Source organism: Paenibacillus sp. P2(2022) (genome assembly GCF_029522175.1).
Taxonomy (GTDB): domain Bacteria; phylum Bacillota; class Bacilli; order Paenibacillales; family Paenibacillaceae; genus Paenibacillus; species Paenibacillus polymyxa.
In genome coordinates, this window is record NZ_JAKWFI010000003.1 from 173015 (window position 1) to 288357 (window position 115343).

The window sequence follows — 115343 nt, forward strand, 5'->3', positions numbered from 1 at the left end:
ATTTTAAAAAGCTAAGATTCGACAAGAAGCGGCAAATATATGTATAAACCTACGGTTACATGTCATTTTTCGTCTTGTACCATCTTTTAACATATCATACTTCAGGGGGTTGATTCAATGGCTTTGCCAGCCAATTCACTATATATTTTTAGGACTTGCCAGAAACAAGAATTCCCCTTCTTTTCCCACTCGTTTTTTTGTATTTAATTTTCGTCGCTTCACCCCCCCGCAGATGGCGGATGGATTTATGGTATTCGAGAATGTGCTTCACCTGATCGGCAAGATCCGGGTTAATTTCAGGCAGCCGTTCGGTCAGATCTTTATGCACCGTGCTCTTGGAGACACCAAATTCCTTGGCAATCGTACGGACCGTATTCCTTGTTTCCACGATACAGCGACCGATTTTGATGGTCCGTTCCTTGATGTAATCGTGCACGCTCCCGCCTCCCTACTGTGGATAGTTTGGTACATTATATGAGGAGCGTGCCTATATATTCGCGGTTTGGTGGTAAGACATGCTTCGGAAGGCCTATTTATTTGGCAAAAGTAGCTTATGTTTACCTTATGCGCTAAAACTACACAAGAAAAAAGCAGGGAATATGAATTCCCCGCTTTGCATGCAAAGCTATGACCCATTTATTTTTTAGGAAGCAGACCTGTTGGATTCACCGGCTTGTCATCCTGGTACACTTCAAAATGCAGATGTGTTTTCAAATCCTTTTCGAGCTCATTGCGACCTGCTGAAGCAATCACATCATTTTGTTTCACTTGATCGCCTTCTTTTACTTTCAGATCGCTCAAGCTTTGGTACACTGTTTTGAGATTATTATCATGCGTGATTTCTACGACGTTACCTACCAGCGGATGTTGTTCCACACGGGATACTTTCCCACTCAGTGCAGCTCTCACTTCAAACGCCTGATCGTCGGACCGAGAAAGGTCAATCCCGGTGTTAGCGGTAAATGTTTTATCGTACTCTACCATAGCTGCCGCTTGCTCATCAGCCGTCGCGTTTTCGTCAAAGAAAGGCTTAACGACCTGCACTGCGCTAGCATCTGCCACCGGCCATGCGATATTTTCCGACTGAGCAACAACCTCCACACTTTCTGGTTGTTGTTCGTTAACATCGGTACTCACTGCGCTTGTGCTTTGTACCGATGGACTAGCTGGGTCAGGTTTGAAAGACTTATGGCTAGCATCCTGATAGACCCACACTAAGGTTAGTATAATGGCTGCTGCGGCAATGTAGGCTGCCGGGTATGCCCACCTTTTGGACAACAGCTTTTTCCACGAAGACGGCCGTGAAGCTCTTCCACCCTGAAAGGTTTTGGGTGTATCTTCATGATTTTGGTTCTGGTTTTTATTTTGTTCACTCATTTGCTCATCACCTCAGTAACCAGTGTTACCGGGCGCAACTCTTTTATACTTCAAAGTTACGAAAAATTTACTAACTTAGAATACGAGAGGCATTCGCAAAAGAAATGCCAGTATAATAGTGAAGAAGAATCTGAGTGGCCGTATGGCCTTCCTTGGCCATTCCGTTGGCTCCCCACTGACTCATACCGACGCCATGGCCATAACCGTAGGTCGTTATAGCAATCCGATCCCCTTCGGTCTTCCACGTAAATTCAGCCGATCGTAGCCCTAGTTTGTTACGAATCTCCGGTCCCGTAAAGACCGAACCTCCCACCTCAATCTTTTTGATGCGATGCCCTTCTGTTTTGGAGAGTATACGAATCTCTGGCATACTCCCCCCTCCAGTAGAAGCAGTGACCGCAGCACGACTCAATCCTAATCTATCGAACACGCTCTGACGACTCAGTGTAACGGTTTCTGTAAAACGAGGAGCCAACTGCTTGTCCCATGGACTGGACACACTTCGTAAATAGGGCACGGCCTTCGCCCATACATCCTCTGAATTTTCGGTATAGCCGTTGCTGGTAGAAAAAAAAGAAGCTGTAATGGGTTTGCCATCATATACCATGATTGTATCCTTGGTGTCGCGTACAGCCTGACGAATTTTAGTCAGATCTGCGGATTTGCCAGAATGCTCCCATTCTCTAGTAAGTTTAGCTTTGGAGATGTAAGCCTGGTGTTTAACGGTATCTGTCACATCTGCGCCCGCCGGGGCACCACTGGTATCATCAGCCAACAAACGCCGGGTAATGAAGGTACGCGCGGCAATGGCCTGTGCTTTCAATGCCTCTTCCTCAAAGCTGGGCGGCATTTCAGCTGCTACTACGCCGACAATGTATTGCTCCAAAGGCAGTGTCTCCGTCCGGCCAGTAGACGTGACGTACACCCGCACGTCCGGCTCTGCCGCAGCCGGCACGCTGCGCGCTGGAGCAGCCGGTACGGCTGGCATCGGCGGGACACCCGGCAGGCGCGTAACGGGCGCCTCGCTCTTTGCCGCCGTATTAGGCTGCGCGGGTGCGGCTGTGCGGCTCCCAGACGGCAAAGGCTGCACTGCCTGACGTGGCCATGCCATTAGTGCGGGCACCGCCATGGCAAGCACCAGCACCCCTGCCATGGCGGCAAAGGGCAGCCATGGGCGGCGGCTCCCCCAACGCGGGGCTCGCCCGGCTACAGGCCGCAGATGCGGCTGCGGTCCCTGCCGCCTGCTTGCGTCGTATGTGTTACCGGGAGCTGTTCCAGTGTCAGGAAGCATCGCACCGACAGTGTGTATAGTGGAAGTCAACGCTGTGGTACGCCGATGGGTCTTGGCGATAGGCGGCAATGCGCCTGTTGTGCCTGGTTGCTGCTGCATAAGCTTATTTTTCTGCAACGAAGTTGCTATAGAGCCAGAGCTTTCCTTCGCAAGTGAGGCCTGGCGATGTTCCTTAGGATGATGTATTGGTATACGGATGCGAACCTGTGAATCTTTCATAAGCTGAAACCTCCATCAAAGGGTTAAGTGTCCGGCTAAAGTACACATATACTCCAGCAGATATTCTCAATCATATGAGGTCGTCCACTTTGATAGAACCGTTTTGAGAGAACTGAAAGAATGAAAAAGACAGGCAGCAAAAACACAAAAAAACCAAGTCCTTTCGGACTTGGTTCTAATGGTTCAAGTTAATACCTATGCCAATACGTTAAAGGTTAGGCGAGGGAAGGTTGAATCTTCTTGAACAGATTCCCTGACGTTTCTTCTGCCACAACGCGCTCTGTGCTGGCCGAATGATCCAGTTTGGATTCATCTACAGTCACTCTGTAAATATCCGCTCCCAATCCAGTCAGTTTCTCAGCCAAATGAACGTAACCACGATCGATGTGATGAACGCCAGATACCTCCGTTGTACCTTCCGCAATAAGTCCGGTCAGAATTAACGCAGCTCCTGCACGCAAATCTGTCGAGGTTACTTTCGCACCCGTCAGCTTAGCATTGCCAGTTACAATCGCCGAACGACCTTCGACCTTAATTTCCGCATTCATGAGATGAAATTCATCCACATGCATAAAACGATTTTCAAACACAGTTTCCGTAATGATGCTCGTTCCTTCAGCGGCAAGTTGAAGTGCCATCATTTGAGACTGCATATCGGTCGGAAACCCAGGATAAGGCAGCGTTTTAACATCAACGGCCTTTAGCGGCTTATCCGCAATGACACGAATACCATTTTCATCGGGTTGAATCGTTACACCCATTTCTTCCATCTTGGATATAACCGGTCCCAAATGATCGGATATCGCGCCTTCTACATATACGTTCCCGCCTGTGATCGCAGCAGCAACCATATAAGTACCTGCTTCTACCCGGTCGGGAATGACCGTATGTTTTACACCATGCAGCTTCTCGACGCCTTCTATACGAATTACGCCTGTGCCTGCACCGCGTACTTTGGCTCCCATGCCATTCAGGAAGTTGGCGAGATCAACGATCTCAGGTTCCTTAGCAGCATTCTCAATGGTAGTTACGCCCTCAGCAAGAGTAGCGGCCATCATAATATTCTCGGTTGCTCCTACGCTGGCTACATCCAAATAAACTTTAGCTCCGCGCAGACGACCGTTACTTTTAGCTTCAATAAAGCCCTGGCCCAAGCTTATCTCGGCGCCCAACGCTTCGAACCCCTTCAAATGCTGATCAATAGGTCTTGTTCCAATTGCGCATCCGCCTGGAAGCGAGATTCTTGTACGTCCCAAACGTGTAAGCAATGGCCCCATAACCAAAAATGATGCGCGCATTTTCCTAACCCACTCGTAAGGGGCTTCACAGGAAATTATCTTCCGCGCGTCAACACGAATGACCTCGTCTTGGTATGTAACGCCTGCTCCTAAGGACTCCAGCACTTTGTTAATGGTCATCACATCGTCTAGAGGAGGTGCATCCATAATAACACTTTCTCCTTCTTCTCCTAACAGAGAAGCGGCGATGATCGGCAGAACTGAGTTTTTGGCTCCGCTGACTTTGACACTCCCGGTCAATCTGTTGCCACCGCGGACGATAAATTTGCTCATCTATGGTTCCCTCCGCGCGTCATTTCTCTTTTCCATTTTTGAAAAAAAGAACATATTCCGCTATTTTCATGCCTTGCTTTTTCATTACATAAAAAAACAAGATTTTACTAATACCCTAACTGCCATCATACCACTGATTAAAACAAGTATACAAGCGTTTTTTTGTACTTGACGACCATTGACGACCATTGCGTTCTAACTGATTGAGCCAGTTATACATGTATGGTTCTTTTGTTTACCATTGTTAACAATATGGCACGATGTTATTCGACAATTCCTGCAACATCCACAGTCATAAAATCATATAACCCGCCTACTTCATGTTAAAACAAATTCTAGAGCATCTGGCTCCAAGAGATGTAGTTCAACAAGAAACCAGAAACCAACTGTCCCAAAATTATAGCAAGAAACAAGTGCAGCAATCTGCCCTGCGGTCCTTTGGGTTGCCGGATTAACAAATCCAGCTTTAAGCTTTGCAAAGCCCACCAAGCTAACGCTATACAGACGAGCGATACGATCATGGAGATCAGCGCGGTCATACTCGCCGATTGACTTAACTGTTCAGCCAACTGCTGCTTCCCGTTCATCCGTAATTCCTCCCATCTGCGTCACAGACTTCTTTATAATACTCGGCGAGCGCCTAATATGCCAGTGCTATTTCTGTTTCCAGTACATTTATTTCGACAAAATGTGAATAATCACTTCTGTTTCGCGAATTTAAAAGGTACTAAATACCTAGCCATCAAACAAGAAATAGGACTATATTTTTGGAAAAGACAGCTAAAAAAGGGCTCGATCACAGTGATCGAAGGAAGCAAAGGCGTCACTTACCTTCTGCAGGCATTCTTGGGCAGAAGTTATGAAGTGGTCTCTTTGTCATTCCATCCGTATACTATGCCGAACCCTTTTAAAATTCCACTCAAAATCCAATATTAATTCTTATTGGTTCTGATACTTGTAGCATTCAATCGGTTAAGCGCCCGTTGCAGAGCGACTTCTGCCCGATGATGATCTATCTGTTCCTGCTTGCTCTGGAGCCGCAGTTCTGCCCGCTCCCTTGCCGCACGGGCACGCTCCACATCAATATCTTCGGAACGTTCCGCACTCTCAGCCAAAATGACCACTTTATCTTTGCGGACTTCAACAAAGCCCCCATTGACCGCGATCACTTCAGTTTGACCACCGATTTTAATACGTATCGGTGCAATCTTCAAGGGAGTGACCAAGGGAAGGTGTCCTGGTAAAATCCCAAGATCGCCTTCCGAGCCGCGAACACTGATGCTGTTTACCTGTTCCGTATAGACCAGGCGCTCCGGCGTCACAATCTCTAGTAAATACGTGCTCACTTGAATCCCTCCTGGAAGCTGTCCACAGACAGCTCACTTCGTAAGGCTCGGCTATTCTCTGCCTGTATGTTTACAACGTTTTAGCTTTTTCAACCGCTTCTTCGATGGCTCCTACAAAAAGGAAGGCCGCTTCTGGAAGGTGGTCATACTTGCCCTCCAAAATTTCTTTGAAGCTTCGTACAGTTTCTTTAACCGGCACATATTTACCCGGGAAGCCGTTAAATGCTTCGGCAACATGGAAAGGTTGTGAAAGGAAACGCTGGATTTTACGGGCACGTGCTACCAGCATTTTATCTTCTTCACTCAACTCGTCCATACCCAGGATCGCAATAATATCCTGAAGCTCATTGTAGCGGGCCAAAATTTGTTTTACCCCTTGCGCTACATTATAATGCTCTTCACCCACAACGTCTGGAGCCAAAATACGGGAGCTTGATGCGAGTGGATCAACCGCTGGGTAAATACCCATTTCGGAAATTTTACGTTCCAGGTTCGTTGTAGCATCCAAATGGGCAAACGTAGTAGCAGGAGCCGGGTCAGTGTAGTCATCCGCAGGCACGTAGATTGCCTGAATGGAAGTAACCGAACCTTTTTTAGTAGAAGTAATCCGTTCTTGCAATTGACCCATCTCAGTTGCCAGCGTAGGCTGGTAACCTACTGCGGAAGGCATACGTCCCAACAGGGCAGAAACCTCAGAACCTGCTTGGGTAAAGCGGAAAATGTTATCAATAAAGAGCAACACGTCACGGCCTTCTTGATCACGGAAATACTCAGCCATCGTCAGACCTGTGAGGGCAACACGCAAACGCGCACCCGGAGGCTCGTTCATTTGTCCAAACACCATCGCTGTTTTGTTGATAACGCCGGAATCTCTCATTTCATGGTACAAGTCATTTCCTTCACGTGTACGTTCACCTACACCTGCGAATACAGAAATACCACCATGCTCCTGAGCGATATTGTTAATCAATTCTTGAATGGTTACGGTTTTACCTACACCAGCACCACCAAACAATCCGACTTTACCACCTTTGGCATAAGGAGCCAGCAAGTCGATAACCTTAATACCAGTTTCGAGCATCTCTGCTTGAGTTGTCAATTCTTCGAAAGAAGGCGCTTGACGGTGAATCGGATTTCTAGCCGTTTCACTCATATCAGCACCATTATCAATTGGCGTTCCAAGCACGTTAAATACACGTCCAAGAGTAGCTTCGCCGACAGGTACCGAGATAGGCGCTCCCAGATCTATTGCTTCAGCTCCACGAACCAAACCATCTGTGGAAGACATGGCAATACAACGCACACGGTTGTCACCTAGATGTTTTGAAGCTTCGAGCGTCAGATCAATTTTGACTCCGCTCTCCAGCACAGTCCCAATATGAATGGCATTCAGAATTTCCGGAAGCTGCCCACGTTCAAACTCAACGTCGACAACCGGACCCATGATGCTCACTACGCGTCCTTTGTTCATCTTTTGGTTTCCCTCCTACAAGCTTGCACAGCCGCAAATCCGAACCATTCTGATTTGTTTTGCGCCCGCAATTTATCATAATAGTGTAGACCCTGTTATAAAACAGTCGCAAGAAGTCGCATTAAGACTGAGCGTTAGCCCCTGCGACAATTTCCGTAATTTCCTGGGTAATAGCCGCTTGACGAGCACGGTTATAGGTTAAGGAAAGCTCTCCAATCAACTTGGTAGCATTCTTCGTAGCTGATCCCATTGCCGTCATCTTCGCTCCCAGCTCACTTGCTTTACCATCCAGCAAAGCGCCGTAAATGAGCGTTTCCGCGTAACGCGGTAGCAATACTTCAAGCACACCTTCTGGTGAAGGTTCATACTCATAGTTAATTGAGGATGAAGTCGTAGCAGAATCCGGTGTTGCCATCGGTAACAAACGATCAACTGTTGGAATTTGAGTCAATGCGTTGACAAAGCGGTTATAGCATAGATAAAGCTCATCAAATTCTTTAAGTTCAAAGCCTTGTACTGCCTTGCTAGCAATCGTTTTGATATCTGCAAATGCAGGTGTATCTGACAGATCTGTTACCGATTCAGCGATAGGAAATTCACGACGTCTGAAATAATCCCGTCCTTTTCGCCCAATGATGAAAATCATAAATTCATCCTGTGAACGGTGACGTTCAGCAATCGTCTGCGTAACCTGTCGCAAAATATTGGCGTTATAACCACCAGCCAGACCACGATCAGATGTAATGATGAGATAAGCCGTCTTTTTAACTGGACGCGTCTCTAGCATTGGATGCTTGATGTTATTCGCTCCAGAAGCAATGCTACTCACAACTTCTTTAAGCTTTTCCGAGTAAGGACGAGCCGATTCCGCTTTTTCCTGAGCTTTTCTCAGCTTGGATGCAGCGACCATTTCCATTGCTTTCGTGATCTGCTTCGTACTCTGCACACTTTTAATCTGACGTTTAATCTCGCGCATACCTTTTGCCATGATTTCACCACCTTCAAGCTTTGACAAAGCCAAAGCTAACTTCGTAAGATTCAAATCCAGCCGGACATATGTTAAAGGGCCTGTTAGTGAGGGTAAAACATGCCAAGGAAGCCACAACCCAGAGGGTACGCTTCCTTAGGACATCTTTCATCATAAACAGGCAAATTCCAATGTATTAAACCGACGTGGCGAATGATTTTTTGAATTTCTCGATAGCTGCCTTCAAAGCTGCTTCATTATCAGCAACCAAGTCTTTCGTGTCGCGGATAGATTGAAGCACATCCTGATGATCGGACTCCATGAAAGACAGGAAGTCTTTTTCAAAACGTTTTACATCCGCTACAGGAATATCATCGAGGAAGCCTTTTACAGCAGTATACAAGCTCACTACTTGTTGCTCTACAGCAAGCGGTTGGTTAACACCTTGTTTCAAAATTTCCATCATGCGTGCACCGCGATCGAGACGGGCTTTGGTGGATTTATCCAAGTCGGACCCGAATTGGGAGAACGCTTGAAGCTCACGATATTGAGCGAGATCCAGACGCAGGGAACCTGCAACCTTTTTCATCGCTTTAATCTGAGCGGAGCCACCTACACGAGATACGGAAATACCTACGTTGATCGCCGGACGTTGCCCTGCATAGAACAAGTCAGCTTCCAGGAAGATCTGTCCATCCGTGATGGAAATAACGTTAGTTGGAATATACGCAGAAACGTCGGAAGCCTGTGTCTCGATGAACGGCAATGCGGTAAGTGATCCGCCACCGAGCTCATCATTCAGCTTCGCTGCACGTTCCAGCAAGCGAGAGTGCAGGTAGAAAACGTCACCCGGATATGCTTCACGACCCGGTGGACGACGCAGCAACAGGGAAAGTTCCCGGTAAGCAGACGCTTGTTTAGTCAAGTCATCATAAACAACGAGGACGTGCTCGCCTTTGTACATAAAGTACTCACCCATGGCACAGCCAGAGTAAGGAGCAATGTACAGCAATGGTGATGGTTCGGAAGCAGATGCCGTAACGACAATCGTGTATTCCAGCGCACCATGACGACGCAATGTTTCAACAACTTGAGCAACCGTGGATTGTTTTTGACCAATAGCAACATAAATACATTTCATGCCGTTGCCTTTTTGGTTCAAAATAGCATCGATTGCGATAGAAGTTTTACCTGTTTGACGGTCACCGATAATCAGCTCACGTTGACCACGACCAATCGGAACCATCGCATCAATAGCTTTAATCCCTGTCTGCATAGGCTCATGTACCGATTTACGGGCCATAACGCCTGGAGCCTGACTTTCAACCGGACGGAATTCTGTTGTAGCAATCGGTCCTTTACCGTCTACCGGTTGTCCCAGCGGGTTAACTACACGTCCGATCATTGCTTCGCCTACAGGGACTTGCATGATCTGACCTGTACGTTTTACTTGACCACCTTCGCGAATGTCGGAGAATTGACCCAAAATAACAACACCGACATTGCTCTCTTCCACATTGAGCGCCAAGCCCAATACGCCAGTGTCGAATTCGACCAATTCACCGGCCATAACTTTTTCCAGTCCGTAGACGCGGGCAATACCGTCGCCGACTTCAACAACAGTGCCGACTTCAACGACCTCGATATCATTTTTATATTGTTCAATCTGACTTTTAATCAATGAACTGATTTCCTCAGGTTTGATACTCAAGTGTGTTCACCCCTATCTTCTATACTCGTCTGTTAAAGGATTTCTCGAGACGATCCAGCTTGCCGGCCAGACTGCCGTCGTACAGTGTATCGCCGATAACCACTTTCAATCCGCCCAGCAGACTCGGGTCCACTATATTTTCCACACGGATTGTTTTATGTTCACGGGTTCCGAATTCCTCGGCTACCGCTGTTTTTTCCTGATCACTTAAAGCATAAGTCGAATACACCTTAGCATGGGCAATCCCCAGCTTGTATTCCTGAATATCGAGATATCCGGCCAGGAGAGATTCGAACAAATCTGCTCTACTGCGCTGAATCAGCAGCTTAATCGTGTTAATCAGCGACGCAGACAACTTGCCTTCAAAATTGCTAGCCAGAACCTGAAGCTTGACTGCTTCCGTAATGTTAGGAGAATTAATGAATTTACGGATTTCAGCATCCCCCGATACAGCTTCTACAAAAGCACGTAGCTCCTGTTCGGTTTCCATAATGGTTTGCTCCTGCTCTGCTACTTCATACAAAGCTTTCGCATACCGTTTGGCAACTACCGTATCTCGGCTCATGCTTTGCCTCCTACCTCTTTAAGGTATTGGTCGACAAGCTCTCCCTGGACTTGATCTTCCTTAATTTCCTTTTGAATCAGTTTGGAAGCAATTTGTACCGAAGCTTTACCCACTTCGCTGCGCAATTCGGCAACTGCCTTATTACGCTCGCTTGTGATTTCACGAACAGCTTCGTCTTTCAGGCGGACAGCTTCGTCTTTGGCCTGAATAATAATTTGTTCCGCTTGCTTGTTACCTGTTTGTTTTGACTGCTCTATAATATCGTAGGCTTCCTTACGCGCCTGCTGGAGAGCCTGCTTTTGCTCCTCAACATAAGCAACAGCCTGTTCACGTGTTTGTGCCGCCTCATTCATTTGCTGTAACACGAGTTGACGCCGCTTTTCCATAACGGAAAAGAGGGGGCCAAATGCATAGCGCGTCAGTAACCAGTACAAGATCAAAAATGCAATGATAGTGAAAACGATACTTGTCCAATTTAAACTCAATTGAAGTCACTCCTTTCCGGTGAACGTCGGTTCTGGATCTTTCATGTTCCAACGAACAAAGAAGGCGCGGATGGCTGTGCCTTCCCCGCCAAACCTTGCTTAGTTCAATTCATTAAGCCTTAGCGTAAAAAATAAATGCCAGAACGACACCGATAATAGGTAGGGCTTCGACCAGACCTACACCGATAAACATAATAGTTTGTAAGGTGGACTTCGCCTCTGGCTGACGAGCGATACCTTCAACTGTTTTACTTACGATCAGACCGTTACCAATACCTGCGCCAAGCGCACCCAAACCTACTGCGATAGCTGCTGCTATTAATGCCCAAGCTCCCATTTTAAAAATCCTCCTTAGAGATGTGTATTTGTATTGTACATGTATTTGCAGTTAAGCGCGAAGCGTACTCCTGAACTTAACTAAAAACCTGAAACATAATTCACCTAATGTTCTTCTTCATGTGTGTCAATTGCCTGTGATATATATACGAACGTCAAAATGGTGAAGACGAACGCCTGAATGCTACCGACAAAAATACTGAATCCCTGCCAGACTACGAGTCCCAATACGGAAGCAACCATACCTCCCACACCGAGTGCTGTCATTTTCAGCAGAACACTAATCAAAACTTCGCCGGCAAAAATATTACCGAATAGACGCATACCGTGTGTCAATAGTTTTGAGAACTGCTCAATCAAGTTAATTGGCAAGAAGAACGGAAATGGCTGAACATAATGCTTGAAGTAAGCTTTGGTATTACGGAAGATCCCCAGGAAATGAACCAGGACAAAGATCATCAATGCAAGTCCAATGGACACCCCTGCATCTGCGGTAGGTGATTTCCACCAGCTGATACCTACATGGGCAGCTTCGCCTGGGTGAGACGCCTGTGCTTGTTCTAGTGCTTCTTTGACTGGAATGATTTCATGTCCAAATACTTGGGCACTTTGCACATTATCGAATTCAGTCACAATCCCGAACGGTAAACCCAGCATATTGCCCACGAAAATGAACATGATCAGCGTCATCCCCAAGGAGAGGAATGGCTTCCCTTTTTTCAAATCCATTGTGCTGGAAATCAATCCTTGAACGAATTCTACAATCCATTCCATAAAATTTTGCAGCTTGCTCGGATTGTCCACAGACAAATTGCGTGTTGCAGCAAATGCCAATCCAAATACAATCGCGCAAGTCACAAAAAGCATAATAATGACGGACAAGTCAATGTTAAACCCGCCCAATTCGATAATCGGTGATTCATGCAACATGTTTTCTCACCCCTTTCTCAGTTGAGCCATTATTTTTCCTGTAGCGTGAATATGATGCCTATAATTAAAAGAAGAAACTGTCCAGTTACCAGACTTGCCATTACAGCGATCTCATGGAAATAGGCTGGGAATTCCATAGCCAGCACCACTGCCAAAATAGAGGTCGCCAATCGAACGCCAAAGCCTATCCCCACCTTTTTCTTCTTTCCTTCACCGGCAGCCGCACTCGCAACCTGTCGAATCTTGTAGGCCATATATAGCACATTTAGACAGCTTACTCCCGTTCCCAGAATGATTCCGTGAGCAATGTCACGATGTTGGGGCATGAAGGCGGAGACCAGGAAACACAGAGCCATAATCATAAGCGCTACGATCCATAACATCTTTTGCATGCGGGTCATCTCATTCATTTATCCCTCAATACCTTTCCGATCACAAGGGCAATACTCAATGCGCCTACAACCAAGCCTACGAGAACGCTTACGCCAGTCCAGATTCCAGATCCACCAAGTTTGGCATCAAGCCATTTTCCGGCATAGAAACCACCCAGTGTGCATATCGTCAAATCAATGCCGATCGCGCTCACCAGTCCTATAGCCTTAAAGGCATTTCCGGTGTTGTTTCGGTTGTTGTTTTGCTTGGAAGGTTTGACCACTTTTCCCATGTCACCCCTGCAATTCCAGTCCATTTTACTTAAATATAAGATGCTTTGTCAATTGAGATATTTTAGCGCCCTAAAGTATAAAAATCAGTCGACAAAGCATCTAAAAATGCTGTATCCCTTGGTAACCGTACAGTTTAACTGTATGCTTACCTTGTAAAGATTAATTATTACGAACGGACGCCTTTTGTGAACATTGTGTGAAATTCTTCAGGACGTTCTGTTTGAACACCATAATGGTGCAAAATCGCATTGACAATTCTTACAGATGCCTGTCCATCACCGTAAGGATTCGCTGCCTGACTCATAGACTCATACAACGCGGAATCTGTCAAAAGAGCCTTGGTCCGATTGTACACATTCTCTTCACTTGTACCCACCAGTTCCAAGGTACCCGCTTCAATCCCTTCCGGTCTTTCGGTCGTATCACGCAGCACTAGGACAGGTACTCCGAACGAAGGCGCTTCTTCCTGAAGACCACCGGAATCGGTAAGAATCAGATGCGTGTGTGGATAAAAATTGTGCAGGTCCACTACATCCAGCGGATCAATCAGCTTAATACGCGGATGGTTGCCCAAAATTTCAAATGCAGGTTCCTTCACAGCCGGGCTCGGGTGAACTGGGTACACAATTGCAATATCCTCAAACTCATCTGCGATCCGCTTAACCGCATTAAAAATCTGACGATGTGGTTCCCCTTGGGATTCCCGGCGATGTGCTGTCATGAGAATCAGGCGTTTGCCCTGAGCCCAGTCCAGTACCGGATGCTCGTAGTCCTGGCGAACTGTATACTGAAACACATCAGTTACTGTATTGCCTGTTACATATATTCGCGATTCAGGTTTATTCTCCTTCCGCAAATTTCCAGCCGATAAAGAAGTAGGCGAAAAATGCAGATCGGACAGCACACCTGTGAGCTGACGATTCATTTCTTCAGGATATGGAGAAAGCTTGTTCCATGTCCGCAAACCTGCTTCCACATGCCCTACTTCAATTTGCTGCATAAAGGCTGCATAGCTAGCCAAGAAAGTCGTCAGCGTATCGCCGTGAACCAACACGATATCAGGCTTGGCTTCACGCAATACGGGTTCCAGACCTTGAAGTACACGTATGGAGATTTCATTGAGTGTCTGGCGATCCTTCATTACATCCAGATCATAGTCAGGGTGGATATTAAAAACTTCCAGAACCTGATCAAGCATCTGGCGATGTTGAGCTGTTACGCATACTACGGACTCGATATGCTCCGGATGGCGCTGAAGCTCCAAAATGAGAGGTGCCATCTTAATCGCTTCCGGACGCACACCGAAAATGGTCATTACTTTGATTTTAGACATTTTCTGTTGAACCCCTTTTCATAATAAACGTCTGCTTCCAGATCTTCCGTGATTCAGATAGATGATCTGTCTTAGCGTCCATAGATTGTGCCGAACCGCTAAAAGCAGTCTACTTAGTTCCGTACAAGCGGTCTCCCGCATCCCCAAGACCCGGAATGATGTAACCATGATCATCCAAACGCTCGTCCAGTGCAGCGACATAAATGTCTACATCAGGATGCGCATCCTGCACAGCTTTCACTCCTTCAGGAGCGGCAATCAGATTCATCATTTTAATTTGAGTACAGCCTCTTTTTTTCAACACATCAATCGCTGCGATCGCCGATCCACCTGTTGCAAGCATCGGATCAATTACGATCAATTCACGTTCAGTTACATCCGTAGGCAGCTTCGTATAATATTCTACGGGTTGCAATGTCTCAGGATCACGGAACAATCCCACATGTCCTACCTTTGCTGCCGGCAAAAGCTTTACGACACCATCCAGCATACCCAAGCCTGCACGCAAAATCGGGATAAGGCCCAGCATACGACCAGAAATCACTTTACCTTCAGTTTCAGCAACTGGAGTCTGCACTGTAATGCTCTCCAGCGGGATATCCCTTGTAATTTCATAAGCCATCAAAGTTGCTACTTCATCAACCAGTTCACGGAAATCTTTCGTGTTGGTCCGCACATCTCGGATAAATGTAAGTTTGTGTTGGATCAAAGGGTGATCGCAAACCACCAGTTTTGCCATAATATATTCCCTCCGGTATTATCGTCACGTTCTTCCGCACCAGCATATCGAACATCCTGATTCGAAAGGATCTATGTAACCTATTTGTACAAACCAAATAAGCACAGATGCAATGCGTGCCTGTAAATCCTGTTTATTATAACATTCCCTTGATTGATTTAACACCTGCCACTGCAACCTTTTGTCAAGGGAAAGATATGACAGGCAAAATACTTGGCAAGGCCCATTTACGTGTGACTTTTGTCATATGAAATCATACTAAAAAGGCTCTGACGGTCCTTGACCGTCAAAGCCTACCAGTTCTAAACTTCCTGCCTGAGATAGAGCCTCTGCTATCCCACGCATATATTCTTTATCTATACTTCAGATTATCCCACGCTCCCTGAAATTGCTGAAGCATTTCGTCCTTCGTAATAACGCCTGCGATATAGGCTTGCATACTACTGCTTAAATCCTGATTTAGCCCCTTTGGAAAGCGCTGGAAGTTCCAGCTCCATATCTTGCCTTCCTTCACGTGCCGAGATATTTCCGCACCCAAATCACCTGTGGTCTCGTCACTAGACGTGATACTTTTGAAGGCAGGAACGAACTTAAACTCCTTGGTAATATAATGCTTGCCTGTTTCTGATGTGACCAGCCAGTTGAGAAATTCCTTTGCCTCCTGCTTCACAGGCGAGTTTTTGTTGACAACCCAGTTCGAGGCCACTCCCACAGCCAGTTTGTCTCCAGTGGAAGAATTATTGTCTATAGGCGTAGGAAGAATACCCAAATTCAAGTTAGGATTAATTCCATCTATTTGCGGCTGCGTCCAGTTCCCCTGGTGCATCATAGCGGCCTTGCCTGTTGAAAACAGTGTCACTTGTGTATTGTAGTCCGTCGTGATCGGATTGGGGTTTCCATATTTTAAAGTCAGGTCAAGCAACTTCACCCACTGATCGAACACGGGGTTACCAGGAATGCGAGCAGTTCCTTGGTTTAAATCCGCAACGTAACTCTCCGGGTTCGGCTGTCTGGCAAAGGGGATATTGATAAAATGGTTTCCCAGAACCCACCATTCTGCATAGCCGTTAGCAAAAGGGATAATCCCTGCTGCTTTCAGTCGCTTGGCTGCTTCCTCCAATTCATCTAACGTCTGAGGCAATTTGGTTATACCCGCTTTTTTGAACAAATCCTTATTATAAACAAAACCAAATCCCTCCAGGTTCATAGGCTGTCCATAAATCTTACCGTTAACCGTCATCGGCTTACGGGCGAAATCGTCCAGGTCCTTCACCCATGGCTGATCCGACAAATCCTCCAGGTACTCAAACCACGTATCACGATCCTGGTAACCCTCATTCGTGAAAATGTCCGGTTGGTCGCCTGAGGCGAATTTAGCCTTCAACGAAGCACCGTAGTCCGTACCCCCACCGACAGATTGAATATCCAGCTTGATACCAGGGTGCGTTCTTTCATACTCAGCCTTCAGTTTGTTCAACGGTTCCGAAATCTCCACTTTAAATTGATAAATGTGTATCGTTTTGGTCCCACTCTGTTGAGCCTTTGTATTACCACAACCTGCAAGCATACACATAAGCAGCAACATCAGGGAGATGACAAGCAGCACTGTCTTTTTCATCCGATAACCCTCCCATCAGCCTTTAACCGCTCCGGCCGCAATGCCAGAAACGATATATTTTTGCATCACCAGAAAAAACACAACGATTGGCGTGATTCCGAGCACCAGTGCGGGCAACGCCAAGTCCCATTGCTTGGTATATTGACCAAACAGCATATAGGTCGCAATCGGAATCGTACGCAGCTCAGGATCATTTAAAATGAGCGAAGGCAGCAGATAATCATTCCAGATCCATAACGTATTCAAAATAAGTACGGTCACGAACATAGGGAGCAACAGTGGACAAACGATGCGAAAGAACACCCCGTAACGAGAGGAACCATCTACTCTCGCCGCTTGCTCAACCTCAATAGGCACCGTTTTAATAAAACCATGAAACAGAAAAACTGATAAAGGCGCTCCAAAACCCAGATAGCACAAAATCAGTCCTGGTATGCTGTTGTTCAGGCTCAATACGTTGGACACTTCCATAAGCGGCAACATAATCGATTGAAAAGGTACGACCATCGCAGCCACAAGCAGCCCGAACAGGAACCGATTAAAAAGAGTATCATGCCGAACCATTTGGTAGGCGGCCATCGAGCTGATCAGCAGCAAAAGCGCATTGCTGACGATGGTGACGATCAGTGAATTCCCCAGTGCTGTGGGAAAGTTTATTTTATTCCAGGCGTTAGCATAGTTTTCAAAACGAAAGGTTGTCGGCCACGAAGCGGAATGAGCCAAAATGTCTCCAAAAGATTTAACCGAGTTCACGAGCAAAAAATAGAACGGAACTAGAAAGATCAACCCAACCACAATAAGCAATATTTCAGCTACCCATGTGCTTAAACGATAGTTCGATGTTTTTTCCATTACATTTCGACCTCCTTTTTCTTCGTGAGGCGCACCTGAATGCTGGTAATGATCGCAACGACCACGAAGAAAATCATAGCCTTAGCAGTTCCCAATCCAAGTCGATTATTTGTAAACGCTTCATTATATATGTCCAACGCTACAGACTCTGTCGCCTTGAATGGTCCACCCTTTGTCAAAGCCAAATTCAGCTCAAATACTTTAAAGGACCAGGATATCGCCAGGAACAAGCAGACGGTCACTGCTGGCATAATAAGCGGCACCACGATATGACGCAAAACCTGTCTTCGGCTCGCACCATCAATTTGGGCTGATTCAATAAGAGCATGTGGGACATTATTTAGAGAGGATATGTAAATAACCATGAGATAACCTGCGTATTGCCAAACAAACACAATGACAGTTCCCCAAAATGCAGTAGGCCCATCACCCAACCACGGCAGTTTGAAAAAGGAAAGCCCTGTCGCTTCTCCCACCGCTGAAAAACCACGTACAAATATAAATTGCCAGATGAAGCCGAGCAGCAAGCCGCCGATCATATTAGGCATAAAAAATACAGTTCGTAGTGCATTGCGAGTACGCAACGGCTTTGTAAGCGCATAGGCTAGGAAAAAGCCCACCAGGTTAGTTAGAATGACACCACATACGGTAAAACGGACCGTAAACCAAAATGCATTACGGAAATCGGGATCATCTTTAAAAATATGAACATAATTCCCTAGCCCGAGCCATCGGACATGTTCAGATACGCCATCCCAGTTCGTCATGGAATAATACAGCCCCAACAGGAACGGAATGACCATAATTAAGACGAAAAACAACGCCATCGGTCCTACAAATATGAGCTGCTGCAATAATTGCGCGGATTTTCTTTCGCTCAATGCAATCACTCCTTTGGTCGTAGATCATGAAGGAAAATGCGCATAAATCCTTACTTTAATCGCTTATTACCCAAAAATGTAAGTTTCGAGTCGTCTGGAATCAAAAAAAGGCTGTTCTCCCTTCGCTAACGAAAGGAAAACAGCCTTTTCATATAAAGATTAAAAGGAATGGCGATGAATTAGTATTGTGTTCCTGGATAGATCGGGAACTTGTCTGTCAACTCGCCCACCGCTTGGCTTGCTTTGGACAATACAGTATCATCTTTTGGATTTTTAAGAGTATCAGCAATGATTTTACCGATTTTAACCATAGCCTCTTCATCCATACCACGAGAAGTTGCAGCAGGTGTACCAATACGGATGCCGCTGGTAACGAACGGACTCGTTGGGTCGAAAGGAATAGCATTTTTGTTGACCGTGATACCCACGGAATCCAATACATGCTCCGCTTCCTTACCTGTAATATTCAAATTGCGGGTATCCAACAGCATCAGGTGATTATCCGTACCACCGGATACAATGTTGATCCCCTCTGCCAGCAGTGTCTCAGCCAGCACCTGTGCGTTGCGAACTACGTTTTGCGCATAGGTTTTGAATGATGGCTGGAGCGCTTCACCCAAAGCAACTGCTTTGGACGCGATCACGTGCATCAGTGGTCCTCCTTGAGTACCAGGGAAGATAGCTTTATCAATCGCTTGCGCCCACGCTTTGCGAGTCAGAATTAGGCCCCCACGCGGACCACGCAGCGTTTTGTGTGTCGTTGTTGTCACAAATTGGGCATGAGGAACTGGACTAGGGTGAATCCCTGCTGCCACGAGACCTGCGATATGTGCCATATCCACCATGAATAAAGCACCTACATCATTAGCAATGGAAGCAAAGGCTTCAAAATCGATAGTACGCGGATATGCACTTGCACCAGCTACGATCAGACGAGGGCGGTGCTTGAAGGCTGCTTTGCGCACTTCATCATAGTCGATGCGGAAGTTGTCTTCACGTACACCGTAAGCAGCAAAGTTATACAACAAACCGGAGGCATTAACCGGGCTTCCGTGTGTTAAGTGGCCGCCATGCGCCAGATTCATACCCAGTACAGTATCTCCAGGTTGAAGAGCTGCCAGATATACCGCCATGTTAGCCTGCGCTCCAGAGTGAGGCTGCACGTTCGCATGCTCGGCGCCAAATAGTTCTTTCGCACGGTCACGTGCAATATCTTCGACGATATCTACATGCTCACAGCCACCATAGTAGCGTTTGTTCGGATAACCTTCAGCATATTTATTGGTAAGCACGGAGCCCATGGCTTCCATTACTGCTTCACTGACGATATTCTCAGATGCGATCAGCTCGATATTGTGGCGTTGCCGTTTCAGTTCAAGCCCCATTGCTTCCATCACTGCCGGGTCACTTTTACGCAGATGTTCCATCATGATTGATTACTCCCTCTCCATGGTCAAATTGTTGGGTATACAAGCAAATGCCTGCTCCTCTGTTGGGTACCTCATCATCAATGCAAAAAAGATCAGTACAAACATGCCGACATGCCAAATGCTAATCGCAGTTTCCGCCGGCTTCTTGTTCCAGACTGTACACTGCCCGTTGTCCGCCAATAAGTGGAGGACGAGTGAACGCGGCCGTCACACGTGCTTCACCAATCCAGCGAAGGCTTGGGCGAAACGGAACGGCAATCGGGCGCAAATGCATGCCAATCAGCGTTTCGCCGATGTCTATCCCGGCATGAGCCTGCACATTCGCCGCCAGACACGCATCGTCCATAGAGCGATAGGCAACGGTAGCCATAGAGCCCCCTGCTGTACGAACAGGAACAGCCGCAACCTCCATCAGGCCTAATCGCTCCAGTAGAGAACGTTCAACGACCAGTGCTCGGTTCAAGTGCTCACAGCATTGAAACGCCACATCAAAGCCATACTCTCTGCGAACGGATTCTACTCCAGACAACACTTGCTGAGCCACATCCAGCGCTCCTGCTGTGCCGATCCGACTTCCAGCCACTTCACTCGTGCTTGCGCCAATAACCAGCAGGCGACCAGCTTTAAGACTGGCCACTTCTGCAATTTCCCGCACGACAGAAGCGGTCTGTGCTTCGAGTGAAATCTCATGATCCAATTGTTCTACCATTGGAACCTCCTTTGGTTGAACAGCCTCTCAGAGACTAGGCATGGTCCCATGCCCCAAGTTCAACACACTCTCTCCTGATCACAATCTGACTATATTATAGCCGATGTTTCAGATTTCGAGCAGAAAAAATGGAAGAACAAGAAGGCAACAGAAGATCTGCTGTAGCTCGTATACGAAAAAAGAGCAGTCCACACCTATGTGGAATTGCTCTTTTGCCCAGGCGACCGGCCGTATATCCGATGCTCCATCGTGGTTAATCCCACTTTTGTCGCCAGTTACATCGGATTCTCATTTTTCCACCTTATCTTAACGGATTAACTTTCGAAAATCAACAGATTCCGTACAAAATAGAGGAATGGTACCGACTTTATTCGGAAGATCCCTTTAGCTTGTCCAGCAACTTATGCAAAGCTACACGGATTTCCGCAGCTGTGACATCGTAGTCCTCCCGCGAACCGCCAAACGGATCTGAGATATCGAAGCCCGGAATCCGTTGATGTAATTCAATCATTCGCTCACGTTCCTGCGCTGATAGCTCTTGTCCAAGTGAAGCCATCAACTGCTGTGATGCATACAAACCATCTAACTCCTGTACGTCATTCAGCACTGCGTCCCGGTCCTCCACATATTCCTTCAGCGTAAATACTTTGCCCGCCGTTTGTGGAAACCGTTGAATGACATGCTGTTTATGTCCTTGCGTCAAGGTTAAGATCAGATGTGCCCACTCGGCAAGCCCGTCGCTTAAAGGGGTTGAAGTGATCTGATCGGATATATCGTGATCACGTAGAACCGCCTCTGCATGCCGGGATATCGACGCCCCATCCATCGCAGCTACTCCAGCGGAACGCACTTCCAGTTCCAGTCCATGCTCAGCAGCCAACTTACGCAGCATCCCCTCAGCCATTGGACTGCGACAGGTGTTCCCTGTGCATACAAATAAGATATTCTTCAACGTCTTCACCCCCCGTATGTTGAAAAAATATATAAACAGAGGATTACTCAAATCCTGTATTTATTTTACACTGTCTACGTTAAAATCAAAACATAAACATAAAGCCGAATGCCAGCAAAACGGCACCGCCCACCGCTTCTCCATAATCCCCCAGATTGCGGCTGACCTTGCGCCCCAGTAACAGCCCCAGCATCGCCATCGCTCCCCCGCAAAAACCAAAGGCCAGAACAGTCAGCACCAGGTCACTCTGGAACATCCCCAGGGAAACTCCCACAGAAAATGAGTCAATGCTCACCCCAAGTGCAAATAGCAAAAGACCCAAAGGCGACCGATGATCCAATACGTGTACGCCGTCTCCCTTGAAGGAATTGTACACCATATGCCCGCCCAAAAGGATGAGTAATCCCCCTGCGAAATAGGTCGTCACATGGCCTAATAAAGAACTCATATAATGGCCTGTGAACATTCCCAGCAACGGCATCAGGATGTGAAAAAAACCAATCACAATGCTGATGCGCAGCACGTCTCGCAGGCGTATCCCCTTCATACCGATCCCTACGCCCAGCGACAGCGCATCCATCCCTAGCGCTACCGCCATGATCAGAATCGTTACAACCTGCCCAGCATCGGCAGAGGCTGCCAGCATACTCCATCCCTCCATTATCCGTCTGTTCTTGTACACGTTATGCGGACAAGGGGCAAATCAGTACAAGCAGGTACTGAAAATACCCAAAACAGAGACGAGGAGAGAGGAGGAATTAAAATAAGAGACTCCATTCTTTACAGAAGCTACAATCGGATAATTCGATGACCTGCCGCTTTAAGCAGTCGATTCATGACGGCGTCTCCCAATCCCTTCGGCGGGCAGGCTTCCGCCAAAATGTAGGTGACGCCGTCTTCATCGCAGCGTCGGAGCACGCCATATAGACGCTGCGCTGCCTCATGAAGCGCGTCCAGCTTGCCCAGCGTGTAGACCCGTTCTCCGGCGTAGCCGGCGGCATGGTCGTCGAACGCGAGCACCGCCGTGCGCTCCCCGCGCGCGGCAGCCTCCGCCAGCGCGTCGCGAATCCAGCCCGTCACTTCAACAGGCGACGGGCCTTGTACCACGCTCAAGCGGCCTCGCGGCGCGTAGTGCGTATACTTCATGCCCGGCGAGCGTGGCGCCAGGCTGTCGACATCCTGCCCCGGTGTGGCAGCCAACGCCGGGTCCAATACGACGGCGCGAGCAACCGCAGCGAGCTGTTCAGCCGTCACGCCGCCAGGGCGCAGAATGGTGACGGTTCCGTCGTCACCCGCTTGCACTACCGTGGACTCCAGTCCCACCCCCGTGGGACCTCCGTCCAAAATACCGCCGATGCGACCCTCCAGGTCCTCCAGCACATGCTGTGCTAGAGTCGGACTGGGTCTTCCCGAGCGGTTGGCGCTTGGTGCAGCCAGCGGACAACCGGCTTCCGTGATCAAGCGCAGCGCGATCGGATGATCCGGCATGCGCACACCGACCGTGTCCAAACCTGCTGTCACACGCGATGACAGTGCCTGCGGCACTACCGGCAATACGAGGGTCAGCGGTCCTGGCCAAAATGCATTCATCAGCGCTCGGGATGTATCGTTAATTTCCGCTACCATGCCTTTTAATTGAGCAGCATCGGAAATATGTACAATGAGCGGGTTATCGGAAGGACGACCTTTGGCAGCAAATACCGCCTCCACCGCTTTCGTGCTGCGTGCATCGGCCCCCAGTCCGTACACGGTTTCCGTAGGGAAGGCTACCGTCTCTCCAGCCTGGAGAAGTACGGCGGCCTCGCGTATGCCCTTTTCCGCTGCGATCAGAGCCTGTCCAGCTGAAAGTTCGTCAGAACCATCCCCGTCAGTGTTGTTCACAGAATCAACGGAATCCACTTTTTCCACCTCAAAAGACGAGATAGCAGATACAGTCGTGCTCTCTACAGGAACCAGACATCTTACATCCCACCAGTGTGTATGAGAAGGCTGTAACGCCTGCTCCTGCTCTGCTATCTCTTTTTTCACAAAACCTACGTGCAAGTCATGCATTTGATTCACTTTATCACTCATATCAGATCATCCCATATCTTATTGTCATACAGGCCATTTCATGGCCCTGATCCCCAAAAACCTACTTTAACAAATCAGTTCGATTTGGCTCTGCCCTCTGTATATCTATCGTAAGTTCCATTATAACATATGGGGAAAATTACACTCGTTGTTCTCTTTTCCATAGCACTGACGAAACATTTAGGCAAACAAGCCACTCACCCAGCTCCACAGCCCCGTAAGGGCATCCCACAGGAAAAAACGTACTTCCGGCTCCTTGCCAGCGGCGTTCGTTCGATTGTCTTCATGACTTGTTTTTGCCGATACAGTTTGTGCTGCTGCTTCACCACTGCCTGCATCAATAAAGCACAACGGCGGGAACAGCACACACCACCAATTTTGCCCTTTCCCTTGCCCCAGTGTAACCCGAAGCGCCTCATAATTCCCTGCCGGGTAGACAAGACCTCCGTACATTTTCGTCGGAAAAGGTACACTTGCCAGCTCCACCTGATGATCATACGCTATACCGCGAAGAGCCAGTTCTTCACCTACCAAGCGATCAATTTCAGGTAAATGTGCGTCAATCAACACTCTGGCTTGATTTAGGCTTTGTGGATTGTCCAGTTCACCCACCCACGCATTCATCTGCTGCACGATGGCATCCCGTATTTCGCGCTTAACCAACTGATCCTCCGGACGATCTGAATTTGCTAAAATTCGCAGTCGAATGGAATCGTGCGGAATTACTTTCAACCCTGTGGTGGTCACTCCAGATGCTAAAGTTCCTCTTGCCCCCGTGGTCATAGCTGCATCTGTTTTTTGACCTTCCCAAGACATCATTAATATTGAAATACAAAAGAGTATCATTGCAGCTTGCTTTATCCAACTTCTCATCTTCGTCCCCCCAAACCCAAACTCTATCATATCTATCAGTCTGTCCGGTTTGGGAGAGTCTAAACCTATGAATCTCGTAAAATAATTCAGGCTATTGCAAGCTAGATCGTCACCTAGGAATATAAAAAAGCCCAGATTTCACAATCTGGACTCTTTTGTTGCACCGTTTCAACTCGTAAAAATAACTATTAATATTAAGCCACAACCCACCTGTACTAGGCTTTTTTCGCCTTCGTCAAGCTTACTCTGGAAGGCTGCGGCAGGTCATCCTCTAGCTCCTGGCCATGCACCTTAATGCTCATAACTAAGCCAATACTAGCCATGTTAATAAGCAACGAGGTACCGCCATAGCTTATGAACGGGAGCGTAATCCCCGTAAGTGGCATAATGCCCAGAAACGCACCAATGTTCTCAAAAATCTGATATAGCAACATGGACACAATCCCGACAATAATATATGGTCCAGCTCGATCCCGGCATTCCAGCGAAATCAGGATCATTCGATGAATCAAAATAAAATATAGCAACAGCAGAATGGATGAGCCTACAAACCCAAACTCCTCTGCTACAACTACAAAAATAGAATCCGCATAGGTATAGGGAACACGTCCGGACTGTACCGAAGTTCCCTGCAAGAAGCCCTTGCCCATCATTCCGCCAGAAGCTATGGCCAGTTTGGCATTTTTCGTATGATAAGATGCCTTCGCAGTCGCTTCTTCTGGTACCAGCCAAGGGTCTAAACGCTCTACCCAGTGACTACGTCCAATGCCTTTCATAAAGGAATCAATCTCATCATGAAACGAAATATACGCTTTGATCCCGCCACCAACGGCGACTGCAAATACGATAAATCCGATTAGCGCATGGGATGCCTTCACATTACCAATCCATAGCATACCAATGACGATGACAATGTAACCGAGCGCATTACCCAAGTCATTTTGTGCCATGACCATGGCAAATGGGACAAAGCTCACTAGAGCAACTGGAAGAACATCCTGAATAAAATACAGCTTGCTCTTGCGCTTTTTAATCAGCATATACGCCAAAAAAATGATAAGAACCAGCTTGAATACCTCAGCAGGCTGGAGATTTAAGCCACCAATTTTCAAAAAGCCTTGAGAGTTATTAACCGTCCCGCCAAAAAAGCCGAGAATCAGCAGAAATATCCCGCCTCCATATACATACAAGGCTTTTTTAATGAATATCCGAAAATCAACTATCGCTAAACCCAAGATCGCTACAAAGCCCAATATATAATACCCGATCATCTTCTGGTAATCGTTGCCGTGCTCTGCCAAGTTCGTAGGACCCCTACCAGCACTGTATACCGTTATGATACTAATCGCCATGAGCAAAACCAGAATAAAAATAACCGGACCATCAATTTTTTTCAATTTCTGAAGCATGATTTCCCCCTGAGCCGTTTCTCGGTCATACTCCTCTTATTCTAAAGGAAAGACTCGCAAAAAGAAAATGCAGCATTACTCCGAGACGCCTAGGACATGTCGCTCGATCCCCGCAAGGTCAGGAATGATTAGAATGTTCTTCCAATGACCTGCCTGTTCCAGCAGGCCAGCCACGTCTCTGGCCTGTCCCATCCCCAGCTCAAACCCGATTAGCCGGGGTGGGGCCTGAAGGAGCCCAAGCTGCTCCAGCATTGCCCGATACGGGCCAAGCCCGTCAGGGCCGCCATCCAGCGCCATTCGCGGCTCATGGTCGCGCACCTCTGGCTGCAAGCCAGCGATGTCAGCAGCCGGGATATATGGCGGGTTGGACACGAGGATGTCCACCGCTGTTCCCGCAAACGGCACCAGTAGATCGCCCTCGCGGAATTCTACGGCTGCGCCGTTTGCGGCGGCGTTCTGGGACGCCATTTCGAGCGCAGCAGTAGAAATATCCCCCGCTGCTACGTGCCAGCGCGGCCGCTCAGCTGCCAGCGTCACGGCAATCGCGCCGCTACCCGTGCCAATGTCGAGCGCGTGTGGAGCACCGCTCGACCACAGCCGGTCGCCGTGCTGGAGTATCGCCTCGACGAGCAGCTCTGTCTCGGGGCGCGGAATCAGCACCGACGGTGAAACCGCGAACGGGCGTCCATAAAATTCCTGCCGTCCGATAATATACTGCGCCGGTTCACCCGCAGCTTTGCGGGCGATGATCCGTTCCCACGTCTCCTTAACGGAGGAAGGGAACGGATCGCCCAGAGCGGCGTAAAACCTCGTACCTTCCAGCCCAAGCACATGTTCCAGCAGCAAGCGGGCATTATGCTGCGGCTCCAACACGCCGCAACTTCCTAAAAAAGAAGAAGCCTCAACTAAGGCTTCTCTGACACTCATGTTCCGTTCCGGCGGCATCCGATACACACAATCGCGTTCGTTCCCCAAAACTTAAACCTCTTGTTCCATCAAATCAGCCTGCTCTGCAATCGTGAGCGCTGATACGATTTCTTCGATCTCTCCGTTCATCACCTGGTCCAGCTTGTGCATGGTTAAACCAATGCGATGATCCGTTACACGGCTTTGCGGGAAGTTGTAAGTACGTATACGCTCACTGCGATCCCCGGTACCTACTTTGCTCTTACGCTCGCCTGCATATTTGGCTTCCTCTTCCTGACGCATCATATCCGAAATACGGGCACGCAAAACTTGCAGCGCCTTCTCCTTGTTGGAGTTCTGGGATTTGCCGTCCTGGCAGGTTGCCACAATACCTGTTGGCATATGCGTTACACGCACCGCCGACTTGGTTGTATTAACGGACTGACCGCCCGCACCGCTGGAGCAGAAAGTATCCACGCGGATATCCTTGTCTAAAATTTCGATATCCACTTCCTCTGCCTCAGGCATCACGGACACCGTGGAGGTAGACGTATGAATACGTCCGCCAGATTCTGTTGTCGGAATCCGCTGTACACGGTGTGCGCCACTTTCAAATTTCATTTTGCTGTAGGCACCGCGTCCGTTAATCATGAAAATAACCTCTTTAAAGCCTCCAAGGTCATTCATGTTCGCATCCATCAATTCTACACGCCAGCCTTGTGTATCTGCATAACGAGTGTACATCCGGTACAAGTCCGCTGCAAACAGTGCAGCCTCGTCCCCACCCGCAGCACCACGAATTTCGATAATAACGTTCTTATCATCGTTCGGGTCCTTCGGCAGCAGCAAAATGCGGATTTTCTCGTCCAGTTCCCGCTTACGGGCACTCAGCTCTTCGATCTCCATTTTGACCATTTCACGCATCTCGTCGTCAAGCTTTTCAGCCTGCATGGCTTTAGCAGCGTCCAGCTCCTCAACGACAGTTTTATATTCGGTATATGCTTCATAAGCAGGCTGTAAATCAGACTGTTCTTTGGAATAATCTCTAAGTTTTTTGCTATCGTTCGCCACATCCGGATCGCAGAGCAGTTCGCTCAGTTTATCGTAGCGGTCCGCCAATGATTGCAATCGGTCCAACAAGCGATTCACCTCTTCAGTTAAATTAATATGAAACCAGCTTTGAATTCACTGGCTACAGCTCTTTATTATAACAACTAATCGATTAATTAGCTACATAAAATACTTGCTAATTTAGGATTTTGCAAAAATCAACAAATCAATTGAAGTCGAATAAACAATATTCCGCTAAAGATTTGGTAACAAACTCTCAATCAGGAAAAAGGAATACGAATCAAATAAAAAGTCGCCGCCCGGGACAGGCAGCGACTAAGTAAGTTAGTACATGCGGATAACACATATACAATGACCTAATATGTTTGTATATAAACCCTGTTTGCTATACGCCGAGATGCATCCTAAACATTAAAACGGAAATGCATAACGTCTCCGTCCTGCACCACATATTCCTTACCTTCCAAACGAAGCTGACCACGTTCTTTGGCCCCGTTCATAGATCCAGCAGCGACCAAGTCATCGTAGGATACAACCTCAGCGCGAATAAATCCGCGTTCAAAATCCGAGTGGATTACGCCCGCAGCGCCAGGTGCTTTTGTTCCTTTGTGAATAGTCCATGCGCGTACTTCCTGCACACCTGCTGTGAAATACGTATACAGTCCCAGCAAGCGGTAAGCTGCTTTGATCAGACGGTTCAGACCAGACTCAGCCAGCCCTAGCTCCTCAAGGAACATTGCCTTGTCTTCGCCTTCCAGCTCAGCAATTTCAGCCTCTACTTTGGCACTGATCGGTACCACTTCAGCATTTTCCGCTACTGCAAATTCACGTACCTTTTGCACATATGGATTGCTGTCAGCTTCCGTTACACCATCTTCACTGACATTAGCTGCGTACAATACAGGCTTCATCGTGAGCAAATGAAGGTCGCGTATAATCAGCTTTTCGTCTTCTGACAATTCTACGCTACGTGCAGGTTTGTCGGCATACAGCGATTCCTTGATCCGTTCCAGTACTTCAACCTCTTGGGCATACTGCTTGTTGCCGCCCTTCATGTTCTTACGGGAACGATCAATGCGCTTGTCTACACTTTCGATATCCGCCAGAATCAATTCTAGATTAATCGTCTGAATATCGCTGATCGGATCAATTTTGCCGTCCACATGAGTAATATTCTCATCTTCAAAGCAGCGTACCACATGAACAATGGCATCTACTTCACGAATATGAGCCAAAAACTTGTTACCCAAACCCTCGCCTTTGCTGGCACCTCGTACAAGTCCTGCAATATCAACAAATTCAAAAGCCGTTGGTACCGTTTTGTTCGGTACTACCAGTTCAGTCAGCTTATCCAGTCGCTCGTCCGGTACTTCAACGACCCCTACATTAGGGTCAATTGTACAAAATGGATAGTTTGCGGATTCCGCCCCCGCCTGCGTTATTGCGTTAAACAGTGTTGATTTGCCCACGTTCGGCAGACCCACGATCCCCGCTTTTAAAGCCATAATCAGAACAACTCCCGTTTATATAAAATATGCGCTATACCCTCTGTTAGTTTACCAACCCACATTATATAGGAGAACCTATACATGCGGCAAGCATACGGCTGTGAATTTAGGATTTTGCTGCATCCCTATTTAGATAGCTTTATTTAGATTTCCTTGCTCATCTGGATATCCGTAACCCGATAACCAGACTTGCGATATACATGTAAAGCCCGCTCATTATGCCCAAATACATGCAGACCGATGCGAACCGCACCCAGCCTCCGAGCTTCTTGTTCCAACGCCTGCATCGTCAACGTACCCAGGCCTCGCCCCTGATATGAATCGTAAACGAGAATATCCAGCAAAAAAGCTTCTTTGCCTTGCGTACCTTCTGTAATGTTGAACCAGATATATCCCGCTTCCTCGGAGCCTTGACCCACACTACCTGAATACTCAAGCATGTACAGGTGAGCATGGGGCGTATCCAGTCTTTGTGGCAAAAATGTTGCAAAGCTTTCCTTTGCCCGTTCTGGTGCCTCTTCCACCGTCCACGCGCCTGCCTGGATTTTCTCTTCCGCGTAATCTGCGAGCGAGCGTTGCTCAAAGCGATCATACTGCTCTGCGTTCATCGGAACCAACTTAATGAATCCACTCATCCGTTCGCCTTCTTTCTTAGTCTGGTCGTTTCTTTAAGACCTTCGATCCCAGCTACTCCGATGCCAAACATGACTGTACGCAATTCCAGCTCCACTTGCTCCAATCGCGCTTCCAATGCCTCGCTGGAGGTGACCGCCGAGCCAAGCAAAGAGCGACCGAAGCCTGCCATGTCAGCGCCCAAAGCAAGTGCCTTCGCAGCATCGACACCGTTTTTCAGTCCACCGCTACCGATCAGAGCGCCATTAGGCTGGGCTGCTCTAACCTCCACGATACAATCAGCGGTCGAATTGCCCCAATCGGCGAACGCCTCTGCCGCTGCACGGCGCACAGGATCAGGATTGCGAAATTTCTCCACTTGGCTCCAGCTTGTCCCGCCCGCACCAGCGACATCAATAAAAGCAGCGCCTGCATCATATAATCTCGATGCCGTCTCACCATCTATGCCCCAGCCTACTTCCTTCACGCCTACAGGCACCGAAAGACGACGACACAACTCCTCAATGCGCTCAAGCAGCCTGCTAAAATCCAAATTCCCTTCAGGTTGGAATATCTCCTGCAAGCCGTTCAAATGCAGCACCAACATATCCGCTCCGGCAATTTCCACTGCACGTTGGCAATCGTCCACACCAAACCCGTAGTTCAGCTGCACTGCACCCAGATTGGCAAGGATCGGGATGCTAGGTGCTAGACGGCGAACTGCAAAGGTTGAAGCCAACTCTTCTTTTTCCACCGCAGCTCGTACGGAGCCGACACCGAGCGCCCAGCCGCGTCTCTCTGCTGTCTCTGCCAACCGCTCATTAATCGCTCCTGTCTCGGCGCTACCGCCTGTCATCGAACTGATGAGCAGCGGTGTCCGTACAGTGCGCCCCATAAAAGTTGTATCTAGACGCACCTCGTCAAAATGTAGCTCCGGCAAAGCGCAGTGCTTAAAACTATATCGCTCCAGTCCGCTGGTAATGCCGTGTCCGGCCACATCTTCCTGCAGACAAAGGCGGACATGCTCAATTTTCCGTTCACCTGTCTGCGTGGCAGGCAACAAAGAGCCGGATCTGTCTGAGCCGTCAGGTGATCCATTTTTATTTTCTGTATTACTCATCTATGTTCCACCTCATCCAAAGTCAATCTGTGCATTCCATCAGGTTCGTGAAGCACAAATAAGACCGTTCCCGAACACGGTAACCGATCTATTTATCATCTCATATATCAAATATCTAGGCCCTTAAAGCACTATTTTAAGATATTTTCATTGTATCATGGATGGAAAAATATATACATGACCGTGAACATTTTTCTTTGCCTATGGGATCGAAAAGCAGCACCTGCTTAAGATGCAGCTTCTCTGCAAAATGCAAAATACCCCTCCGAAAGTGGGACCCCAATCAAGCAGGATTAAGGTCATCACAACCTTCTTTAGCTCTTCATCGAATCAGGTATAGTTGTAATATTTTCTTGTGGTTCCTTTGTACGCCCATGTCCAAATTTGAAAACGAGAATACCACCGATAATGACCAATACACCAATCAACTTATTGAAGGTAAACGGAATCTTCTCTAGTCCAAGCCATCCTAATGAATCCCACAACAAGGCTGTACCTAATTGTGCCGTCAATACGATGGAGATCGCATAGGTAGGGCCAAGTCGCTTCATTCCTTGCACCAGACAGAACACAACGCCGACACCAATCATGCCACTGAACCAGTACCACAGCTGCATATGCTGTAAAGCAAATGTATTTTTCCCTTCAAAAATAAGACTCCCGAGCAAGGAAGCCAGGAACCCTGTTCCCAGTACCAATGTCGTTGTGGCCCATGAACCTGTCCGCTCATTCACCTTATTATTGAATATCGTTTGCAGACTGACCAAAGCACCTGCGATAACTGCCAATATGAGCCCTAATAACATGTTTACCTCTCCCTTGATAGTCCCTTTATTGTGCTGCTCTACTTCAAAGCACTATGATTGCAACGTTTCATAAATATTATGGCCTGCCAGTTCACTCAAACCTTTTCTGTCCTTAATGACAATATAGCCTTTTGCCCGTTCAACCAATCCCTCTTCAATCATTTTGCGAATGACACGGTTAAGGTGTCTGTAACTGGTTCCGATCAAATTCGCTACATCCACCAGACTGGATGCCCGTAGTTCCTCATAAAAGGCAGAATTGGATTCGTCAAAAGAAACCGATAGCAGGTAGCTCGCCAGCCTGACTTCCACCGGATACATAAGGTTGAAACTGGAGAAATCAGAGTCTAGACAAAACTTTCGCGTGACAATATCCAATAGAAATTGCAGCAAAGGAGCATAATCTCTGCCGTACTTATTCATCCATTGGTGATGGACACCAATCACATAGATCGGCGACACTGCCTCTACTGTATTGATGACGTGACTATTACGAATATATTCAACATCTCCTATGACCTCGATCGGGGTTTTGAAGCAAAGGATCAGAGTCTTCCCTTCTGTAGAGCTGGTAAAAATTTTGACCTTGCCCTGCACCAGAATATACAGATGTTCAATGGCGTCTCCCTGCAAACAGAGTTTTTCCCCTTGCTCCAAACGATACAGCGACAAATAGGGATGTAGTGGCTCGTAGAGTATGGACTCCAACTGATGCAGATGTAAAAAATACTTTAGCTGCTCTTGATCCTGTATTTCCCTCATTCCTCAGCTCACCTTCAATTCTACGTTCTAAGCTTTTTCTATAATAATGTTTTATTTTAGAGCTTTAGAATAATGACACCCGCGATCATCATACCAATACCTATAAATTGTGGCAGCTTCATCTTTTGCTTCACAATGCCAAACCATCCCTTGATGTCTACCAGAAATGTTAAGCATAACTGAGCAATCAACAGCGCCGAGATCGTGAACGTAACCCCAATATGTTGAATGGCGGTGACTTCACTAAATATAATGATAGCCGCAAAAGCACCACCCCAAAGATACATCGGCTTTACCTGTTTCATTTCAGACACACGGCCATCCTTTGTAAACATCCAAACTAATGCTGCCAAAATAAAACCTATTAGCTGAGTAACGGCAGCCGCCTGCCATGTCCCGATATCCTGACTAATCCGTGTATTCGCTACCCCCTGTAGCGTAATACAAGCGCCTCCCAGAAAAGCAAACAAGATTCCTCTCATAAATCGTTATTCTCCCCATGTAAGTGACTTTTGTATCTATTTAAGTATAGGTCAGCCTGCCTATAAAGGACATATGTCCTCAATTAATTAATAAAACGTTCTCCATTTCATTCTATTCAGCATTCCGCTTCAATACTGTGGACTTGCGGTAATAATTAGACAGTATCTATTTCATAATCTGCATGTTCGGACACGATAAAATGGAATGCAGCATTTAATTAAGGAGCTGATCGTCGTATGACTAAACAAAATCCGCTGCATTCTGTGCCGGAATATCAAAGAAAAACCGTGCACAAGGGCCGTGCTCTTAAAATCGCTATTCTGCTGCTTATCCTCTGGCTGATTGCCGTCATGCTGTATCAGACCCATAAACCCTTGCCTCCGTTCGTCTCTTATGAAAGTCAGGAGTATTCAACAAACGAGGTAAACTTTTGGACGGATTTGACCTACCCTACTGGGGATGGAAGCACTGTACAACATGAAGGGCAAATTTTGAATCGTATGCTCGGCATCATTGATGAAGCCCAGCAATTTATCGTCATTGACCTGTTTCTGTTCAACGATTATAAGCACAAAGGCCAGCACTTCCCCGAAGTTAGCGCACAAATGACTAATCATCTTATCGCCAAAAAGAAAGCTTATCCTGAGATGCCTATCTTTTTCATTACAGATGAAGTCAATACCAACTATAATTCTGCTCCCAATCCTTTGTTGGAGAATATGAAGCAAGTAGGAATTCAGGTCGTACAGACCGATGTAGACCCGTTGCGGGACTCCACGCCTATCTATTCAGCGGTGTGGCGTACCTTTTTCCAGTGGTTCGGGCAGCATGGCACAGGCTGGATTCCCAATCTGATGGCCAGTGACGGACCTGACGTTACGGCTCGCTCTTATTTAAAGCTGTTAAACGTCAAGGCCAATCACCGAAAATTGGTTGCCAACGAGCAAACTGCTCTCATTTCTACAGGTAATGTTCACGATGCAAGTGCCTATCATTCCAATGTTGCCCTAGAAGTGAAGGGACCGATCATCGGAGATATTTTACAAACAGAGCAGGCGGTATTGGACTTCTCGGGCGGAGGGCAACTTCCTGTCTACACACCTCAAGCAGAGCCCCTAGTCCCATCAGGTAAGGACAGCTACCGGATCAAATATCTCACTGAAGGCAAAGTGTATGCCTCCGTTCTGAATGGCATTAAGCAGACGAAGCAAGGTGACAGCATTCATATGGGCATGTTTTATTTGGCTGATCGCAAAATATTGAATAGCCTGCTGGATGCCTCGGCACGCGGCGTAAACATCCAATTGCTGCTGGACCCCAATGAAAACGCGTTCGGGCAGGAAAAAATAGGCATACCTAATCGTCCGGTTGCCCAAGAGTTGTCCGATAAATCGGATGGAAATATTCAAATTCGTTGGTATCATACTACCCATGAGCAATTCCATACGAAGCTGATTTATATTGCCAAGGCACAAGGAGAGCATTTGATTTGGGGTGGCTCTACCAATTTGACTCCCCGTAATTTGGATGATTTAAATCTGGAGAATGAACTGTGGGTGGCCGCTCCGGCGGACAGCAAGCTGACCCGACAGGTGGCGGCCTATTTTGATAAGCTGTGGAATAACCGGGGAGCTGAATACAGTCTGGATCTGGCGGCTTACGAGGATCATTCAACATTTTGGAAAGATATTGTATACCGTCTCCAGGATATTTTGGGCTTTACTACATTTTGACTATAGGATCTGCTACCTCATCCACAGCTCTTCATTTGTGCATTACAGCAGCGGTGAAAGCAGCCGAGCCAGCGATTCCATCAAACGTTTGAACAGACGTTTCTTCATGAATTCCTCGCGTACGATCAAACTGGCATTCTGCAAATCTCGCTCATAGTCGGTCACCATCTGCTGCACACTGTGTGTTTGAATCAACAGAGCGTTCACTTCAAAATTCAGATGGAAGCTGCGCATATCCATATTGGCTGTCCCAATAGTCGCAACTTCCCCGTCAATAATGAGAAGCTTGGAGTGAAGAAATCCTTTTTCATATTCATATACCTTGACTCCCACCTCCAGCAACGATTGGAAATACGAGTGGGATGCGAGAAAAGGCAGCCATTTATCCGGTTTCGCGGGAAATAGAATACGCACATCCAACCCGGATAGAGCAGCCATCCGCAAAGCAGTCAGGATATCTTCATCCGGGATAAAATAAGGAGTGGCAATCCAGACGGATTTTCGAGCGGATGTGATCATGGAGAAGAATAGATTTTTAAGCACTCTCCGCTCATTGTCTGGTCCGCTGGCAATAATCTGTACGCCGCCATCCGTGATCGGTTCAATATCGGGAGACAGATATTCGCTATCCAGTACCGATTCACCCGTCATATGAAGCCAATCCTGTAAAAATATAAGTTGCAATGTCCGCACAGCTTCGCCCTTCACAATCATATGCGTGTCACGCCAAAAGCCGTAGGCTTTGTTGCGGCTGAGATACTCATCTCCCACATTTAGGCCACCGATTAATCCAATATTACCGTCGATAACTACAATTTTACGGTGATTACGGTAGTTTACCCGACTGGAGAAGAACAAAATCCGAGCGCCTCCGTATGCAACAACCTCTACTCCTGCATCCTTCATTTCCTTCAAAAATGCCTTCGATAACTGAATACTACCGACTGCATCGTACATAAACCGAACCTTAACACCCGCTTTAGCCTTTTCAATCAAAATTTTCTGAATGCTGGTACCGATATCATCCGAGCGGAAAATGTAATATTCCATATGGATATGATGCTGCGCCTTGCGCAGTTCTTCGAGCAGCGTGGAGAAGGTTTCATCTCCATTATTCAGAATCTGGGTTTCTGTCGCAAAATAAATCGGGGAGCGGGCCAATCTCCGGGCCAGGCGCATTAACTGCTGCTGCTCATCTGTAAAGCAGGTCAGATCTCGTTTGACCCGCAAAGCATCCTTTTCGATACGCTCATACGCCTGTTGGTCACGCAATGCCTTTTTGTCATACTTACGGCGCTTGAATACATTTTGCCCAAATAAAAAATAAAGAGGAAGTCCAACGACTGGCAACAACGCCAGCAGCAAAATCCATGACATGGTGGTGGAAGGATTACGATTCTCCGTGAAAATAATCAGACTTATGGAAATAACCGTCAAGGTAGAGAAAATACTGATGACAGTTCCTTCATTTTTACCGATGTAATTAAACAAGCCAAAATAATAAATAATAAACACCATAGCCGCGATCAATACGGCCAGTAAGCTTCGCCTCATAACTAACCTCACTTCCAATGGACTGCATTTGAACAGATATTCCTCATTATATTGTACATGAGCCCCTTATTTCTTCCCACTTTTTTATTTAAATGTTGAATAAAAAAATCAGAGTACATAACGAAATGTCGATGGGTTGACACTTACTTTTTTTCATGTAAAAATAAACTAACGAACGTTAGGTAGGTGATGATAATGGGAATGGAAGAGATTCGAAAGGCCGCTCTTTTCCAATTTGCCACCAATGGGTATGAGGGAGCATCCTTGAGCAGTATTGCCGCCGAGGTTGGAATCCGAAAACCGTCTATATATGCGCATTTTCAGGGTAAGGAGGATTTGTTTTTGCAGGTGGCAAGTTACGCGTTTCAAGAGCAGAATTTACGTATTTTTGAATACTTTACGGAACGCAAAGAACAGTCGCTGGAGCATACACTGCATAATTTCTTATTCTGGATGGAACAGGAATATGAGGGCAACAACTCAGCCAAGTTTATGCTTCGTTTTTCCTTTTTTCCGCCTGTATCTTTATATAACGAGGTACTGAATATTGTGAATCCTTTCCTGGAACAGATGGAGCGAAAATTAACTCGTCGCCTCCGAAATGTACGGGATCGGGAACCCTTTGGACATATGAAGCCAGCGGATGTGGCTTTAGCCTACATGACGCTGGTGGATGGAATCATGGTAGAGCTACTGTACAGTGGAAGCACCAACTACCACCGAAGGCTGAACGCTGCATGGCCTATTTTTTGGCGTGGGATTACACTAACTTCACCTCGTGAAAGGTGAAGTTAATGTAATTGTAAAATTATACTGAATTGAGGAGAAATTCATCATGAATCGCAGTTGGATTTACGTTTTTGTTGGAGGCCTGATTGAGGTCGTATGGGTATCAGGCTTGAAGCATGCAGATTCTGTACTCACCTGGGCTGTAACTGTGCTGGCTGTGGTGGCCAGCTTTTATTTAATCATGAAGGCTGCAAAGCGTCTGCCTGTAGGCACGGTGTATGCTGTATTTACCGGATTGGGCACAGGGGGAACCGTCGTAGGTGAAATGCTGCTATTCGGGGAGCCGTTTCAATGGTCCAAAACACTGTTAATCGCCCTTTTGCTAGCGGGTGTGATCGGCTTGAAGTTAGTTACCGATCGTGATGCTCAGGAAGGGAGTAGTGCATAATGGCTTGGATTGCATTGGTTATCGCGGGATGCTCGGAAGTGCTTGGAGTCATCGGCATGAAGGGAGTTACGGTCGGCAAAGGGTGGAAGGCTTTAGCACTTATGATCTTATCCTTTATTCTTAGCTTCTCTCTGCTCAGCTACGCCATGAATAGTTTGCCTATGGGAACTTCCTATGCCGTTTGGACAGGCATTGGTACCGTGGGCAGTACGATTACAGGCATGTTCTTGTATGGCGAGCAAAAAAGCGTACTGCGTGTTTTGTTCATCGCCATGATTCTTGCCGCAGCATTGGGCTTAAAGCTGATTTCTTAAGGAGTGATGCCTTGTGATTACCACCGTAACACTTAACGCGGCAGTAGATAAAATCTACACGGTTGCAGGCTTTGGATTGAATGCCGTCCACCGCATAGAAAACGGTCTGACAGTACCAGGCGGCAAGGGCGTGAATGCCGCTCGTGTCATCCGCACACTAGGTCAGCCTGTACGAGCGACCGGATTTGTGGCCGGACACACCGGACGGCTGCTCATCGACGGGTTGAGCGCGGAAGGCGTAAACGCCGATTTTATCGAAACGCCACACGGGGAAACCCGTCTCGCCATAACCGTGCTCGACCCGGCTGCCCGCACGCAGACCGAGCTGATTGAGAGCGGCCCGACCGTGGGGCCGCTTGAACTAGCCGCGCTGCGGCGCAAAATCGCGACCCTTGCCGAGGATTCGGCTTGGGTCGTTCTCTCCGGCAGCCTGCCACCCGGCTGCCCGCCCGATCTGTATGCCGAGCTGTGCACGCTGGCGAAGGCGCGCGGCGCGCGGGTGGCGCTGGACGCGAGCGGCGAGGCGCTGCGCTTGGGGCTGCGCGGAAAGCCCGACCTCGTGAAGCCTAACGAGGACGAGGCCGCCCGCTTCGCGGGAATCGACGCAGCGCGCCCAGATGCCGCTGAAGCGGCAGCATCGCAGCTGCTGGAAGCAGGAGCGCAGCTGGCCGTCATCTCGCTCGGCGCGCGCGGGGCGCTGGCGGTAACACGCGATGCGCGCTACCGTGTGAGCCTGCCGGACGCGGACATTGTCAGCGCGCTCGGCAGCGGTGACGCCATGGTCGCGGGATTGGTTACCGGCGCGGCGGCGGGACTGGATCTCCCTGCCATGCTGCGGCAGGGAGCGGCCTGCGGCACAGCGGCGGCTCTGCACGCCATGGCCGGCAAGATCGAGCTCCAGGACGTGGAGCGTCTGGAGCAGGGAATTACGGTGACGCTGGTGTAATTCAGCGTCACTTTTTTCATCCAACCATTCACCTAATTTAATGTCACGAATAACAGCTTTACTGAATGTTTTGTTCCAAATATGCGTTTCTCTGCTGACCTACAACAAAACCCTGTTTTCCAGTATATTTTTCATACAAATATGCGATTTCGAGGGGCCCAGCTTAACTAGAGAATCCTGAAACTCTGCAATTTCCTCTACAGACGAACTTTGTACCTTAATGAGATAATTAAATTCCCCACTGATGCGGAATAAATCGGTAACTTCCTTCGCCGCCTTACAAAAATCAATCAGCTCTTGGCAATGTTCTGTCTTCACCAGAATAAACGTTGTTGTCCCCCGATTCAGTTCCCGTAAATTAAATACAGCATTATATCCAGAAATAATCCCTCGTTCTTCAAGCTTGGTTATTCTTTCTTTAACGGACGGCTGTGACATCGAAATTTCTTTACTGATTTGGGAAATCGTTATTCGGGCATTATGCTGTAGCAATTTCATGATTTTGTGGTCTATATCGTCCATCTGATGCTGCATATCAAGCACCTCCTGATCAAATTTAAAAAGTAATGCTTTTCATCCAAATTAGCTTTTATTTAATAACTAAAATCGTATAAAAATCTTATTTTAAATATATATGTAGCACATAATAATTCATATAATAAGGTTTACTTACATATAAGGAGGATCTGAAATGAGTGTGAAGGGACTAGCTCATGTGGCTATCCAAGCCCGCGATTATCAAGCAACCATTGCATTTTATACCGAAGTAGTGGGATTTAAAAGAGGACATCACTGGAGTCTTCCGTCCTTTCGGATTCAAGAAGCTTCCATGCTGATCTCCCCTGACCAAAGAACCTGTCTCGAAATCTTTGATAACGATGCCGTCATCCCTGCCCAAGGAAAAAAAGCTGCATCTGAGCATGATGTTGCTCACGGGGCTTTATTACACTTTGCGTTTTACGTGGACAATGTGGATGAAATATATCAAAAAGCCCTTGCCCACGGAGCAAAAACCTTTGTGGAACCCAATCAGCTTACACTTGGTGAACCACCTCTAGTTGTAACCAATGCATTAGTTCATAGCCCTAATGGTGAGGTTATCGAATTTATTGAGGATGTTGATTTTGATATGTCTCTATTGAGCAATAAGTAGTCCAAGTAGCTATTGAAAAGATCCACTTCCCTGGAAAGTGGATCTTTTTTGTATTCCATTCCTCTGCGCCTTATTCCCTATGGAAAAATTAAACTATTTGTAAGTATATCCGATATATTGATTATCGCTTGGTTAAAGGAGTAGATTATCATTTCAATTGATTTCAATGTGTACTGGTTTCATTTTAGCTCCGATCTGCTCATGCCGTTGTTTAGCTTAATCGGTCTGTTGTTCATCTATTTTGGATTCAAAACGATCCGTCGCCATCGTTATCGTAAACGCCACTGGGTCCGTACCAAAGGGCAAATCGTTGACGCGCATATCGAAGTAGATATCGATGTCGTTCCCTTTGACCGTGATGATCCGGTAGATACCAGCTACACCCGCCGATTAAAGGTACGCTTCTATACAGCTTCAGGTGAAGTCGTGGAATTCTGGAATCCTTATAGTACCAATCTCAGCCTTAACCGGGTTGGCAGTAAGATTAAGGTATTATACAATCCGGCTAACCCTCGGGACGCCCGAATTGCTGGCGGCGTAAATGGTGCAGGCTGCCTGGCCTTTATGTTGTTTTTGATTGGTGTCCCCTTTGCTTTGAGCGGGGTATTCGCTTTATTGAAGTTTTTCTTCTAACAAGGATCGGGTCACATACTGGTCATAAAATTTATCGCCATATAAAAGGCCAGACACAAAATAATCAGTGCCGATATTTTGTTGAGCACAGTACCAAACTTTCCTTCTGAATCCATACGTCCTACAAGCCGTCCCGCCGTTGCCAGACCCACAAACCATATCCACGATACTGACACAGCGGCCAGACCGAAGGCCCAACGTTCCACGCCGTTATATTGCAGGGAGCTGGTTCCAATTACACCAACCGTGTCAAGTATAGCATGTGGATTCAATAGTGATACCGAGGCGGCAAAAATCATCTGGCGTTTTGGCAGCATCGGCTGACTTTCTCCCGAGGAAGCAGCCTTCGATCTCCAAAGAGTCCAAGCCATATACAGCAAGAACAAACAGCCCGCCGCATAAAGCACATTCGTGAGCCATAGAAATTGCTGCAAAACAAGGGATACACCCCCAACAGCAAGTGTGATCAGAATGGTGTCACAGACACCCGCTGTAATGACAGCAGGCAGTGCATTGCGAAATCGCGACTGGGACGCCCCCTGATTAAACACAAATACATTTTGTACCCCTAAAGGCAAAATCAATCCCAATGCCAATAAAACGGCATGTATAGTAGCTTCCAGCATGTTATGTACTCCCCCAAATTCATTGCTTAATATTCTCTAAATGCTTCTAATCCTTCCGGAACTGCTCTAACACAAGCTTGTAATCCTGAGGATTATTCATGTTGAACACGGCATTGTGCCATATATTCTCAGTCACTCCCGGCATATCCGCTATGGTTGCATACCGAACATTCAACGTTTCCAACCATTCGGTGAGACGAAGCCGTTTATTCCGCAAACGTTCCTCAGCAGATGGCAATACGCTCCGATGATACACTCCCAGCAAAGGATGCATACGTCCGGCCACAGAAGCAATTACCGCTTGCAGTGGTGATTCCGCTGCTCCTTTGGATGCCGCCCACTTCTCAGTTAAAACAAGCAAGGCTTGCAGCACTTCCAGCTGTACAAAAGGCATATCACAGGCCACGACTATTCCCCATTCCGTAGTAGATGCAGATAATCCTGCATGAATACCACTCAAGGGCCCCATACCCGGATAGATATCAGATACAGCTTCCATACTGTCCTGTTCATATCCTTGATCGTCACGAGTGACTACTATCACCCGTTGGGTCGCCTGCTGCAATGTAATATATGTCCGTTCAAGCATAGTAGCTCCTTCAATCTCTAGCAGAGCCTTATCCTGTCCCATTCGGCTGGAACGTCCTCCTGCGATGATAATACCAGTCACTTCCATAAAAAACTCCTCCTTTTTTCAAAAAACAATCACAAATATGCATATGGAATTTTGGACAAAATTGAAATTTACATAATTGTAATTTTATTGGTTTGTTAACCCTTTCAACACATGATACATTGGAATAAAGAACATTCCCACAGATCGACATCGGTGCGTAGTTCTCTATCGGGCTAAGAAAGGAATGGCTTGTCTTGCAAAAGAGAGAAATTCAAGAGACTCCCCTATATTCCCTAAAGCTATATAACTTTTTTCTATATGGAGCTATGGTCATCTTTTCCAGCTTCTTCCCGTTGTATTTGCAAGATATCGGTATGGACAAGCTGGAAATCGGGAGTCTGATGGCCATCGGACCTTTTGTATCTGTATTCGCGAACCCTTTTTGGGGATATACAAGCGACCGGAGCCGAAATCTCCGACGTATTCTACTATTTATGATTATAGGTACACTGTTACTGCTACAAGCTTTATTTCATGTTCACACGTATGTCATGATTTATGTGTCGATGATTGGCTTTTACTTTTTTCAAAGTCCGTTATTTGCCCAAAGCAATACCCTGATTCTCAGTTATATTGAGGGCACAGACCGGAAATTTGGTTCATTTCGCATATGGGGTTCCTTAGGTTGGGCTGTGACTGCGGCAGTTGCCGGCATCGTTGTTGACCACACAGGAGTATCCAGTATATCCACCATCTTTACGATACTTCTTCTGGCTGCATTGATCTGCACTTTGGCAATTCCACCACTGAAAAGCACCGTGGAGACGGCAACCATTCATTTACGTGGCTTTGGCAGTATTTTATTAAACGGATACTTTATATCCTTCATTTTGTTAGGCATCCTTGTATCAATTCCTAATTCAATCAACGGCGCCTTTATGTCCTTGTACATCACCGAACTGGGCGGGTCCAAGCTGATGCTTGGTTTTGCCGTTTTTATGTCATCGGTATTTGAAATTATTGTCTTCTTAATGTTTGATCGCTTCTTGAAGAAAAAAATGACCGTGATGGTCGGCTGTTTGGCACTCGTCAGTTTGCTGTTTGCCTTACGTTGGGAACTCATGGCGCTAGCTACAGACCCGATTCAGATCGTGTTCATTCAAGCACTTCATTGCGTCACCTTCGGCGGATATTTCTATGTAGGCACCCAGTTGACCGTCCTGTTCACGCCTGCAGCATATCGATCATCCGGACAGGCCGTATATACCTTGACCTGGAGTGGTATATCCGGTATCGTAGCAGGTTTTGCAGGAGGTTGGCTATTCCAGAACTTCGGTGGTGAAATGATGTACCATGCAGGTGTCTTCTTCGCCCTGCTGGGCTCTGCGGGATTTGCTATCATGTGGTATATGCTGTACAAGAACGGCTACCAGCCAGGACATGGCGGTGAGCACAAACCAGGCGAGCATAAACCAATAGATGAAGCACCACAACGACAATAGAGTGTCTTCACGTCAACGGTCATGTTCTGAAGAACGGGTATGCGTAAAATAAAGGAGTCTGCCGTTGGCAGACTCCTTTTTCACTTGGCCGCACGAAGCAACCATCCGTCCCACTTTTCCAACATCTTATTGCTTAGGCAACTGGAAAGAGCTTTTCAATGATACCACACGGTTAAATACAGGCTCACCCGGTTTGGAAAGCTTCGGATCTACACTGAAATAACCATGACGGAAAAATTGGAACTTGTCCTGCGATTGTGCTTCTTTCATATTCCGCTCCACATAGCCATGAGCAATTTCCAAAGAGTTCGGATTTAATTGATCAAGGAATGTTTTTTCCGATCCATCCTCTTCCAGCACCTCTGGTTCCTCTGCGTTAATCAATGGCTCATACAAACGGAATTCGGCCGGAACAGCCTGAGTAGCCTCTACCCAATGGATTGTCCCTTTCACTTTACGTCCCGTAAAGCCTGATCCGCTCTTGGTTTCTATATCATAAGTACAGTGAATCTCCGTTACATTACCTTCCGCATCCTTAATGACATCGTTGCATTTAATGAAGTAAGCATGCTTGAGACGCACTTCATTACCAGGGAATAAACGGAAGTATTTGCTCGGCGGATTCTCCATGAAGTCCTCACGCTCGATATAAATTTCACGAGAAAACGGAATTTGGCGTGTTCCAAGTTCCGGATTTTCTGTATTGTTCTCCGCCTCCAGCATTTCCACTTGTCCTTCAGGATAGTTCGTAATGACCACCTTCAGCGGATCTATAACTGCCATCGTACGGGGTGCCTTAAGCTTCAAATCCTCACGTGCAAAATGCTCCAGCACCTGCAAATCGATGACTCCGTAGGCTTTGGAAATGCCTGTTTCATATACAAAACTGCGAATGGCCTCTGGCGTATAGCCGCGACGACGCAAACCAGAAATGGTCGGCATCCGCGGATCATCCCAGCCATCTACGTGTTTTTCATCAACCAGAAGCTTGAGCTTACGTTTGCTGGTTACCGTTTGAGCTAGATTTAGCCGTCCAAATTCATATTGATGAGGTACGTTTTCCATCTCGCATTCAGCTACAACCCAATCGTACAGTGGGCGTTGATCTTCGAACTCCAGCGAACAAAGCGAATGCGTTACGCCCTCAATTGCATCTTCCAGCGGATGCGCATAGGAATACATCGGATAGATGCACCAGGTATCGCCTGTATTGTGATGGGCCGTGTGTGAAATGCGGTAAATAACCGGGTCACGCAAATTGATGTTTGGCGAAGCCATATCAATCTTGGCACGTAGCACCTTTTCACCATTCTGGTATTTGCCTGCACGCATCTCTTCAAACAGCTTCAAATTGTCTTCCACGCTGCGATCCCGATAGGGGCTGTTTTGTCCCGGTTCTGTCAGTGTTCCGCGTGTTTCACGAATTTGGTCCGCACTTTGGTCATCTACGTAGGCTTTCCCCTTTTGAATCAGCAGGATAGCACGCTTGTACATCTCTTCAAAGTAATTGGAGGCAAAATGTTTTTCCTCCCATTCATAACCAAGCCACTTCACGTCCTCCTGAATGGAGTTTACGTATTCCGTGTCTTCCTTCGCCGGATTGGTGTCATCAAAACGCAGGTTCGTGCGTCCTCCGAATTCATCTCCCAACGAGAAATTAATCCAGATGGCTTTAGCATGTCCAATATGCAAATATCCGTTTGGTTCAGGTGGAAAGCGTGTAACAACCTCCTTTACCTTACCCGTACGTAAATCCTCTTCAATAACATTTTTAATAAAATTGGGGGGAGTAATCGGCTTCTCCACGCTAATCAACCTTTCTTCCGTATAATCTGTGTATAACCTGTTCCCTTAAATATACCCTTTCACACCGCATAACTCAATAAAATGAAAATCGGGACGCTCTCTTCAGCAAAAAAAGATGCAAGTTATGAAAAAGAGTTAACATTTTCGGCAAATAAATTCGTTATAGTGTATATATCTTTTATTTTACCGGAAAAGGAGACCCACCCGTGTTTAAGCTGTTGATCGTCATCCTGCTGTCTATGCTGCTGTCCTCTTCCGTTATGACTTCCGATCATCCTTCTTCAAGCATGGTGACCGAAACTGCATTATCTCATGCGCTGGCTAGCGCACCAGAAGACTCAACTGTCCGCCTATACGCCGTGAGCCCGTCCCAGGGACTCTTTCATTCAGCCGTACTGGAAATCGGCCAGCAGCGCCGCACATTCCAGTGGTCGGGCTCGGCGGATATTTCCACCGCACCACAGTTATTTTACAGAGATGTAAACGAAGATGGGATCCGTGAAGCCGTTGTAATTCTCACACGTGCCTCGGGAACGGGTGTGGAATTGCAGGAGTTGCATATTGTTAACGTACAAACAATGGAGGAATATGCAGTTGAATCAGCAGCAAATGCTGTATCTCAGCGAGTACATAGCTCCGTGGAGCTACGTGACCACAACCGCCAGGTGCATATCGCTGTTATGATTGACGGTACTACACACACGATGGACCCCAAAGCGTCCGTATTTTATGATGATCCAGCCCAATTTACAAAGCATCTCGATTTTAGCTCTGTTGTAATGTATGACGCCGAACAGTTCCCACTGCATGCCACTGTATCTGGTAGCGTATCGCCAAGCGAATTTGTAGGGGATTTGGATCTGAAATATGTATATGAGCAGGGGCGGTTCCGGGTGGGACCTATAAAATTTGAAGCTTCCTCTCCCTTTTGACGACTCTCGCAGAATAAGGTAGCATGGGATTAAATGCTAGACTGGCTGGTTTAGCGATTTTCCGAGTGAAAGAGGGGATTAATCATGTTTACATATGCGTTGGACGAACGCACAGTCCTTCGGCCGCTCACCAAGGAGCATGTGCAGCCTCTGTTTGAGCTGATCGAAATGTCCCGTGACCGTCTGCGTCAATGGCTTCCATGGGTAGACTCCACCACGGAAATCAGCCATACAGAGCAGTTCGTGCAAGGCGCCTTGAAACAAGCCGCAGAGAACGGTAGCCTGACCGCTGGAATTTGGATAGACAACGAGCTCGCTGGCATCATCAGCTACCATGAGATCAATTGGGCCCACCGGTCGGTTAGCATCGGATACTGGCTTGGGCACGGTTACGAAGGACAGGGTCTCATGACCAGTGCCTGCCGCGTATTCGTCGAATATGCGTTGATGGAGTTGGACTTGCATCGGGTCGAAATCCGTTGTGCAACGACGAACCGCCGCAGCCGCGGTATTCCAGAACGCCTGGGCTTTGTGCTCGAAGGCATTGTACGCGAAGCAGAGTTGCTGCCAGATGGCTATATGAACCACGCAGTGTATGGTATGCTCCAGAATGAATGGAAGCAACTTCGATAACATAGTACTGCACAACAACGCCGCAGGCCTGATCAGGTCTGCGGCGTTGTTGGTTATGAGCTGGACATCACAACCGAATGTTGCTGCCTGTCTGGAGCCTCCGGTCTATTTTAAGAAATAGGCCATTAGAACATCATCCACGAATTGGCCTGCGATATAAAACTCCTCATGCAGACGCCCTTCAATTGCAAAACCGCACTTTTCATAAAACATAAGGGCTTCCGTGTTACAGGAGAGTACACGCAAACTTAACTTGCGTATGCCCTCCGCAGCTGCAATCTCCTTCATGGAGTTCATGAGCGCCGTCCCAATACCTTTGCGATGATAGTCTGGACGTACAGCTATATTTATTTCGAGTACATGACAATTACTAGCCAACAGTGTTGGAGGACGAAATCCAATATACCCGCAGAGCACTTCCTGTTCGATGGCGACCAGTTGAGAGCCTGGAGGCGTGTTGCGCAGAAACTCTCCGCGCGACTTCCATGACAGCGAAGCAGGAGCCGTGCGTTCATTCCATACCAGTTCATCCAGCGCAATCAGATCAGGAGCATCCTTCATCTCCGAATGACGTATCGTCAAAGGTTGACTTGTAAACAATTCCTTTCAATCCTTCCTGTGAAGGCTTTCCTGAAGCAATAACTGCAACCAGCTGTCACCTATTGTACCATAATAAAAGCTCATTACTGAACTTTTATCGGGACTTAAGGACTGGGAACATCCACCTAAGAAGGAGTAGTATCCAAATTATCCAAATCATGCCGAAAACGGTTCAACCAGCTATGCAGAATGAAAAACAGAATGGATAATACGGCTACGCCTAATGCCAGCCAAAGTGTGGGCGGTAACCCACCGCCATCATATAACTTCCCCATAATATAAGGTCCCATCACCCGTCCGGCTGCGCCAATGCCCCCTACAAGTCCAATGTAAAAAGGTGCACCCCGACCTCCATGATCAGACAGGAATGCTGGAACCGCAGGTGCGATCAGCATTTCTCCTAGAGTCGCCAGTACCATAGCGAATATCATCCCAGTATAGTTCTGTGTGCCCAGTATGACAATATAAGCTGCCAAATAAAATCCTCCAGCCCATGTCATTTGCGCCGAAGCGTGATGAGCGTACAGCCGTTTGATCCAGAAAATAATAGGTTGTGCGGCAAAAATAAGAACACCATTCAACGTCCATAGTAGCCCATACATCGTTTTAGGCAAGCCCTGCTCAATAATATAGGGAGAGACTCCCGTATTCCAGATCGAATTACCGAACCACAAAAAAAGTGAACCTAACCCCACAAAGAGATACAACCTGGTATCACGAAACAGCAATCGAGCTGGTATTTCTTCTCTTTTCATCACAGACTTGCTGAGCTGAACTTCCCCCTCTTCCCGATCTACCCTGCTTAGATACGACCAGAAGAATCCCGCAAATACCGCAGAAGTTACCCCGTTCATGACAAAGCTGAGCTGATAGGAAAGGTCGGCCAGAACGCCGCTCAGTCCCGTTCCGAGTGCCACCCCAATATTGTTCGCGACATAAATGATATTAAACAGCTCTCCACGTCGGTCAGCAAAACGAAAACCTACAAAGGCCTGAATCGCAGGCACAGATACCACATTAAAAAAGCCGATAAAGCCCATCATGATGACAAAAGCTACCCAATGACCACTGGTAAATGGAAGCGAGAGAAGTCCCAACGCATTCATGGCCAGTGAGCCGACAATCAGTTTCTTGGCTCCAATACGATGATAAAGGGCTCCGCCCAGCACTTGACCAAATATTCCGCCTAAAGACTGCACTAAAATCGCAATCCCCGCATCTCCCATACTACGGTTTAGTTCGTCGAATACATACATGCTAACGAGCGGCCACATGAGGGAACTTCCTGCGGAATTAATCAGGCTGGCAATGAGAAATACTTTTACTTCTTTCGGATAAGACTCCAACCATTTCATATATTTTGCTTCTCCTTTTGCACCTGACGCCATTAAAGGCATATTCTCATTGGCGCTTCACATTCACCACCGTTGAGAAGAAAGTAGCCCCCTGCCCCATATCCGATAGCCGGTCAGAGGTTAACGCATTGGCACGCTGTCTGCGTCCTTTGCCTTTCCACCATAATCCTTGGCTAATCACCGTACCGGGCAGCATCAGATCGGTAACCTTGGCTTTCAATTCATACATTCCCCTGTCATTCCAGACGGTAACGGGATCACCATCTGCGATGTCTCTTGCCTGAGCATCCTCCGGGTGAATTTGCAACAAAGGCTCCCTCTCCAATCGCTGATGCTTGGGCAAATTAGCAAATGTAGAATTCAAAAAATTATGGTTTGGCGGTGAAACAAACATCAATGGAAAACGGTCATCCGCTTGCGGCCGATGCTCTCCGTCATACCCTTCGATCAGTGGTACATAGGAGGGCAATGCGGGCAGACCTGCTTGTTTCATTTTTTCCGAATACAACTCAATCTTGCCTGAAGGCGTAGTTAGACGCTCCAAATAAGTAGCCTTTGGCGTCATATCAAGCTTTACAAAAGGCGACTTTTTTAAGGCATCCAAGGTTACACCATTGAGATAAGGGTTCGTTGGATTATCAAGCGCGCCTGCGATCATATCTTCTTCACTTTCTGTAAAGGCAGCTTCATCAAAGCCCATTGCCTGTCCGAGCAGGCTAAATAGCTCATAATTGCTTTTGCTTTCCCCAAGCGGATCAATGACAGGCTTCTGCATCTGGATATAGTGGTGCCAGTACGATTTGTATAAGTCTGTTCCTTCAAAAGAAGACGCAGCAGGCAGCACAATATCTGCATAGCAGGCCGTATCGGTAAGGAACAGGTCATGAACAACCGTAAACAGATCCTCTCGTTCAAATCCCTCCGTCACCCGTTCCGAATCGGGTGCTACAACTACCGGGTTACTACAATATACAAATAACGCCTTAATCGGTTGTTCCTTCTGTAGCAGCGCCTCTCCAATCCGGTTCATGTTGATCACCCGGGCATCGGGGTTCTGTCGCAGATCAGGACGCTCCAGATGGGCGCTGTTAATCTTGGCATAAGCACCATTGGAGCGCGACGCTCCCCCGCCGTGTTTCAGCCATTGTCCAGTGAGTGCAGGCAAGCATGTAACTGCACGTACGTTCATACCGCCATTATCATGATGCTGAAGCCCATTTCCGATATTGATATAGGCCGCTCGCGCCTTCCCGTACATTTCCGCCAAACGGATAATATCCTCTTTCGGCACGCCAGTAATCTGCGAAACCCGCTCTGGTGTATAGATCTTAACATGCTCGCGCAGTTCCTCGTGACCTACGGTATAGCGACGTAAAAATTCGCCGTCTGTCAGCCCCTGATCAAACAGCACATGCATAACCCCCAGTGCAAGCGCCGTATCCGTTCCCGGATATAAGGGAATGAACCAATCCGCCCATTGCGCCGTCCGGTTGCGATGGACATCAATAACGACCACCTTAGCACCTTTTTTACGTGCTTTCTCAGCCAATACGACCTGATGCATGTTAGTGCTAATGACATTTCCGCCCCATACAATAATGAGCTCTGCATCCTCTGTGTCCTCCGGGCTTGTGCCGCCCTTAAATCCCATAACCGATGCCCAGCCTTCATTCCCAGCCACACTGCAAATCGTCTGATCCAGTTGGCTTGAACCCAGCGCATTGAAAAAGCGACGATCCATTCCATCCACACTCAATACACCCATATTGCCATAAAAGCTGTAGGGGAGAATGGATTCCGGTCCATCCGTACGTATCAGCTCCTTGAACCGACCTGTAATGGTATCGACCGCCTCCTCCCAGCTAATTCGTTCAAACTTCCCTTCCCCTTTGGCGCCTACACGCTTCAACGGATAAAGCACCCGATCCGGATCATATACTCGCTCGGTCATATTCCGGACTTTGTTGCATATAGCCCCTTTGGTAATGGGATGATCCGGATTACCAGTCACCTTGACTATCTTTCCATTTTCCTTGTGAAGCAGGAGCCCACACGTATCCGGGCAATCCAACGGGCATACAGCCGGAAAAATACCGTTCTGCTGCTCCGTCATCCGCTGTCCTCTGTGTAAGTTGTGTTGAAGTGTGGCCTCAAGAGGCGCGCTATTGCGATGATCCATGGTGTTAATGCTCCTTTCCGTTACCGTTTCCAAAAATTACACTGTTCTTATCATATCTACAGCTTTGGCCTATGGCAAGAGAAGGATTTTACCACACAGCATCTCTCCAAAATATATAAAAATCCGCCTGCTGTATAGAGCAAAACGGATTTTAAAAATCATAATTATTTTTTTATCATCCTGTTTCATCATTACATACCCAGGGTAAAAGAGATCAAGGCATTATGGACGAGAGCACACTCATCCTCCATGCCAAATCATGGACCACTCCCAAAAAAATCCGCCATGACAGGTTTCGTTCCCCCGGGCCTGTCATGGCGGATTTGCTTTGTTCATTGCTTCATAAAGTAACGTGATTATGCATGATCACTCAACGGATTGGATGCAACGGAAGGAGTAATTTGAGATTCATTCGCGGAATGTGTGTTGGTTTGAGTTTTTTTCAGATAGGCCAGCCAGTAGGCTCCAGCCACAAACAGACTGCCTCCTACCAAATTTCCCAACCAGACCGGAATGAAATTCATAACATACTCTGCCCATGAAAAATGACCTGCAAATATAGCCGCCGGAATGAGAAACATATTGGCTACAACGTGCTGAAATCCGATAGCAACAAAGGCCATGGTCGGGAACCAAATTCCCATAATTTTGCCTCCGATGGAGTCGGTGCTATAAGCCATCCATACAGCCAGTGCTACGAGCCAGTTACATCCTATACCTGATATAAAAGACTGTAAAAAGCTTTCATGCAGCTTATGCCCTGCCATATCCACCACTTTATCCAGGTAAGGACCCGTTTCGGTCAAGCCCAGAACATGCCCGAAGAAAAACGCAACAAATAATGCACCTGCAAAATTACTGAGCGTAATAATCGCCAAATTACGAAGCATGGCTCCTGTCTTAATTCGTCCTGCCCATCTCGCCAAAGGCACTGCCATCATATTGCCGGTCAGCAATTCTCCACCAGCGATCAAAACTAATACCAGACCTACAGGGAACACCGCAGCTCCAATAAAGGTAGCAATGCTTCCCCATTCTTTAGGTGCACTTGCAATAACGCGTATATCCAGCAAAAACCCGAGTGCAATAAATGCACCTGCCAAAAATCCTAATACTACCGCCACAGTCCACGGGTTGTTCGCCTTGGCCACTCCTGTTTCCACCGTCTTTTCGGCAATTTGCCCCGGTTTATAGCTTGCCATCTGCCCCCGCTCCTTTAATATCTTTTAAACAAAATATTCTTCTTTTATATTTTATTTAAAATCAGTGATTTTGTTTGTGAAAAAAATCACTTTCTGAAGTATAAAAAAACAGCCCTTGGATAAAGGACTGTTTTTCTATTTTATTACATCTACTGCGCTACTACGCGCTTTACATTTAATTATATTCTTCCTTTTCAACGGCTTTCAAGAACCAAAGTACTCCGCCCAGACCGATGGCTGCAACAACTACAAGAAAAAGGATATAAAACAAACCCATTATCTACTTCTCCCCCTAATCCTTATGCTCTCTATATTGTACTATAAGGATTCATCGTACGCTTTCAGATTGTTGACAAACTTATGAACAATGTCACAGACAAATCGGATTATACAGTAACTGGATTCCGTTCGGATATTGTAGGCAATGCCTGCAAACCTGCCGCGTTCAGGAAATTCCAAGGCTTGTTATAGTGCGGCTGGAAGAAGAAATCGACAAAGGCCAACTGATCAATGGTCATATGATTTTGAATGGCTACAGACAGGGTGTTAATGGATTGCGTCAAATCAACCTTCGACATAATTTGTGCCCCAACAATTCTCCGTGTCTCCTGCTCATATACAACCTTCAGCAACACCTTTTCAGAAGTTGGCATAAACTCAGGACGGTAGCTGTCCTCAATGGTTACAGCTTCTACAGTCATCCCCTCGTCCATTGCTGCGGCTTCCGTCATTCCTGTTCCTGCAATATTGTCTTCGTAAATTTTGATACCCGAGGTTCCTTGTGTTCCCATGTAGGCAATGGTAGGTTGTACCAGATTACGTGCCACCAGCGTACCCATACGAACCGCATTGGTCGCCAATGGGATATAAGCTGTTTTGCCGGTTGGATTATAACGAATTGCACAACTGTCGCCTGCAGCAAACACGTCTGGGCAGCTACTTTGCATATAATTGTCCACAATGATCGCACCGTTAGGCAACATATCTACCTGACCTTTGAGCAGATCCGTTTGAGGTCGGAAACCGATACAGAGTATAACAAGCTCTGTTTCATATTCTCCTTTGGAGGTCACGACCTTACTTACTTTACCGTTAGTCCCCTCAAAACGACTTACTGTCTCGCCAAGTACCAGCTTAATGCCATGTTCTCTCAGGGAATTCTCAATCCGGTCTGTATACTCATGGTCTAAATACTTATTCAATATACGATCGGCACTGTCGATCAGCGTTACGTTCTTACCGTTCATTTGAAAAGCTTCTACCAGCTCAACACCAATGTATCCAGCTCCCACGACAGTAATGTTCTGTACATGTTGGGCTTTCTCAATGATTTCATTCGAATGATTATAGTTTTTGCAGAGCAAAATATGATCCAGTTCAATGCCTTCCAGCTTCGGAATAATTGGCCACGATCCAGTAGTCACAATCAATTTATCAAATGTATCCGTAAATTCCTCACCGGTTTGGAGATTACGTGCATGCAGCGTCTTGCCCGCTGTATCTACACTCGTTACCTCATGAAGCATCTTGGTCACTACACCCATATCAGCCAGTTGATCTGGGGACGAATAAAACAATCCGTGCGGATCTTTGACGACACCACCTACATACAGTGCAATACCACAAGATAAAAATGAAATATTGTCATTACGCTCATAGACCGTAATTTCGGCATCTGGATAACATTTAGCTGTGTTGACTATGGCTGCCGTACCTGCGTGTGTACATCCGATAACTGCTACTTTCATGTTGAATTCCTCCTTGGTGTGTGGGCATAAAATGTATAATAATTGTGAATACTTTCACTTATATAACTCATTACTTCTTGTGATTTATTTCACTTCATGCGCTTATTATAGTGTGATATTTTTCACATTACAATAGCTTTTTATGATATTCACAATTTGTCCACATTTTAAAAGGCAAGGATATCTGAACTCAGCCGTTTGCTGAAATCTTTTTTTGCTCCATTCAGTTTTCCCTACCTGCCTCTTGATTATGCTCCTGGAACAGACTTTCACACGATACGTCAATCTTTAGGCAAATGCGTATGTAGGGAATAAAAAAAGGTCCGTTTCCCCTAAGACAAGCGGAAATCAGACCTTGTTTACACATATACTTTGGAATTACACGAAGCTATTATAATAACTGCTCAATGGCCGTTTTCATCGCTTCCGGTGACTCCTTGGGCTCAAAGCGTCCCACAGGCACACCTTCACGATTCACAATGAATTTTGTAAAATTCCACTGAATTGTACCATCTTCCTGTTCTCCAGGCTGTTGCTTCTTCAAATATTCAAACAGAGGGGCTGTATCTGGTCCGTTCACATCCACTTTAGCGAATACCGGGAAATTAACCCCGTAATTCAATTGACAAAATTCAGCCGCTTCCTCGCTGCTGCCCGGCTCCTGACCGCCAAACTGGTTGCAAGGGAAGCCTAAAACAACGAGTCCCCGATCCTTATATTCGTCATAAAGCTTTTGCAAATCCCCATATTGCGGGGTAAGTCCGCACTTACTAGCGGTATTCGCAATAACCAGCACTTTACCTGTGTAAGTTTCCAGAGAAACCTCCTGATTGGCTGGTGTTACGGCATTATATGAATAGACAGACATATAGCATCCTCCTTCATGTCGCTTGGTTTAGGTTCTCAACCTATTTTACCCAAAACGTGACGGACATGCCAATATTCACAAACCCTTACCGTGATGCTGCCACTTGGCGCACCCTCTAACCTCTTGCTGCTACTTGTGGTCTAGCATCACGCCGCTCGGCAACAGAACCCACCGTTTGTTTCTCTTCTACATTCATTCCCTTTACTGCTTGGCTTACCGCAGGCTGACCAGCCAAAGCATACGGAAGACAGAGTGGTACCCCCGTACGAGGATCAGTAACAATATCCGCCTCAATTCCGAATACCTCACGCAGCACATCTGGGGTCATAACCTCCGTCGGGGCTCCTACCGCCTTCGCTTTCCCTTTTTTGATCGCAATCATATGCTGAGCATAGCGGGCTGCGTGGTTCAAGTCGTGCACGACCATAACAATGGTGCGTTCTGCCGAAGTATTCAGATACTCTAGCAGATGCAGCACTTCCAGTTGATGCGCCATATCCAAAAATGTAGTCGGCTCATCCAAAAACAATATATCCGTATCTTGTGCAAGCGCCATAGCAATCCAGGCACGCTGACGCTGCCCCCCAGAAAGCTGATCAATCGGACGATCGTGAAATTCGCTCATTCCTGTTACTTGGATGGCCCACTCTACCATTTTGCGATCGTCCGCTTTCATGGAACCAAAACCTTTTTGATAGGGAAAACGTCCGTATGATACCAGTTCCGTCACGGTCAATCCTTCCGGTGCCGTCGGATTCTGCGGCAAAATAGCCAACTGCTTGGCTACCTCCCGGGTGGATTGCTTATGAATGGATTTACCATCCAACAGAACGCTACCGCCTTTAGGATTCATGATGCGAGCCATCGTTTTCAAAATGGTCGACTTACCGGAGCCATTTGCACCCACCAACGCTGTAATTTTCCCTTGCGGTATTTCTACGTTCAGATCTTCTACTATCAATCGATCTTCATAAGCAATATCCAGATTTGCCGTTTTCAGACGAAACATTTGGAATCATCCCTTTCCCTAATCCAATATATATAATCACGGGCTTAACGCACGACATTCATCAAAACTTCATTCTATCTTTATATAATAAAGATATTGATAATCATTATCAAGTGTTAACTCACATATTCCTTTAAATCTTGGACCGCATCGGATGCTATAACGATTCACCTATGATGAGTTTACTTATGCGGTCTGATGGCTCTCAGCAGCGCTCTCCTACCCCTATATTGTTATTTTGAGAAATTCTGCAACAAAATAGGAGCCGTGCTGATCGCAGGGCTCCTGTTTTAATTTTAGATATATTTATTTTACCTGTTTAATGCTTATCGACTCTGAAGGCAACCCCCACAGGCTTAGACACCATAACATAACCTAAGAAGGAATCTCCCCATGGGTATGGATCATAAACTCCTAATCTATGTTTTTCATATCGTGGGAAAGCACTAACAACCCATCTTTCTCCCTTAGGAACATTCACAGAGTATTCATCAGATAGAGAAAAACCCTGGCTTAAACTAAATCCCATGCTCGCTTCAATAGCTTCCGCAGAACCCGAAATCGATCCTTCTACTTGGGCTGTAATTGAAGATGATACTGTAAGTTTTGCACTGCCAGGTCCATAATAGGTACTTACACGAAGTGCATTGTTAGTATCAACCCAATATCCTTTATTTTCATTAGTTTTAACAATTGGGCCAATTCCCCAAGACTGTGGACTAACAACACCTTTATTGCCTTTTTCTTGCGTCAAGTCATTATAATTGACATAATAGTAATAAACATCCTCTCCAACACTGCTAGTCGGATCTATATATTTGTATACTTGTCCATGTGCGGATGTTATTTCATCGGTTTTTTCCCAATTACCTGCCTCTGCTTGTATGCTGGAAGATAACGGATTTGGTGATTCACTTGCAGAAGCAAGGGGGACGTATGGGAGTAATAGTGCCGTCATTGCTGCCAAAATTGCGGTTTTCGTTATTACCTTAATTGGTTTCATTTTTTGAAATTCTCCTTTTCCAAAAAAATAATTTTAGGGTGGTTATCGTTATGAGTAAATTTGAAAAAAAACTAATTAAGTATTTGTCTTACGGATTTATGGTAGGTATATATTATTCCTTCATCAAAGGCCCAACACATTCATCTACAGTTAATGGAGCGACTAAGTTCTTCACTTTACCTGCGTCTGATTTTATTTTTAGTACATTATCAACCTCATTTCTAATAAGTATTATTTTTGGGTTTTTATATTTTTTGGTGTTTTTGGTCAAGAGAAGGAATAAATAGGTTTTACCTCTATATTCCAAACTTGTAAGTTGATAATCTTTATCATTTTTATAATAAGCATATTTCGGAATAAAAGAGGAGCCGTGCTGATCGCATCGGCTCCTCTTTGTGCTCCAAACTTCTAATATTCTGTATAGCATCAACAAAATTCTGGCCATTCGCATTAAGCCTGTACAGAGGACAGTCCAAATGCTTCAGCCATGAGACGTATAGATTTCATTTTGGCATCGAAGTCGTGAATAATGCTCGCAACCATGATCTCCTGCGCATTATAGTCCTTGGATAATTGCTCAAGCTGACGCTTGACCTGTGCGGGTGAACCAACCACCATACGCTTGCGATTCTCACGAATGCGCATCCGGTCATATGGCGTATACGGATACGCAAGCGCCTTTTCGACGGAAGGTGTTCCTGCGGAACGCGTTCCCTGTTCCAAAAGCACCAGGGACAAGTCCATGCTGGATGCCAAACGATTGGCCTCCTCTTCAGTATCCGCACAGATCGCAAATACGGAGACAAGCGAACGTGGTTGGTCACTATGCTGGGAAGGCTGGAAGTTTTCCTGATATCCCTTCATAGCACCTGTGCCGCCTTCACCATTAATAAACTGCGCGAACGCAAAGCCTACGCCACGCTCGGCGGCCAGACCCGCGCTATCACCGCTGGAGCCAAGCAGCCACATTTCCGGCACAGTCTCTACGAGCGGCATCGCCTGTAGCGAACCGAAGCGATGCTGGCTGCCTGTGCTATCGTGCAAGTAGGCTAGCAGATCATCCAGCTGCTCGGGGTACAGATCAATGCCGCCCCGCATTTTCCCCTCCTGCAAAGCTCTGGTAGCAATCGGCATTCCTCCGGGCGCTCGCCCCAGACCCAGATCAATGCGCCCCGGATACAATCCCTCCAGTACCCGGAAGTTTTCCGCTACTTTATAAGCGCTGTAATGGGGCAGCATCACACCGCCCGACCCTACCCGAATCGTCTGGGTACGAGCAGCCAGGTGTGAAATCAATACCTCGGGGCTGGACCCTGCAAGATTAGAGGCAGCATGATGCTCGGATACCCAAAAGCGATGATAACCCAAGCGTTCCGCCTCTATAGCAAGCTCAGCAGTCTTTTGTAATGCTTGTGCATGCGTCATGCCTTCCGATACCGGAGATTGGTCAAGAATGCTGAGTTTTATCATAAAAAGTCTGACCTTTCTATTTTGGAATAAGAATAGGCATTAAGTATAGCACGCAAAGCCACAGTTAACCAAGAGGAGCAAAATAGTAGATTTAACGCGCCCATTAGTCATGTTTACTTTTCATAGAGACTGCTTTTTACTTTACTTTATCTGCTTCATAAAGATGTGAACGCTTTTGAAAGAAACTAAACAGATGGGTCACGATGACTTTCAAGACGGCATAACCTGGAACAGCCAGTACAATCCCTACCACACCAAACAAATTGCCTGCTGTCAAAATAACAAAGATAATCGTAATCGGATGTACTCGAAGCGATTTGCCCATAATTTGTGGTGAAATAAATTTACCCTCAATAAGCTGGACAACTGTCCATACGATAACCATTTTGAGCAGCATGATCGGTGAGGTAACTATAGCTACGATTAACGCGGGTGTAATGGCAATTACAGGACCTAAGTAGGGAACCACGCTCGTAAAAGACGCAATGACCGCAAGCGTCAAAGAGTAGTCCAATCCAATAATCAGATAACCTATATATAGCAGCACTCCAATACAGAAGCTAACAATAATTTGTCCACGAATGTACGAGCTGACCTGATGATTCATTTCGGTCATGATACGATCTGTCTCTTTACGAAACATAGGTGGAAGCATTTTTAGAATCCACTGCGGCAGCTTGTGTCCATCTTTCAGCAAATAGAACAGAATGAACGGAACCGTAGCGATCGCAAGCACAGTTTCCGTAATCACACCCAAAAAGCTTCCCACACCCGTCCATGCATTATTGATAAAGCCAGATAACTTTTCAGAAGCTTTGGAGGCCAGTTCAGATGGATCTATTTGAATGGTGTTCTGGAACTGGTTCACAAAGTTACTGCCAATCAGTCGCTCAAACTGTTGTTTGACTTGCTCGGTATAGGCAGGGACATTTTGGATAAGGCCCTGTATCTGATCACGGATCACAGGTACCACCGACGTAACCACAATAGCGATAATGCCTATAATGAGCAAAAACAGAACAACAATGGAGTATACTCGCTTTACCTTATTCCGCTCCAGTACATCTACCAACGGATTGAGCAGATAGTACAATACACCGGACAAAATGACAGGGAGAATAATCGTTTTCAGCAGCACGATGACAGGGGTAAATATGTATGAAATTTTGGTAAGCACTAAGATATTCAAGCCGATCAGCAGCAGTACCAACAGGAATAACACAAACTTGTTGTTCAGAAAAAACTTCTTAAACCGGTCTTTCCATGCCGGAGTTATTTCCACATGACATTCCCCTTCTCTTTAGACAGATGAGTATACGTTCTTCATAATTACGATATATTTTTGGAACAAAATATACAAGGTTATACCCAAATAAACACAAAAGCAAACAAAGTTGTACGTTATTGTACGAACTTCGCTTGCTTTGAATGGTTATGGAGTATCATTTGTCGTGGTGGCAGCCTCCACCGTCGTAGTCACAGGTTTGTTTTCTTGATCAAAAAGATTCTGTATGAACCGCTTGAGCTTTCGCTCATCCACACCCAACACCTGTGCACCCTTGATGGTTTCCCCACGCACCAGTTCATTTGGCGGGATTTGCTGCTTCGCTACTGTTTTAGCATCGATATTAAAACCCAATGAAGCCAACTGCAGCATTTCCGTTGTACTCAGATTCGTTTCAATATAAGGAGAAATGCTATTTAAAATACTTGGCAGTTTAATGAGCGACGAGGTCGATTGTATTTTACTGCCCAGTTCGGTAATGAATTTGCGCTGTCGCTCCGTACGTGTAAAATCCGAAGTCGCATCATGACGGAAACGTACATATTGCAAGGCTGTTTTACCGTCCATGTGCTGCATTCCCTTTTTCAAGTCAATATCAAACTGGTGTTTGTCTGCCTTGGACGTGTAATGCATATCTTTTTCGACATCCAGGTCAATACCACCTACAGAGTCAACCAGTGCAATGAAACCATTAAAATCAGTATATACATAATATTGAATCGGTATGCCCAGAAGGTCGCTCACAGTCTGTCTAGTCAAATCCGGCCCACCGTAGGAAAAGGCAGCATTCAATCGACTTTGCCCATGACCCGGGATCTTGACATACGTATCACGAAGAATCGACATAAGTGTGGCCTTTTTCGTAACCGGATCAACAGAAGCAACCATAACCGAGTCAGAACGCCCTGAATCTTCTCCACGGGAATCTCCGCCAAGCAGCAGTATATTTACTCTTTCTGTTCCATCCCATTCCGGTGGGAGTGATACCTCTACAGGTTGTACATTGGTTGAAGTTTGGGTTTGCGGTTTAAATTTCGAATCCTGTCCGGAAGCAACCGAAATTTGGTTCGTAAAATGATATATAGAATAAGCATAATATCCGCCCACTAAAAGGACTGCAGCAGTCACAGAAATACCTAGCCATTTTAAAAATTTTCGCATATTTTCGGGTAACCTCGCTTTTATTCATCATCGTTCGGCTTTTAAAAGCATACCCTTCCGGCAAGTTATCTGTCAATTCGCGTCGTATGTTCTAGGGGCGTTATTCGTATCGGTTATACCTTTTCTTCAGGGTCTTTTTGTGTTGATTTTACAGCATGGAGGTCGTCTGCATACCACGGATTCAAATGGACAAGCACCTCATAAACCCGCGGCTCCTGCTTCATGACGGCCCTCTTGATCAGCCGGATAATATCGTGTCCCTGCTGAATCGTCAAAGAGGCATCCACTGAAGCTCGGATATCAACGATAATATAATGACCATGCTCACGGGCACGGATACGATCAATACGCTGAACCTCGACTACACTCAGTGCCGCTGCTGCGTAGCTTTCGATTTCCTCGGTTGCAATGGCCTTCTCCATGAGCACATCTATGGATTCGCGACCCATTTCCCACGCCAATTTCAGAACCAGCAACGCCACTACGAACCCCGCAATGGGGTCGCCGTAAGATAAAATCGGAATATTCCAATGTTCCCCAATCAGTCCTAATCCGATCCCCAAGACAGCCGCTCCCGAGGCATACACATCAGCGAGGTGATCTTTTGCCGTCGCAATGAGACCCTGACTATTGGCCGCTCTGCCAATACGAATCGTGTAGATATACAGCCACTGTTTCCAGAGCAAGGAAATAATGGCGGCCACCAATGCCAGTATATGCTCCTGTGGCATCGGTTCGAACAGTGCGGCAATGGAATGATAGCCGATAAATATGCCTGCCCCGAACAGTATGACCGCCACTACACTAGCACCAATTACTTCTGCCTTGCCATGACCATAAGGATGATCCTCATCCGGCGGCTGGCTGGATATTCTCATCGCTCCCAGTGCCGTTGCAGAAGCAATGACGTCCCCGGCGTTATGCACACCATCGGCCACCAGCACCTTACTGTTGAACATGAGTCCTGCGATTATTTTGATGCCGGTTAAGAGGATGTTGCTGATCAGGCTGATCCATGCTGAGACCATGGCACGCTTGCCCATATCCTGTTCCTGCATGATGTATAACCCCTCCAAATTATCTTTTAAAAAATGTCCTGACCGCTATTCGGTTATCTCAGGGCATCTTTGGTTGCACTTTATCTTATGATGCTGTTCTTACAGCGGCATATATGAAGATTACAATAGCCCCGGAAGATGAGCCTCCCCGGGGCTATTATGATAACCATAGTGGAGCATTCTATGAGAATACCCCCATTTTATCTACCTGGACCGACCGCGTCGGCCTCCTTGACCTTGTCCACCGCGTCCACCTTGGCCTCCGCGTGCGGAACCGCCGCTGCTACGGTCATATCCGCTACGTCCGCTGCTTTGGCCTGCCGAACGACCTTGACCTCCGCGTGCAGATCCGCCGCTGCTGCGGTCATATCCGCCACGTCCGCTGCTTTGCTCTGCGGAGCGGCCTTGACCTCCGCGTGCAGATCCGCCGCTGCTGCGGTCATATCCGCCACGTCCGCTGCTTTGGCCTGCCGAGCGGCCTTGACCTTCGCGTACAGAACGGCCGCTACTGCGGTCATATCCGCCACGTTCACTGCTACTGCGGTTGGAGCGACGCTCGCCGCTTGCACCGTCACGACGACCCGCCTGTTCGCGGCCGCTGCGGCGTCCGCCGCCAGCATCGTTGCCGCCAAAGGAACGGCGGTCGTTTCTGCCTGAGCGGTCATTTCTACCCTGCCGCTCAGGCGTATCGGGAGCAGGTCTACGCTGCCCGCCGCCCTCACTGCTGGTGAATGTGACACCAGCAACTCTTTGGATGTTCCGAAGCTCAGGAACATCCCTTGGCGTGGCGAGCGTCACCGCAACGCCTTTGCCTCCGGCACGACCGGTACGTCCGATGCGGTGGATGTAGCTTTCGGCATCCTGCGGCATGTCATAGTTGAAGACATGCGTGACGCCTTCTACATCGAGGCCGCGTGCGGCTACATCTGTCGCTACGAGCAATTGAAGTTTCGCTTCACGGAACGCCTTCATCACTTGCTCCCGCTTGTTCTGGGACAAGTCCCCATGCAGCTCACCGCTCTCGAACCCCATCTCCTGGAGTTCTTCATTCAGTTTGGAAGCCCGGCGCTTGGTACGGCAGAAAATAACAGCCAGATACGGACGATCCGTATTCAGCATATCTACCAATGCCTGTTGCTTACCACGGTCTGTTGTTTGCACAACGACCTGACGGATTTGGCTCACGGGAACGGAAGAAGCCGATTTCACTTTGACATCAACGGGTTCGTTCATATAGACACGAGCCAGCTTGCGAATACCAGCTGGCATCGTAGCGGAAAACAGCATGGTTTGTCTCCGGTAAGGAACCTCCTGAAGAATCGTTTCCACATCGTTCAAGAAGCCCATGTGTAACATTTGGTCAGCCTCATCCAGGACCAGCATTTTAATGCCGCCTAAATCAAGCGTGCCACGTCTCAGGTGATCCAACAGTCGCCCAGGTGTACCAATAATCAGTTGTGCGCCACCTTTTAGTTTACGAAGCTGACGCTCCACGTCCTGTCCTCCGTAAACAGCTAGCAGAGATAAACTCGGTTCCGCAGCAGCCAAGCATTTTGCTTCCTCTGTAATCTGGAGCGCCAATTCACGCGTAGGTGCAATCACGAGCGCCTGCGGATGCCGCTTGTCCAAATTCAGCTTTTGTAGAATCGGCAGTAAAAACGCAAGCGTCTTCCCCGTGCCCGTATGTGCCTCGGCAATCACATCCTGACCTTCCATCAACAGTGGAATGGACTCCTGTTGTACAGGTGTTGGCGCTGAGATGCCTTGCTCTTTCAAGGCTTCTACCCAATGTTGCTCCACGCCTAATGCTGTAAAATTCTTCAAGTTGTATTCACTTCCCTTATCTGTATTCAATATGTGTCACGTAAAATAGGTTCATGTGCCATATGACATCTATCGTTCCATAGTTCAGAATTCCCATTTTTGTATCGGTTCTCATTCTCCCCTTTTCAGGAAGGGAGCATATCCGTTATCGTTGAATCTGTTCATGTAACTCAACATACGGCCGCAAGGCGGCTCAGGCCGTTCCATATATGACTTTCCTAGTATACGCGAAGTTGAACTGGTTTCCAAACGATTTTAACGAATCCCGCAAAAGGTGAATTCAATCACCATGTCATATATTATGGTAGGATAATTGGTAATTCATGAATAAAGGGTGGATGCTTGTGGTTAACAACCTGCATTATAATTTCATAATGACAGGCTCCTTATCGGAGAAACACACTTTGTTTGCCGAAGACTGCTTTACTAACCTGTTCGATTGTTTTGAAACGCTCCTGAACATATCAGGAATCCGTAACACCCGTGTGTCTATCTATCAATCCAAGAAAGCCAAACACGGCAAGATCCGCTGGGACAAGCAGGAGCTGCTCCGCATTGTAACCGATGATGAAATGACTCCTTTGATGCTGGTTATAGAGGCTCCTAGTATCAAATCGTCCTATAACAAAGGTACCACGCCGGAAGTGTACATTCTTTTGTCCAATGACACCATGTCCCGATCCTCCAATAATTGCGGCATACTCGTTTCGATCCGTCAGGACGTTTATGAACATATCGACCAAACAAGCATGGAAGACGTTATGATGAAGCTGAGCCAGTGGTTGAAGGCAGACAAGTTGTTACACAGCTCGCGCAACTTTTATGCTGGCAGTAAAGCAAGGGCTATTATGGATATTCTCCCATTTATGCTCGAAAAGAATACCCCGGATATGAAGTATGTTTTTCAATCGTGGACTCCGTACCCTTTACGTCACACTTAAACTATCCGTCATCTCATTAACCCTAGGAGGCTGCAATTTATGCAAATTCAAGTTCACAACATTGAAAAAAAAGGAAACGAATATCTCATTCATTATCAAGCCGGAGGAGCACTGCCGTTCGTTCCGCATGATGTTGTCCTGATCCATGGCAAACAGTATTTTATAGGTACGATTTTGAAGGTAGAGCCGGAACAGGCCCTTATCCGTATCAATCCAGAATATGAAGACCAACTGACAGGGTCTATCGGACTGGAACTGGCTTTCTCTCCAACCGTTTCTATTCAAGGTGCAGACAGCATTGTCGAAAAGCTCGGCTATTTCCCACCTTTCCACTATGACCGAGTCACAGCTGCCAATATGACGAAAGACCAGATTACACTGACGATTGAGCTATCCCCCACTAGTGTGCTGGTTCCTAAATCACCGGATCTGGAACCTTCGGCTGAGGCACCTGTGATCCTTGAAGCTTCAGCGAAAGACATTCCACGCTATGCAGTGACTTTTACATTTCTGGAAACCAAAGAGCATGTATTAACCCCTGTAGAAACAGAAAATATCATCTTGCAGCTTGATTTCCGCTATGAAGAAGCAGACATGGTCGTTGACATCGATGCCTTGTCGGGACTGTCAGGTAGCTTTCTATGCAGAGGCATCCGAGCAGAGATTACGGAACTTCATGAATAAACAAGAGGCTCGCGAGCTGTTGCGCTGTCATTCTTTTATTCATGATGATTTGGAGCATCCCAAAATGCAAAGCGGATTTCTAGGGATGCTTCGTCCCTTTCAAGGCGAACTGATCGAGGATAATTTTCATGAGCTCATGACTATCATTGAAGTTCTGGCAGATGAGCTGGAGAAACCGTCCGTAGAACGGGAGCTTATATCCGCTCTGTGGGGAATTTGCCAATATACACGGGCATGGGCGTTGTATCCTGATAGTATGCTGCAACGGAATCACCTGCTGACCGCAGAGCAGATTAGTACCCTTGACGATTGGATTGATACAATCTCCTATGCGATTATGGTGCTGCTGGAGGGGGGCGGAACGGAAGAGGCTTTATCGAACTATAGACATAAGAGTAGGTAATACACAATGCCAAAAGTAATCTGGCTAAGAAATAAGGAGGGTATATGTCCATACAAACCGATGATGAGGGAAAGACATTTTTATCTATTTTCCCTACACTATCGTATGAAGATCGGTTGGTATCACTACGCGAATTAACAGCGATCCCCCAGCCTGTGGAGGACACCATCGCATTACTTTTGCAGCTTGCGCAGCAATCATCCGAGGAGGATCTGCTTCGTATAGAAGCGCTGAAGGTCATCGGACTATATGCAGATCAGAGCCAGCAGCCGATGATCATGCGAGGAATTCGCGAGCTGCTGTCCAAGCCTGATGAAGATGATGATGTGCAAAACGCAGCTTTACAAACTTTGGCATGGATGCCTTGTTCAGAAGCAGAGCTACGTTTAGCTTTGGACATAATCTGCAGTGATACATATATCTTAGTCAAGGGGGCCGCTTTTGCACTGCTCCGCGCACATAAAGCCAACCCTTTTGCACTACATGCGCTGAAGCAATTATTGCAACATGAGGAATTCGGCGCATCTGCCCAACGAGAGCTGTCCACATAATCGACAACTAAAGGAGAATTACTCTACTCATGCGTGTAAGAATATTTATATTCATATTGATTATCGGAATTATATGTGTGCCTGCGTATTTCATTATGAGCAGCTTTGGGTTATTCCAAAATGAAAAGGTGCTCGTACATTATAAGGTTGCCGTTGAGGTAAAGGGTAAAAAGTATGATACCTGGCCTTTAATCAGCAGCTATACCGCGATCGATAAAAAAGGGGATCATCGTCAGCTCTACTATCAAGCAGAGGGCTCAGGCATAGAATACCTGTTTCAACTCGCATATGGACAATATGAACTCAGACCCTCCAAGGATAATCCTTTTCTGGACGGGGGAATCCACTACACCATGGACCATCCCGATTATGTGCGTGAGGAAAAACAGTATGAGAACGCCAACGACTATACGGAGTTAACCCATTACTACAATCAACAAGAGCAGGTTATTTATACTTACAATCCTGAAGCCAAGCTCGACAAAACCTATGTTCGCTCCATCATCACCGCTGGGATGACTCGCACCACTGGTAATTCAAGCCGTGCGGTAAAGGATAACTATATCAATATCAGTAAGCTGTTTAAGGACAAGCTGGGAGTGAATGTGAAGGTAGATGTTGACGAGGACAACAAAATCGTGACCCTGTCCATGTCATAATGAACGAAAAGAAAGGAAGGCGCTACGGATGACAGAAACACATCATGTTAAATTAGGACCCGCTTATTTGGATGGTTGGGTTGTGCCCGAAAACCCGGAGGCATGGGTCGAGCAGGAATGGACAGGTAAGCTCCGTTCACAGGCCGGAAATACGAAATTCCACATTTTTTATTATGGAGAGTTCATGGACGAGCTGATCGCTGTAACGGAGTTTGCACCCCAGCTCATTATTGCAGAAGATGCAGTCACAGGTGAGCAGATCGTGATTTTTGATGGAACCCGCCATGGTTACGATGCACTGCTGTGTGAAGTATATACGGAAGAACAGCAGAACAATCGCACTCCCCTGCTACCTTATCTGGACGATGATGGTGAAGATACCTTTGAGGTGACCGTGACTGCTTTTTATAATGTTGATTGGGATGACGAGTTTGCGGATGATGTGGATGAGAACGGGCAGCTGGAGTTGATCAGCGGCGAACGATGTGATTTTGAAGAGGTAAAGCGAAATGGCTTTGATGCGATCAGTATTACGATTATCAGCGCTAAAGGCTTAAAAACAGAGATCATTCAGGAAGAGCTGGCCTGACGATGATATTCAAAAGAATCAAACATCAGGAAGGCGATATTTTTGTTATCCCCATGCATGACGGCCGCTTTGCGGTATGTCAGGTGATCTGCGCGCTGTATGGTCGATTCAAAAAGGCATTCTCCTTTGGGGTGCTATCCATAGGTCAGAATCAAACGTACGAGGATGAAACCACCTATCTCTCCTTCACACATTACCGGGGTCGATTTGAGGTTATATTCACCGCTACCCAAAATCTGACGAAGGGAGTATGGCCCATTATCGATCATCGCCCTCTATCCGAGGAGCAACAGCAGCTAAAATATTTTAACTGTGCGGGCCATCTGTATTGCGGGGATGAATATATACGCAATCTGGAACTGGAAGAATATAATCAATATACTGTAATGGGCGTGGCTGGATATGAGCTAGTACAGCAATATTTAGCCCAAACATAAAAGCTAGAAGAATAGCAACGCAAAGAGCCACCTTAGACTTCGAAAACTAGGGTGGTTCTTTAACGATCTAAAAGGGTTCAAATGTATAAGGGAATGGTGTACGATGTGTTCCCAAAATCGACTTTACACGCTCCCCATCCAGCAGCGCTTCGACGAAGCTATACAAATCAGGGGCTGCATACCGAAAGTTGCCCCATGTGCGCAGATTCAAAGCATAAATCGGGAATTCCCCCCGTTCATCAGGCGATTGAACATCCCAGACCAGCAGGTCATTTCCTTCACTGGAAGCGAAGGGAACTGCATGCTCCAATAGTTCCGGGAAACCATCTGGCTCCAGCGCCGCTTCTTGTAAAACCTCTTCCGATTCCAGTACATCATCAAACCAGGCTCGCCAGTCATGGTAACGACGAAGCCATGAATCCGGGTGATCACCGAGAGGAATATGGATGTTCCATAGGCCGCATAACCGCCCGTAGCCGAGAGTTTTGACGTAATTTATATAGGAAGGCGGAAACCCTCGACCGTTTTCAAAACGATGCTCTATAAGAAATTCCTTATCATAGTAGGCCTGGAATTGCGGACGCTGCAAACCTGTAAAAATGCTCATATACCCATTCTCCTTTGCACTACGTAATCCTATTTCCACGCTTCGGCACATTGAAAAGGCCTTTTTCAAGTGTTAAAATGGGAATAAGATGTATATTCTAAAAAAGAGTGAAGATGCGTCAACATCCTCACTCTTTGGCAACAGCCGCTTTTAAGGGCGGTGGCTGCAAGTTTACGGTACATGAAATAGACCGGTTCCTACCACGGGCGGTCTATTTCTTTTTATGGAAGGAAAGAATCAGGACCCTCACCTCCTTCACAGGAGACTAGCCGACCGCCCATCTAAGCCATTCTGTTGTTAAGGAATATTATAGCATATGATATATAAAAAGTACGTTTTTACGCTCTTTCCGAAAAGGAGGAACGAACATGGAGCAAAAACGCTTCAAAGATGAATATGGATATAAATATGACTTTGCCGCCGTGATCAGGAGGGGAGAACAGGTAGCTGTCCACTGCCCTCGCTGTCAGAGTCAAGCTTCTATTTCCAAATCAAAGGAAGACTGTTATTACGTTGTTCGCTGCTCTCATTGTTACTACACATTTCAGCAGCCAGAATCGTATAAATTCTATGCACGCGGCGTATGCAGCCACTGTGAGCGGTATTTTAATATCGAAATTCATGATGACCGAACGGTTACTCACAAAAATACAAATATACACTGTCCGCATTGCGAGACACGTAATCAGGTTCCGGTGCATCGTATGCAGTCACGTGAATGGCATACGGACGTGATCCAAAATGGAAAAGATCCTATTTTCCAGCTCCAGCTGTACTTCCTTGATTACTATCGGGGGAAACCAGTCTGGGCTCTTAACCGGATACACCTGAATTACCTGCTCTCCTATATCTCTGCCGAGTTGCGAGAAAAACCCTCATCCGGTATGATGCGTACGGCTTCCCATTCCATTCCCAAATACATTAAGGATGCTAAAAATCGCCAGGCCATTTTAAAAATATTACAAAAGCTACAGCATAAACAAGCGTCTAAGGGAGAGCATTACCAAACATGAGTATACAAACTTTTGACAGCTTAGAAGCACTGATCCAGGCCGTTTCCCAGACCAGCACGTGCAATCTTGGCTGGAAATAGCGACTGTACAGGATGTTATTGAAGTGCTACGCCGCAGTGGAAGCGAGCCAGATATTCAACACATTGCGCAGGGACTGCGATATGATCAAGAATACGATGCTTTTATGGAATAAGCGGCTCCAGTAACTCTTTTACCTCAGGGACAGCCTGCTTCAGGCTGTTTTTTAGTTTCTTCGCGCCACCCCATATACGACAAACGAGCATCTCTTGTTCGTAGTCTTCCAGTTGTAGAAGCACATCTACTAACGCCTGTGCCTGCTCTACACTTTCAATGCCAGCCGATTTTAGTGGTTTGGCGGAATCATTACCTGCCAAAAGAATCCTCGCCCAAACGGGGATCGTATCCGGTGTCAGTCCATGCGCCTCAGCAAATACAGCAGCGTAACCGTCCTGTACCGACTGATGCTCACTGTCTACCAGTTTCATATAACGATTCACCAGCGAAAAATACTGCGTTCCTTTAAGTCCTAATCCCATCACCGCATAGGTTCCTGGCATCGCCGACTTCTCCCCCGGCTCTACATCGTTGTACCACTTGAATTCTTCCATCACGGTCTCGGCATATTCCGCCAGCAACGGAAGCAGCGAAGGGTATTCAAGTGCATTGGCAAAGAAACGATGTAATGCAGATTTGGCCAACTTGGGTACGGGTAGATAGTTTTTCACTTTGCTTTTAAACTTCATCCCATATTCCTTAGTAAAGCCTTTCCGTAATATATCACATAGATATACGAGTGCTTCTCTGTAGCTCTCTTCTTCCTCAGAACGAATCTGAACCTCTAGTGTTTGCAAAATATCATTCGCTTGGCAGGTGACACGCTCGCTTGTATATGACGCTGGAATGCTGCCTGATCCGCTCTTAAGCCACTGAACAGCCTGCTCTGAGCCCAGTTGTGCAGCAATCTCCAAATACTTCTGCCGTGCATCGGCATCGGTCAGACCCACTCGCATCGCGGTCAGCAGGAACATCTCCATAACCGGGGCGGGAATATCTGAAGGAAGAATATCGGGCCTCACCGTATAATCAAGCCCGTAACTTTTTCCCTGATCTGTATACTTAGCCAAAAATTCATCTTCAGCCCAATGCATTAAGCCTCTGCTCAGCTGATGCCTCCATGCATCTTCTCGCTTGCGGCTGACCTGCACTTTTGCATCCATTCGATTCAGCAGTTCATTCACCCGCTGGGCGTCTACAGGGTACAAATGAGGATCAAGCAAGTGCCTTACTAAGAAAAAATCGTCCTCTTCCTTTGGCATAGCTCTACTGGCAGGATTGAGCTTCTGCTCCACAAACTGTTCAATAGAGGCTAACAGGTGCTGCCGCTTATCTTCGTTCAGCAGCGAGAATGTAAAATGACTGGCCTTATTCTCCAAGACCACCTCCAGATGAAATTCCAGCCGATAACGAAAAAACATAGGACCAAATTCTTCCGAATTATACAGAGCCGCTATCCGTTCTTTGAACACTGGCATCCATTCATCCTGCACCTGCTGGAGCGTCACTTCCTCCGTAAAACCAGAAATTTTTGTGTCTGGTCTACGATGATCCCAATCAAACGGTTCGTAGGTATCCACCCATACCCCATCTCTCTTACAGGTAACTTTTAAGTATTCATGAATCCCTTCGTGAAGGACGCTTTTGTTCTTGAATTCCGCGATGCGCTTTTGCTCAGAAGCGTATCTCTGGTCAATCTCTTCAAAAATTGGATCTATGTAGGCCTGTACCCCCGATGTCATACGATGTGTTCCCCTTTCGTACCCTCACAAATTGTAGTTCTTACATAATTGAGATAGACTAATATTTAACTATTTTATTTCCTGATTATAGCATATCTCTCATTTACATTTGGGCTCCATCCCTATAGATAGAGTGCCGGAAAGCAGGTGTATTCTTCATGTATTGGGTTTCCACACAACACACGCCAGTGGCTGCCGATGAAATGACAAATTTCGAACATACCCATGGCATAACTTTACCAACTCCCTATGCTTCATTTCTCACCCAATACGGGCCAGGAACCTATTGTGGCCTGCTGGTGATTGAACCGCCTGATCCTCAACTTTTGCAATCCTATGCAGATTACGAACTGTGGACGCATGATGATAACTGTCCGATCACCGCGCAACAGCTGGGCGAGTGTGTGGTCATCGGCAGCTCCATAGATGGTGATTTTCTAGCGGTGCATCCTCAGATCGAAGGGTTGCTTTGGCTACCGCGACATTCGGAAGTCATTACTATGAAGCCATTAGATGTTCAAACCCCATTTACAGATACGCTGGAGCATATACTACGGGATGAATTCGGAAAAACAGAGCCATTCCACCGTTATTTCGAACCTGTCAGTCTGGACAGAACCGCGACATTCCTACTATTTAATCCCCTGGATACGGCCGAAGCTTACGATCCAGCCAATCCGAATGATCAAATTCCGGAAATAGCTCCGGCATCTACACAAGTATTGGCTCAGCGGTTTAAACAGCATTTTGACACAAACCTATGGATCGAAAACGAGCATACCTGCATGGCTTTTTTCCAGCTTCTTGGCGGATATGTGCGCTTCAACTATGCATATGGACGCGAAGTGGCGATCATTTATGAACCCAAGGCGATAGCACTTCATGATGAAATTCTATCATTCTTGCAAAAAGAGCATTGCCGAGTTGTAGAGTAAGAGGAGGACGAATACGAATGACAGTACATTTTGCATATACCTTAGAAAAGCTGGGGGAAATCGCTGATCGTCTGAGACAAGGTGGAATGCCTGACGTGGCATACCAATGCACGAAGGGGATTTCCGAAGAGGAACTGACTGAGCTGGAGGAACGGCTCCAGATCACTTTGCCTGCCTCCCTGTCTGAATTATTAAAGCGGTGTGGCAGCTTACATCTGCTATGGTGCCTCCCTCAACACTGTGTTGTAGTCGATGAATCAGAGTATTCATATGAAGGCAGCCATGACCTTGAACAAGAACCGACTAACCTTGACGATATTACAGGAGAATTTGGCTGGAATTATGAGGATATTGGCTATTTTACATCCTATGGAGAAGATACCGACTCAGCAGCGGACGAACAACGATATCTTATTTTGAACTATAACGGTGCTGGTGATCCGATCCTGCTTGATAGAGCGACATCCGCAACAGAGCCAGCAGTGTTCTGTTATGAGCATGAGTTGGACCAGTTCACCCTGCTTGCAGAAAGTCTACCTACCTATATAGAAACCATGCTTACCTTGCACGGACTATGGCTGTGGGACTGGTCTAACGTGTTAGACGAGCATGGTATTCAGCTAAATAGCCCGTCGCTGCAGCTGTGGCAACGCTGGTTGGATATGTTCTGCACGATGAAACTGGAGGATGCCCGGTCGTTGGATACACTGATCCACTACACCACCATGCATGGCGTAGATCATCCTGCTGTACTGCAGGCTTTCCAGGCCTATGATCCAAAGGATATTTTTCTTGCCTGGGAGCAGCGCATTCAGTGTAACCCGGCCCAATTCGCTACATGGGCATTTTTCGTTGGGGAGACCGCAGGTATTGGGGCTGCTGATTGGGTTCGCTCCTTATGGGAGCCGGACACGGATACCGCGCAAGCATGGAGACCTCCCGCTTCAAATAACACACATGCTAGGGCCGCATTTATCTCGACACGTGCCTATCTATCCGCCCGCTGCCTGCCCGAGCAGGAAGGGCTTACAAAAGTTTACAATGATCTGATACAGCATAGGGCGAAGGATGGCAAATTAGAAGGATACACCGTTAGCGGGCAGTTACAGCATTTTCATTCCCCCCAGGTCATCGACTGGATGCGGGATAAGGTCAATCATCCGGTTGATGGCTGGGCAGTACTTTTCGCCTACTCACGTCCTACAGATGAGCAGGTGATTGAATGGCTATCCGGTAGCGAGCTTCATCAGAAAATTGCAACCGAGGCGATGGATATCATGATTCAGCGCGATCTTCTGCCCACTCTAGAAGCAGACGCTTGGGCTAGCATCTCAAATCTGCTTCATGCTTCTTTACAGCTCGTGGTGCTCAAAAAAGATAAACGTCGCATTGAAGCCGTGCTTCAGCAGCTTTCACATTTGGAACTTCGTTAACACTGGAATCGACGTATGCAGACTTGCATGTATGGGGTGTGAGGATAAAAAATGAGCCGCTGCATCAGCGGCTTATTCCCCGAATAAAAGTATCTATAGTAAATGAAATCAATTCATCATTTGATTTTGCCATAGGAAGTTCAAAATTCAGGAGCAAAGAAGTCAATCCGTGCAGCATACTCCATACGGATCTAGCCATCAGGCGCTCATCTCCTTGAATGATGCAGCCTTCCTCCATAGCGGCTTTAAGTCCGCCCTCAAGCAACTCAAACCCCTTAAAACTCCCACTGTCTATAAGGGTAACCGAGCTTACAGATTCAAGGTTGCTGATAAACAGGATGTTGTAGTATTCGGGATTAGCCATGCCAAAACGGACATAAGCATCGGACACTGTTTTCAGTGTGTCCAGAGCGTTCAGTCCGGCTGCCTGTGCTTCATCCACGCGCTGCTGAAGAGCCTTCAGGAACAAAGCATTCCCTTCTAACAGCAGTTCACGGACAACCGCTTCCTTATTGGAGAAATAATGATAAATAGTCGTTGGTGAATATTCGATCTGATCCGCAATTTTACGCATAGAGACCTCAGCATACCCTTGGTTCAAGAAGAGCGATCGAGCGGCCTCAATGATTTTGCGGCGAATCTCACTGCTTTCACGTTCTCGGCGTTTGATATGTTTCATGAGTAGATATACTTGCCCTTTCTGCCTATCTCAATTTGGCGGCGATACGATCAGCTTCCATTATACCCGAGTTCATAGCTCCTTGAAACCCGCCCCCAGGCTGTGTCCAGGCTCCTACCAATGACAGGCGGTTCACTGCTGATTTGCGCTTCAGTCTGTTTATGCCGGACTGCCGGACCGTTTGTGCATAGCCATAAACGGCTCCGCCGGGATTAGCAGTATACCGCTGCATGGTGCGTGGTGTGCCCAACTCTGCCACCACGACTTTGCTGCTAAAACCAGGATATAGCTGTTCAAGACATTCCAGTATCTGCTGTGTTACTGCTTTCTTTTTGGCTTTATATTCGGGACGTGCACTATGCCAGTTCTCCAATCTGTCCAAAAATGTAACAGCGATGACACCCTTTCCCGCTTCATTGAGTGTAGGATCCATGGCGTTATAATTTGTGAGCATCCAGTTGCCTTTCATATACTGGCCGCTCATCATGACTTCATAATCCGTCTCCGAATCCGGCTCGTTACACAGGATTAAGTCTTCTTCGCTGATCCCAAGCTCATGAGGCTCGCATGATAGCCCTAGGTACAGTTGAGTGAGAGACGTACCAGTTTCCAGTCTGGTTACAGCCTCCAGCTCGCGACGGGCGGCATTGTGACTCTCCAGCAGACGGCCATAGGTATGATGGGGACTGATCCCAGACACAACCCAGTTGGCTTTATATACATCCCCTTTTTTCAGACGTACACCAGCTGCTTTACCGCGTTCAAGTATAATTTCAGATACCTGACTGCGCAGGTGAACTTCTCCTTCAGCTGATTGAATAGCTTCGACCAGCGCATTGGACAAGGCCTGTGCACCTCCCTGAATGTAGTACGTCCCCTCGAGATGATAGCCGATCCAGGGAATAAAAAAGTACAAAGCCGCCAACCGCTTCGGGGGCAGCCCATAATAGGGCCAGAGTGCAGTGAAGAACTCCGTGAATCGGTCAGACAAGCCAAACTGACTTACAGCCTCCCAGGTGGTCATTTTCGTCCAGCGGAAGAAGGTGCCTGCTTTGAACAGACCCGCCAGCTTACGCCAGGAAGTAAGGGAAGAAAAAGCGGTAAAGCCTGTCTCAAAACGGCGAATGCCCGCGAATAGCTTGTCAATGGCTGCTACCTCAGCAGGAAACATGCCTTTGAGGAGTTGCACATACTCCTGCACATCAGATGGGATATCAATGATCTGCCCTTCCCAGCGAATGGAGTAAGGGTGCTTTTTACGGAGAGGAACGATTTGCTGGTCCACATGGCAGTCCTTTAACATCTGACCGAAGCTGCCTTCTTCGAGTCCGCCGACGCCGTGCAAGGACACATCAAAGGTATATCCCTTTCGTGTGAATTCAGTAGCAAAGCCGCCAGCCAAAGTATGACTTTCAAACACAGCTGTCCGGTAACCCAACGCAGAAAGTCTGGCTGCACAAGACAAACCACCCAGCCCAGCACCAATGACAATAACATCATATTGGTTCATGATTTCATCTCCCTTATTAACGTCGTTATATAAGTTAACAGTGTTAAGTTAAGGAGATTATATACCATCGCATCCCGGTTGAGAAGGAAAATTTTTTATAAAAACATCCAAAATTGTAGCGCTTTCACTTGTCAGATTCCAATGAGGATGCTATCCTTCAATTGGGATTGTTACTGAAAAGGCAAAACCCGAGTACACTTGTGTACCCGGAGTTTGCCTTTTTTTGATTTGTATGAGTTCTACAGCATACAGTCAAGCATCCTGAGCATATAGTAAGCGCTTTATAAAAACGCCAAAGGAGATTATCTTATGCAAAAAAGACGTTTCGCCCTTGTTCTACTATCTTTCGTGCTCCTGCTTACGATCTTTTATCCATCCTCCAGCTCTGCCGCAGCAGCCGATGTTCCAGCACCACAGGCAACCCTGCTTACTGAGGTCCAGCCTCTGGGTGAGGTTGTTTCTGCCGTTGTAATGAAATACAGCACCAATATTGACGGATCATCCCTGTCCACTTCCAGTTTTCAGGTTCAATCTGTGCTTAATGATGTATACGCAGACAGAACTGTGACTGGTGTATACACCAATGATACGGGTGCCATCACCAACCGCAGCACTTATGGCAAATATGTCGTAATCGAGCTGGACACGCAGGATAAAAATGCAAGCACCCTTACTTACGATTCGACAAGCGCAGTCAATCGTATTAATCCGCTGAACTATTACATTAGCCAAAAGAAAGATATTTCAACTTCGAAGAAAACAGTCGTTCCAGCCTCTGCACAGACTGTAAAAGCAACCGATAAAGTGACACCCATCGTAGACGATTTTCAAAAAAACACTTTTGAAAATAAAGCCGGCTTCAAACTGAACTACTTTACGTTTGAGCCTAAAGTAGAACCTGGCAAAACCTATCCGCTGGTTGTGTTTCTACATGGCAACGGCGAACGTGGTGACGGAAACGGGGTTAACCTGTTAGCGAATGCCGGGGCCGTTACTTGGGCTTCTCCTGAGCAGCAAGCCAAGCACCCATCCTTCGTCATCGCTCCTCAAAGCCCGATTGACCTAGAGCATAAATTTATTTGGGCAGATGAACCGCGCAACAGTGCTGTTGCCGATTTGGTACGTGAAACGGCCTTGAAATATCCGATCGACACCAACCGCATCTATATCGTAGGTATTTCTCAAGGAGCTATGGGGACATGGAGATTGTTAGAAAAAAATCTTGATCTGTTCGCTGCTGGCGTACCGATTGCCGGACTGACCAACTATGAAAAGGCTGTTAACATGTATGCCCCTGTTGACCCTGCACACGTTGAAATATTGAAGAACGTTCCTATTTGGGCCTTCCATGCGGCGGACGATACGACAGTAAGTCCTAAGAACTCAGAAGAAATGGTTGCTGCTATCAAAGCACAGAACGGAAACCTCATTCACTTCACTGAATACGAAGCAGGGATTATCAAACCTACAGGACACTTCTCCTGGGTTCCTGCTTTACAAAATCTGGATATGATTGAATGGCTGTTTGCACAAAAGAAATAAAAAAAGACACCTGCCTTCCTGTGTACCACCATCAGGAAGGCAGGTGCAATATCAAAACGAGGAGACTAAAAAATTTGACACTGGTATTGCCATTTGCAGTTAACTTGAAGCTTGTTACTTCGCGCGCTTCGCAGCTTTGATCGTTCTTAAAGCCCGTCTGCGCGTTACCTTGTTCGGACTGCTGAGCTGTCTTCTGGCAGTAGCCACATCCGTTTTAGCCATGTATAAAGCACCATCCTATTCACTTAGGCTCATATTGGGAGTCTGCGCCTAAAGACTTAAATGATAATGAGAATCATAATCATTTAAAATTATATAATGAAATTTACGAGCATGCAAGAGATTTTGGGGAAGTATTATCTCGATTAAAACTTGCGAATCTCCCTTTGCCCATATGCAAGAAGCGTCGGGACAGCAAGCCCAACGCTTTTTTATACTTAATAGCAATTTATACGATGATTAATTAACCTTGCCGCCCTCCACAACCAATTGATCCGTAAAGCCTTCTCCGTAAACGGAGGTCAGTGTGTCCTTATAGGCTTGATGGACAAAATTTTCTTTACCCAACGTAGCCAGTTCGTTGTTGATCCAATCCAACAGTTCCTTATTTCCCTTCGCTACTGCAGGGGCAATCGTATCTTGACCACCGAAGGCTGGAATGCTTACGGTAAAGCCGGGATTGGCCTTGGCCCAAGCGATCAGCTCTGTATTATCGTTCGCAATGGCGGCACCGCGTTTGTCTTTGAGAGCCGAGAAGATTTCGGTGTATTGATCGAATTTGAGCAGCTTGATGTCAGGATAATTTTTCGTAAAATAGGTCTCTGCTGTCGTTCCCTTGGCAACAATCAGCTTTTGATCCGAGCCCTTCAATTGGTCAATCGTGGTGATGGGAGCACTGTCGGGTGACACAATGCCAAAGGATAATTTCATATACGGGTTAGCAAAATCGACTTTTTCTTTACGTTCATCGGTCACAGTAAAGTTAGCCATGATGATATCTACCTTGTTGGATTCCAAATAGGCAACCCGGCTGGCGGCATCCACCAGAACGAACTCCACCTTCGACTCGTCGCCCAAGAGGTCTTTGGCAAACCGTTTCGCAATATACACATCAAAGCCTTGATTTTTCCCTTCTGAATCTACGTAGCCAAAAGGCGGCTTATCCGCGAATACACCGATTCGAATCTTGCCATTCTTTTTAATGTCCTCAATTGAAGCAAATTTAGCCGAGCTTGAACTACCATTGGTATTCCCGCCTCCTGCACATCCCGCCAAGCCGACGAGCAGCAAGCTCAAAGCCAGTAATAACGTTGTGAACTTCATCCCTTTTCTCATCTGTATTCATCCCCTTATTTATAACGTTTCGTACTGAAATATATCCAGAAAGTGCTGGGCACGCTCTGTTTCCGGTTGGGTAAAAAATTGCTGTGGTGTAGTCATTTCACATATCTGTCCTTGATCCATAAAAACGATACGATCTCCTACCGACTTGGCAAACCCCATCTCATGCGTCACGATAATCATCGTCATCCCCTGTTGGGCCAGCTCTCGCATGACATCCAGCACCTCTCTGACCATTTCCGGGTCCAAGGATGCGGTGACCTCATCAAAAAGCATAATTTCAGGATTCATACACAGGGCGCGCACAATCGCAATCCGTTGCTTTTGCCCGCCTGATAATTGTCGCGGATACGCATCCTTGCGATCCAGCAGACCGACTCGCTCCAATAGCTGCTCCGCTTGCGCAAGCGCCTCCTGCTTGTTTCGCCGCTGAACTTTAAGCGGGCCGAGCAATATATTTTCCAAGACGGTCATATGCGGAAACAGCTCATAGTTTTGGAACACCATTCCGATATGCTGCCGCACCTCACGCCAATTCACTTTTCTATCCGTCAGATCCTGTCCTCTATAACGGATATCTCCGCCCTGAACTGGCTCCAGACCATTGAGGCACCGAAGAAGCGTGCTTTTTCCACATCCCGAAGGACCGAGAATGACCACGACTTCCCCTTTCCTTACGTCCAGACTAATCTGCTGCAGCACTTTTCGGTCGCCGAAGCTTTTGTCCAGCCCTCGAATTTCCAATAAAACCTCCACAGCCTCTTCCATGACACCACCCCATCCTGCTAATTTTGCCATCTGCGTTCAAATCTTTTGGAAAGTCTGGATAACGGATAGCATACAAGAAAATACAATATAAAAATAAAGCCATACACCCAAAAGGATGCCGAAGGCGCTTTGATTACACCAAGCTCAATAATCTGCTGCCCAACCTTGACCACTTCCACTACACCGATCAGTACCACGAGTGACGTGGTTTTGATCATCCGTGTCGCCAGATTAATAGAACCCGGAAGCATTCGGCGCACCGCTTGGGGAATGAGCACATGACGGTATAATTGCCAATAGGTTAGCCCTAATGCCTGCCCGGATTCCACCTGATGCTTAGGCAGTGATTCCAGCGCACCACGTACGATGTCACCAATCTCGGCTGCTCCCCACAGACTGAATACGATAACGGCCGTTAGTTCCCCGCTGATATTCACATTCAGCAAAGGCGTAAATCCAAAATACACGACATACAACCACACTAAAATCGGAATAATGCGAAATGTCTCCAAATAAAATCTCAGCACAAATCGAATCGGTCTTGATTGTAAAGTGCGTAGCAGACCCATCAAAATGCCTAGCAGCGTACCGATAATAATGGAGAGTAATGCAATTTCCAGCGTAACCAGCAATCCCCCTAACAGACGTTCAAAATTCGAACCCTCAAAAAGCACATTAATCCCCGAACTCAGCATATCGCACCTTCCTTTCCACCCACGTCAGCAGCATCGACAAAGGTAAAAGCAAAACGAGATATGCCAATACCAGCAGAATCAACGATTCTGTCGTTTTGTAGTACATACCGATCAGGTCCTTTGCCACATTCATCAGATCTAGTAAAGCAATGGCACCCACAATGGAAGTTTCCTTGAGCAGAAAGATTGCATTGGCTCCCAAAGACGGAATACTGATGGCAAATGCCTGCGGCAAAATAACATATCTTGCCAGTTGTATCTTGGACAGTCCGAGACTCAGCCCGGATTCCGTTTGGGTTTTACTCACAGCTTCGATTCCACCACGGAACGCCTCAGCCATATAGCCCCCGCCCAAAAAGGTCATGCCCACAATAGCACACGTCATTTCGCTCATATGCAGACCTATTTTGGTAAACCCGTAGTACAGAAAATATAACTGTACAAGCAGCGGCGTATTTCGGGAAAGCTCGATATAGGCTACAATAATTCCACTAATTCCTCTCACCCTGTAATACAGCACTATGCTACACAGCAAACCGACGACTAATGAAAACAGAATAGCAAAAAAGGCAATCTTCAACGTCAGCCACATGGCCTCTCCATATAGCGGCAAGCTTTCTACAATAAACTCCCAGTCTAAGTTCATATGTACATACCTTTCAATTTTCAATTATTCCTATGTATTTGCTATGCTTAATAACAATGATTGTATTCCTGCCCATTTATTACGTCAATACTTTGCTGAAAATTTGTCATATTTATCTATGATTAAGAAAGAAAACCGTTATTTCATTTCAGAAATAAATAAAAAAAGCCCAAAATGGATGAATTCCATTTTAGGCTTTGCTTTATGCTATACGATTCATCACACGATCGGCTCTGTAACTACAGGACCACCGAGCTTTTCCACAATTAAACGACTTTCCTCATTTAACCCTTGTAAGGTAATAGATTTACCTGCGTTTCTGTATTTTTGCAGCACCTTGCCAATGGCAGTAACCGCCGAGTGATCCCACACATGTGAATGGCTAAAGTCCACTACAACGCGCTCCGGATCATCCGAAGGTTCAAAATGATCGACAAAATGAGTCGTTGAGGCGAAAAACATCGGCCCTCTGACATGGTACACCTTTGCTTCCTGATCCTCAGTCGCACTGATACGGATTTTAGCCATTTTCCAGCCAAAATGCAGGGCACTCAACAGTACGCCTACGATCACGCCCTTGGACAAATCGTGCGTAGCCACCACGATGATGACCGTGACCACCATAATAAACGTATCTGCTTTGGGAACCTTGGCGATGTTTCGGAGCGACTTCCAATCCACGGTTCCGATACACACCATGAACATGACTCCCACCAATGCGCCCATAGGTACTTCCTTTACAACACCGCCAAGCACGAGCAGCAGAAAGGCCAAGAACACCCCAGCCGTGAAAGTGGACAGACGTCCTCTTCCGCCTGAGCTTACATTAATGACGGATTGTCCGATCATGGCACAGCCACCCATACCCCCAAAAAAGCCATTTACAAAGTTGGCAATCCCTTGCCCACGGGCTTCCCGGTTTTTATTGCTTTTCGTTTCGGTCATTTCATCCAAAATACTGGCTGTCAGCAGTGATTCCAGCAGTCCAACCAGCGCCATCGTAAAGGAATATGGCAGCAATATCCGCAACGTGTGCCACGACCACTCAATTTGCGGCAAATGGAATGAAGGCAGCGAGCTGGTCAGCGTACCGATATCCCCTACCGTTTTGACATTCAATCCAAAAACATACGTAATGATCGTCATGATAATGATTGCTGTCAACGGGGCGGGAATGCTTTTCACAAATCTCGGTAAAATATACACAATGAGCAATGTCCCCGCTACCATCGCGTACATGATCCAATTGGCTCCATGAAAGTGGGTGAGTTGCGCCATAAAGACGAGGATCGCCAGCGCATTCACAAACCCGGTCATGACCGGCTGTGAAATAAAGCTAATAAAGCGACCTATTCTCAAAACACCCAGCAGTACCTGAATGATCCCAGCCAAAATAGTAGCTGCAAACAAATACTCCACGCCATAATCTTTGACCAAACCAACAACCACTACAGCTACAGCCCCGGTTGCTGCCGAGATCATCGCCGGACGTCCACCTGCAAAAGAAATGACAATCGCCATCGAGATGGAGGCATACAGTCCGACCATAGGGTTGACACCTGCAATGATGGAGAAGGCAATCGCCTCTGGTATCAATGCCAGCGCCACGGTCATGCCCGCAAGTATATCAGCCCGGATATTACCGAACCATTGTTGTCTAAGATTCATACTGTTTCGTTCCAGCCTCCTATATTCACAGAGAACAGCATTTTGACCCGCAACCCGATCTTGCTTTGGGCATCCGTCCAGCGGTCAAACGCTAAGGCTCTCCTATCATTCAGCTCGTCTCTCTCAAACGAACCCCTTCCGTTACATCCAGTCCATCATTATAACGCAAGGGATTCGCAGAGACGAATGAGTTAAAAGGCTGTTTACAGAATGAAAACGTCTATTTACTTGAAATATCGCCCGTTTTCTTTATCTAATTCGTTTTCTTATATTTAAAATTTTCGTAATTGCTGCACAAGCTCTGATAGGGATTCAGCAATCTCTGAGTCCGCATAGCGCTGGAGCAAACTCTCAAAATCAGGCAGCGCTTGCTTTAGTAACCGACAGCTATAGACATAATAGCTCCAAAAAGCTACCGGATCATAGCCACGTGCTTCTTCCTCTTCCCACTCCACTTCATCATCTTCTGGAGCGCTGTCTACCGGCCACAAATATTTCTCTTCTAGCAGCATAGTCAAGGATTCTACAGACTTCTGTGAGTCCGCTTGTAGATTTTCCATGTCCAATGCTTGAACAACCGTATGGTACAAATCCAACTCACTCAGCGTGATATCCTGCGGGCTTCTCGCATGCATATTCCGCAATAAGAATAGTAGCGCCCATGGGGTAACCTGCCACAATGTACCTTGATGCTCTATCAGATCAGCGATGGCTGCATACTCCCTATTGGATATCAAATGCGGCAGGTCCGTGCCCCTACCATAAGGAGTAGTCAGGCGGTGCCACGGTACATCTGTAATTTGAAGAGTATTCATTGAGACAGTGTTCATCTTATGAGTGTCCATGACGCCTCCTTTGTTGTCGATATCTAGAATCTTCCTGATTTAAAAATTGAATATAGTAAAAAGGCAACCATCAAGAGCGCTACAACAAAACCAATTTCAATCGCAGGTACGTTCCACAGCATGGTCGCCTGGTGATTTAGCGATGAACCGATAATCAGCCCGACCATAATAATGCTGAATGCTAACAGCACAATACTGAATGACAGGCGATTGCTGATCTGATCCAGCTTGCGCAAAAGCTGTTCCAGCTCTGGTACAGTAACTTCCAGTTTAAGCTTACCCTTGCTGATAATTGAGGCCAGATGCCTCGTCTGTCTCGGCAGTTCCATCAGCGTCTCCATCAGCTCGGTTGCACTCCCCAACAGCTTGCCCCGAATACGGCGACCGCTGAAGCGTTCCTTCAGCAGCTTATTGCCAAAAGGCTCGGCCAAAGCAATAATGCTGAGATCAGGGTCCAGATGCTCTACGACCCCTTCCAGTGTCAGCAGCGCCTTGCCCAGCAGCAGGACGTCTGATGGCAAACCAATCCGATGGCGCTGTGCTGCGCCAAACAGGTCGTTCAAGGCATCGCCAATGCTGACCTGTGAGAAAGGAACGTCCGCGTAATCTTCGCGTATTTTGTCCAGATCGGCTCGCAGTGCATTCAGGTCAGTATCCGGTTCGACCAGCCCTAGTCGTTCGATGGCGCGAACCATAGCATCGGTATTTTTGCGCATCAGGGCGATCATGAGAGAAGCGAGATGATTCTTCATTTCTTCGCTTAGCCTTCCCGCCATGCCAAAGTCCAGATAAGCGAGGCTTCCATTATTCAGGACGAGCAAATTCCCCGGATGGGGATCGGCATGAAAAAAGCCCTCTATAAAAATTTGATGCAGCATGCTGTTGACCAGCCGCTGCGCCAGTTCTTTCAAGTTATAACCACGGCGCAATAACTCTTCACGACTCCCTAAGTGAGTTCCGTCCAGAAACTCCATGGTCAATATACGTGAGGAAGTATGGTCCCAGTATATTTTCGGAATATAGATATGTGGGTCCTGCTCAAACTGGAGCGCAATCTTTTCCGTGTTACGAGCTTCATGGTTGTAATCCAGCTCCTGAATGAGCGATCTCCCCAGCTCTTCCACCATCTGGCGAAGCTGATAACGCTCCACCCATTCCCAGCGCTTGGCTGCCATTGCGGTCAGTTCCCGTAAAATGTCCAAATCCCGCCGGATGATGCGATTAACGCCTGGACGCTGGATTTTAATCGCGACCATTTCGCCGCTGTGCAGCTTGCCCAGATGCACTTGCCCGATCGAAGCAGCCGCCAGCGGATCATCGTCAAAACGAACCAGTATGTCCTCTAATGACGTATCCAGCTCCTGTTCCAGAATGCCACGCGCCGTGTCAGGCGAAAAAGGCGGTACCTGATCCTGGAGCTTAACCAGTTCGCGAATAATAGGCTCTGGCAGCAGGTCAGCACGTGTACTTGCCAACTGTCCAAGCTTGATGAATGCAGGCCCCAGGTCCTCCAGCACAAGCCGAATCCGTTCACCTAAGGTTTTGGACTCGGGGGTTTCTCTCGTTAGCCACTTGCGGGGCAGGGATAGCAGCTGGAACAGTCCCATTTCTTCCACCATATAGCCAAAGCCATGACGCGCCAGCGCCATGGCAATTTCCCGGTAACGACCGGCGTGCTTCATGCGAACGGCCATTTTAATCCAACCGGTTCGCTTCTTCAGCGTCACTCGAACCCGTAAGCGCCGCCTTTTCTTTTTCCAGCTCCGCTACCTTTTTTTCCAACAATGCCACACGCTGCTCCAAACTTGTGACATCATTTTCGGTAGGTACTTCCAGCTCCTGCAAAATGCGGCTAACCTGCTCGCGGATCATGGTTTTGAATTGTCCCTGCTCCTCTGCTCCCCGTTCGATCAGACGATCGACCAGCGCTTTGGATTCCGAGGGCGCAAGTTCTCCACGGTTTACAAGATCCTCGACGGCTTTCTCCACCTTTTCTTTGCTGACAACGGTGAGGCCCCACCCCAATGAGATGGCTTTTTTGAACAAATCGCTCATAATATATCCTCCCCTACCTGTGATTACCTATAGTATAACCTGAAAAGGGGAGCCGCATAAAGTTCGCAGCTCCCCCCACAATGGTTGGAATGAATGATTATACTTAACCTGGAAAGCGTCCGGCCCACTTAGCAGCCTGAAGCAGTAGCTTACGGTATCCCTCGTGCTGGAAACTTGGCTGATTATGTCCAGGCATCAGGTAGACGACTCTGCCCAAGCCATAGGACAATGACCATGCAGCTGGCCACCACTGACCTTCATACTCGTATTCCATTAACAGTGTTTTTTCAGTGAATGGATCAAAATCAAAACGATACGGCTCCTCTTGAATCTCGAACGGCTCGATTCCTTCCATAATCGGATGATCCGGCTCTGTTACCTTGAAGGAAAGCTGCTCCGCTGACGGATGCCGCAGGAAACGCGCTCCCATGAGCTGTGCAATTTCATAACGTCCTTGCAATGTGATTCCGTTATGCAGCACAAGCAGTCCACCTCCGCCGCTGACGTAGGACAGCAGTCCTGCTGTTTGTTGAGGAGACAGAACCTCCTTACGGCTATCACAATACGAGATGCATAGATCAAATGAAGCTAGATTTTCCTTGAGCAGCATTTTACGATTCTCACTGCATTGAACCGTCATCCAATCTTGTAAAATATGACTAATCTCTTCGTCCACCCCTTGTAGCGGGTGAAACTCCGGATATGAATAATCTCCTAGCAGCAATGCTTTTCTTTTTTCCATCATAAATCCTCCTTGCCTGACTTGTATATAAGGACTTTAAAGGCGGGTCCCGTACCAACGGTCTCTTGTTTGTGGGGTCAAAACGCTCTGAAAAAATCCTTTGGCCCTCATCTATTTCCCATAACACCGCCATCGTTGTCCAAGCTACGGCATATATAAATAATTCTACAGACGGCCTATTAAATCCTTTAGCAGAAGATTATAGCATATATGTTCGCTCGGAATAAACTAATTATAAATTTATAAACATGAACGCTGGCGATTCCGCCCGTTTATGGTATACTCGTAAGAAAAAAAGTGCGTCCATGCATGAATAGCAATGAAGGGCCGCTTTTCGTAAGAAATCTATGCTTGCGGTTATAGAATTGATAAGAATTGCCTCAAAGCTTATACATTCTATAAATCTTAAAACACTGGGGAGGTTGCATGAATGAAAAGGACTGGAATGACCCGGCCCTTGGACAGCTTGGGACGAATTGTGCTTCCTAAAGAGTTGCGCATGACGATGGAGATTGACATCGGCGATCCATTAGAGTTTTTTATTGAAGACCAAACACTCATGCTCCGTAAGTACAAATCAACTAATTGTATATTTTGCGGTTCGGTTGATACCAACACCTATTTTAAAGATCAGTTTATCTGCGATGCATGTGCCACCTCGATGAAAACGGAAGATTTACTTCCGGTCACAGCGACTGAAACCCAGTCACCTCCACTGAAGCAAAATATGCATATGAAAAAGATTTATCAGCGCACGGATGTTATTTTGGAGAAAATGAGAGAGCTTATGGAAGAACATCCAGCATCTTCACAAAAACAACTCGCTTCCATGCTTGGCGTGAGTCAGGGAAGGATTTCCCAACTGAAAAAGCTCATGTAGGCGAATCGCCCAAAAAAACAATGTATACGCTTCCATGTTATGTAAGATTTAATTCTCTTTATATTTAGAACAGCCGGACCCTTATAGGGACCCGGCTTTTTTGTGTTTTAGTCGTAAGCTCGGCATTTTTCAACCCAGCGTGCTGCTGCCTTGGGTAGAGAAGCGAGATGAATGTGTGTGTAGGCTGCCAAGAGGTTCCCTTTGGCATAACCTTCACTCTGGAGTCCGCGCATCCCCTTGGTTTGATAGGCAAAGGGATAGGGGGCGGCAGATTCATCATAGCTCATGACCGAATAATGAAATTCATGTCCCCGAATCGTCTCTCCAGCCTCCAGCAGCAAGCAATCTTGCAATGCGGTTGCTTCCCGGTATCCCAATGCAGCCCGCTTCTCCTGCATGCGAACGTCCGAAGGGATCACCCCGGCCATGTGGTGGGCGTGACCCGCCCGATCCGTAAGTGTCCGGGCCAGTATCATATAACCACCGCACTCGGCGAATACAGGCATATCCCGGCTCACTGCGTTGCGGATATCTTGCAGAAAGCCCGTATTGGCAGCGATATCTGCCGCAAACTCCTCGGGAAAGCCGCCGCCCAGATATAGGCCGTTGGCGTGCTCAGGGACGCGTTCTCCCGCCAGCGGACTAAAATAGACAATCTCTGCTCCCGCTTGGCGCAGCAAATCCATATTTTCGGGGTAGTAGAAATTGAACGCCGCATCTCTGGCGACAGCAATGATGGGACGTTCCCCAGTCTCGACTTCATGTCCTGCTGTGGGAGGCTGATCTGGAGGAAATAATGGGTGCTCGGGCAGACTGAGCGGCGGAGCCGAATCCGCCAATGCCCGGAGTGCATCCAGATCCGTACCCGCGCGAATCAGCTCTGCCGCCCGTTGGAAGAGCGGCTCCAGCTCGCCGCGTTCTACAGCAGGCACCAGGCCCAGATGACGCTCGGGAATATCCAATCCGTCATCGCGCTTTAACCAGCCGAGCACAGGAATGCCGCACTCCTGCTCGATCGCCTTTTTGACAATGCCGTAATGCCCTTGGCTACCGCAGCGATTTACGATTACGCCCGCAATGCGCAGCTTGGGCTCCAAGCGCTGAAAGCCGAGCACGATTGCGGCCGCACTGCGTGCCATGCTGCGTACATCGACGACCAGCAATACCGGGCTATCCGTCAGCATGGCGATTTCGGCGGTCGAGCCAATATTGCTGAGCGGGTCCTTGCCGTCATATAGCCCCATGACGCCTTCAATCACGGAGATATCTGCGCCTTCAGATGCGCGGATAAAGGTTTCACGCACCGTATCCGGCAAGGTCATCCAGGAATCGAGATTACGGGAAGGCGTTCCGGTCGCGGCCGTATGATAGGTCGGATCAATATAATCCGGACCGCACTTAAATCCCTGCACTCGCAGGCCGCTGTCGGCGAACGCCTTCATCAGCCCGAGAGTCACAGTCGTTTTGCCCGCGCCGCTGCCCGTACCGGCGACAACGATACGACTTCTGCGTGCCGTGGCAGACGAGTCTGGCTGTATAGCCTGCTTCATATCGTCAGTCATAGGAAACCCGCGCTACAGACAACGTCATATTTCCGCTTTTTTTCTTCTCCAGCAGCCAATGGTCCGCACCGGAAGACAACAGGGCTGATGGTTCGCTGACCCCATAGGCGCCAGTGTATTTGAAGACAGTTTCCGATGGATTGGGAAGCTGCACCGTGTTCAGCTCTGACGGAGTGTACGTCACCAGCTCCCAGCCGTATTTGGCGCAGAGGGCGAGCAAGCCCTCTTCATCCTTTTTCAGGTCAATCGTAGCAATATTCCGTACGCTTTTGACAGACAAACGCAGCTCTTGCAAGGTGTTCAGCACCCCAGCTTCCAGCTCCTCCAATGCAGTTCCCCGATTGCAGCCAATGCCAAGCACCAAGCTTTTAGGACGATACAGCACGCCATTAGAAAGAAACCTCTCCTCTTCCTCAGGCTCTAACAAACGGTCACTTACGACCAACGCGGCGTTGAACGATTCTTGTACCGCTTCCGCCATTGAGGCATATACCTTGATATGTGCAGGTACTGGCTTGTCATAACGCCACCAGTTCCGTTCGCCTGTCTCTTGTATGAGTACAACGGGCTCCTCGTTCACAACAGCGGCGCTCACAGGCGTGGCCTTGTCGAAGCTATCGACCACCCAACCCAATTCCCGACCCAACATATCCACTGGAATCGTGCCCTGCACGTCCGATGCAGTCGTGATTACCGCACGTGCCCCCAGTACAGCGGCTACATGACGGGTCAATTCATTTGCGCCGCCCAAATGCCCAGACAGTACGCTAATGACATGTTCTCCGCGATCATCAATGACGACCACGGCTGGGTCTACCTTTTTATCCACCAAAATCGGTGCAATCATACGAACCACCGCACCGAGGGAAATAAATAAAATAATACCGTTATATTGTTTGAATAAATCCGGCAAAATCAGTTTGACCGAACCTTCGAACAATTGAATGCCACGCTCCTGCTCGTCTCCACGCTCAAACTTGGACATGTAATACACATCCGTACCCGGAAAGCTGGCTCCCAAATTGCGGACCATCTCGACTCCATGCTTCGTGATCGCCACAGCGGCAAATGGATTACTCACCAGGCTTCACTCCCTTTCGGTAGCCGTGGGTGAACGACTTGTCATACAGCTTGGAACGATGTGCGTCCTTGTCCACTAACCCCGGGTCGAGCGCCCACCCTGCCAAAATCATGGCATGCATCGTAATGCCTGCTGCACGCAGATCGGCTGGCAATTGGGCAAGCGTCGTGCGCACGATTTTTTGGTCTGGCCAAGTTGCGCGCTGCACAACGGCTACAGGCGTGTCTTCGCTCCAGCCAGCCGCCAAAAATTCAACGACTACCTTCTTCGCCAGCGTTGCACTGAGGAACAGCGCCACTGTACAGTGATGGGATGCCAGATCACGCAGCTTTTCACGATCCGGTACAGGTGTACGGCCTTCGGCACGCGTCAGAATGACCGTCTGCGTCAAGTCAGGCACGGTTAGCTCTGCACCCAGCACGGCCGCAGAAGCAAAGACCGAGCTGACGCCCGGTACGATTTCGTAGGCTACTCCGTGCTGCTTCAGCAGCACCATTTGCTCCAAAATCGCACCGTATACTGCCGGATCACCTGTATGTACACGGGCTACACTGCGCCCAGCCTGCACAGCCTCGCTCATAATCTCGACCTGCCGCTCCAAATCCATGCCTGAGCTTTGCAGTACCTGTGCCTCGGGCTTAGCCGTAGCAATCAGCTCATCGTTCACTAGTGAATCCGTGTACAACACCACATCTGCCGTACGTAGAATCCGGGAGCCTTTGACCGTAATCAACTCCGGGTCACCAGGGCCTGCTCCTACGATATATACCTTTGGCTCCAACGTCATTTGCTCACCACCATTAAACTCAAATATTCAAGCTCCTGTCCGCGCAGCTCACGGGCGTTGTGCCATACCATTTCATAAGGAGACGTGACTTTGGTAATGACAGAGGCACGATCGCCAAGATTGAGCTCGTCCAGCACATCCAAAATCAAATCCAGTACCTTGGCAACCTTGATAAACACGACCGTATCGTGATTCTCAATCGCCCGCTTCATCGCTTCGCGATCCTCCGTAGCCGGAATAATACCAACCTGCTGATCTCCGTCAGCCAAAGGCAATTCCAGCGCTGCCGCTGCTCCCAATACAGAAGAGATGCCTGGAATAGATACAATCGGCACCTCGGGATGGAGATCCTTCATCAGACGCGCCAAGTGAATAAAGGTACTGTACAGATTAGGGTCTCCTTCTGTGACAAAGGCTACATCCTTTCCTTGACTCAGAGCTTCCCAGCAAGCAACCACCGTTTTGTTCCACTCCCGCTCCAGTACAACCGGGTCTTTGGTCATTGGAAAAATGAGTCCCAACATCTCCTTTTCCTCCGGGTTAACGTATAATTCCACAATCTCGTGAGCATACGATTTGCCTCCCCGGCGCTTCTTCGGATACGCCACAACTTCACATTCCTGAATCATCCGGTACGCCTTGACCGTGATCAGCTCGGGATCACCCGGCCCCACGCCTACGCCGTAAAGTGTTCCTACTGCCGCCGTATTCATGCTGTCTCTCCCCCTCTTGATTTACCAGCTTACTCCTCTGCTGCTCCGTCAGCCACGTCTACCGGCGGCTGTCCTGTAATAACATATATCGGATTGAGTCCGTCAAAACGAGTCATATTCAAAATCGGCTTGCTACGCGCTGTTTGCAGTAACGTCACCGAGGTTTCGAGTCCTACGGCTTGCATCGCCTTCATACCGTCATGCAGCGTCTCAATGGTTGCAGCATTCACTACAATTCGCCCATCCTTACGCAGACGGGAAGCGCACAGACGAATCAGTTCTGCCAGTTCTCCTCCACTCCCGCCGATAAACACGGCATCCGGGTCTGGCAGCTCGTCCAATCCGGCAGGCGCTTTGGCATGAATCACTGGAAAATCAGTGCGGAATTTGACCTTGTTCGCTTCCACATTGGCCAGATCGCCTTCATTCTTCTCAATGGCAAACACTTGCCCGTACTTGGCCAGCCGCGCACATTCCACAGCAACAGAACCGGAGCCTGCGCCGATGTCCCATACGATGCTTCGCTCGGTCAATCGCAGCTCGGACAAGCTAAATACGCGCACTTCACGCTTCGTGATCAGCCCTTTTTCCGGCTTGCGCTGGTGAAATTCCGCATCCTCGAAGCCAAATCCCCGGCGAATCGCTGGCATGTCTTCTCCCTTACGGCGGCGCAAAACAACCACGTTCAGGGGTTGGAAGGTTCCCTGCGCCATCTCTTCCAGCGTATAATGCCGATACGCCTCATCCGGTCCTCCCAAATGCTCGCCGACAAAGGCATCATATTCCGTCATGCCATAATGCAGTAAATAGGCAGCGACTGCGGCCGGGTCATTCCGGTCGTCCGTTAGCAGCGCGACCTTGTTCTGTCCATCGATCCGCTGCGCTAGTCCGGTCATTGGACGACCATGCACACTTTCCAGCACCGCATCCTGCCAGCTTTCACCAAGACGCGCAAATGCCAGTTGAACCGAGCTGAGATGTGGTAAAATATCCAGGTGCTCAGCCCCCAGCTTGGCAGACAAATAGCCTGCAATTCCAAAAAAAAGCGGATCGCCTGACGCAAGCACGACAATATCCTTGTGCTCACGCAACCGTCCCAATTCTTCCACCACGGCGGATAAGCCGCTCTTTAATGTTCGTTTTTCTCCTGCGGCTGCCTCAAAAAAGGCTAGCTGGCGCTCACCACCCACCAACAGGTCGGCACGCTCAATTTGTTCCAGCGTCTCCTGCGACAGACCTGCCGCTCCATTTTCACCGATACCAATGACACGAATTACTCTACTCACCGACTCTCGCCCTCCCCAGCACGTTCCCTTTCAGCGTTATCAGTACCATTTCCACGGTGATTCCACCACCTGCATGCTCCAGACAATGCTGACACCCATAGGTACATAACTTTTCAAAAAAGCTCAGCGCATTCGCTTCGGTCATCATATCCGCCACCTGCGTAGCTGTATTCGCCTCAGCTACTGCCGTTGCAAGCGACTCATCCACACCTGCCTCACGCGCAACCTGGGCCAAAAATCCAAAATCCACCGGAGCGCTCTTGGAGTGAACCATCATGACACCCTGAGCAACCTTCGACAGCTTGCCGGGCATACCGACGAGAATAATCTTCTTCATTCCCAATCGTTTGCCATGCTTGACTGCAAAGCCGACAAAGTCGCCCATCTGAATAAAGGCTTCTTCCGTCAGCTGATCGTACATTTGCATTGCATATTTTTCACTGCTGCCGCCTGTGGTCAGGACAATTTCCTCGCAGTTCATCGCTTGTGCAACCGATATAGCCTGCACCACGCTGGCTTTATAAGCCGACGTGGAGAACGGAACGACTACACCGCGTGTGCCCAGTATGGAAATACCGCCAAGAATGCCAAGTCGCCCGTTCAGCGTTTTCTTGGCGATTTCCTCGCCGTCCGGCACACTGATAACGACACGGACACCCTTGGCCGATCCGTGCTCCTCAAGCACGCCAGATACGGCCTCCGTAATCATCCGGCGCGGCACCGGATTGATCGCGGCTTGCCCGACAGGCACAGGCAGACCGGGCTTCGTTACCCGCCCGACGCCGATGCCGCCGTCCAGCTCAATGCCCGGCTCCTCGCGCCAGCTAACAGAGGCGCTAATTCTCGCCTGATGCGTGGCATCCGGGTCATCGCCACCGTCCTTGATCGTCGTGCAGGAAGCTTCGTCCGCATCCAACACAGGCTCGATCAGTTCAAATGCATGATCGAAGCCCGCGGGCAGCGATATCACCGCTTCCTTCGGCGCTATGCCCGTAATGAGCAGTTGTACCGCTCCTTTGGCTACTGCAGCCGCACAGGCCCCCGTCGTAAAGCCTGACCGCATCGGCTTGTCCGGCGCGGGAGCTTCACCACTTTTCATCCGTTTGGGCCTGTCGGCGGACGCCGCTTCCTTTTCCATGCCAATTCCTCCTTAACCTCTTCTGCTGATCATGCTCTAATTCATTTCATGATACAGCAAACGGACAACCGCATCTAGCGGACAGCCATTAAGGAGATTGCATTCAATGCTGCTACGACAATCGTGCTGCCGCCCTTGCGTCCAATATTCGTAATGAACGGAATATCCAGCTTGCGTAGCTCGTCCTTGGATTCTGCCGCCGATACAAAACCTACGGGCATACCAATCACTAGTCCAGGCTTAGCCGCTCCTTCTTTCACCAGACGAATCAGCTCCAGCAACGCTGTCGGCGCATTACCAATCGCATAGATTCCACCTTCGCCCGCCTGAATCGCTTTGCGCATCGAAATAATGGCACGTGTCGTGTTCAGCCTTTTGGCTTCTTCCATCACGTCCGGGTCAGATATGTACACATGAACATCCCCGCCAAATTGACGGATGCGATCCTTGCTCAACCCCGCCTGAATCATCTGCACATCTGCCACCACCGGCTGTCCTGCGCGAATAGCTGCAATTCCGGCTTCAATGGCTTTTGGATGAAATACCATGCTGCGGCCCAACTCAAAATCAGCAGATGCATGAATGACACGCTGTACGACAGGATATTGTTCAGCTGTAAATGGATGCTCTCCCAATTCTTCTGTAATCATTGCGAAGCTTTTACCCTCAATCTCCTGCGGCTGTACCGTTAGCGGTTTAAAGTCTGTTTTAAAGTCCATGGTATCGACCCACTCCCTTATGGAAAATTAGTTTAGGAAAAATAACTGCTCGTGTATTAAAACAACAGATATTTCTATTAAAACACGCATTTTAAGATGACTATATTTTAGATACATGCCAGCAGTCGTTATGGATTAACTGAACCCGTAGGGACTTGAACCAACTCAAATGGAAATCTTCCCTGTTGCAGTGCGCAATGTATCAATTACTCCGTCGAAATGATCAAATACCGTACCAAACTCTACTTCCGGTCTGGAAATCAAAATGACGTGAATACCCAGATCCAGAGCAGATTGAACCTTCTCATCCACTGCTCCCGTGCGTCCGCTTTCCTTGGTGACCATCACGGTTGTACCAAAGTGCTTGTACAATGCTTCGTTCATCTCACGGGAAAAGGGCCCCTGCATGGCAATAATATTTTTTTGCTCCATCCCCAGTTCGCCGCATTTCTCCATATTGTCGAGGCGCGGCAACATACGTGCAACCAGACGAATCTCCGGGTCTCCGAGTAGATGCTTGGTGAATGTGCCGAGCGTCTTACTGCCCGTCGTAAGCATGACAGAGCCTTTGAGTTGCTTAGCAATTAATGCGGCCTCTTCATAAGAAGACACAATATGGAGCAATGGATGATTGTCATACACCAGTCCCGTCCGCTCGTAGCGAATATAAGGAACTCCAGACTCGCGAGCAGCTGTCATCGCATTCGCATGTGCTTCTTCTGCAAAAGGATGACTGGCATCAACAACGGCCTGTATCCCCTTCTCCCGAATCATTGCACCCATTTCATTGGCTGTCATTCGGCCTGTACGTACGTCCAGCCCTGCTTCGGACAAGCTGGCCGCCGCGCTTTCGGTTACGACCGAAGTTAATACGTTAAAGCCGGTGTCACGGATTTGCAGCGCCAATTCCCTTGCATCGCTCGTTCCGCATAGCATAAAAATCATGAGCCATTCACCTGCCCGGTTACATTCACTACAGACGGCGCATGTGAATGATCGTGATGGTGATCATGGTCGTCATGGCTGTGAGCATGGACATGCTCATGATCGTGAGCGTGGCTGTGTGTATGGTGCTCGTGATGGTGATCATGCTCATGTGCATGATGGTGGTGATGGTCATGATCATGGTCATGATCATGGTCGTGATGGTGATCGTGGTCATGGTCGTGATCATGGTCGTGATGGTGATCGTGGTCATGGTCGTGATCATGATCGTGGTGATGATGGTGATGCTCCTGCGCTTCCAGACGGAACTGGCAGTTATCGCAATTAGCCGTAACCTTGCCGAACAAACCTTCGTTAGCTCGCTCCAGCACCAGCTCAACTAATTGAGGATGGAAGCCAAAATATCGGCCCATTTCCACTTGTAATGCAGGGTGAGCCTCGGCGAATTCCTGAGTCATTTCTCCAATGCGCTTAATCAGCACACCCGTGAATAGAAAATACGGAAGCACGATAATCTTTTTGGCCCCCAATCGTACACAACGCTCTAGGCCATCGGGAAAAGAAGGCTGCGTCACACCGATAAAGCTGCTTTCTACCCACGTATAAGAAAGCTTCTCCCACAGCATACGAGTGATTTTGAAAAAGTCACTGTTCGCATCTGGATCGCTGCTTCCGCGTCCTAATACAAGTACCGCTGTTTCTTCGTCAGATACCTCGGTAGATGCCTCTACAGCGCTATTCATCCCTGCTGGAACTGCAACAGGGCGTGCCTCTTTCAAGCGGTTTAGCAGTATGCTAACGATTTTTTCGTGAACGCCAATCGGACGTCCGTATACAAATTCCACCTGCGGGTATTTTGCCTTTGCCCGGTCGATTGCCTTCGGAATATCAATTTTGGCATGCACTGCTGCGAACAAAATAATCGGAATAAAAACGACACGTGTCGCCCCTTTGTCCACACACGCCTGTACTCCTTCGGCAATACTTGGGCGTGCCAACTCCAGAAAACAGGTTTCTACACACGTACCTGGCGCCCGATCTGCCACCGCTTGCGCAAATTCCAGTAGTTCCTGATTACCCTCTGGGTCCCGACTTCCATGTCCAACCAACAATATTGCATCCACTGCTGTGTTTTCCTCCTCATTGATAGGGATAGCCTACATGACGCCCTATTTTATATATATGCTTGTATCCTGTTCATCAAGCCTACCAACCCACTTAATCACCACAAACCGCGTTCACTTCTACTGTTGCTGGTGCATCTTCATGCCGGAAACCCGCAACGATGCCTACACGTTTGAAGAATTTATGAAAACGCTCGTTCGGATGTCCTTTTTCCTTATATTCAGCAATAATGTTCTCCACGATATCTGTAATCTGATCACCCGGAATCCCTTCCGCTACGGGCTGAGCGGCATGAGCATTACGGCCAAATTTTTTGCCGCCGAGAAACAGATCGTATCCTCCCTTGCGATAGACGATTCCGATATCCTCCATCACCGCTCCATAGCAAGCCATGCCGCATCCATTCAAAGCAATACTCGTTTCCTTGGGTGCCTGTAATCCGCCAAGTACAACCTGTAGATGCTCAGCCACAGGCACCGCATCATCTTTCTCCATATTGCAGAAGTCGCATGCCTTCACCTTAAACACATCGCCGATCGGCATGACAATGAATCGTTCATCCCGAAGCCGTCCGACCAGTTCCTCGGGGTCTGCGCACGGCACGCGCAGCACGATCTGATGATCTGGCGTGTATTCCAGCTCGCCATCATCACCCGCTACCTCGGCGAGCAATGCCATCTGCCGAGCAGTGAACTTCTTGTTTCCCACGCCAGGGGAAACCCCCACCTCAAACAGCGCAGGCTTACCAAAGCCGCCTGACGCCTTCCCAGTCGTAGCCACCGTTGCCGTTCCGACGGCGCTCTGGGCGGTAGGCGCTTGCCCGCTCCAGCGAGCATTGGCTTCGCCCGGCAGCTTGCCGCCGACAGCTAGGCGGCTTAGTGCCTCTGCTGCCAGCGATGCTGGAGCCGCTCCGGTTGGCTTCGCGGGCGCAGCCTGCACGGTAGCCATCGCTTGCGGGCGTGCCTGCGTGGCAACCGCAGCGCTGCTCGCGGAAGGCTCGGGAGGCGCAGTCAGAGCTCCGCCTCCCTGCGGTGTATCCAGCGCGCGATCCTCTTGCGCGCCCAGCGACCACGGCTCCGCTTCCGTGCGAAGCCGCTGATGCGGTTTGAGCACTTGCTCGGTCGCGTCCAGCGTGTATTTGCGCTGATAGCCGCGCGGAGTCACGATTAACCCGTCATACACTGTCGTCGAGGAATTGCCGATGATTACGGTCGTCAGCATCCCGATATCATGGTTCAGCATATCTTCCAGCGTCGTTACAATAACCTGCTGACGTTCACGATAAGCACTCTTCACCAGTCCAACTGGAGTTTGCGAATCACGGTAACGGAGCAAAATGGACTGCGTCTCCACAATCTGGCGGGTACGTCGACCACTGCGCGGGTTGTATAAGGCAATCACAAAATCAGCCGAAGCCGCAGCTTCTACACGCTTCACGATCGTTTCCCACGGGGTCAGATGATCACTCAGACTGATTGTGCAAGCATCATGCATAACCGGCGCTCCCAACAACGAAGCACAGGATTGAATAGCCGAGATCCCCGGCACAACTTCTACCTCAACCCCGTCCTCGCGACGCCAGCCTTTTTGCATCAGCACTTCGTACACCAGCCCTGCCATGCCATAGACCCCAGCATCTCCACTAGAAATGACGGCTACCTTCTTACCCATCTCTGCTTGGCGAACCGCCTCCTGCGCACGGCTCACTTCTTCTGTCATCCCTGTGCGTACAATCTCCTGTCCGTTCAACAACGGACGAATCAAATCAACGTAGGTATTGTAGCCGATAATGACCTCACTTTCGGCCAGCGCATCCAACGCCCGTTTTGTGATATGTTCCATATCTCCTGGTCCAAATCCAATCACCAGCAATTTTCCTAATGGGCTCATCGTGCTCCTCCTATCATCCTTTTCAGGGCAGCTATACTATCTATTTCAATAATTTGTGGCATCCTTTAACTCAAAAAAAACCCATCCTGCCCGGATGGGGTTCCTATGTACGTATCTCTCTTACCAGACGAAACAGCGTAAGAAGACAGTTCTTGTCTTCCTCCTATCTGCCGTTGTTTTCCATCTGTTTTGTTTACGCTTCAAACGCTGCTGCACGTTCATATCCACGCAAACCTGTAACCAACATGGAAAAAGCAACGTGTGCCTGATTTCCTGATTTCGTACACCCATCCTCTCCGCGAAGGTTAACGGTGCATACAGATCAAGGTAGGTCTCCTGGCTTGGCATCAACGGATTCTCTCGTCTTCCCCGTTTTGTACGAGTGACCATTTAAAAGAACCCTCTTCCTTACAGTGGCGGGACCGCTCGGGACTTGCACCCGATTCCCTGTTACCCTTTGCTCAACCGCAAAGGCACCTTGTCTGTCCGCTATTTGATTATGGGTCTTATCATAACCTTGCCTCAATCAGTTGTGCAAGCACGAAAAAAGCTTTATTTCAAGTTCTCTGCTTTATTTTTCAACATATGCAGCAGTTCATCCGGGTCCGCAGATATACTCAGTAGCGCTGGATGATCAGCTCCGGTAAACCCTTCCTGCACGCTATGACGTACCATTTCTACCAACGGGTCAAAATATCCATTCACATTCAGCAGCCCAATGGGCTTGCGATGTATACCGATTTGCGCCCAGCACAATACCTCGAACAGTTCCTCAAAGGTTCCCAAGCCTCCCGGAAGGGCTATAAACGCATCGGCCATCTCGCTCATCGCCGCTTTACGTTCATGCATGCTTGCTACCTCAATAAATTCGGTAACTCCCCGATGAATGATCTCTGCATCGAATAACAGGGTGGGCATAATGCCGGTGACCTGACCGTCACCCGCCAACAGTCCATCCGCCACCTTACCCATCAGCCCTCTGCTGGAGCCACCATAAATTAAACGGATATGCTGGCGAGCCATAGCTTCACCCAGCTTGCCTGCCGCCTCAACATATACCGATGAATGTCCAGGTCTGGACCCTGCAAATACACAAATAGAATTCATAAACGTCTCAGCTCCTGTCCTCAATATCATGCATCGAAACTTATTCATTATATTAGATAAATATTTTCGCTATAACAAAAAACTTTGCGATGCATGTCCAACAAAAAAAGATAAAGACCTCGTAGGCCCTTATCTCTATTTTACTCTGTATTAGTAAATATAAGTTCATTTTTAGCTTACTGCTTTTATCAGTTCTAGCTCATTTCAAATGACCGTTCACGCTCTTCAGACCACAGCCATGCACCGAATCGCTATGTTCAAAATATTTGCCCAGCTCCACCATCATCGCACCCATGCGCTCTTCAGTTGGAAATACGACTCGTTCAATCCCTTCTTCCAAAATGGATTGTGCAGTTACCTTGCCTACCGATACAGCAATGACATCTTCACGAAAAGCTTCCAGTAAATCCTCCATTCGATTTTGCTCTCTGGCATATTGGGCCAAAAATCGAATTTGCGGACCACTCGTGAACGTAACGGCATCAATCGTACGGTTTATAACATCATCTAGTAGCGCCTGCAATTTTGCTTCTTCAGGTGGGATATGCTTATAAGGAAGTACTTGGCGGGTCACTGCGCCTTGCTCATCCAGCCACTCTACCAACCGGGGGGCCGGGTCTCCATGCAGTTGCAACAGTACTTCCTTCCCCTTCAGATCATATGGGGCAAAAGCCCGTGTCAATCCGATCAAACTTCCGTCCTCGTCCCGTACTGCTGGCGTAAAGCCGCGCTTTTTGAGTCCATTGACCGTCTTGTAGCCCCGTGCTGCAATGTTGGAGGATTGCAGCAACTCTATAATCTGCTCGGCCACGCCCATATCCTCTGCCATATCGAACAGAGCATCCAGTCCCATACCTGTCGTGAAGATGTACCAGTCCGGAGGGTTCTTCACCCACGATACAACAGCGTTGCGCAGCTCGATATCATCCAGAAAAACAGTCCCCTGGGCCGGGCGTTCTACTGGCTCGCCCCCCATCTTCATAACTAGCAACGCCATTTCTTCTGCTTTACGGGGACCGGCAAGAGCGACTCTCTTACCTGCCATGCGTTGTGCCATGCTGTTGCCTCCCTTGTAGATGTCGTATTTCTTTCTACCAAGTATACAATCAGAGAGGCAAAAGACAAATAAGAATTACTTTTTCGATAAATACAGTAATCTTATAAGTGGGCGTGTCCTGTTTCGCTTTCCTGCTGGCTTTCCTGCTGGCCTTCTTTCTGATCACTTCTATCCCTCTCCCTGCCAGATGATGAGTTATCATCACCTCTCCCTTTAAATTTGGGTCGGAGCAACATCCACAGCAAGAAGGGCATGAATACAAAAAAGATGACCATCACCGCAGTCCATTCCCGGCTGAAATCATAAATTTGTACGATGTTGGAGAACAGCATAAACGAACAGACATAACCTAACAAACCTAAGGGCCAAACCATCAGACTCCCCCAGACATGGGCAAACATGCGCTTTACCGCCAAACTGGTAACGTACAGATCAATTCCAATCTTCGTAAGAAAGGCTGGTACGGTCAGTGCTGCCACGAACAAGTCGAACCGATCCAGGAAGTCCGTTAGTTGCAACTGACGCACCAGTTCATACGATGGATAAAACAGTCGTGACAAGATAGGAACTCCAATCACCAACTCCGACAGCAACACCAGCATGATTATAATAGCGGTTCCGAGTAAATGCCCCAACCACGCACTACGTCCATTATAGCTCTTCCCAGAAATCACAAAGGGAACCATCATGATATCGGCCATATAACCTAGCATCCGCCAACTGCCTTTAATAACTCCATCTACTTCCGGATGTAAATAGGGTCTCAGCATCGAAAAATCCATATTACGTCCAAAAAAAAGCGGCATAGTCAACAACGTCACAATCAACAACGGTACAAAAATCTCGGTCATATTGACAAGGGTACTTATTCCACCTTTAACCATAAATGCCATAGTCAATAGCACAATAAGAGATACGACCACAATTGGAGTCAGCGGCAAAAGAACCACCTCCACCAAATCGGTAATAATCCTCAAATCCCGCGCAAAAATGATCAGAAATAAAATAAAGTAAATTGCAAGCAGCACACGCCCCGACACAGGGTGAGAGCTTACCATCGCCTGCATCAGATCCTGATCAGGGAAACGGCGTTTGAGTTTCAACATCGCCCAGATCGGCAAGCAGAGCACAATGGCTGCAATTATACAGGTCCAGTAGGCATGCTGATTCGCGTGATCTGCTGCCTGCGCCGGAGCATGTATAAGGGTAATACCGACCTCCATCAATACACTAAACAGCACAATTTGTCTGGTTGTGAACTGTTTCATGCAGGTACATCCTCCTTTTGCCCGCAGGCATCCATTACACGATTTACAACGCGGTGGGGAGCCACATGTCAATAAATCGGGTCAGCCAAGTAGCCACATAAACAGTGCTCTTCGTCGATGTGCCGTAAATCCAGATACCAATGCTAATGACATACAGTACGCGGGAGACCCAGCGATTGACGGCAGGTGCATTGCTAATACGTTTACGGTCAATCAGATACATGAAGAGCATAGCCAGCAATAAAGGTAATAGAAATACTTTATTCATTCTGGATTTGCTCCTTTTTGACCCCGAATGGTTTGGTGACCGCACCGATATTCTCAATATGCACGACCGGATCTATGGTAACCTCCACCTTGGGATACAATTGCGCCCACTGAGGTTTAATCCGTTTCCACTCATCCGGGTGATTGGTAATAATAGCCCGGCCCAGGCCAAGCACGTCTGAATGATACTTTTGCTGAATTTCCTTGACAGCCTCTCCCAGCTCCCTCTTGATCTCCTCGACCGTCTGCTGCTCCAGCCACTTCAAATTCTCCTCTCTGGAAATATCGAAGCTCGTCTCATTTTCCTTCACATTCCCATTGCAGTTCATATGAACCGTCATTCGAATCTCGTCCCCCCGAATAAAGGGCTCGATATGGACTTTATTTTCGATGAGATGCACAGATATGTAACCTCTACCTTTGGGAGGGGGGATAAAAATTTCTGTTTCCTTGGCTTGCTCCATACCCAACAGCAGAAACCGACTGAGGTGATTATCAATAACCCCTGTTAACCTGTCTTGTCGAAAGACAGCCAGTCCATCGACCTGAATATTTGTCTTCTTGTCTTTAAGACTATCAGGCCCATTCTTCACCAGAGACATTACCGGCACTACCGGATCAATGCCTTCCAGCAGGACGGAATTCATCAGCAATTTAACGGAACGAGGTTTCTTCATATAGGAAAAGTTGAGCTCACGCACCATTTCCGCTGGATATTGCTCAATCGGAGCATCTGCCTGAAGCATTTCCATCGCTGACCCCTTTGTAATAACAACAAGGGAAGACAGGCGGTTCTGCGGAATACGTGCAATGACATCCATCATTTTGCTAATCCCTTCTCGTGCCAGCGTCTCCCCGAACAGCAGCACCCGTCGATGAGAGTAATTCAGTGTTCGCGAAACCTCTCGCTGTTCCTCAGTACTTGCTCCCCGGAAGCTTGGACCTGTTTTGGACTCCAGGTAGTAGGACTTCGTACCACTGGTACCTCCCCCTCCTCCTGTGCTACCCGAAGATCCGAGCTGTCCGGGCAGAGCAATTTGCATCGTTACCCGGTATTGATCGCCTTCCTTATCCAGTCCGGTACCCATCACAAAGGCCACATCATTCACTTCACGGCGATCCCAACATCCTCCCAAAAGAACAGAACAAAGCAGTAGACAACAAAGTACAGCTGCTTTACGTATTTGCTGTGTATTTGATGTGGACTTCATCACCATCCCTCCTCGGTTTTAGGCGATCCGTTCATCTCTTTCTTCGCTCGTTTGTTGTTGTCCTTACCAATCCATGAAGGACGTTTGGTCATTTTCCACCAAGGTGCACGGACGATAATATCCTTTTGATCCATATGGTTGTACGGGCTATATCCACTCATATAAGGGACACCAAACGATGTTAGCTTGGTTAGGTGCGTAGCAATTAGCGTTGTCGCAATAATGATGCCAAACAAGCCAAATAAACCAGCCATCAGCATGATTGGAAATCGCAGCAGACGAACCGTAATCGCAAAATTAAAACGCGGTATGGTAAACGAGGCAATACCTGTGAGCGACACAACAATAACTATTGGCGCCGATACGATTCCTGCCTGTACTGCGGCCTGACCAATAACGAGCGCCCCAAGGATACTGACAGCCTGACCAACCGTTTTGGGGAGACGAATCCCAGCTTCTCGCAGCGCCTCAAAGGAAATTTCCATCATCAATGCTTCCACCAGGGCTGGAAAAGGGATGGATTCCCGAGCCGCCGCAATACTCAATATGAGTGTCGTCGGCAGCATATCATGATGATAGGTCGTCACCGCTACATATAATGCTGGCAGAAAGAGAGCCATGATGAGAAAAAGAAAACGAATCCAGCGCACCATATTACTGATGAAGAAGCGCTCGTAATAATCTTCGCTCGCTTGCATCATTTGCCACATCGTGACTGGTCCAATCAGGGCAAAAGGCGTGCCGTCCACAAAAATGGCAAACCGTCCTTCCAGTAATTGCGCGGTGACGGTATCGGGACGTTCGGTGTATTCCATTTGCGGAAACGGTGAATATGGGTGATCCTCAATCAGTTCCTCAATATATCCAGTCTCCAGAACACCATCAATTTTAATATCGCTGAGGCGCTTTTTAACATCTTCCACCAGCTTCGGATCTATGATCCCTTCAACATAGGTAAGGACGACGCTCGTTTGAGTTTCTGTTCCGAGGGTCATGCTGTGCATCTTGAGCTTGGAGGTCTTCAGCTTGAATCGTAGCAGTGCCGTATTCACGCGAAGCGTCTCAGTGAAGCCCTCACGTGGCCCGCGAATAACAGCCTCGGTCTGCGGCTCCTCCACGCCACGGCGGACGCCTCCCTTGGCGCTGAAAATATAAGCACGAGCCGTTCCATCTACGAACAGAGCGGCATTGCCGTCCAGTATCGCTGCCGATACCTGCTTCCATTCGTCCATCGTTTTGGTCTGGGACATGGAAATACGAGTCTCATCCAGCGGCTCCAATTTGCCGTTCACTTCAGGGTCCTTGAGCATCATGCCCAAGATGACAGGCCGCAGAATATGATCCTGCAAATCCTCTGATTTTACCGTACCTTCGAAATATGCCAGCAACCCTTTTCGTTCAGGGGAAATCATGAGCTCTCGGTAGACGATATCAGAGCATTCCTTGAAAATATCACGCATTGCGACCCTATTGTCTTCCAGACTGCTGCGCAGTGGCTCTTCCAGCCATGAAGACTCAGGCAGCCCTTTGGGCACACGAGCATTTCGTGTTTTGCGTTCAGCGGCTGGAACCGCTCTCCGGCTCCACGGTAGCTTTGGCAGCTTGGGAAAGCGCCCTTTCTTCATCGTTAGTCCCCCCTTTACGAATAAACCGATCAGTTAATATGACATATAGGATGTACCGGCCTGCAAAGGATTATGTATCCAATGAACTCACCATATCTTGAACTCATAACAAAAAGACCCTGCAATGATGCAGAGCCTTCGAAAATCAATTATACATCCGAACATTTATGATCAAGAAGATTTAATCTCCCCAATACTCCTCGGGATGGTATTCAATCTCAGAACCGGCTTCGAACGTAAGCTCACCGATCTGAGCATGATATTGTACACTTTCCGGGGTGACGTAATACCAATGCTTTACCACGAATCCGCCGTCTGCGGGTGTTACAAAACGAAATACGTTCAGCTCCTCGCTGAAACGCACAATCGCCTCCGCTGCCTCACTCGGCAACTCTTGAAGCGTGAAGCGAAACACGCCGTCCGCCGATTCCAAACGACAATCGAAACGCTGCTTGCGGCTGTCAGCAAAGCTTCGCCCTGTGACGGCATGCTTGATCAGCCATGTTTCCTGCTGCGCCATTGTGCGCACCTCCTTTTAGGGCAAATCAATCAACATATAAAAAACAGAATCCTCTGCCCTCAGTGATAGCTTCGGCTCCTCCTCTATGCGAGCAGAATCTCGCTCTTGCAGAAGATGTTCACCGTTGACACGCAGTGAGCCCTCGATGACGAACAGGAACACGCGCCGACCCTCGGCCTGTGTAAATTCTACTTGTTCCCCGGGCTGAAGCTTGCTTAAATAAATCGTTAAATCCTGATTGATTGAAGCTATTTCACCCTCCGTGCCGGGTACACGCTTTCCAGCAACGACAGGCAGGAGTTGACCTTGCAGACGTTCCGTATTGAACGTTGTAGTCTCATAGGAAGGTTGCAATCCTCTCGTGTGCGGACTAAACCACAGTTGCAGCAGACTCACATCCTCGGTTTGCGAAGCGTTGTGCTCCGTATGAATGATGCCGTGCCCCGCTGACATTCGCTGAATGCCTCCAAAACGGGTCACCGCCACATGTCCACGGTTGTCTTCATGACGCAGCTCCCCATACAGCACAATGGAGACAATCTCCATATCGCTGTGCGGATGCGCCCCAAAGCCCCGGCCCGGTGCGATGACATCGTCATTACAGACACGCATAGGACCAAACGCTGTATTGTTCTCATCCTGATACTCCGCGAATGAAAAGCTGTGGCTCCCCCGCAGCCATCCCTTATCGAAGCTGAATCGGGAAGCAGCCGGATATATTGTAAACATAATAGCCCTCCTTCAAGGATGAACAATGAGATCAAATCCCTCTCATTGTACCCGAGCCCGAGCCATAAAGCTACGCTTCTGTCTGAGTGGTAATCTCATCTATAAAAGACTGCAAGGTACTGGTAACGAAGGCCTCCTTACGGCGGATAAACACCGTTGTCACTTCATTGTAAGGCTCAGGGATGGCATGACCGCACACAAGACCTTGAGCCACCAGCCCGCTGATCGAGGATTCGGGGAAGACGGTCATTCCAATGCCTGCCGCTACACTGCCGATAATCGTCTCAAATGTCCCAAACTCCATGATCCGCTTGGGGATAATCCCCTCCATTTTGAGCCAGGTTTCCAGTCTTCCCCGATATCCGCAGCCTTTTTTATATACCAGGAGCGGACGAGTTGTAAAATCGTCAACCGAAAAGTCATTTCCTTGAGATACGAGGACCAGCTTTTCCTGAAATACATCAAACTGTTCAATGAGCGGATGCTTGACTGGTCCGGTTACAAAGGCTCCATCCAGTCGCATTTCTGCAACCTCCTGCACCAGTGATTCCGTAACCCCGGCCTTGAGGGACAACTCGACATCCGGGTACTTACTGTAGTAAGCATGTAAAATGGCCGGAAGGGCAATGACAGTCTCCACGATACCAATCTCCAGCACCCCTGAAGGTGTAGAGGTGTTCTGAAACGCATGCTTCATTTCCTCAAATTGCGATAAAATGCTTTTCGTATATTCCAGCAGACGCTTGCCCTCAGCATTGAGGATCATCCCCCGCTTATGTCTATAAAATAAAGGCGTCTGCAGTTCCTTTTCCAGCAGCTTGATTCTGGCCGTTACATTGGACTGGACGTAGCTAAGCTCGGCTGCAGCCTTGCTGACACTGCCATGTGCAGCCACCGTCTGGAAAATGTTTAAATCGTTCAGATCCACTACTGTTCCCCCTTATTGTGAAGGGCAAGGACCACCAAAATTGACGCGCCTTGTCACTTATCATCATTTTAAATGATCATAATGTTTATTTTCAATCATTTTACCAACAGCTTCCTATCCTTTATGATGTGTCCATAAGATATGTCCGCTAAGACCGGCAAGGAGGAGCTTTTGTACACCATGAACAAACAGATCATGACCGGATCTTTACTATGCCTGATCGCCAGTATGTCCTGGGGGGCGATGTTTCCGGTTTCGCACATTGCATTACAGCATATTAATCCACTGTACTTTTCATTTTTGCGCTATTTATCGGTTACACTCATATTAATAGTGCTATTGTGGCTCAAAGAGGGACGGACTGCATTTCGCTTTGAGGGCAAGGGCAAGGTGTTATTGTTCTTCGGAACTATGGGATTTACCATTTATAATATGGCCGTTTTCCAGGGACAGCACGCGATGGGGGCAGCAGGTACCCTTGTAGCTGCTATTATGGAAGTGCTAATGCCGATGATCTCCATTGCGATGGTGTGGATCATGACCCGTAAAATGCCTCCAAAATATACATTAATCAGCATGTTGATTGCGCTGGCTGGGGCATTACTGGTTATCACGAACGGCAAATGGACCTTTTTCACGCTTGCCGGGCAACATCTATTGGCGCTGCTGCTTATTTTCGTGGGTGTCGTCGGTTGGGTCGTATATTCCATGGGAGGCAGTCATTTTGCAGGGTGGTCTACTCTTCGATATTCAACCTTGACCTGCCTGCTTGGAACTCTGGTTTCTTTTGTAGTCGTGACCTTTGCCTCTGCTTTCAACTGGATTGCAGTGCCGGATTGGCAGCACGTATGGTCAGTCAAATACGAAATGAGCTTTATGATCCTGCTTCCAGGGCTAGCGGCCTTGCTGAGTTGGAATGCCGGAATCCGCAAGCTGTCTCCGCTAAACGGTATTCTATTTATTAATTTTGTACCGATTACCACGCTGGTACTAATGTATTTCCAAGGCTATGCCATTAGCCGTTTTGAACTGTACGGGACTGTACTGGTCATTTTCGCACTGATTCTGAACAATATGTTTCAGAGAAGCTCTCTGCGTCCGTCCAACAGCTCACGGGGTGCCCGTTTCCGTCTGAATCGCCGCAAGTCGTTCAACGGTGACTTCTAACCCTGCGAACCAAAGTTATGATAAAACATCAAAAAAAGCGCCTGGATACGGAATATAACCTCCGGTATCCGGGCGCTTTTTATCATTTCAGGATTTTTTTTCAACCTGGAAACGTCCAACCAGTTCGCGCAGCTCCTCTGCCATTTGGCTCAGGTCTGCTGTGGATGAAGCAATTTCCTCGATGGAAGCCAGCTGTTGCTCAGCCGCCGCTGAGATCGACTCGGTGTTGCTCGCTGCCTCGTCCGAGATGTGGGAAATATCGCTCATAATATCTGCGACGCCTACAGTCCCCCGTGCCATTTCCTGAGTCACTCCGGTAATATCATGGATATGCCCCATCGCGCGTTCGACAGCCTGACTGATTTCCGCAAAGGAATGCTCGGATGTGGTTACCGAATCAATACCTTCCGTCACCCGTGCCCGCGCTTGTTGCATCGCGCCCAAAGCATGGTTCATATCCACCTGCATCGCTTCAATGCGCTCCGAAATCAAGGTAGCCGATTTGGCAGATTCCTCAGCCAGCTTGCGTACCTCTGTAGCCACCACGGCAAATCCTTTGCCATGATCCCCAGCGCGTGCGGCCTCAATGGATGCATTCAATGCCAACAAGTTAGTCTGTTTGGCAATACCAGATATAACACTGATAATATTCACGATTTCACCAGAGCGCTCACTCAGGGAGTCCATAGCTTGTCCCAGATCATGAACAGTCTCGTCGATATCATGCATTTTCTGTACAGCTTGCGTAGCAGCCTTGCTGCCCTCCTGAGCCGACTCGGCGTTCATCTTCACATGTTCAGATACACCCACCATACGCTCGGATACATCCGCTGCTTGCTGAGCCAGTCCCTCCATACTCACAGAGCCATGCTTGACGCTTTGTAACTGACGTTCGCTGCCTACAGCCACTTCCTGAATAGCAATAGTAACATGCTCAATAGCTTGGGTCGTCTGATCTGCACCAGCAGCCAGCTCCTCCGCTGAAGAACTTACCCGATCTGTCGTTTCGCGTACGCTTCGAATCATCGTGCGCAAACTATCCACCATGGTTTGAAAGTGAGCAGACAGTTCACCTACCTCATCTGTTTTTCCAGTTTCCAAATCACCCGTCAAATCTCCTTCGCTGATTCGTTCTGCTGATTTTTGCAGCTTACGAATCGGTACCAGAACAGAACGGGTAATTAGGAAAATCGCGATAAGCGCCATTACCAACGAGGCAGCCAGCACGAAAATAGTTACATAACGCATGGCAGCGGTGGCATCGTTAATCTCGGATTGATAGAAGGTACCTGCAATTTTCCAGCCGGTATCCTCATTCGTTACATAAGTCAAATATTTTTCGCGACCTTCATGCATATATTTAAAATTCCCGCTCGGCGCAGTATACAACTTATCAAGCGAATTCTCCTGAGGAGATGAACCCGCTTTAGCCGTAGGATGGACCACGAATTTCTTCGAATGATCCAAAATGATGATATACCCCTCTTGGCCCACTTTGATGGAGGCCAGTTTACGTACACTTTCCAGATTCAGAGAGATCCCGATCACGCCAGACTGGTCGGAAAGCGTCTGAGATACTACAACAACAGGAATACCCGATGAATTGATGATAACAGGCGTAATTGCAACCTTACCGGGCTGCTTCATCGCTTCTATGTACCATGGTCGTGTGCGAGGGTCAAATGTTCCTTCATCCTCCTTAGGCACCCCCCGGATCATCAAGCCCTCTGGTGTACCGACAAAAATATCTGTAGCATCTTCGTGCAAGCCCTTGTATTGGATCAACTTGGGCTCAATCAAGGGGCTATTTCGACCATCAATCATCGAACCGTCGAGGCGTTCCGCCAAATATCGCACATCTTCAATTTTACTGGCGATTGCATATTCAATCACGGAGTTAGCCGTCGTTACCCCCTGATTTGCACTGCTGTAAAGCTGTTTTTCCATAGCATTATATGATGATTCATAGGTTGCAATGGAAATACTTAAACTTGGAATCAGCAAAACAAGTAAAAAGCCTAAAATCAACTTGTTCCTGAGTGTCCATATGGTCTTTCTTTTTCGCGTTGTTGCCATGTATCTTTCTTCCCCTTTGCTCAAAAAGCGATATTATTTCATTACATTCCATGGAAGTTATATCGGCAGAAAGTAGCAAATCATTTACAAAGAATTTTCATAAAAGAGCAAAACAAAAACCGCATCCTATGAGACTAAGGATGCGGTAATATGAACATTTAGACCTGTACGTTACTATTTTCAGCCTTTTTACGGCCAAACAACTGATCCACCGCCAGAAAACGCCCACCGACAAGGGCTTGCTGAAGACTGGTGAACAAAATCAGGAGATCAAATTCAATCGAGCCAAAAGGCTGTCCTTTTTTTGCAGTCAGCAATACACCGATCATTACGATGGTCAATGCCGCTCCAGCCAGTCGTGTTCCGATACCCAGAACCAGTGCAATCCCTCCAACCAACTCAACCGTAGCGACCACAGGGGCCATCCAGCCAGGGAGTCCGAGGCTCTGGAAGAATCCGGAGGTTCCGTCTAGTCCCTGAAACTTTTGTGCACCGTGAACGATAAAAATAACTCCTGTAAAAATTCGTACCAATAACAATCCAATATTCGCAAGCGTTTGATTCATAAGCTCATCTCCTTTAAGTTGTATACGGATTAGATAATCAACACTACAAAATGTAGTGTTATACATATCAAGAACCGGTAGCGCACAAGGCGCCACCTTCTATGATACATATTGCCAAACTAGATTAACGCCAGTGTAAACATAAGCGTTAGCATGACGAGTACATAGCCTGAAAACATAATCGAACGCCAAGGCATCTGAATGGTCGGCTTTTGTTGAGGGTCTAGAATACGTGAGATACGATAATTAATGGACGTCTCTGCAAAAGAGGAACAAGCGGCGGAGTTTACCAGACGGGCATTAGCGGGTGTCATACTCAGAAGCTTGAGCAATGCGCTCCCAATTCCAACCGGTGAACCGGCTCGATGAATCGCTTCGTTGTCCGCCAAGATTTCACGGGCCGTCTTGTAATGGTTGGTAATGTGACGTAGCACCGGCAAGTAAAACAGCTGTGTAGCGCACATTTGCAGGAACCAGGTCTTCAATGGATCATAATGCTTCATATGATAGGCTTCATGGTATATAACCGCTTCTTCCTCATGCTTGTCCAGTACGGACAACAGTGCAGAGGACAATACAATTCGCGGCTTCCATAACCCCATGGTGAAGGCAGCAGGCTTGGCATAATCAATGACCCAAATTCGATCGGTCCCGAGTTCGCGATATCGCTCACCCAGTGCTTCGGTCAACGGCAGGTCGCGCATTCGATGCAGTCTGCGGAAAGCCGCCCTGGTAGCCATGCACTGTCTGACTGCTTCTCCTCCGGCGATAGCGAAGGTTACAAAAACCAGTCCACTGAGCGCATCCACCATGTAGCCGATTCCGTAGTGCTGCAACAAACTTCTGCAAATTTGAAACACGTTAAAATTCAATTTCCAGCCGAAAACATGCTGCCCGGCGTACATCCCCATCTGCATAAGGGCAAAACCCGAAATCAAGGCGCCTGCTGTAAACAGTAATTTAGAACGTGTTTTCCACATCGTCTACATATCCTTTTTCCATTGTTTAATTTTTTGTTCCAAACGTTCGATCAAAATCGGGTCAGCTACTTCCAGAGCATCAATCATATGGTTGACAGCAAGCGGACCAAATTCATCCACAAGTTCGTGACTCAGCTCTTTGGATTGCTCATCCATGAACTCTTCTCTGCTTAAAACAGGACGGTATAAGGACGTTCTCCCGCTTATACTTTTGCTCAAAATCCCCTTTTCCACTAAACGGTTCATCACGGTCATTACCGTATTGAAGTTAAAGTCCCGATCCCCCTCCAATGCGGTCTGCACTTCTTTGATACTCCGATCCGAAGTGGACCATAAAATATCCATGATTTTGGCTTCCAGAGGCCCGAAAAATCGGTTAAGCCCGGTTTCGCCAGCTTTAAAATTCAGTCGTTTCATAAGAAGCACCTCACACTACCGATTGTAGTGTATGTATCCTGATAAAGTCAACTGTCACACCTAGTGTCAGCTTTAGGCACCGTATACAAACCGCCGAATGGTATCCATCCGGCGGAATTTATCGATATTCATAACTTTCCGTTTAATCTGCCAATCTGTATCCTACACCTCTTACGGTTGCTATATATTCAGGCTCCGCAGGTCGATCGTCCAGCTTCTTGCGCAAACTTTTGACATGCACATCTACAACATTGCTGCCGCCGACAAAATCGGTTTCCCAGATATCATGCATCATTTGCTCGCGCGAGATCACTTTTCCTTGAGAATCTATCAGCTTCAATAGCAAATCGTATTCTGTTTTGGTTAGATTCAATAGATTCTCTTCCTTATATACCAACATTTTATCACGGTCAATCCAGATATCCTTGAACACCGTACGCTGACTGGTTTGCGCTGCCTGGCGGGAAATCACCGGATGACGCACAATCATCCGCTCAATGTCATGCACCATTTGGTTGGATGCTAGTGGCCATATCAGTACCTCTTCCGAAGGAAGCAGCTCATGCGCACGTAAAGACATCCGATCCTGAACCACATACATGACTGGTGTGTCTTTCATATATTCATGCTCAAGATCATTGCGGATACTCAGCAATTCACGCCGTGGATCAGTGGCGGTCAAATCGTAAATCAAGAGGTCGCTCCCCAAATGACGCTGCACTTCAGGCTCCCAGCGATGGAAGACCATTACGTCAAAACACGCATCTGACAACGTACGCACCACACCGTGGACTACACCCGGTACGGAACTGATCAGGATGATGCGACGCGTGGTCGGACAATACAAAGGTTCATTAGAAGGAACGGTCTGCACCGCAGGTGTAGACGGGTTAGACAACATTGATGTCCAACTGCCCTTCACCCGTCTAGGCATGTCAGCCACTTTAATACGATTCGTTACTTGATTCGCTTGCTTTGACATTCCTTACACACTCCTCCGAATACGACATGGGCATGGGCAATCGTATATCCCGTTTCATGCGCAACCGTATCAATCCAATCGTGTGGGACTTCACTCATCACTTCATCTACTCGGCCGCATACCTGACAAATAATATGCTGATGATCGTCCATCCGACCATCATAACGACTAGCAGCTTCCCCTAGTTTCAGCTCACGGATTAATTCCTTATCCGTTAAATAACGTAATGAATTATAGACCGTTCCATAGGCCAGATTATATCCGCGCTCCATCAGCCGATTCATAACATCGGCAGCAGTAGGATGATCGTGAGCCTCACGGACCACATCATATACCGCTTGGCGCTGCGAAGTTAAATTTAAAGTTCTCATACCGCATCTCCCTTAACCAACGCAGATTATATTTATTACAAACTTATAATCACAATAAAAATTAATTTAGAATAAGTATAAATCTTAATTTATTTCAAGTCAATGAGATCGGATAAATTGTGCCGCTTTGCAACACAATGTATACATGATATACATTCAGCTCATGGAGGGATGTTTGATGAAAACACTTTGGATATTCATACTTTTTATGCTGCTAATGCTTGGGACAAGTGTGTCGGTAAAGTGGCTTTTTGGTGTTCATCATCCTTGGGAGCCTGTTTCATTGGCTTTTCGCACGATGCGACCATCAGAATATATTGTGCTGGTGGGAATGCTCATGGTGCTCCTTATAAATGTAGGCAAAAAGCCAATAGGAAATGCATTTCGCTTCCTGTTCTCACAATGGTCACGTTTCCTCAAAGTTTCAGCTTCTTCCTCTGCTTCTCCGCAAGAGAGCCAGCAGAAAGAACAAACAAGGAATAACGTAAACAAATAATGGATGAACATAGATGAGGGACAGTCGTCCAAATTCAAAGTGCTCACTCAGGTTTGTTGCCCCTATCTGTGACCATAGTAAAACAATAATACCGCAAGGTAAGAGCACTTTTCGGTACGGTAAACCAAATATATCCGATATCCCCAACACTGCTGCATAAGAAAACAAGGCCACTTTAAAAAAGTCTCCGATAATAATGGACATCAGTACAATAACATCTGGACGCTGCACATATTCCGAAAGCTGCACGTTCTGGAATGTACTTAATAATGGAAAAATAGAACGCTCTGTTATATCGGTCCCCAGCACAGTTACATTTAATATTGCAACTTCAACTAAAATAGTGCCTCCAGCTAAAATACTTATATATCCAGCTTTGGTGATCTGTGAAGGCCTTTTTACAGAAGGGACAAACATCATAAAACAAATCAGCTCACCAAAAGGAAAAGCCAAACGATCCCTTAGGGCTGACATGAGTACAGGTTTAAAACCCTTACTCATGACGGGCATCAGTTCTTCAAGATGAACACTGCCCGATAAGAGCAATAATGTATTTCCCAAAAGCATAACGATGAGGATTACTACAAAAAACACCTGTCCCGTACGGGCCAGTACTTCAAAGCCAAGCCAGAGGACATAGATTGCACAGAGAATCATCAGAAAAGCCACGACTAGGCTCGGTGTTTTTTCCAGTACAGACACACGAACCAGTTCAGTCTCATCACGTAAATTTCTACTGGTCAAATACAAAAAAAACAGAATGTACAGTACCCCTATTGCCGTTCCACCCTTATTCCCTACCAATTGACGAGCATAGGTAGTCAACATTTGGCCGGGGAATCTCTCTGCCGTGTAGGTGTACATCCGGAACAATACCATTCCGACCAGCATAGCAATAGTCTGAGCAATCCAAGTATTCCTTTCATATTCACTATCCATATTAATAATGACTGCATTTCCTAGAATAAAATGGAACATCAGAATGAGCATTTGTCCGGTACTGATGTATGTTTTATTGGCAAGACGATGACTCATGGGGCATTCTCCTCTATTTTTTTATTCCGGGTCTTTTTCAGCCACGATACAATTAGAAGTAAGAGTGGAAAAAACACGGAAAATATCGGAAACAGCCATTTCAGTACAAACTCGCCTGTTTCAAGGTGATCTTGATAACCCAGTGCCATTAATACACAAGAGACTAACATGATCAGCCCAAATGGCAGAATCAGTTTATGGTAGGATATTCTCAATACATCCTCTGCCGCTTTAACTGCGGCATAATAAAAGATGAAGATTTTGAAAAAATCAAAAATTATAACGCTCATCACGCCGATCACATCGACTCTGTCGATAAAATCAGATATTTCGACCTTGCTGATCATAGAGAGCAAAGGGTAAGTAGCCCGTCTGAACACGTCCTCTCCTAGTACAA

At 47.5% G+C, this 115343-nt stretch carries 119 protein-coding genes and 2 riboswitches (1 of these 121 cut by a window edge); of the genes, 24 read left to right on the top strand and 95 right to left on the bottom strand.

Features of this window, described 5'->3' with window-relative positions; genetic code table 11:
* Window positions 1-148 precede the first annotated feature (148 nt).
* The 35 genes from spoIIID to MMB75_RS12660 all read right to left on the bottom strand — a co-directional run bounded on the left by spoIIID (window position 149) and on the right by MMB75_RS12660 (window position 33070).
* A complete protein-coding gene (spoIIID, locus tag MMB75_RS12490) occupies window positions 149-436 on the bottom strand; it encodes a sporulation transcriptional regulator SpoIIID (protein ID WP_013373425.1) in 288 nt (95 codons plus the stop codon).
* A 200-nt stretch (window positions 437-636) separates the two neighbouring features.
* Window positions 637-1377 carry a stage II sporulation protein SpoIIQ gene (gene spoIIQ / locus MMB75_RS12495; protein WP_016822893.1) on the bottom strand — a complete coding sequence of 247 codons (741 nt, stop codon included), beginning with the start codon at window positions 1375-1377 and terminating at the stop codon, window positions 637-639.
* Between the two features lie 70 nt (window positions 1378-1447).
* On the bottom strand, window positions 1448-2887 hold the full coding sequence (spoIID, locus tag MMB75_RS12500; RefSeq protein WP_277507896.1) for a stage II sporulation protein D: 1440 nt from the start codon (window positions 2885-2887) through the stop codon (window positions 1448-1450).
* 215 nt (window positions 2888-3102) lie between these two features.
* On the bottom strand, window positions 3103-4458 hold the full coding sequence (gene murA, locus MMB75_RS12505; RefSeq protein WP_017427134.1) for a UDP-N-acetylglucosamine 1-carboxyvinyltransferase: 1356 nt from the start codon (window positions 4456-4458) through the stop codon (window positions 3103-3105).
* Between the two features lie 335 nt (window positions 4459-4793).
* Entirely contained in the window at window positions 4794-5045 is a 252-nt protein-coding gene (locus MMB75_RS12510; RefSeq protein ID WP_016822891.1) for a DUF1146 family protein, read from the bottom strand.
* A 345-nt stretch (window positions 5046-5390) separates the two neighbouring features.
* Window positions 5391-5804 carry a F0F1 ATP synthase subunit epsilon gene (locus tag MMB75_RS12515; RefSeq protein ID WP_016822889.1) on the bottom strand — a complete coding sequence of 138 codons (414 nt, stop codon included), beginning with the start codon at window positions 5802-5804 and terminating at the stop codon, window positions 5391-5393.
* 70 nt (window positions 5805-5874) lie between these two features.
* Window positions 5875-7275 (bottom strand): F0F1 ATP synthase subunit beta, encoded by a 1401-nt coding sequence (gene atpD, locus MMB75_RS12520; RefSeq protein ID WP_016822888.1) that lies wholly within the window; start codon window positions 7273-7275, stop codon window positions 5875-5877.
* A 121-nt stretch (window positions 7276-7396) separates the two neighbouring features.
* A complete protein-coding gene (atpG, locus tag MMB75_RS12525) occupies window positions 7397-8263 on the bottom strand; it encodes an ATP synthase F1 subunit gamma (RefSeq protein ID WP_025366011.1) in 867 nt (288 codons plus the stop codon).
* Between the two features lie 175 nt (window positions 8264-8438).
* Window positions 8439-9953 carry a F0F1 ATP synthase subunit alpha gene (gene atpA / locus MMB75_RS12530; RefSeq protein ID WP_016822886.1) on the bottom strand — a complete coding sequence of 505 codons (1515 nt, stop codon included), beginning with the start codon at window positions 9951-9953 and terminating at the stop codon, window positions 8439-8441.
* A gap of 19 nt (window positions 9954-9972) precedes the next feature.
* A complete protein-coding gene (locus tag MMB75_RS12535) occupies window positions 9973-10518 on the bottom strand; it encodes a F0F1 ATP synthase subunit delta (RefSeq protein ID WP_016822885.1) in 546 nt (181 codons plus the stop codon).
* Window positions 10515-11003, bottom strand: coding sequence for a F0F1 ATP synthase subunit B (gene atpF / locus MMB75_RS12540; RefSeq protein WP_013373436.1), 489 nt, complete (start codon window positions 11001-11003; stop codon window positions 10515-10517). The genes MMB75_RS12535 and atpF overlap by 4 nt, the downstream gene beginning before the upstream one ends.
* Before the next feature lie 112 nt (window positions 11004-11115).
* Window positions 11116-11340, bottom strand: a complete 225-nt coding sequence (atpE, locus tag MMB75_RS12545; protein ID WP_013373437.1) for a F0F1 ATP synthase subunit C — start codon at window positions 11338-11340, stop codon at window positions 11116-11118.
* 104 nt (window positions 11341-11444) lie between these two features.
* Window positions 11445-12269 carry a F0F1 ATP synthase subunit A gene (gene atpB / locus MMB75_RS12550; RefSeq protein WP_090888745.1) on the bottom strand — a complete coding sequence of 275 codons (825 nt, stop codon included), beginning with the start codon at window positions 12267-12269 and terminating at the stop codon, window positions 11445-11447.
* Between the two features lie 29 nt (window positions 12270-12298).
* On the bottom strand, window positions 12299-12679 hold the full coding sequence (locus MMB75_RS12555; protein WP_013373439.1) for an ATP synthase subunit I: 381 nt from the start codon (window positions 12677-12679) through the stop codon (window positions 12299-12301).
* Entirely contained in the window at window positions 12676-12933 is a 258-nt protein-coding gene (locus MMB75_RS12560; RefSeq protein WP_277507897.1) for an AtpZ/AtpI family protein, read from the bottom strand. The genes MMB75_RS12555 and MMB75_RS12560 overlap by 4 nt, the downstream gene beginning before the upstream one ends.
* Window positions 12934-13100: 167 nt before the next feature.
* Window positions 13101-14267: a non-hydrolyzing UDP-N-acetylglucosamine 2-epimerase gene (gene wecB, locus MMB75_RS12565; protein ID WP_016822881.1), complete on the bottom strand. Its 1167-nt coding sequence runs from the start codon at window positions 14265-14267 to the stop codon at window positions 13101-13103.
* Between the two features lie 109 nt (window positions 14268-14376).
* The gene (gene upp / locus MMB75_RS12570) at window positions 14377-15006 is read right to left on the bottom strand and encodes a uracil phosphoribosyltransferase (RefSeq protein WP_013312332.1); all 630 of its coding nucleotides are present in this window, start codon (window positions 15004-15006) and stop codon (window positions 14377-14379) included.
* A gap of 352 nt (window positions 15007-15358) precedes the next feature.
* A complete protein-coding gene (locus MMB75_RS12575; protein ID WP_277507898.1) occupies window positions 15359-16624 on the bottom strand; it encodes an ABC transporter substrate-binding protein in 1266 nt (421 codons plus the stop codon).
* Window positions 16625-16639: 15 nt separating this feature from the next.
* Window positions 16640-17476 carry a carbohydrate ABC transporter permease gene (locus tag MMB75_RS12580; protein ID WP_013373443.1) on the bottom strand — a complete coding sequence of 279 codons (837 nt, stop codon included), beginning with the start codon at window positions 17474-17476 and terminating at the stop codon, window positions 16640-16642.
* Entirely contained in the window at window positions 17476-18357 is an 882-nt protein-coding gene (locus MMB75_RS12585) for a carbohydrate ABC transporter permease (RefSeq protein WP_277507899.1), read from the bottom strand. Before MMB75_RS12585 ends, MMB75_RS12580 begins: the two co-directional genes overlap by 1 nt.
* A gap of 179 nt (window positions 18358-18536) precedes the next feature.
* The gene (locus tag MMB75_RS12590) at window positions 18537-19787 is read right to left on the bottom strand and encodes a serine hydroxymethyltransferase (protein ID WP_016324828.1); all 1251 of its coding nucleotides are present in this window, start codon (window positions 19785-19787) and stop codon (window positions 18537-18539) included.
* A 121-nt stretch (window positions 19788-19908) separates the two neighbouring features.
* A complete protein-coding gene (locus tag MMB75_RS12595) occupies window positions 19909-20496 on the bottom strand; it encodes a TIGR01440 family protein (RefSeq protein ID WP_016822875.1) in 588 nt (195 codons plus the stop codon).
* Between the two features lie 207 nt (window positions 20497-20703).
* A riboswitch (ZMP/ZTP riboswitch) is annotated at window positions 20704-20785 on the bottom strand.
* A 78-nt stretch (window positions 20786-20863) separates the two neighbouring features.
* The gene (locus tag MMB75_RS12600) at window positions 20864-21448 is read right to left on the bottom strand and encodes a low molecular weight protein arginine phosphatase (protein ID WP_019688822.1); all 585 of its coding nucleotides are present in this window, start codon (window positions 21446-21448) and stop codon (window positions 20864-20866) included.
* An 85-nt stretch (window positions 21449-21533) separates the two neighbouring features.
* Entirely contained in the window at window positions 21534-22094 is a 561-nt protein-coding gene (locus MMB75_RS12605) for a manganese efflux pump MntP (RefSeq protein WP_016822873.1), read from the bottom strand.
* 143 nt (window positions 22095-22237) lie between these two features.
* Window positions 22238-23521 (bottom strand): L-threonylcarbamoyladenylate synthase, encoded by a 1284-nt coding sequence (locus MMB75_RS12610; RefSeq protein WP_019688823.1) that lies wholly within the window; start codon window positions 23519-23521, stop codon window positions 22238-22240.
* A gap of 180 nt (window positions 23522-23701) precedes the next feature.
* Window positions 23702-24394: a stage II sporulation protein R gene (gene spoIIR / locus MMB75_RS12615; protein WP_019688824.1), complete on the bottom strand. Its 693-nt coding sequence runs from the start codon at window positions 24392-24394 to the stop codon at window positions 23702-23704.
* 215 nt (window positions 24395-24609) lie between these two features.
* Window positions 24610-25803, bottom strand: a complete 1194-nt coding sequence (locus MMB75_RS12620) for an FtsW/RodA/SpoVE family cell cycle protein (RefSeq protein ID WP_013373452.1) — start codon at window positions 25801-25803, stop codon at window positions 24610-24612.
* A gap of 75 nt (window positions 25804-25878) precedes the next feature.
* Window positions 25879-26778, bottom strand: a complete 900-nt coding sequence (gene prmC / locus MMB75_RS12625; protein WP_045244658.1) for a peptide chain release factor N(5)-glutamine methyltransferase — start codon at window positions 26776-26778, stop codon at window positions 25879-25881.
* Between the two features lie 3 nt (window positions 26779-26781).
* Entirely contained in the window at window positions 26782-27849 is a 1068-nt protein-coding gene (gene prfA / locus MMB75_RS12630) for a peptide chain release factor 1 (RefSeq protein ID WP_013373454.1), read from the bottom strand.
* Window positions 27850-28184: 335 nt separating this feature from the next.
* Complete coding sequence (gene ychF, locus MMB75_RS12635) at window positions 28185-29285, bottom strand: redox-regulated ATPase YchF (protein WP_016822869.1); 1101 nt, start codon at window positions 29283-29285, stop codon at window positions 28185-28187.
* A gap of 146 nt (window positions 29286-29431) precedes the next feature.
* Window positions 29432-29923: a GNAT family N-acetyltransferase gene (locus tag MMB75_RS12640; protein ID WP_025366017.1), complete on the bottom strand. Its 492-nt coding sequence runs from the start codon at window positions 29921-29923 to the stop codon at window positions 29432-29434.
* Complete coding sequence (gene fni / locus MMB75_RS12645) at window positions 29920-31020, bottom strand: type 2 isopentenyl-diphosphate Delta-isomerase (protein WP_025366018.1); 1101 nt, start codon at window positions 31018-31020, stop codon at window positions 29920-29922. The genes MMB75_RS12640 and fni overlap by 4 nt, the downstream gene beginning before the upstream one ends.
* A gap of 314 nt (window positions 31021-31334) precedes the next feature.
* A complete protein-coding gene (locus MMB75_RS12650) occupies window positions 31335-31826 on the bottom strand; it encodes a DMT family transporter (protein ID WP_016822866.1) in 492 nt (163 codons plus the stop codon).
* A gap of 51 nt (window positions 31827-31877) precedes the next feature.
* The gene (locus MMB75_RS12655) at window positions 31878-32588 is read right to left on the bottom strand and encodes a Crp/Fnr family transcriptional regulator (protein WP_277507900.1); all 711 of its coding nucleotides are present in this window, start codon (window positions 32586-32588) and stop codon (window positions 31878-31880) included.
* A 56-nt stretch (window positions 32589-32644) separates the two neighbouring features.
* On the bottom strand, window positions 32645-33070 hold the full coding sequence (locus MMB75_RS12660) for a DMT family transporter (RefSeq protein ID WP_013373460.1): 426 nt from the start codon (window positions 33068-33070) through the stop codon (window positions 32645-32647).
* Between the two features lie 237 nt (window positions 33071-33307).
* Here MMB75_RS12660 and MMB75_RS12665 point away from each other — a divergent pair, with 237 nt between their 5' ends.
* Entirely contained in the window at window positions 33308-34804 is a 1497-nt protein-coding gene (locus MMB75_RS12665; RefSeq protein WP_013373461.1) for a phospholipase D family protein, read from the top strand.
* A 42-nt stretch (window positions 34805-34846) separates the two neighbouring features.
* Here MMB75_RS12665 and cls read toward each other — a convergent pair whose 3' ends face one another.
* Window positions 34847-36358, bottom strand: coding sequence for a cardiolipin synthase (gene cls, locus MMB75_RS12670; RefSeq protein WP_013373462.1), 1512 nt, complete (start codon window positions 36356-36358; stop codon window positions 34847-34849).
* 195 nt (window positions 36359-36553) lie between these two features.
* On the opposite strand from cls, the gene MMB75_RS12675 reads away from it, so the two are divergent.
* Genes MMB75_RS12675 through MMB75_RS12690 form a run of 4 tightly spaced genes read left to right on the top strand, consistent with a single transcriptional unit; the run spans window position 36554 to window position 38795 of the window.
* The gene (locus MMB75_RS12675) at window positions 36554-37147 is read left to right on the top strand and encodes a TetR/AcrR family transcriptional regulator (protein WP_346842754.1); all 594 of its coding nucleotides are present in this window, start codon (window positions 36554-36556) and stop codon (window positions 37145-37147) included.
* Window positions 37148-37193: 46 nt separating this feature from the next.
* Window positions 37194-37535 carry a DMT family transporter gene (locus MMB75_RS12680; RefSeq protein ID WP_013373464.1) on the top strand — a complete coding sequence of 114 codons (342 nt, stop codon included), beginning with the start codon at window positions 37194-37196 and terminating at the stop codon, window positions 37533-37535.
* Window positions 37535-37849, top strand: coding sequence for a DMT family transporter (locus MMB75_RS12685; RefSeq protein WP_013373465.1), 315 nt, complete (start codon window positions 37535-37537; stop codon window positions 37847-37849). Before MMB75_RS12680 ends, MMB75_RS12685 begins: the two co-directional genes overlap by 1 nt.
* Window positions 37850-37862: 13 nt before the next feature.
* Window positions 37863-38795: a 1-phosphofructokinase family hexose kinase gene (locus tag MMB75_RS12690; RefSeq protein ID WP_277507902.1), complete on the top strand. Its 933-nt coding sequence runs from the start codon at window positions 37863-37865 to the stop codon at window positions 38793-38795.
* Window positions 38796-38894: 99 nt separating this feature from the next.
* Here the strand turns inward: MMB75_RS12690 and MMB75_RS12695 are convergent, their stop codons facing one another.
* Window positions 38895-39329, bottom strand: coding sequence for an Lrp/AsnC family transcriptional regulator (locus MMB75_RS12695; RefSeq protein ID WP_277507903.1), 435 nt, complete (start codon window positions 39327-39329; stop codon window positions 38895-38897).
* A 157-nt stretch (window positions 39330-39486) separates the two neighbouring features.
* Between MMB75_RS12695 and MMB75_RS12700 the strand changes: the two genes are divergently transcribed.
* Both MMB75_RS12700 and MMB75_RS12705 read left to right on the top strand, forming a co-directional pair.
* Window positions 39487-39948 carry a VOC family protein gene (locus MMB75_RS12700; RefSeq protein WP_137079405.1) on the top strand — a complete coding sequence of 154 codons (462 nt, stop codon included), beginning with the start codon at window positions 39487-39489 and terminating at the stop codon, window positions 39946-39948.
* 168 nt (window positions 39949-40116) lie between these two features.
* Window positions 40117-40581 (top strand): DUF3592 domain-containing protein, encoded by a 465-nt coding sequence (locus MMB75_RS12705; RefSeq protein WP_277507904.1) that lies wholly within the window; start codon window positions 40117-40119, stop codon window positions 40579-40581.
* A gap of 11 nt (window positions 40582-40592) precedes the next feature.
* Here the strand turns inward: MMB75_RS12705 and MMB75_RS12710 are convergent, their stop codons facing one another.
* Together MMB75_RS12710 and mobA are read right to left on the bottom strand one after the other, a co-directional pair.
* Complete coding sequence (locus tag MMB75_RS12710; RefSeq protein ID WP_277507905.1) at window positions 40593-41207, bottom strand: LysE/ArgO family amino acid transporter; 615 nt, start codon at window positions 41205-41207, stop codon at window positions 40593-40595.
* Between the two features lie 46 nt (window positions 41208-41253).
* On the bottom strand, window positions 41254-41883 hold the full coding sequence (mobA, locus tag MMB75_RS12715; RefSeq protein WP_025677563.1) for a molybdenum cofactor guanylyltransferase: 630 nt from the start codon (window positions 41881-41883) through the stop codon (window positions 41254-41256).
* 194 nt (window positions 41884-42077) lie between these two features.
* Between mobA and MMB75_RS12720 the strand changes: the two genes are divergently transcribed.
* Entirely contained in the window at window positions 42078-43325 is a 1248-nt protein-coding gene (locus MMB75_RS12720) for an MFS transporter (RefSeq protein WP_064961655.1), read from the top strand.
* A gap of 126 nt (window positions 43326-43451) precedes the next feature.
* Here MMB75_RS12720 and MMB75_RS12725 read toward each other — a convergent pair whose 3' ends face one another.
* A complete protein-coding gene (locus tag MMB75_RS12725) occupies window positions 43452-45131 on the bottom strand; it encodes a glutamine--tRNA ligase/YqeY domain fusion protein (RefSeq protein ID WP_013373473.1) in 1680 nt (559 codons plus the stop codon).
* 206 nt (window positions 45132-45337) lie between these two features.
* Between MMB75_RS12725 and MMB75_RS12730 the strand changes: the two genes are divergently transcribed.
* Window positions 45338-46063: a hypothetical protein gene (locus MMB75_RS12730; protein ID WP_064961654.1), complete on the top strand. Its 726-nt coding sequence runs from the start codon at window positions 45338-45340 to the stop codon at window positions 46061-46063.
* A gap of 84 nt (window positions 46064-46147) precedes the next feature.
* A complete protein-coding gene (locus tag MMB75_RS12735; RefSeq protein WP_013373475.1) occupies window positions 46148-46696 on the top strand; it encodes a GNAT family N-acetyltransferase in 549 nt (182 codons plus the stop codon).
* A gap of 105 nt (window positions 46697-46801) precedes the next feature.
* On the opposite strand, the gene MMB75_RS12740 is transcribed toward MMB75_RS12735, so the two are convergent.
* From MMB75_RS12740 to MMB75_RS12805, 14 genes are all read right to left on the bottom strand, one after another.
* A complete protein-coding gene (locus MMB75_RS12740; RefSeq protein ID WP_016822850.1) occupies window positions 46802-47296 on the bottom strand; it encodes a GNAT family N-acetyltransferase in 495 nt (164 codons plus the stop codon).
* Between the two features lie 125 nt (window positions 47297-47421).
* The gene (locus MMB75_RS12745; protein ID WP_016324831.1) at window positions 47422-48651 is read right to left on the bottom strand and encodes an MFS transporter; all 1230 of its coding nucleotides are present in this window, start codon (window positions 48649-48651) and stop codon (window positions 47422-47424) included.
* Between the two features lie 46 nt (window positions 48652-48697).
* Window positions 48698-50830 (bottom strand): molybdopterin-containing oxidoreductase family protein, encoded by a 2133-nt coding sequence (locus MMB75_RS12750; RefSeq protein WP_277507906.1) that lies wholly within the window; start codon window positions 50828-50830, stop codon window positions 48698-48700.
* Window positions 50831-51186: 356 nt separating this feature from the next.
* The gene (locus MMB75_RS12755) at window positions 51187-52032 is read right to left on the bottom strand and encodes a formate/nitrite transporter family protein (protein WP_277507907.1); all 846 of its coding nucleotides are present in this window, start codon (window positions 52030-52032) and stop codon (window positions 51187-51189) included.
* A 386-nt stretch (window positions 52033-52418) separates the two neighbouring features.
* Window positions 52419-53780, bottom strand: a complete 1362-nt coding sequence (locus MMB75_RS12760; RefSeq protein WP_025366031.1) for an FAD-dependent oxidoreductase — start codon at window positions 53778-53780, stop codon at window positions 52419-52421.
* A gap of 391 nt (window positions 53781-54171) precedes the next feature.
* Complete coding sequence (locus MMB75_RS12765) at window positions 54172-54648, bottom strand: glutathione peroxidase (RefSeq protein WP_016822844.1); 477 nt, start codon at window positions 54646-54648, stop codon at window positions 54172-54174.
* 115 nt (window positions 54649-54763) lie between these two features.
* Window positions 54764-55657 (bottom strand): ABC transporter ATP-binding protein, encoded by an 894-nt coding sequence (locus tag MMB75_RS12770; RefSeq protein ID WP_016822843.1) that lies wholly within the window; start codon window positions 55655-55657, stop codon window positions 54764-54766.
* A gap of 319 nt (window positions 55658-55976) precedes the next feature.
* Window positions 55977-56660: a hypothetical protein gene (locus tag MMB75_RS12775; protein ID WP_016822842.1), complete on the bottom strand. Its 684-nt coding sequence runs from the start codon at window positions 56658-56660 to the stop codon at window positions 55977-55979.
* A gap of 112 nt (window positions 56661-56772) precedes the next feature.
* Window positions 56773-57105, bottom strand: coding sequence for a hypothetical protein (locus MMB75_RS12780; RefSeq protein ID WP_049800039.1), 333 nt, complete (start codon window positions 57103-57105; stop codon window positions 56773-56775).
* 5 nt (window positions 57106-57110) lie between these two features.
* A complete protein-coding gene (locus tag MMB75_RS12785; protein WP_016822840.1) occupies window positions 57111-58130 on the bottom strand; it encodes an LLM class flavin-dependent oxidoreductase in 1020 nt (339 codons plus the stop codon).
* 136 nt (window positions 58131-58266) lie between these two features.
* Window positions 58267-59412, bottom strand: coding sequence for an AI-2E family transporter (locus MMB75_RS12790; RefSeq protein WP_016822839.1), 1146 nt, complete (start codon window positions 59410-59412; stop codon window positions 58267-58269).
* A gap of 150 nt (window positions 59413-59562) precedes the next feature.
* Window positions 59563-60576: an LCP family protein gene (locus MMB75_RS12795; protein ID WP_016822838.1), complete on the bottom strand. Its 1014-nt coding sequence runs from the start codon at window positions 60574-60576 to the stop codon at window positions 59563-59565.
* A gap of 113 nt (window positions 60577-60689) precedes the next feature.
* On the bottom strand, window positions 60690-61634 hold the full coding sequence (locus MMB75_RS12800) for a cation diffusion facilitator family transporter (RefSeq protein ID WP_016822837.1): 945 nt from the start codon (window positions 61632-61634) through the stop codon (window positions 60690-60692).
* Window positions 61635-61838: 204 nt separating this feature from the next.
* Complete coding sequence (locus MMB75_RS12805) at window positions 61839-63458, bottom strand: DEAD/DEAH box helicase (RefSeq protein WP_016822836.1); 1620 nt, start codon at window positions 63456-63458, stop codon at window positions 61839-61841.
* Window positions 63459-63781: 323 nt separating this feature from the next.
* On the opposite strand from MMB75_RS12805, the gene MMB75_RS12810 reads away from it, so the two are divergent.
* Genes MMB75_RS12810 through MMB75_RS12840 form a run of 7 tightly spaced genes read left to right on the top strand, consistent with a single transcriptional unit; the run spans window position 63782 to window position 67722 of the window.
* A complete protein-coding gene (locus MMB75_RS12810) occupies window positions 63782-64399 on the top strand; it encodes a hypothetical protein (RefSeq protein ID WP_016822835.1) in 618 nt (205 codons plus the stop codon).
* A gap of 39 nt (window positions 64400-64438) precedes the next feature.
* On the top strand, window positions 64439-65083 hold the full coding sequence (locus tag MMB75_RS12815; protein ID WP_016822834.1) for an immunity 50 family protein: 645 nt from the start codon (window positions 64439-64441) through the stop codon (window positions 65081-65083).
* Window positions 65076-65486 (top strand): hypothetical protein, encoded by a 411-nt coding sequence (locus MMB75_RS12820; protein WP_016822833.1) that lies wholly within the window; start codon window positions 65076-65078, stop codon window positions 65484-65486. Before MMB75_RS12815 ends, MMB75_RS12820 begins: the two co-directional genes overlap by 8 nt.
* A 44-nt stretch (window positions 65487-65530) precedes the next feature.
* Window positions 65531-66037 (top strand): HEAT repeat domain-containing protein, encoded by a 507-nt coding sequence (locus MMB75_RS12825; protein WP_016822832.1) that lies wholly within the window; start codon window positions 65531-65533, stop codon window positions 66035-66037.
* A 29-nt stretch (window positions 66038-66066) separates the two neighbouring features.
* On the top strand, window positions 66067-66696 hold the full coding sequence (locus tag MMB75_RS12830) for a hypothetical protein (protein WP_016822831.1): 630 nt from the start codon (window positions 66067-66069) through the stop codon (window positions 66694-66696).
* Window positions 66697-66724: 28 nt separating this feature from the next.
* A complete protein-coding gene (locus tag MMB75_RS12835; RefSeq protein ID WP_016822830.1) occupies window positions 66725-67285 on the top strand; it encodes a hypothetical protein in 561 nt (186 codons plus the stop codon).
* 2 nt (window positions 67286-67287) lie between these two features.
* Window positions 67288-67722, top strand: coding sequence for an immunity 26/phosphotriesterase HocA family protein (locus MMB75_RS12840; RefSeq protein WP_016822829.1), 435 nt, complete (start codon window positions 67288-67290; stop codon window positions 67720-67722).
* A 67-nt stretch (window positions 67723-67789) separates the two neighbouring features.
* On the opposite strand, the gene MMB75_RS12845 is transcribed toward MMB75_RS12840, so the two are convergent.
* On the bottom strand, window positions 67790-68329 hold the full coding sequence (locus MMB75_RS12845; protein WP_103042612.1) for an SMI1/KNR4 family protein: 540 nt from the start codon (window positions 68327-68329) through the stop codon (window positions 67790-67792).
* Window positions 68330-68697: 368 nt separating this feature from the next.
* Between MMB75_RS12845 and MMB75_RS12850 the strand changes: the two genes are divergently transcribed.
* Window positions 68698-69342 (top strand): hypothetical protein, encoded by a 645-nt coding sequence (locus MMB75_RS12850; protein ID WP_025366046.1) that lies wholly within the window; start codon window positions 68698-68700, stop codon window positions 69340-69342.
* A gap of 182 nt (window positions 69343-69524) precedes the next feature.
* Here MMB75_RS12850 and MMB75_RS12855 read toward each other — a convergent pair whose 3' ends face one another.
* Window positions 69525-71159, bottom strand: coding sequence for a DUF6138 family protein (locus MMB75_RS12855; RefSeq protein ID WP_103042613.1), 1635 nt, complete (start codon window positions 71157-71159; stop codon window positions 69525-69527).
* A gap of 158 nt (window positions 71160-71317) precedes the next feature.
* Here MMB75_RS12855 and MMB75_RS12860 point away from each other — a divergent pair, with 158 nt between their 5' ends.
* Both MMB75_RS12860 and MMB75_RS12865 read left to right on the top strand, forming a co-directional pair.
* The gene (locus MMB75_RS12860) at window positions 71318-72094 is read left to right on the top strand and encodes an SMI1/KNR4 family protein (protein WP_103042614.1); all 777 of its coding nucleotides are present in this window, start codon (window positions 71318-71320) and stop codon (window positions 72092-72094) included.
* A 17-nt stretch (window positions 72095-72111) separates the two neighbouring features.
* Window positions 72112-73527, top strand: coding sequence for an SMI1/KNR4 family protein (locus MMB75_RS12865; protein WP_045244679.1), 1416 nt, complete (start codon window positions 72112-72114; stop codon window positions 73525-73527).
* Window positions 73528-73591: 64 nt separating this feature from the next.
* On the opposite strand, the gene MMB75_RS12870 is transcribed toward MMB75_RS12865, so the two are convergent.
* Together MMB75_RS12870 and MMB75_RS12875 are read right to left on the bottom strand one after the other, a co-directional pair.
* On the bottom strand, window positions 73592-74206 hold the full coding sequence (locus tag MMB75_RS12870) for a TetR/AcrR family transcriptional regulator (RefSeq protein WP_016822822.1): 615 nt from the start codon (window positions 74204-74206) through the stop codon (window positions 73592-73594).
* A gap of 25 nt (window positions 74207-74231) precedes the next feature.
* Window positions 74232-75716, bottom strand: coding sequence for a phytoene desaturase family protein (locus MMB75_RS12875; protein WP_045244680.1), 1485 nt, complete (start codon window positions 75714-75716; stop codon window positions 74232-74234).
* Window positions 75717-76025: 309 nt separating this feature from the next.
* On the opposite strand from MMB75_RS12875, the gene MMB75_RS12880 reads away from it, so the two are divergent.
* A complete protein-coding gene (locus tag MMB75_RS12880; RefSeq protein ID WP_045244681.1) occupies window positions 76026-77258 on the top strand; it encodes a PHB depolymerase family esterase in 1233 nt (410 codons plus the stop codon).
* 114 nt (window positions 77259-77372) lie between these two features.
* Here the strand turns inward: MMB75_RS12880 and MMB75_RS12885 are convergent, their stop codons facing one another.
* From MMB75_RS12885 to MMB75_RS12930, 10 genes are all read right to left on the bottom strand, one after another.
* Entirely contained in the window at window positions 77373-77480 is a 108-nt protein-coding gene (locus tag MMB75_RS12885) for a putative metal homeostasis protein (RefSeq protein WP_016822819.1), read from the bottom strand.
* Between the two features lie 237 nt (window positions 77481-77717).
* On the bottom strand, window positions 77718-78593 hold the full coding sequence (locus MMB75_RS12890; RefSeq protein ID WP_025366052.1) for a cysteine ABC transporter substrate-binding protein: 876 nt from the start codon (window positions 78591-78593) through the stop codon (window positions 77718-77720).
* An 18-nt stretch (window positions 78594-78611) separates the two neighbouring features.
* Window positions 78612-79367, bottom strand: coding sequence for an amino acid ABC transporter ATP-binding protein (locus MMB75_RS12895; protein WP_045244682.1), 756 nt, complete (start codon window positions 79365-79367; stop codon window positions 78612-78614).
* 17 nt (window positions 79368-79384) lie between these two features.
* Complete coding sequence (locus MMB75_RS12900) at window positions 79385-80062, bottom strand: amino acid ABC transporter permease (protein ID WP_016822816.1); 678 nt, start codon at window positions 80060-80062, stop codon at window positions 79385-79387.
* Window positions 80043-80708: an amino acid ABC transporter permease gene (locus MMB75_RS12905; protein ID WP_016822815.1), complete on the bottom strand. Its 666-nt coding sequence runs from the start codon at window positions 80706-80708 to the stop codon at window positions 80043-80045. Before MMB75_RS12905 ends, MMB75_RS12900 begins: the two co-directional genes overlap by 20 nt.
* A gap of 219 nt (window positions 80709-80927) precedes the next feature.
* On the bottom strand, window positions 80928-82376 hold the full coding sequence (locus MMB75_RS12910; RefSeq protein WP_019688861.1) for a SulP family inorganic anion transporter: 1449 nt from the start codon (window positions 82374-82376) through the stop codon (window positions 80928-80930).
* 272 nt (window positions 82377-82648) lie between these two features.
* Window positions 82649-83221, bottom strand: coding sequence for a hypothetical protein (locus tag MMB75_RS12915; protein ID WP_277507908.1), 573 nt, complete (start codon window positions 83219-83221; stop codon window positions 82649-82651).
* A 23-nt stretch (window positions 83222-83244) separates the two neighbouring features.
* On the bottom strand, window positions 83245-84915 hold the full coding sequence (locus tag MMB75_RS12920) for an ABC1 kinase family protein (protein WP_090888840.1): 1671 nt from the start codon (window positions 84913-84915) through the stop codon (window positions 83245-83247).
* A gap of 1 nt (window position 84916) precedes the next feature.
* Window positions 84917-85276 carry a phasin family protein gene (locus MMB75_RS12925; RefSeq protein ID WP_016822808.1) on the bottom strand — a complete coding sequence of 120 codons (360 nt, stop codon included), beginning with the start codon at window positions 85274-85276 and terminating at the stop codon, window positions 84917-84919.
* Between the two features lie 103 nt (window positions 85277-85379).
* On the bottom strand, window positions 85380-86018 hold the full coding sequence (locus MMB75_RS12930) for a ThuA domain-containing protein (protein WP_016822807.1): 639 nt from the start codon (window positions 86016-86018) through the stop codon (window positions 85380-85382).
* 430 nt (window positions 86019-86448) lie between these two features.
* Here MMB75_RS12930 and MMB75_RS12935 point away from each other — a divergent pair, with 430 nt between their 5' ends.
* Complete coding sequence (locus MMB75_RS12935) at window positions 86449-86898, top strand: AbrB/MazE/SpoVT family DNA-binding domain-containing protein (RefSeq protein ID WP_016822806.1); 450 nt, start codon at window positions 86449-86451, stop codon at window positions 86896-86898.
* 107 nt (window positions 86899-87005) lie between these two features.
* Here MMB75_RS12935 and MMB75_RS12940 read toward each other — a convergent pair whose 3' ends face one another.
* The 19 genes from MMB75_RS12940 to MMB75_RS13030 form a co-directional block, all read right to left on the bottom strand.
* Complete coding sequence (locus MMB75_RS12940) at window positions 87006-88460, bottom strand: cobyrinic acid a,c-diamide synthase CobB (protein ID WP_277507909.1); 1455 nt, start codon at window positions 88458-88460, stop codon at window positions 87006-87008.
* On the bottom strand, window positions 88453-89541 hold the full coding sequence (locus MMB75_RS12945) for a cobalt-precorrin 5A hydrolase (RefSeq protein ID WP_277507910.1): 1089 nt from the start codon (window positions 89539-89541) through the stop codon (window positions 88453-88455). Before MMB75_RS12945 ends, MMB75_RS12940 begins: the two co-directional genes overlap by 8 nt.
* The gene (gene cobM, locus MMB75_RS12950; protein WP_277507911.1) at window positions 89534-90328 is read right to left on the bottom strand and encodes a precorrin-4 C(11)-methyltransferase; all 795 of its coding nucleotides are present in this window, start codon (window positions 90326-90328) and stop codon (window positions 89534-89536) included. The genes MMB75_RS12945 and cobM overlap by 8 nt, the downstream gene beginning before the upstream one ends.
* Window positions 90325-91041: a precorrin-2 C(20)-methyltransferase gene (cobI, locus tag MMB75_RS12955; RefSeq protein ID WP_277507912.1), complete on the bottom strand. Its 717-nt coding sequence runs from the start codon at window positions 91039-91041 to the stop codon at window positions 90325-90327. Before cobI ends, cobM begins: the two co-directional genes overlap by 4 nt.
* A 29-nt stretch (window positions 91042-91070) precedes the next feature.
* The gene (cbiE, locus tag MMB75_RS12960; RefSeq protein ID WP_277507913.1) at window positions 91071-92327 is read right to left on the bottom strand and encodes a precorrin-6y C5,15-methyltransferase (decarboxylating) subunit CbiE; all 1257 of its coding nucleotides are present in this window, start codon (window positions 92325-92327) and stop codon (window positions 91071-91073) included.
* The gene (locus tag MMB75_RS12965) at window positions 92320-93465 is read right to left on the bottom strand and encodes a cobalt-precorrin-5B (C(1))-methyltransferase (RefSeq protein WP_277507914.1); all 1146 of its coding nucleotides are present in this window, start codon (window positions 93463-93465) and stop codon (window positions 92320-92322) included. Before MMB75_RS12965 ends, cbiE begins: the two co-directional genes overlap by 8 nt.
* Window positions 93466-93539: 74 nt before the next feature.
* A complete protein-coding gene (locus tag MMB75_RS12970; RefSeq protein ID WP_013373522.1) occupies window positions 93540-94184 on the bottom strand; it encodes a precorrin-8X methylmutase in 645 nt (214 codons plus the stop codon).
* Window positions 94185-94349: 165 nt separating this feature from the next.
* Window positions 94350-95129 (bottom strand): precorrin-6A reductase, encoded by a 780-nt coding sequence (cobK, locus tag MMB75_RS12975; protein WP_016822798.1) that lies wholly within the window; start codon window positions 95127-95129, stop codon window positions 94350-94352.
* The gene (locus MMB75_RS12980) at window positions 95126-96253 is read right to left on the bottom strand and encodes a sirohydrochlorin chelatase (RefSeq protein ID WP_277507915.1); all 1128 of its coding nucleotides are present in this window, start codon (window positions 96251-96253) and stop codon (window positions 95126-95128) included. Before MMB75_RS12980 ends, cobK begins: the two co-directional genes overlap by 4 nt.
* A gap of 94 nt (window positions 96254-96347) precedes the next feature.
* Window positions 96348-98144, bottom strand: coding sequence for a precorrin-3B C(17)-methyltransferase (gene cobJ / locus MMB75_RS12985; protein ID WP_277507916.1), 1797 nt, complete (start codon window positions 98142-98144; stop codon window positions 96348-96350).
* Window positions 98145-98453: 309 nt separating this feature from the next.
* A riboswitch (cobalamin riboswitch) is annotated at window positions 98454-98639 on the bottom strand.
* 57 nt (window positions 98640-98696) lie between these two features.
* The gene (locus MMB75_RS12990) at window positions 98697-99251 is read right to left on the bottom strand and encodes an LOG family protein (RefSeq protein WP_016822794.1); all 555 of its coding nucleotides are present in this window, start codon (window positions 99249-99251) and stop codon (window positions 98697-98699) included.
* 199 nt (window positions 99252-99450) lie between these two features.
* A complete protein-coding gene (locus tag MMB75_RS12995; RefSeq protein WP_107733779.1) occupies window positions 99451-100308 on the bottom strand; it encodes a uroporphyrinogen-III synthase in 858 nt (285 codons plus the stop codon).
* Window positions 100309-100409: 101 nt separating this feature from the next.
* Window positions 100410-101576, bottom strand: a complete 1167-nt coding sequence (locus MMB75_RS13000; RefSeq protein WP_277507917.1) for a GerAB/ArcD/ProY family transporter — start codon at window positions 101574-101576, stop codon at window positions 100410-100412.
* Between the two features lie 43 nt (window positions 101577-101619).
* Window positions 101620-101844, bottom strand: coding sequence for a hypothetical protein (locus MMB75_RS13005; protein ID WP_013373530.1), 225 nt, complete (start codon window positions 101842-101844; stop codon window positions 101620-101622).
* Window positions 101837-103054 (bottom strand): Ger(x)C family spore germination protein, encoded by a 1218-nt coding sequence (locus MMB75_RS13010; protein WP_277507918.1) that lies wholly within the window; start codon window positions 103052-103054, stop codon window positions 101837-101839. The genes MMB75_RS13005 and MMB75_RS13010 overlap by 8 nt, the downstream gene beginning before the upstream one ends.
* Window positions 103054-104679, bottom strand: a complete 1626-nt coding sequence (locus MMB75_RS13015; RefSeq protein ID WP_016822789.1) for a spore germination protein — start codon at window positions 104677-104679, stop codon at window positions 103054-103056. Before MMB75_RS13015 ends, MMB75_RS13010 begins: the two co-directional genes overlap by 1 nt.
* Window positions 104680-104860: 181 nt before the next feature.
* Window positions 104861-105199, bottom strand: coding sequence for a hypothetical protein (locus MMB75_RS13020; RefSeq protein ID WP_019688877.1), 339 nt, complete (start codon window positions 105197-105199; stop codon window positions 104861-104863).
* A 15-nt stretch (window positions 105200-105214) separates the two neighbouring features.
* Window positions 105215-105928, bottom strand: a complete 714-nt coding sequence (locus tag MMB75_RS13025) for a pirin family protein (protein ID WP_277507919.1) — start codon at window positions 105926-105928, stop codon at window positions 105215-105217.
* A 70-nt stretch (window positions 105929-105998) separates the two neighbouring features.
* On the bottom strand, window positions 105999-106856 hold the full coding sequence (locus MMB75_RS13030; RefSeq protein ID WP_277507920.1) for a LysR family transcriptional regulator: 858 nt from the start codon (window positions 106854-106856) through the stop codon (window positions 105999-106001).
* A 180-nt stretch (window positions 106857-107036) separates the two neighbouring features.
* Here MMB75_RS13030 and MMB75_RS13035 point away from each other — a divergent pair, with 180 nt between their 5' ends.
* Window positions 107037-108023 carry a DMT family transporter gene (locus MMB75_RS13035; protein WP_025366067.1) on the top strand — a complete coding sequence of 329 codons (987 nt, stop codon included), beginning with the start codon at window positions 107037-107039 and terminating at the stop codon, window positions 108021-108023.
* Window positions 108024-108110: 87 nt separating this feature from the next.
* On the opposite strand, the gene MMB75_RS13040 is transcribed toward MMB75_RS13035, so the two are convergent.
* From MMB75_RS13040 to MMB75_RS13065, 6 genes are all read right to left on the bottom strand, one after another.
* On the bottom strand, window positions 108111-110099 hold the full coding sequence (locus tag MMB75_RS13040) for a methyl-accepting chemotaxis protein (RefSeq protein WP_277507921.1): 1989 nt from the start codon (window positions 110097-110099) through the stop codon (window positions 108111-108113).
* A 158-nt stretch (window positions 110100-110257) separates the two neighbouring features.
* Complete coding sequence (locus tag MMB75_RS13045) at window positions 110258-110665, bottom strand: DoxX family protein (protein WP_013373539.1); 408 nt, start codon at window positions 110663-110665, stop codon at window positions 110258-110260.
* Between the two features lie 119 nt (window positions 110666-110784).
* On the bottom strand, window positions 110785-111645 hold the full coding sequence (locus tag MMB75_RS13050; RefSeq protein WP_250247965.1) for a M56 family metallopeptidase: 861 nt from the start codon (window positions 111643-111645) through the stop codon (window positions 110785-110787).
* 3 nt (window positions 111646-111648) lie between these two features.
* Complete coding sequence (locus MMB75_RS13055) at window positions 111649-112062, bottom strand: BlaI/MecI/CopY family transcriptional regulator (RefSeq protein ID WP_277507922.1); 414 nt, start codon at window positions 112060-112062, stop codon at window positions 111649-111651.
* Between the two features lie 142 nt (window positions 112063-112204).
* On the bottom strand, window positions 112205-113044 hold the full coding sequence (locus MMB75_RS13060; protein WP_277507923.1) for a response regulator transcription factor: 840 nt from the start codon (window positions 113042-113044) through the stop codon (window positions 112205-112207).
* Entirely contained in the window at window positions 113020-113415 is a 396-nt protein-coding gene (locus MMB75_RS13065; protein ID WP_013373543.1) for a Fur family transcriptional regulator, read from the bottom strand. The genes MMB75_RS13060 and MMB75_RS13065 overlap by 25 nt, the downstream gene beginning before the upstream one ends.
* Before the next feature lie 178 nt (window positions 113416-113593).
* Between MMB75_RS13065 and MMB75_RS26250 the strand changes: the two genes are divergently transcribed.
* Window positions 113594-113911, top strand: a complete 318-nt coding sequence (locus MMB75_RS26250) for a YczF family membrane protein (protein WP_481857105.1) — start codon at window positions 113594-113596, stop codon at window positions 113909-113911.
* Here the strand turns inward: MMB75_RS26250 and MMB75_RS13070 are convergent.
* Entirely contained in the window at window positions 113840-114946 is a 1107-nt protein-coding gene (locus MMB75_RS13070; RefSeq protein ID WP_017428586.1) for a GerAB/ArcD/ProY family transporter, read from the bottom strand. The genes MMB75_RS26250 and MMB75_RS13070 overlap by 72 nt on opposite strands.
* Window positions 114943-115343, bottom strand: the 3' portion of a protein-coding gene (locus tag MMB75_RS13075) for a GerAB/ArcD/ProY family transporter (protein ID WP_277507924.1). It continues 709 nt past the right edge of the window; only the last 401 of its 1110 coding nucleotides appear in the window; the start codon falls outside the window, past its right edge; the stop codon is at window positions 114943-114945. The genes MMB75_RS13070 and MMB75_RS13075 overlap by 4 nt, the downstream gene beginning before the upstream one ends.

Bases quoted from the DNA above. Each gene is read 5' to 3' on its own strand.
- MMB75_RS12900 (WP_016822816.1), bottom strand. From the start codon at position 80,062: ATGCTGAGTTCGGGGATTAATGTGCTTTTTGAGGGTTCGAATTTTGAA.
- MMB75_RS12660 (WP_013373460.1), bottom strand. From the start codon at position 33,070: ATGAGAGGAATCTTGTTTGCTTTTCTGGGAGGCGCTTGTATTACGCTA.
- MMB75_RS12920 (WP_090888840.1), bottom strand. From the start codon at position 84,915: ATGGCCGTTCGCATGAAGCACGCCGGTCGTTACCGGGAAATTGCCATG.
- MMB75_RS12865 (WP_045244679.1), top strand. From the start codon at position 72,112: ATGACAGTACATTTTGCATATACCTTAGAAAAGCTGGGGGAAATCGCT.
- MMB75_RS12610 (WP_019688823.1), bottom strand. From the start codon at position 23,521: ATGAGTGATAAAGTGAATCAAATGCATGACTTGCACGTAGGTTTTGTG.
- MMB75_RS12825 (WP_016822832.1), top strand. From the start codon at position 65,531: ATGTCCATACAAACCGATGATGAGGGAAAGACATTTTTATCTATTTTC.
- MMB75_RS12815 (WP_016822834.1), top strand. From the start codon at position 64,439: ATGCAAATTCAAGTTCACAACATTGAAAAAAAAGGAAACGAATATCTC.
- MMB75_RS12930 (WP_016822807.1), bottom strand. From the start codon at position 86,018: ATGGAAAAAAGAAAAGCATTGCTGCTAGGAGATTATTCATATCCGGAG.
- MMB75_RS12750 (WP_277507906.1), bottom strand. From the start codon at position 50,830: ATGGATCATCGCAATAGCGCGCCTCTTGAGGCCACACTTCAACACAAC.
- MMB75_RS12735 (WP_013373475.1), top strand. From the start codon at position 46,148: ATGTTTACATATGCGTTGGACGAACGCACAGTCCTTCGGCCGCTCACC.
- MMB75_RS12595 (WP_016822875.1), bottom strand. From the start codon at position 20,496: ATGGTAGAACAATTGGATCATGAGATTTCACTCGAAGCACAGACCGCT.
- ychF (WP_016822869.1), bottom strand. From the start codon at position 29,285: ATGGCTTTAAAAGCGGGGATCGTGGGTCTGCCGAACGTGGGCAAATCA.
- MMB75_RS13050 (WP_250247965.1), bottom strand. From the start codon at position 111,645: ATGTGGAAAACACGTTCTAAATTACTGTTTACAGCAGGCGCCTTGATT.
- MMB75_RS13020 (WP_019688877.1), bottom strand. From the start codon at position 105,199: ATGGCGCAGCAGGAAACATGGCTGATCAAGCATGCCGTCACAGGGCGA.
- MMB75_RS12675 (WP_346842754.1), top strand. From the start codon at position 36,554: ATGGGAATGGAAGAGATTCGAAAGGCCGCTCTTTTCCAATTTGCCACC.
- atpB (WP_090888745.1), bottom strand. From the start codon at position 12,269: ATGTTGCATGAATCACCGATTATCGAATTGGGCGGGTTTAACATTGAC.
- MMB75_RS13015 (WP_016822789.1), bottom strand. From the start codon at position 104,679: ATGAAGAAAGGGCGCTTTCCCAAGCTGCCAAAGCTACCGTGGAGCCGG.
- MMB75_RS13060 (WP_277507923.1), bottom strand. From the start codon at position 113,044: ATGTCAAAGCAAGCGAATCAAGTAACGAATCGTATTAAAGTGGCTGAC.
- MMB75_RS13070 (WP_017428586.1), bottom strand. From the start codon at position 114,946: ATGAGTCATCGTCTTGCCAATAAAACATACATCAGTACCGGACAAATG.
- MMB75_RS12970 (WP_013373522.1), bottom strand. From the start codon at position 94,184: ATGGACTTTAAAACAGACTTTAAACCGCTAACGGTACAGCCGCAGGAG.
- MMB75_RS12850 (WP_025366046.1), top strand. From the start codon at position 68,698: ATGGAGCAAAAACGCTTCAAAGATGAATATGGATATAAATATGACTTT.
- MMB75_RS12680 (WP_013373464.1), top strand. From the start codon at position 37,194: ATGAATCGCAGTTGGATTTACGTTTTTGTTGGAGGCCTGATTGAGGTC.
- MMB75_RS12770 (WP_016822843.1), bottom strand. From the start codon at position 55,657: ATGTTTCGTCTGAAAACGGCAAATCTGGATATTGCTTATGAAGATCGA.
- MMB75_RS12935 (WP_016822806.1), top strand. From the start codon at position 86,449: ATGAAAAGGACTGGAATGACCCGGCCCTTGGACAGCTTGGGACGAATT.
- MMB75_RS13040 (WP_277507921.1), bottom strand. From the start codon at position 110,099: ATGGCAACAACGCGAAAAAGAAAGACCATATGGACACTCAGGAACAAG.
- cobM (WP_277507911.1), bottom strand. From the start codon at position 90,328: ATGACGTTGGAGCCAAAGGTATATATCGTAGGAGCAGGCCCTGGTGAC.
- MMB75_RS12820 (WP_016822833.1), top strand. From the start codon at position 65,076: ATGAATAAACAAGAGGCTCGCGAGCTGTTGCGCTGTCATTCTTTTATT.
- MMB75_RS12905 (WP_016822815.1), bottom strand. From the start codon at position 80,708: ATGAACTTAGACTGGGAGTTTATTGTAGAAAGCTTGCCGCTATATGGA.
- MMB75_RS13025 (WP_277507919.1), bottom strand. From the start codon at position 105,928: ATGTTTACAATATATCCGGCTGCTTCCCGATTCAGCTTCGATAAGGGA.
- atpE (WP_013373437.1), bottom strand. From the start codon at position 11,340: ATGGGAGCTTGGGCATTAATAGCAGCAGCTATCGCAGTAGGTTTGGGT.
- MMB75_RS12875 (WP_045244680.1), bottom strand. From the start codon at position 75,716: ATGAACCAATATGATGTTATTGTCATTGGTGCTGGGCTGGGTGGTTTG.
- cls (WP_013373462.1), bottom strand. From the start codon at position 36,358: ATGAGGCGAAGCTTACTGGCCGTATTGATCGCGGCTATGGTGTTTATT.
- MMB75_RS12835 (WP_016822830.1), top strand. From the start codon at position 66,725: ATGACAGAAACACATCATGTTAAATTAGGACCCGCTTATTTGGATGGT.
- atpD (WP_016822888.1), bottom strand. From the start codon at position 7,275: ATGAACAAAGGACGCGTAGTGAGCATCATGGGTCCGGTTGTCGACGTT.
- MMB75_RS12855 (WP_103042613.1), bottom strand. From the start codon at position 71,159: ATGACATCGGGGGTACAGGCCTACATAGATCCAATTTTTGAAGAGATT.
- MMB75_RS12655 (WP_277507900.1), bottom strand. From the start codon at position 32,588: ATGAGGGAAATACAGGATCAAGAGCAGCTAAAGTATTTTTTACATCTG.
- MMB75_RS12665 (WP_013373461.1), top strand. From the start codon at position 33,308: ATGACTAAACAAAATCCGCTGCATTCTGTGCCGGAATATCAAAGAAAA.
- MMB75_RS12755 (WP_277507907.1), bottom strand. From the start codon at position 52,032: ATGGCAAGCTATAAACCGGGGCAAATTGCCGAAAAGACGGTGGAAACA.
- MMB75_RS12990 (WP_016822794.1), bottom strand. From the start codon at position 99,251: ATGAATTCTATTTGTGTATTTGCAGGGTCCAGACCTGGACATTCATCG.
- MMB75_RS12620 (WP_013373452.1), bottom strand. From the start codon at position 25,803: ATGCTTCAGAAATTGAAAAAAATTGATGGTCCGGTTATTTTTATTCTG.
- MMB75_RS13010 (WP_277507918.1), bottom strand. From the start codon at position 103,054: ATGAAGTCCACATCAAATACACAGCAAATACGTAAAGCAGCTGTACTT.
- cobK (WP_016822798.1), bottom strand. From the start codon at position 95,129: ATGATTTTTATGCTATGCGGAACGAGCGATGCAAGGGAATTGGCGCTG.
- MMB75_RS12760 (WP_025366031.1), bottom strand. From the start codon at position 53,780: ATGAAAGTAGCAGTTATCGGATGTACACACGCAGGTACGGCAGCCATA.
- MMB75_RS12685 (WP_013373465.1), top strand. From the start codon at position 37,535: ATGGCTTGGATTGCATTGGTTATCGCGGGATGCTCGGAAGTGCTTGGA.
- MMB75_RS12800 (WP_016822837.1), bottom strand. From the start codon at position 61,634: ATGCAGGAACAGGATATGGGCAAGCGTGCCATGGTCTCAGCATGGATC.
- MMB75_RS12580 (WP_013373443.1), bottom strand. From the start codon at position 17,476: ATGGAAAAAACATCGAACTATCGTTTAAGCACATGGGTAGCTGAAATA.
- MMB75_RS12510 (WP_016822891.1), bottom strand. From the start codon at position 5,045: ATGAACGGGAAGCAGCAGTTGGCTGAACAGTTAAGTCAATCGGCGAGT.
- MMB75_RS12745 (WP_016324831.1), bottom strand. From the start codon at position 48,651: ATGAAATGGTTGGAGTCTTATCCGAAAGAAGTAAAAGTATTTCTCATT.
- MMB75_RS12710 (WP_277507905.1), bottom strand. From the start codon at position 41,207: ATGCTGGAAGCTACTATACATGCCGTTTTATTGGCATTGGGATTGATT.
- MMB75_RS13000 (WP_277507917.1), bottom strand. From the start codon at position 101,576: ATGAAACAGTTCACAACCAGACAAATTGTGCTGTTTAGTGTATTGATG.
- MMB75_RS12765 (WP_016822844.1), bottom strand. From the start codon at position 54,648: ATGTCTGTCTATTCATATAATGCCGTAACACCAGCCAATCAGGAGGTT.
- MMB75_RS13055 (WP_277507922.1), bottom strand. From the start codon at position 112,062: ATGAAACGACTGAATTTTAAAGCTGGCGAAACCGGGCTTAACCGATTT.
- MMB75_RS12915 (WP_277507908.1), bottom strand. From the start codon at position 83,221: ATGGACACTCATAAGATGAACACTGTCTCAATGAATACTCTTCAAATT.
- MMB75_RS12795 (WP_016822838.1), bottom strand. From the start codon at position 60,576: ATGCGAAAATTTTTAAAATGGCTAGGTATTTCTGTGACTGCTGCAGTC.
- MMB75_RS12885 (WP_016822819.1), bottom strand. From the start codon at position 77,480: ATGGCTAAAACGGATGTGGCTACTGCCAGAAGACAGCTCAGCAGTCCG.
- MMB75_RS12555 (WP_013373439.1), bottom strand. From the start codon at position 12,679: ATGAATGAGATGACCCGCATGCAAAAGATGTTATGGATCGTAGCGCTT.
- mobA (WP_025677563.1), bottom strand. From the start codon at position 41,883: ATGGAAGTGACTGGTATTATCATCGCAGGAGGACGTTCCAGCCGAATG.
- MMB75_RS12995 (WP_107733779.1), bottom strand. From the start codon at position 100,308: ATGGCACAACGCATGGCAGGTAAGAGAGTCGCTCTTGCCGGTCCCCGT.
- MMB75_RS12590 (WP_016324828.1), bottom strand. From the start codon at position 19,787: ATGATGGAACATCTGCGTAAAAGTGACCCGGCAGTGATGGAAGCAATG.
- MMB75_RS12890 (WP_025366052.1), bottom strand. From the start codon at position 78,593: ATGAGAAAAGGGATGAAGTTCACAACGTTATTACTGGCTTTGAGCTTG.
- MMB75_RS12845 (WP_103042612.1), bottom strand. From the start codon at position 68,329: ATGAGCATTTTTACAGGTTTGCAGCGTCCGCAATTCCAGGCCTACTAT.
- spoIIR (WP_019688824.1), bottom strand. From the start codon at position 24,394: ATGAGAAGTTGGATAAAGCAAGCTGCAATGATACTCTTTTGTATTTCA.
- murA (WP_017427134.1), bottom strand. From the start codon at position 4,458: ATGAGCAAATTTATCGTCCGCGGTGGCAACAGATTGACCGGGAGTGTC.
- cobI (WP_277507912.1), bottom strand. From the start codon at position 91,041: ATGAATACGGCGGCAGTAGGAACACTTTACGGCGTAGGCGTGGGGCCG.
- MMB75_RS13005 (WP_013373530.1), bottom strand. From the start codon at position 101,844: ATGAATAAAGTATTTCTATTACCTTTATTGCTGGCTATGCTCTTCATG.
- MMB75_RS12940 (WP_277507909.1), bottom strand. From the start codon at position 88,460: ATGACTGACGATATGAAGCAGGCTATACAGCCAGACTCGTCTGCCACG.
- MMB75_RS12560 (WP_277507897.1), bottom strand. From the start codon at position 12,933: ATGGGAAAAGTGGTCAAACCTTCCAAGCAAAACAACAACCGAAACAAC.
- MMB75_RS13045 (WP_013373539.1), bottom strand. From the start codon at position 110,665: ATGAATCAAACGCTTGCGAATATTGGATTGTTATTGGTACGAATTTTT.
- upp (WP_013312332.1), bottom strand. From the start codon at position 15,006: ATGGCAAAACTGGTGGTTTGCGATCACCCTTTGATCCAACACAAACTT.
- MMB75_RS12700 (WP_137079405.1), top strand. From the start codon at position 39,487: ATGAGTGTGAAGGGACTAGCTCATGTGGCTATCCAAGCCCGCGATTAT.
- MMB75_RS12785 (WP_016822840.1), bottom strand. From the start codon at position 58,130: ATGATAAAACTCAGCATTCTTGACCAATCTCCGGTATCGGAAGGCATG.
- MMB75_RS12860 (WP_103042614.1), top strand. From the start codon at position 71,318: ATGTATTGGGTTTCCACACAACACACGCCAGTGGCTGCCGATGAAATG.
- wecB (WP_016822881.1), bottom strand. From the start codon at position 14,267: ATGTCTAAAATCAAAGTAATGACCATTTTCGGTGTGCGTCCGGAAGCG.
- fni (WP_025366018.1), bottom strand. From the start codon at position 31,020: ATGAGTAATACAGAAAATAAAAATGGATCACCTGACGGCTCAGACAGA.
- MMB75_RS12910 (WP_019688861.1), bottom strand. From the start codon at position 82,376: ATGAATCTTAGACAACAATGGTTCGGTAATATCCGGGCTGATATACTT.
- MMB75_RS12695 (WP_277507903.1), bottom strand. From the start codon at position 39,329: ATGCAGCATCAGATGGACGATATAGACCACAAAATCATGAAATTGCTA.
- cobJ (WP_277507916.1), bottom strand. From the start codon at position 98,144: ATGAGCCCATTAGGAAAATTGCTGGTGATTGGATTTGGACCAGGAGAT.
- MMB75_RS12775 (WP_016822842.1), bottom strand. From the start codon at position 56,660: ATGAAACCAATTAAGGTAATAACGAAAACCGCAATTTTGGCAGCAATG.
- MMB75_RS26250 (WP_481857105.1), top strand. From the start codon at position 113,594: ATGAAAACACTTTGGATATTCATACTTTTTATGCTGCTAATGCTTGGG.
- MMB75_RS12535 (WP_016822885.1), bottom strand. From the start codon at position 10,518: ATGAGCCGAGATACGGTAGTTGCCAAACGGTATGCGAAAGCTTTGTAT.
- MMB75_RS12880 (WP_045244681.1), top strand. From the start codon at position 76,026: ATGCAAAAAAGACGTTTCGCCCTTGTTCTACTATCTTTCGTGCTCCTG.
- MMB75_RS12870 (WP_016822822.1), bottom strand. From the start codon at position 74,206: ATGAAACATATCAAACGCCGAGAACGTGAAAGCAGTGAGATTCGCCGC.
- MMB75_RS12965 (WP_277507914.1), bottom strand. From the start codon at position 93,465: ATGGAAAAGGAAGCGGCGTCCGCCGACAGGCCCAAACGGATGAAAAGT.
- spoIID (WP_277507896.1), bottom strand. From the start codon at position 2,887: ATGAAAGATTCACAGGTTCGCATCCGTATACCAATACATCATCCTAAG.
- MMB75_RS12840 (WP_016822829.1), top strand. From the start codon at position 67,288: ATGATATTCAAAAGAATCAAACATCAGGAAGGCGATATTTTTGTTATC.
- MMB75_RS12605 (WP_016822873.1), bottom strand. From the start codon at position 22,094: ATGCTGGCAGCCTCTGCCGATGCTGGGCAGGTTGTAACGATTCTGATC.
- MMB75_RS12925 (WP_016822808.1), bottom strand. From the start codon at position 85,276: ATGAGCGATTTGTTCAAAAAAGCCATCTCATTGGGGTGGGGCCTCACC.
- MMB75_RS13065 (WP_013373543.1), bottom strand. From the start codon at position 113,415: ATGAGAACTTTAAATTTAACTTCGCAGCGCCAAGCGGTATATGATGTG.
- MMB75_RS12575 (WP_277507898.1), bottom strand. From the start codon at position 16,624: ATGAAAAAGACAGTGCTGCTTGTCATCTCCCTGATGTTGCTGCTTATG.
- MMB75_RS13035 (WP_025366067.1), top strand. From the start codon at position 107,037: ATGAACAAACAGATCATGACCGGATCTTTACTATGCCTGATCGCCAGT.
- spoIIQ (WP_016822893.1), bottom strand. From the start codon at position 1,377: ATGAGTGAACAAAATAAAAACCAGAACCAAAATCATGAAGATACACCC.
- MMB75_RS12650 (WP_016822866.1), bottom strand. From the start codon at position 31,826: ATGTTATTAGGGCTCATATTGGCAGTTATCGCAGGTGCTTTGGTCAGT.
- atpG (WP_025366011.1), bottom strand. From the start codon at position 8,263: ATGGCAAAAGGTATGCGCGAGATTAAACGTCAGATTAAAAGTGTGCAG.
- MMB75_RS12810 (WP_016822835.1), top strand. From the start codon at position 63,782: ATGAATAAAGGGTGGATGCTTGTGGTTAACAACCTGCATTATAATTTC.
- MMB75_RS12830 (WP_016822831.1), top strand. From the start codon at position 66,067: ATGCGTGTAAGAATATTTATATTCATATTGATTATCGGAATTATATGT.
- MMB75_RS12640 (WP_025366017.1), bottom strand. From the start codon at position 29,923: ATGAGTGGATTCATTAAGTTGGTTCCGATGAACGCAGAGCAGTATGAT.
- MMB75_RS12780 (WP_049800039.1), bottom strand. From the start codon at position 57,105: ATGGCCAGAATTTTGTTGATGCTATACAGAATATTAGAAGTTTGGAGC.
- MMB75_RS12895 (WP_045244682.1), bottom strand. From the start codon at position 79,367: ATGGAAGAGGCTGTGGAGGTTTTATTGGAAATTCGAGGGCTGGACAAA.